Source organism: Nonomuraea sp. NPDC051191 (assembly GCF_044455665.1).
Classification (GTDB): domain Bacteria; phylum Actinomycetota; class Actinomycetes; order Streptosporangiales; family Streptosporangiaceae; genus Nonomuraea.
Genome location: NZ_JBITEZ010000028.1, coordinates 1 through 115,343, shown reverse-complemented (window position 1 = coordinate 115,343; position 115,343 = coordinate 1). Strand labels below are relative to the sequence as shown.

Below are 115,343 nucleotides of genomic sequence, written 5' to 3'. Positions count from 1 at the left end.
CCGGCACGGTCGTGGTGGACGCCCGCGACCCGCAGGACTTCGCCGCCGGCCACCTGCGCGGCGCGGTGAACGTGCCCGCCGACGGGCGCTTCGCCGAGCAGGCGGGGACCGTGCTCGACCCGGCCGGCGAGCTGGTCGTCATGGCGCCGCAGAACCGGGAGGAGGAGGTCGTCACCCGGCTGGCCCGGATCGGCTTCGACCGGGTCGCGGGCTACCTGCGCAACCCCGACGACGCCCTGGTCGAGCTCGCGGACGAGGTCGCCCCGGCCAGCCGCCTGACCGCCGCGCAGCTGCGCGCCGCCCTCGCCAGCGACGCCCCTCCCGTCGTCGTGGACGTCCGCACCTCCGGCGAGCGCGAGGCGAACGGCTTCATCGACGCCGCCGCGCACATCCCGCTGAGCGAACTGCCCGCCCGCAGCCGCGAGCTGCCCGCCGACCGGCCCGTCGTCCTGCACTGCGCGGGCGGTCACCGCTCGTCCATCGCGGCGAGCCTGCTGCGGCACCGCGGCTTCCGGGACGTCTCCGACGTCCTGGGCGGCTACGCCGCGTGGGCCCTGTCGGCCGGCGTCTGACCCCATTTGCTGACGCACGTCCCCTCTATACCCCCCGTGGTATTCGAACCCGAAGGAAAGTCTCATGAGCACCGCCCCCACCTCCTCCCTCACCCCCGCCGTGCTGCGGCGGCTCGTCGCGGAAGGGCGGGCGCCGCGCCTGCTCGACGTGCGCACGCCCGGCGAGTTCCGTACGTCGCACATCGCGGGCTCGTACAACGTGCCGCTGAACACCCTGCGCGAGCACCGGGCCGAACTCCTGAGCCACCTCGACGAGGACGTCGTGCTCGTCTGCCGCTCGGGAGCGCGGGCCGCCCAGGCCGGGCAGGCCCTCGCCGAGGCCGGGCTGCCGAACCTGCGCGTCCTGGAGGGCGGGATCGTCGGGTGGGAGACCGCCGGCGCGCCCCTTGAGCGGGGGCCCGAGCGGTGGGACATCGAGCGTCAGGTCCGGCTGGTGGCCGGTTCGATCGTGCTGACCACCGGTCTCGCCGGGATCTTCGTGCCCGGCGCGCATCTGATCGGCACCGCGATCGGCGCCGGCCTGGTGTACGCGGCCGTCAGCAACTCCTGTGCCATGGGCGTCATGCTGTCCCGGCTGCCCTACAACCGCGGGCCGCGCCCGGACATCCGCACGGTGATCGCGCAGCTGCGGAAGACCCCGTGACCGTCCTGATCGTCGCGGCGTCCCTGCTCGTCGGCGTCAGCCTCGGCGTGCTGGGCGGCGGCGGGTCGATCCTGACCGTGCCGATCCTGGTCTACCTGGCCGGTCAGGACACCAAGGAGGCGATCGCCATCTCGCTGTTCGTGGTCGGCGTCACCAGCCTGGCCGCGCTGGTCCCGCACGCGCGGGCACGACGGATCCGCTGGCGCACCGGCCTGCTCTTCGGCGCGTTCAGCATGGCCGGCGCGTACGGCGGCGGACGCCTCGCCGAGTACGTCCCCGGCACGGCGCTGCTCGTCGCCTTCGCCCTGATGATGCTGGCCACGGCGGTCGCGATGCTCCGCAGGCCCCGGCACGCCGGGAGGCAGGCGCGGCCCGCCCACGGCGAGCTGCCGCTGAAGCACATCGCGGCGGAAGGGCTCGTCGTCGGCGCCGTGACGGGGCTGGTCGGCTCCGGCGGCGGGTTCCTCGTCGTCCCGGCCCTGGCCCTGCTCGGCGGGCTGCCGATGGGCGTCGCGGTCGGCACGTCGCTGCTCGTCATCGCGATGAAGTCGTTCGCCGGGCTCGCCGGGCACCTGGCGGGCGTGGCGATCGACTGGCGGCTCGCCCTGACCGTCACGGCGGCCGCGGTGCTCGGCAGCCTGGTGGGCGGCCGGCTCGCGGGCCGCATCCCGCAGGACGCGCTGCGCACGGCGTTCGGCTGGTTCGTCGTCGTCATGGGCGTGTTCGTGCTGGTGCAGCAGGTCGACACCGCCGTCTGGAGCCATCCGGTCACGTGGGCGGGGCTCGCGGCCGTGCTGGCCGCCGCGCTCGTCGCCCGGCGGTGGCGCGCGTCAGACACCGGGTGACAGGTCAGGAGGCGCCGGCTCGTCGCGCACCTGGGCGGCCGTGACCGCGACGGTGGTGACGATGTCGGCCACGGTGGCGCCCCTGGACAGGTCGTTGACCGGCCTGCGCAGCCCCTGAAGCACCGGCCCCACGGCGACCGCCCCCGCGCTGCGCTGGACGGCCTTGTACAGGTTGTTGCCGGTGTTCAGGTCGGGCACCACGAAGACCGTGGCGTGTCCGGCCACCTGGCTGCCGGGCATCTTGGCCCGCGCGACGGCGGGGTCCACCGCGGCGTCGTACTGGATCGGCCCCTCCACCTGGAGGTCGGGACGGCGCTCACGGACCAGCTCGGTGGCGGCGCGCACCTTGTCGACCTCCGCCCCCGCCCCCGAGGCGCCCGTCGAGTACGACAACATCGCGATCCTCGGCTCGACCCCGAACATCGCCGCGGTGCGGGCCGAGGCGATCGCGATGTCGGCGAGCTGCCCGGCGGTGGGGTCGGGGTTGACGGCGCAGTCGCCGTACACCAGGACCCGGTCGGCCAGGCACATGAAGAACACGCTGGAGACCAGCCCCAGCCGCAGGATCTCGAACGCCGGCCTGATCGTGTGCGCCGTGGTGTGCGTCGCGCCGGAGACCATGCCGTCGGCCAGGCCGGTGTGGACCATCAGCGTGCCGAAGTAGGAGACGTCGGTGACGGCGTCGCGGGCCAGCTCGACGGTCATCCCCTTGTGCGCCCTGGCCTCGGCGTAGGCGTGGGCGAACCGCTCGCGCAGCTCGGGGTCGAACGGGCTGAGCACCCTGGCCGCGTCCAGGTCGAGGCCGAGCTGGGCGGCCTGGACCCTGATGCGGGCGGCGTCGCCGAGCAGGGTGAGGTCGGCCACGTCGCGGCGCAGCAGGATGTCGGCCGCGCGCAGGATGCGCGGCTCCTCGCCCTCGGGCAGCACGATGTGCCTGCGCCGGGCGCGCGCCCGGTCCAGCAGCTCGTACTCGAACATCAACGGCGTGACGACGTCGGTCTTGGCGATGTCCAGCCGGTCCAGCAGCAGCCGGCCGTCCACGTGCTCGGCGAACAGGCGCAGCGCGGTGTCGATCTTCCCGCCCGCCTCGGGCGTGAACCGCCCCTCCACGGCCGAGAGCCGGGTCGCGGTGTCGAAGGTGTCGTGACCGGTGGCGATCACCGGCAGCGGGATCGTCATGCCGCGCAGCAGCCGTTCCACGGAGGCGGGCAGGTCCGTGCCGCCGGTCAGCACCACCGCCGACAGGGACGGGAAGCCCGGCGCCTTGTGCGCGGCGATCAGGCCGGGCAGCAGCGCGGCGGCCCGATCGGACGGGATGATCACCGCCGCGCCCTCGGTGAGGCGCTCCAGGATGCCCGGCAGCGACATCGCGCCCACCATCAGCGCGCTCGCCTCCCGGCCGAGCCCGTCGCGCTCGCCGAGGAAGAACCGGCCTTCGCAGGCGTCCAGCAGGTCGGCCACCGTGGGCGCGCGCAGCGAAGGCGCCTCCGGCAGCACGAACACCGGCGTCGCGTGGCTGGGCGCGAGCGGCCCGCCGGCCGACCGGGTGACCACGACCGCGAGCTCCTGGGCGTGATGGTGGGCCAGCTCCCTGGACGACACCTCGACCGCCGCGGCGATCCGGGCGGCCGTCCGGCCCCGTCCGCTCACCACGTTGATCACGGGGGTGCCCAGGTCGGCGGCCAGACGGGCGTTGAACCCGAACTCCGTCGGCGCCCCCACGTCGGTGTAGTCGGTGCCGACCACCACGACCGCGTCGCACCGCCGGGCCAGCGCGCGGAAACGGGCCACGACGTCCCCGGCCGCGCGTTCGACGTCGGCGTGCACCTCGTCGTAGGTGACACCCGCGCACGCCGCGTAGGGCAGGGCGAGCTGGAACCGGCTGCGGATGGTGTTGATCAGGCCGTCCTCGCGGCCGGCCCGTACCACCGGCCGGAACACGCCCACGGTCCCCACCTGCCGGGACAGCAGCTCCACCAGCCCCAGGGCGACGGTCCCCTTGTTGCTCCCCGCCTCGCCCGCGGCGACATACACAGCACGTGTCATGACACTCATTCTCGATGTCCTGGTACGTCGGAAACGCCACGGGCCCACCCCGTCGAGGGATGGGCCCGTGGCCGGAGGCCGGTCACCTGAGCCAGGCGTTGCGGCGGACGATCGGCAGGTTGCCGAGTCCGAGGGTGGTGCCGGCGCCGGTCAGGGCCAGGCCGATGAGGACGATGGCGTAGATGATGTGCTCGTCCAGGAAGGGGTTGGTGGCCAGGGGCAGTTCGGCGGCCCACATCATGGCGAGCAGGAGGGTGCCGGTGACGGCGGCGACGCGGGTTCCGACGCCCAGCACCAGGGCCGCGCCGATGCCCAGCAGGCCGGCCATGAACAGCCAGTCCACCCACGCCTGGCCGGCCAGGCCGGCGAACAGGCCGCCGAGCGCGTTCTCGCCGGTGCCCTTGAGGAAGCCGGTCGTGGGGCTGCCGCCCGCCAGCCACGCCTTGTTCGCCGGGGTGGCGAACCCCCAGCCGAACGTCTTGTCCAGGAACGCCCACAGGAAGACCCAGCCGATCGCGATCCGGGCCAGCGCCCAGACGTAGTCGACCGGGGTGCGCTCCGCCTTGGCGGCGGCGACGTCCGTCACAGGGCGGTGAATGGTGGTGGCCATGGCGGGCCTTCCTTTCGGTGGGGGGTGTGTCCTTGTTCGCACTTCCATTCCACAGGTTCCGCCGGCCCGCGATCAGTGTCGTACGCCCCTCGCTCGAAGGACCTTGGTCCTCTCATTCCAGGACGTCGGACAGCGGGCGCCGGGGCGTGCCCTTGCCCTCGTGGGTGACGCCGAGCCTCATGAGCATCTGCGGGTACTCCCCCGAGAACAGCTCCAGCCGCAGGAACTCGCGCAACAGGTCCAGCTCAAGGGCCTGGGTGTGGAAGGCGGCGCTCACCCCGTGCGCCGAGGCGTGCAACAACATCCGTTGCAGCGCCTGCCCGGTGGCCAGCCACTCCTTGCGGCCGTCCTCCCGCGTCGTGATCACGGCCACCACCCCGGTGGCCGTCTCCTCCTGACCGCCCGGCGCGCCCCAGCCGTGCCGCCACGAGTAGTGACGCTGAGGGAACTCCGCCTCCGTCGGCGCCGCCTCCCGCGGATAGCTCTCGGCGGGCACGCCGTCGGCACGCGTGCTGCCCGGCGGCCTGGCCCACCCGACGATCTCCAGGCTGAACCGCTGATCGGCGGCCTGAACGCCCTGCGCCGCCCGCGTGAGCGCCGCCAGCACCTCCACCGCCTCCCCGGACCGGACGGGCGTCAGCTTGACGCCCTCACCCAGCGCCCCCGCCACCAGCGACTCCACCAGCCGGTCGGGAACCGGGACGTCGGCGAACCCCGCCCGATGCGTGTGACGGCGCTCGATCTCACCGCCCAGCGACCGCGTCTCCTCGTCGGGCTCGCACTCCTGCCCCGGCCTGATCGTCGCCAGCAGCCCCGGCCGATCGGGATCGGGAAGAACCCGCACCACCGGCTCGAAGCCCGCGCACCGCATCGCCGTACGCATCGTGAACAGCGCCGCACCACAACTGATCACCAGTTCCCGGCCGGACACGTCACCGGCCGAGAGCTTCCGGGAGGTGTCGGCCTTCAGCCCGATCTCCTCGTCGGAGACCGAGAAGACCCACGGCTGGGTGTTGTGCACGGAAGGAGCCCAACGCCCGGCCTCGACCGCCGCGTCCATGGCCTGCCTCGGCGAGCGCGCGCTCATGGTCCACCTCCAGAAGACGATGAGCACAGCGCATCACATCGGCGACCCTCAGTGAAGCAGCCCCGCCCGATCAAAGGACCAACGGCCCTGTCTTGGGGGTCGGGCAGCTGGGTAGCGTCACCGACATGGCCGCCCTTGACCTGCACCGGCTCCCAGCCGTGGTCCGCGACACCGACCGGGACGGGCGCGTCCGCGCGGGGTCGCCGTGAACCCGTGGACGCTCACGTACGAGGGCTTCGCCCCGGCCTCGGTCAGGCTGCGCGAGGCGCTGTGCACCCTCGGCAACGGCCGCTTCGCCACGCGCGGCGCCACGCCCGACGGCCGCATCCGCACGCCCGGCACCTACCACGCGGGCTGCTACGACCGGCTGGCGTCCGAGGTGGGCGGCCGGACGGTCGTCAACGAGGACCTGGTCAACCTGCCCGACTGGCTGCCGCTCACCTTCGCCACGCCCGGCCAGGACTGGTTCGGCCCGGAGCTGGCCGAGCTGCTGGACTACACCCAGGAGCTCGACCTGCGCCACGGGGTGCTGCTGCGGGAGCTGCGCTGGCGGGACGGGCAGGGCCGGGTCACCCGGGTGCGGCAACGCCGCCTGGTCTCCATGGCCGACCCCGCCCTGGCCGCCCTGGAGACGACCTTCACGGCGGAGAACTGGTCGGGGCCGCTGCGCGTCCGCGCCGGGCTGGACGGGCGGGTCGCCAACGACGGCGTCGAACGCTACCGCGACCTGCGCGGCGACCACCTGACGGAACACGCCACGGGCCGCCACGACGAGCTGACCTGGCTGACCGCGACGACCCGCTCCTCCCGCGTCACCGTCGCGCTCGCCGCCCGCGCCGACGGCCCCGCCCCCGGCTCGGGCTCCGTCTCCGTGGCGCCCGACCACGTCGCCGTCGAGTACGTGCTTGCGGCCGTCGAGGGCGTGCCGGTGACGTTCACGAAGGTCGTCGCCCTGCTGACCTCGCGCGACCCCGCCGTGCACGACCCGCTGTCGGCCGCCCTGCGGCGCGCGGGGACTGCGCCGGGCTTCGCCGAGCTGCTGGCGGCGCACGCCGCGGCCTGGGAGCGGCTGTGGGAACGGGCCGAGCTGAACGTGGACGGGCCGGAGCTGTCGCAGATCGTCCACCTGCACATCTTCCACCTGCTCCAGACCCTGTCCCCGCACACGGCCGACCTCGACGCCGGGGTGCCCGCGCGGGGCCTGCACGGCGAGGCGTACCGGGGGCACGTGTTCTGGGACGAGCTGTTCGTCCTGCCCTGGCTCAACCTGCGCTTTCCCGAGATCTCCCGCGGTCTGCTGCGCTACCGGTGGCGCCGCCTGCCCGAGGCCCGCGCGGCGGCCCGGTCGGCCGGGTACGACGGCGCGATGTTCCCCTGGCAGAGCGGCAGCGACGGCAGCGAGGAGACCCAGACCTTCCACCTCAATCCCGACTCCGGACGCTGGCTGCCGGACGTCTCCCACCTCCAGCGCCACGTCGGCCTCGCCGTCGCCTACAACGTGTGGCAGTACCGCCTGGCCACCGGCTCCCTGCCGTCGTGGTGCGCCGACCTGATGATCGCCATCGCGCGGTTCTTCGCCTCGCTGGCCGTGCTCGACCCCGGCTCCGGCCGGTACGAGATCCGCGGTGTCATGGGCCCCGACGAGTACCACACCGCCTACCCCGGCGCCGCCGGACCCGGCCTGGCCAACAACGCCTACACCAACGTCATGACCGTGTGGCTGCTGCGGCACGCCCTCCAGTTGGGCGCTGTGGACGGGCCGGAGGCGGCGCGGTGGGAGGACATCACCCGCCGCATGCGGGTCGACTTCCACGAGGGCGTCATCAGCCAGTTCACCGGTTACGCCGAGCTGGCCGAGCTCGACTGGCAGCGGTACGGGGGCGTGCGCCGCCTCGACCGCGCGCTCGAAGCGGACGGCGACGACGTCAACCGCTACAAGGCGTCCAAGCAGGCCGACACGCTGATGTTGTTCTACCTGCTCGACGCCGGCGAACTGCTGGCGATCCTGGACCGGCTCGGCTATCCGGCCGACCCCGGCCTGATCCCGCGCACGATCGAGTACTACCTCGACCGCACCAGCCACGGCTCCACCCTCAGCGCCGTCGTGCACGCCTGGGTGCTGTCGCGCTGCGACCGGGCGCGCTCCTGGCAGTTCTTCGCCGAGGCGCTGGTCGGCGACGTGCACGACGTCCAGGGCGGCACCACGGCGGAGGGCATCCACCTGGGCGCCATGGCCGGGACCGTGGACATGCTGCAACGCTGTTACCTGGGCCTGGAGCCGAGGCCCGAGGGCCTGCTGCTCAACCCGCTGGTGCCCGTACGGCTGGGCACGCTGTCGCTGCCGGTCCTGTTCCGCGGGCGCCGGATCACCGTCGAGGCCGACCACGGCGGCACGCGGGTGGATGGCGTCCCCGTGCCGGGCGGCGTCGGCCTCGTCCTCACGGAGAAGGAGATGATCATGACGAACAGTGGTGACTTCGGACGCAGGGTGACCCACCACCGCGACCGGCTCGGTCTCACGATCGACCAGCTCGCCGAGCGGGCCGACATGTCCCCGGGCTATGTCACGTACCTGGAGGGCCATCTCGGCGTCCCCGACAGGAACACGGTGACCCGCCTGGCCACGGCCCTGGAGACGACCCCGCAGGACCTGCTCGGCGGTGGCCGTGACCGTCCGCCGGGCCCCGGCGCCGGGCCGGAGGAGCCGGTCATGGACGTCCTCGACCCCGAGGAGTGCCTGCGCCTGGTCGCGCCGGGCGGCATCGGGCGGATCGCGTTCAACGGCTCCCACGGGCCCACGGTGCTGCCCGTCAACTACCGGCTGCACGAGGGCGCCGTGCTGTTCCGGACCGCCCGCGGCGGCCCCATGGACCAGGACCTGCGCACCGGCCTGGAGGGCGTGGACATCATGATCGGCTTCCAGGTGGACCGGATCGACGAGGTGCGCAAGGAGGGCTGGAGCGTCCTGATCCAGGGCCCGGCCCACCACGTGCCCGAGGACGAGGTCGCCAAGCTGGCCGAGGCGGGCGTCACGCCCTGGGCGGGCGGGGAGCGCCATCTGTTCATCCGGATCGTCCCGCACCAGGTCACGGGCCGCCGCGTGCACGGCCTGTAGCGACGGCCTGTAGCGACGGCGTCAGACGGTCGCGGCGGGCCGCAGCAGCGCCTGTTGCAGCGTCCTGCCGAGGTCCGCGTCCGTGATCATGCCGGTGACGAGGCCGTCCTCGACGACCACGGCACGCAGGCCGCCCGTCCGCGAAGGGCGCTCCAGCAGGGCGGTGGCGTCGTCGTCCGGCGACAGGACGCGTGGCGGCGTCTGGGTCGCGACCAGCGCCTCCACCCTGGTCTCCCCCCTGCGTTCGGCGGGCACGGCGAGCAGGGACTCCAGCGACACCGCGCCGAGCGGGGCCCCGTCGAACCCCACGACGGGGAAGACGGACTGGTGGGAGCCGAGCACCACCGCGTCGACCAGCCCCTGCACGGTCAGCCAGGCGGGCGCCAGGTCCGGCGTGGCCGTCATGACGTCCCGTACCGACACTCCGCCGAGGCCGCGCCGGGCCGCCCTGCTCATGATCTCGCCGCGGGCGGCTCCCGCGATGTACCAGCCGGTGATCACCAGCCACATCCCGCCCAGCGGGCTCCACACCCAGATCACCGCGAACCCGGCGAAGGTCAGGGTGAGACCGATGCCGTAACCGGCCCTCGCGGCGCCGACGTCGGCGCGGTGGCGATCCCCGTATCGGCTCCACAACAGCCCGTGCAGCACCCGCCCGCCGTCGAGCGGGCTGCCCGGCAGCAGGTTGAACACGCCCAGGATCAGGTTCATCATGGCGAGCCAGGCCGCGGCGGCCCTGGGCACGCCCGGCGGCAGCACCGCCGCGGCGGCGTAGGCCAGGCCGCCGAGGAGCAGGCTCGCGACGGGGCCCGCGGCCGCCGTCGCCACCTCGCTCGCGGGCGTCCTCGCCTCCTCGCGGAACTCCGTGACGCCTCCCAGCGCCCAGAGCGTGACGCACTCCACCTCCATGCCGCACCGCTTGGCCGTCAGCGCGTGCGCCAGTTCGTGCGCGAGCAGCGACGCCATGAGCAGCAGCCCGATGACGACCCCGGCCACCCAGTACGCCGCCCTTCCCGCACCCGGGGCGGCGGCGGCCAGGACTCCGGAGCCCAGGGCCACCACCACGAGGGCGACGATGCCCAACGCGGACCAGTGAGCGCCGACGGGGATTCCCGCCACCCGTCCGAAGCGCAGGGTTTGCCTCATACTTCCAGCTTGCACGCTTCTCCACCCTTCTGACCAGCGACGTTCCAACCGCCTCCCGCACGCCCCTCAGGGACGGACCACCGCGACGGGACAGCGGGCATGGTGCAGCACTCCCCTGCTGACCGAGCCGAGGAGCAGCGACCCGAACGTGCCCCGCCCATGTGAGCCGACCACGACCAGGTCGCACGGGACGCCGGTGAGCGCCTCGACCGGATGCGCGCTCTGGACGTCCTCGATCACGTTCACGTCGGGACATCTCTCCCTCCAACCGGCGGTCCGGCCGCGGACCGTCTCGTGCTGGGCGGCCCGGACCTCGTCCAGGTCGTAGGCGATCTCGGGGGCGAAGGCGTGCACGGGCAGTTGCCAGGCGTGGACCAGGCGCAGCGTGGCGCCGCGCAGCCTGGCCTGCTCGAAGGCGTAGCCGATCGCCGGTTCGCAGGTGCCGGAGCCGTCGACGCCGACCGCGATCTCACCGACCGGCTCCCGCGCCTCGGCGCGCACCACCACGACCGGGCAGGCGACGTGCCCGGCCACGTGCACGGTCACCGACCCGAGCAGGGCTCCGGCGAACCCGCCCAGCCCCCGGTTGCCGATGACCAGCTCGTCGGCCTGCCGCGCCTGCTCCTGGAGCACGGCGGCGGGCGTCCCCTCGACGACCTCGGCGCGCGTCCGGAGCGACGGCTGACGGGCGCGCGCGACCGCCTCCGCGGCCTCCAGCACCCTGGACGCCGCCACCAGCAGGTAGTTGCCCTGGCCGTAGTCGGGGAACCTGGTGACGGCGTACCGCTGCCGGTCCAGGGCGTGCACGATCCGCAGTTCGGCGCCCGTGCGGGCCGCGTCGTCGGCGGCCCATTCGACCGCCGCGGCGCCGGGGGCCGAACCGTCGGCCCCCACCACGATCAGACCGGTCACGACGCCTCCTCCTCCGCGTGCGGCCGCACCACCGCCACCGGGCAGGCCGCGTGGTGCAGCACGCCGTGGCTGACGGAGCCGAGCACCGCGGAGGAGAAGCCGCCCCGTCCGCGCGAGCCGACCACGACGAGGTCCGCGGCGGCGGCGGCCTCGGCGAGCGCGGCCACGGGGTGGCTCCGCACCTGCTCGTCGGTGATCTCGACGTCGGGGTTCTCGTTCCTCCAGGGGATCACCCGCGCGCGGGCCGACCTCGACTCCTCCTGGAAGGAGTCGGCCAGCAGATGGCTGTAGGCCGCCCAGTACGGCGACACCGCGGGCGTCTGCCAGGCGTAGACCACGTGCAGGCGGGCGCGGCGCGCACGGGCCTGCTCGACGGCGTACGCCATGGCCTGGCGCGACCCCGCCGAGCCGTCGTCACCGGCCACCACCAGATCGTGCCGGACGGCGACGACCCCGCGGACGACCACGACGGTGCCCGCGGCATGCCCGGCCACGGCCCTGCCGACCGATCCGAGCACCATGCCGGCGAACCCGCCCATGCCCCTGCTGCCCAGCACCAGGCTGTCTGCGTCGGCCGATTCGCGGATCAGCACGTCGATCACGTTGCCCGCCAGCATCTCGGCGCGGACCTCGACGTCCCCGCTGATCGCGCGGGCCCGGTCGGCGGCGGCCTCCAGCGCGCCCGCGCAGTACCGGGCGTCGTCCACGCCGAGCGCCCACTGTTCGCAGACGTGCACGACGCGTAGCGGGAGCCCTCTGCGCTGGGCGTCGCCGGCGGCCCATTCCACCGCGGCGGTCGATGACGCGGAGCCGTCCACCGCGGCCACGATCCGTCCGCGCATCATCCCTCCTTCGCCGTCAATATCCGCATTCCCTCCTATAAGGGACGGAAAGCAGCAAAAACCTCAAAAGACGTCAAGTTTCGGGAGGAACCGCATGACGGGCAAGCAGGTTAGGCCAAGAGTTTCCTCCCCTGTGGGGCTCATCGCGCGGGCCCCGGGAAGGCTCATCCGCGCAGGTACCCGGACTAATCACCTCCCGGAGGCGGCATTGATCGACGAACGCGCCGGCCGGCCCGTGCTCGTCGGCTACGACGACTCGATCGAGAGCCGGCACGCGTTGCACTGGGCGGTCGCCGACGCGCGGCTGCGCGGGCTGCCCGTCCTCGTCTGCCACGCCCTGCACTGGCCCTACGCCCCCAGGCCCGTCGCCCAGGAGATCATGGAGCACCTCGAGCCGATGGCCCTCGGCGTCGTGGACGAAGGCGTCCGGCGGGCCAGGGAGCTGGCCCCGGAGCTGGACATCCAGCCACTGCTGGGGCGGGGCACCCCCTCGGCGGTGCTGCTGGAGGCCGCGCGGGACGCCGAGCTGACCGTGCTCGGATCCCGCGGGCAGGGCGGGTTCGAGGGCCTTCAGGTGGGGTCGGCCGCCGTCCAGGTGCCCGCGCACAGCGTCACGCCGGTCGTGGTCGTACGGCCGCCCGTCCAGCCGCCCACCCGGCAGGACGTCAGGATCGTGGTCGGCCTCGACGGCTCACCCGCCAGCCTGGCGGCCTTCGACCTCGCCCTGGACGAGGCCGCCCTGCGCGAGGGCACCGTCACCGCCCTGTGCTGCTGGGCGGACTGCGGGTCGTCGTCCTGGCAGGAGCCGCTGCCCTTCGTGGACTCGCACGCGCTGCGCAGAGGCGCGGAGAACCGCTTCCGCGAGGTCGTCTCCCACCTGGCCCGCAGGCGCACCGAGGTGACGGTGGTCACCGAGTTCCTGACCGAACGCCCCCAGCGCGTCCTGGTCGACGCCTCCAAGGACGCCACGCTCCTCGTGCTCGGCAACCGGGGCAACGAGGCCCCTCCCTGCCTGCTGCTCGGAGCGGTGACGCAGGCCGCGCTGCTGGAGGCCAGGTGCCCGGTCGCGGTGACCCCCGGGGCCGTCCTGAGCCCGCGGCTGCCGCCGGGATGACACGAGAGGAGACGGACGAGATGGCCGGACGGATCGTCGCGGGGGTGGACGGGTCGCCGCCTTCGCTGGCGGCGGTCGAGTGGGCCGCCGCGGACGCCCGCAGGCGTTCACTGGACCTGCGCCTGGTGCACGTGTGCGAGCAGTGGTCGCGGGACGCCGGGATCGTCGAGTACTGCGCCGGGATGCTGGAGGCGGCGGCCGACCGGGCGCGCGGCCTGGCGCCCGGCATCGGGATCGGCACCGAGATGCTGCCCGGCCCGGTGGTGGCCGACCTGGTACGGGAGTCGGCCGAGGCCGACAGCCTGGTGGTGGGCAGCAGGGGGGTGGGCAGCTTCGCCGGCATGGTGCTCGGCTCGACGAGCCTGGCGCTGGCCGGGCACGCCGCGCGGCCGGTCGTCGTCGTCCGCGAGGCCGCCACCGTGCGGCACGGCAGAGTCGTGGTCGGGTACGACGGGCCGCACTCGCGCCCGGCCATGGAGTACGCCGTGACGCAGGCGCGCGCCCAGGACGCCGAGCTCCTGGTGCTCTTCGCCTGGCAGCCGCCGATCCTGTCGTCGTACGCGGCCGCCTACAACATGCTGAACGAGGACTTCCAGGACCGGGCCCGGGTCGCCGCCCAGGAGACGGCTCCCTGGCGGGAGGCGCACCCGGACGTGCGGATCGTCGACGACCAGCGCTGCGACCATCCCGTGGCCGCGCTCAGGAACGCCTCCTCCTCGGCCGACCTGGTCGTGGTGGGCTCGCGTGGCCTGGGCAGGTTCGCCTCGGCGCTGCTGGGGTCGGTCAGCCACGGCGTGCTGCACCACGCGGTGTGCCCGGTGGCCGTGGTGCCGTCGCCGTCCGGCTGACTCACGGCCGGGGGTGGTCCCCCGGCACGACGGCGACGGGGCAGGGCGCGTGCTGCGGGAGGGAACTCGTGGTGCCGAGGTGCGCGGCCCGCGGCCGGCCCACGACGACGAGGGTGGCCCGCTCGTGGGCCTCGCCCGGCTCAATGCGGACGTCCGGGTGGCGGGCCGGCCACTCCCCCAGGTCGGCGGAGGCCACCAGGGACAGCCCGCGCAGGGCCGCCTCGGCGAACGCGAACTCGACGATCGGCGCCTCGGGCTCCCGCTCGGCCAGGACGACCGGGCCCGGCCGGGTGGCCTTGGGCAGCGGTCCCGGGCCGCGTACGACGATCACCGGGCACTCGGCGTGGGCGGCGGCGTACCCGGCCACCGAGCCGACCACCGCCCTGGGCAGCGCGCTCAGCCCCCGGGAGCCGACCACGAGGAGCGCGGCCCGGCCGGAGAGCTCCACCAGGCGCTGGGCGGCCGGGCCCTCGTACAGGTCGGTCTCCACGCGGATGCCCGAGCTGGTGGAGCGGGCGCACTCGGCGCCGTGCCACAGGACGTGCTCGGCCGCCTTGCGCAGGTGGGCCTTGGCCTCCTCGTCCGCGTCGCCGTACGGCCATTGCCAGGCGTGGACGACGGTCAGCGGCAGGTTCCTGAGCTCGGCCTCGTCCAGCGCCCAGTCCAGGGCCTGCACGGAGAAGTCCGAGCCGTCGTAGCCGAGCACGATGCGATCCAAGTCCGTGGTCCCTTCAGTCGTCCCCAGGGCTCATCTCCCCGCGAGCCGGCCGACCACGCTGGAGCGGCCCTGTTTGACGGGACCTTGGTCCTCCTTTTCCGGCCGCGCGGGTCCGGCGCCGCTCGCGGGCGGCCGTACTGAAACGGTGGGCCCTGCGGTGCGTGCGATGGGCGGCGGTACGCCCGCCACCGGCGAGGGCCTGCGGCGCGGCCCGGTAGAAGCGGCGCTTGCCGAACTCGATGAGGGCCAGATAGGCGGCCACCATCAGGCCCAGCGCGACGAAGAAGGGGCCGGGCAGCGGCTGGAAGCCCAGGACGGCGGCGAGCGGGGTGGCCGGGATGATCGCGCCGAGGGCCACGACGCCGAGGGCCGCCATCAGCAGGGGGACGCTCGGACGGCTGCGGAAGAACGGCACGCGCCTGGTCCGGATGGCGAAGACCACCAGCACCTGGGTCGCCAGGGACTCGACGAACCAGCCGGTGCGGAACAGCGACGGCCCGGCGTGGAAGACGCCGAGCATGACCGCGAAGGTGACGAAGTCGAACACCGAGCTGATCGGGCCGAAGAACAGCATGAACCGCCGGATCAACGACACGTCCCAGCGGGACGGGCGCCGCAACTGCTCGGGGTCGACGTTGTCGGTGGGGATGGCGAGCTGGCTGGAGTCGTAGAGCAGGTTGTTGAGCAGGATCTGGGAGGGCAGCATCGGCAGGAACGGCAGGAACGCCGAGGCCGCGGCGGCGGAGAACATGTTGCCGAAGTTGCTGGAAGTGCCCATCAGGACGTACTTCATGGTGTTGGCGAAGATCTGCCGGCCCTGGGTGACGCCGTCGGCCAGGATGTCGAGGTTCTTCTCCAGCAGCAGCACGTCGGCGGCGTCCTTGGCGACGTCGGTGGCCGCGTCGACGGAGATGCCCACGTCGGCGGCGTGCAGCGCGAGGGCGTCGTTGACGCCGTCGCCGAGGAAGGCCACGTCCAGGCCGTTGCGCCGCTGGACGCGCACGATCCGCGCCTTGTGCTCGGGGCTGACGCGGGCGAACACGACGGCCTGTTCGATGAGCGCGGCCAGCCGGACGTCGTCGGCGGCCTCGACGTCCTGCCCGGTCAGCACCCGGCCGCCGGGCAGGCCGAGGTCGGCGCACAGCTTGGCCGCGACCGCGGGGTTGTCGCCGGTGAGGACCTTGACGGTGATGCCGAGCCCGGCCAGGCGTTCCAGCGCCCGCGAGGCGCCGGCCTTGGGCGGGTCGAGGAAGACCAGCAGGCCGCGGAAGGTCAGGTCGTGCTCGTCGGCCGGGGTGAGGGTCGCCTGGCGGGCGGCGGCGCCGGACAGCCGCCGGGTGGCGACCGCGACCACGCGGTTGCCCGCGGCGAACTCGGCCTCCAGCACGGCCCCGGCCCGGTCGCCGACGGCGGCGCAGCGCGCCAGCACGGCCTCCGGGGCGCCCTTGGTGATGATCATCCGGCCGTCGTCGTCCTCGACCAGCACCGAGGCCGCCCGCCGTTCGTGGTCGAAAGGCACGACGGCCAGGCGACGGCTGGTCGGCCCGGGTCGGAGGGCGGCGGCGGGCGCCTCCCACAGGGCGACGTCCAGGGGGTTGCCGCTCGCCGTGCGGCCCGTCTCACCGTCCTGGCCGTCGAGGACGGCCTCGTTGCACAGCAGGCCCAGCTCCAGCACCTGGTCGTCGGGCCGGCCGTCCGGCCCGAGCGAGCGCATGAAGCTGATCCGGCCCTCGGTCAGGGTTCCGGTCTTGTCGGTGAACAACACGTCGATGTCGCCCAGGTCCTCGATGCAGACCAGCCGTTTGACCAGCACCCGGTGCTGAGCCAGCCGGTGGGTGCCGGCGGCCAGGCTGGTCGAGACGACGGCGGGCAGGAGCTGGGGGGAGATGCCGACGGCGATCGCCAGCGAGAACAGCAGCGCGTCCAGCACCGGGCGGTGCAGGACGAGGTTGATGACGAAGATCCCGGCGGTGAGCGCGGCGGCGACGCGGACCAGCAGCATGGAGAACTTGCGCAGCCCGATCTGGAACTCGGTGTCCGGATGGCGTTCGCCGAGCTGGAGCGCGATGCGCCCGAACTCGGTCCGTCCGGCGGTGGCCACCACCACGCCGGTGCCGGACCCGGCGTGCACGACGGTGCCCATCAGCGCGCAAGCGGACAGCTCGGCCAGCGGCGTGCCCGGACCGACGGGCCGGACGGCCTTGGCCACGGGCAGCGACTCGCCCGTCAGCACCGACTCCTCACACTCCAGCCCCGCCGTCGAGACCAGGCGCAGATCGGCCGGGACGATGTCCCCCAGCCGCAGCGTGACGACGTCGCCCGGGACCAGCGTGACCACGTCCACCAGCCGGGGACGGCCGTCCCGCAGGGTCAGGCAGCGGTGCCGGATCTGGGTGTGCAGCGCCTCGGCCGCCTTCTCCGCCCGGTACTCGTTGAAGAAGCCCAGCCCGACCGAGACCGCCAGGATCACGCCGATGATCAGCGCGTCCGACGACTCGCCGAGGAAGAACGACGCGGCGGCGGTGACGGCCAACAGGATCAGCAGGGGCGAGCGCAGCTGGCGGGCCAGCACCGCGAAGCGCCTGGCCCGGTGGGTGCGCAGGGAGTTGGGGCCCACCACCGCCAGGCGGCGCTCCGCCTCGGCCTGGGTCAGGCCGCCGGTCGTGCCGTCCAGCCGGGCCACGACCTCCTCGACCGGGAGCCCGGCCGCGGCCGTGACGTCCAGGGCGTCCTTCCCGTTCATGTTCCGGTCTTCCCGCTCGTCTCCTCCTGGTTCTGGGTTACCAGGCCCTCGCCCAAGACAACGGCAAACCCGTCCAACGCCGACGCCAACGCGGCGCCGCCCCGCCGGACCGGCACGTTTACGGCCCTGACCAGGGCGAAGACTAGATCCTGAGACACCTTGCAGCGACTCCGCCGACCCGTAGGCCACGGCGGGCAGGAAGGACACCCACGTGACGCCCTCGTCCTCTGGCCTGTCGTCGGCGGAGGCGGCCGTCCGCCTGGAACGCGACGGCCCCAACCTGCTGCCGCGCAAACCGCCCACCCCCTTGTGGCGGCGCGTCGTCACGCAGCTCAGGGATCCGCTCATCATCGTGCTGCTGGTCGCGGCGGCGCTGACGATCAGCACCGGCGACTGGACCGACGCCGCGGTGATCGCGCTGGTGATCGTGGTCAACACCGCCGTCGGCGTGACGCAGGAGGTGCGCGCCGACCACGCCATCACGGCCCTGGCCGAGCTCGCCACCCCCGAGACGCGCGTCGTACGGGACGGCCACCAGCGGCAGATCCCCGCGGGCGACGTCGTGGTGGGAGATCTCCTGGTGCTCGCCGAGGGCGACATCGTCCCGGCCGACGCCGAGGTGGTGGAGTCGGCGGCGCTGCTGGTCGACGAGTCGGCCCTGACGGGCGAGTCGGTCCCGGTGGACAAGATCGCCGGCGCGGCGGTCTCCTCGGGAACCGTCGTGGCCCGCGGCAGGGGCCGGGCGGTGGTCACCGCGATCGGCGCGGCGAGCGCCAGCGGCCGCATCGCGGCGCTCATGGTCAAGGGGGCCGGCCTCACGCCGCTGCAACGCCGCCTGGCCGGGGTCGGACGGCTGCTGGCCGGGGTGGCGGTGCTGCTGTCGGCGCTGGTGCTGGTCCTGGGCCTGGTACGCGGCCAGCCGGTCGAGCTGATGGTGGTGACCGCGATCAGCCTGGTGGTCGCCGCCGTGCCCGAGTCGCTGCCCGCGGTGGTGACCCTGAGCCTGGCCCTGGGCGCCCGCCGGATGGCGGCCCGCGACGCGCTCGTCCGCAACCTGCCCGCCGTCGAGACGCTGGGCTCGGTGACCGTGCTCGCCACCGACAAGACGGGCACCCTCACCGAGGGCCGGATGGTCGCCCGGCACGTGTGGACCCCGGCGGCGGAGGCCGCCGTCACCGGTTCCGGCTACGCGCCCGACGGCGAACTCGTCACCGACCGGGACCCCGGCGCCTTCGCCGAGCTGCTGAGCGCCGCGGCGCTGTGCAACGACGCGCGCCTGCGCCCACCCCAGGAGGCGGGCGAGGAGTGGACGGCGCTGGGCGACCCCACCGAGGCAGCGCTGCTGGCCGCCGCCGCCCGCCTCGGCCTCGACCGCGAGCGCCTCCAGGAATGTCTCCCCAGAGTCGCCGAGCTGCCCTTCGACAGCGACCGCAAGCGGATGAGCACGGCGCACCTGCTGCCGCACGGAGGCGTCCGCCTGATCTGCAAGGGCGCCCCGGAAGCGCTGCTGCGCCCGGACGTGCTGGCCGACGATCCGGCGTCACGGGCGAGCGCCGCCGAACGCGCCGACCGGTACGCCCGGGACGGCTACCGCGTGCTGGCGGTCGCGAGCGCCGACCTGGACGCCCTCCCCCACCCCGTCCGGGAGGAGGGGCTGTCGCTGCTCGGGCTGGTCGCGATCCTGGACCCGCCGCGCCCCGCCGCGGCGGCGGCCGTGGCCGACTGCGAACGGGCCGGCATCAGGCCCGTCCTCATCACCGGCGACCATCCCGGCACCGCCCGCGCCGTCGCCGTCGACCTGGGCATCATCGGCCCCGCCGAGCGGGTGGTCGACTGCCGCGAGCCCGGCGCGCTCGCCGCGGGCCCGGCCGGCGTCTACGCGCGGGCCACTCCCGAGCAGAAGCTCGACATCATCGAGGGCCTGCGCGGCCGGGGCGAGGTCCTGGCGATGACCGGCGACGGCGTCAACGACGGCCCGGCGCTGCGCCGCGCCGACATCGGGGTGGCCATGGGCAAACGTGGCACCGAGGTCGCCCGGCAGGCCGCCGACCTCGTGCTCGCCGACGACAACCTGGACACCGTCGTCGCGGCCGTCGAGGAGGGCCGCCGGGTCTACGCCAACATCCGCCGTTTCCTGGTCTACGGCCTGTCGGGCGGGACGGCCGAGATCGCGGTGATGGTGCTGGGCCCGTTCGTGGGGCTGCCGCTCCCGCTGCTGCCCGCCCAGATCCTCTGGATCAACCTGCTCACCCACGGCCTGCCCGGCGTGGCGCTGGGCGGGGAGCCGACCGTGCCGGGAACCATGTCGCAGCCGCCCAGGCCACCCGGCCAGAGCATCATGGGGGCGGGCCTGTGGCAGCGGGTCGTGCGCATCGCCGTCGTGCTCACCGCCGTCACGCTGGGCGTGGCCGTCTGGGGGTCGCTGACCGGGCGGCACTGGCAGAGCATGGCCTTCTTCGCGCTCGGCGCCACCCAGCTCGGCGTGGCGCTGGGCACCCGGACCCGGCCCGGCACGCTGGCCAACCCGATGCTGCTGCTCGCCGTGGCGGGCGCGCTCGTCCTGCAACTGGCCGGGATCTACCTGCCGCCGCTGCGCGAGCTGCTCGGCACCCGGCCGCTGCCGCCGGGTGACCTGCTGATCGTCCTCGCGCTGTCCACGCTCGGGTACGCCGCCGCCCGCCTGGACCGCATCCTGCACCCGTCCCCGACGTCCGGGGTGGCGCCGCGCCGGTGACCCGGCGCCCGGCGGCTGGTCAGGAGGCCCGGACCCGGACGGACGCGGCCAGGCTCTCGCCCCACTGCCTGGCCCGCTCCAGCTCCCCCGGCACCAGCGGCCCCTGCGTGCCGGCCACGTAGAAGCCGCGCGGCGGCACGACGAGCCGGACCCCGAGGCGGCGCAGCCGCTTGGCCACCGCCCGGCCCGCCGAGCCCGGCAGGCGGGGTCTGGCCACGCGGGTGTCGAACGCCGCCGAGCAGAGCCCGGCCGACGACGTGCTCAGCGTGGCCAGCCACTCCCGCACGCCCCTGCCGCGCGACACCAGCGGCCCGCCCGCCTGCTGGGCGGCCGAGTCGCGGGTGGAGGCGCGGCTCATGGAGAAGGCGTGCGTCGGCCCGCCCACCACCAGCAGCGCGACCTCGCCGCCCACGTGCCCGGGGGCCGAGCCGACCTCCGCCACCTCGGCCCGCATCCGGGTGGCCAGCCCCTCGGCCACGGCCTGGGCGATCCGCTCGGTGTTGCCGTACATGGACTCGTAGACGACCAGGGCCTTCATCTCACGCCTCCCGCCAGCTCTTCGACGACCGGCACGATTCCCGCCGTTCCGGCAGGATCGGTTCGAGGTGGAACATCCCGGTCATCACCTCGGTCGGCTCGTGCGGCGGCTCGATCCGTCCGGCGACCGCGGCCAGGACGTCCCGGGCGGTGATCAGGCCGACCAGGCCGTCGTCGGACAGCACGGGCACCGCGTCCACGTCGGCGTCGAGCATGACGGCCGCGACCCTGCCCAGCGGGGTGCCCGGCCCGACCCTGGGCGTACGGACGCCGCCCAGGAGCTCCCGCACCTCGCGCCCGGCCTGCTCCTGCGGCCCGCCGGACCAGGACGCGGCCAGTTGCTCACGCGTCAGGATGCCCAGCAGGTGCCCTCCGTCGACGACCGGCAGGTGGTGCACGCCGGCCCGGCGCATCAGCTCCCACGCCATCAGCGGGGACTCCTGGGGTTCGACGGCCACCAGGACGCGGCTCATGACCTGTCCCGCCGTCGTCAGGCTGTTCATGCCCGGTCTTCCTGGCGAGGGCGGACCACCGCGACCGGGCAGGTCACGTGGTGCAGCACGCCGTGGCCGACCGAGCCGAGCACGGCGGAGGCGAACCCGCCCCGGCCGCGCGAGCCCACCACGACCAGGTCGCCCGTCGCGGCCGCGTCCATCAGGGCCGAGACCGGGTGCGCGCACGGCTGCTCGTCGGTGATCACCAGGTCGGGGTTGGCCTGCCGCCAGGGCGTCACGCGCTCGCGCGCCGCCGCCTGCTCCTCGCGCACCACGTCCTCGACCAGGCCGCTGTAGGCGACGGCGTACGGCGAGAACACCGGCAGCTGCCAGGCCGAGACCACATGGAGCCGCGCGTGGCGGGCCCTGGCCTGCTCGACGGCGTACTCCATGGCCGCCCGCGAGTCGTCCGAGCCGTCGTGGCCCACCACCACCGTGCCGTGCCCGGACGCCCCGGCCGCCCCGGCCGCCCCGGCCGTGCGGACGACGACGACCGGCCCCGCCGCGTGCCCGGCCACCGCCAGGCTCACCGAACCGACCATCATCCCGGCGAACCCGCCGAGCCCCCGGCTGCCCAGTACCAGGGCGTCGGCCGCCGCCGACTCGCGGATCAGCTCCTCGACCACGTTCCCGGACAGCACCTCCGTCGTCACCTTGACGCCGTCCGCCACCGCGCGGGCCCGGCCGGCGGCCTCCTCCAGCGCGCGGGCGCAGTGCCCGGCGTCCCCCTCGTGCAGCCATTGCGGGCCCACGTGCACGAGACGCAGGTCCAGGCCGCGCCGCCGCGCGTCGGCGGCCGCCCATTCCACCGCTTCGGTCGCCGGGACGGACCCGTCCACACCGACGACGACGTGAGTGCTCATCAGCATCTCCTTCACCGGTCGAAGCTCTCACCGCCACCCTCGTACGGGCGGCGGCGCGGCGCCGGAGGAGGAAGTCCCGGACGGCAGGGCCATTGGTCCTTCGGCCGAGCGCCCGTCGTCAGGACGAGGTCAGCCGCGCGAACGTCTGGTGGGCGATCTCCCACTCCTCGTCGGTGGGGATGACCAGGACGGGCACCTCGGCGCCGGGGACGGACACCGCGCGCTCACCGGCCGAGCCCGCCGCGTTGAGCGCGGGGTCCACGGCGATGCCGAGCCGGTCGAGCCCGGCCAGGGAGGCGGCCCGGGTGGCGGCGTCGTGCTCGCCGACGCCGCCGGTGAACACGATCGCGTCCACCCGGCAGCCGAGCAGCGCGTGGTAGGCGCCGACGTACTTGCGGATCCGCCGGGCGTAGATCTCCAGGGCCAGCCGGGACTCGTCGTCGTCGCGGGCGCGCACCTCGCGCATGTCGCCGGACCCGGTGAGCGCGAGCAGGCCGCCCCGGTGGCTGAGCGCGTGCTCCACCTGCTGGGCGTCCAGGCCGCCGGTACGGGCGAGGTAGGCGGCCAGGGCCGGGTCCACGTCGCCGGATCGGGTGCCCATGACCAGCCCTTCCAGCGGCGTCATGCCCATGGACGTGTCGACGCTGCGCCCGCCGGAGACGGCGGTGACGCTGGCGCCGTTGCCCAGGTGGAGCACGATCAGGTTGAGGCCGGCGAGGTCGCGGCCCAGCACGGCGGCCGCGCGGCGGGAGACGTACGCGCACGAGGTGCCGTGGAAGCCGAAACGCCGCACGCCCTGCTCACGCCACTCGCGCGGCACCGCGTACGTGTACGCCTCGGGCGGCAGCGTCCGGTGGAACGCGGTGTCGAACACGGCCACCTGCGGCACGTCGGGGAACACCTTGAGCGCCAGCCGGATGCCGGTCAGGTTGATCGGATTGTGAAGGGGGGCGAGCGGGGCCAGTTCCTCGATGGCGGCGATGACCTCGTCGTCGATGCGCGTGGCCGCGGCGAACCGGGTGCCGCCGTGCACCACCCGGTGCCCGACCGCGGTCGGAGCCAGGTCGGGGCCTGCGGCGGCGAACGCCTCCAGCATCGCCTCCAGCCCCTCGGCGTGGCCGGGGAAGGAACGCTCCAGGACGTACGGCGGGCCTTGCCCGTTGCGGTGCGTGAGCCGTCCGCGTTCCTCCCCGACTCGCTCGACCAGCCCTCTGGCGGCGCGCGTACGGGTGTGCGGGTCCACGAGTTCGTACTTGATGGAGGAGGATCCCGTGTTCAGCACGAGAATGGGGTCGGCCATGTCCCTGAGCCTATTTCCGGCCGACTCCGGCGAGGGACTCGGTGGCGTGCTCGGGATAGGGGTCGCCGCCGTACGGCCGCCAGTCGCCCAGCGGCACCAGCCCGGGGTCGAGGAGGGTGAACCCGTCGAAGAAGGCCCGGATCTCGGCCTCCGTGCGCGCACGCACCGGGTTGGCCGTCCGCGCGTAGACGGCCTTCCCCGCTCCCTGGGCGGGCTCCGGGACGGTGTCCGCGCAGACATGGCTGATCGCCAGATGGCTGCCGGACGCGAGACCCGCACGCAGGGTCGCCGCGTACTCGACCGCCTCGTCCTCGGGGACGAAGTGCCAGACGGCGACGGTGATGACGCCCACGGGCTCGCCGAAGTCGACGAGCCCGGTCACGACCGGATCGTTCAGGATCGCGGCGGGGTCGCGCAGGTCGCCGAAGACGGTGGGCGCGTCCGCGAGAGCCTGCCGCGCGGGGGCGATCTCGGGGTCGTTGTCGACGCGGACGACCCGGGCGTCCGGGTGGACCTCGCGGACCACGCCGTGGACGCTCGGCTCGATCGGCAGGCCGCACCCGATGTCGAGGAACTGCCGGACGCCGGCCTCGGCCATCGCGCGGGCGGCCCGCAGGACGAAGCCGCGGTTGGCCCGGGCGGCGGCCTCGATCGTGGGCAGCCGCGTCTTGAACGCCTCGGCCGCCTGCCGGTCCACCGGATGGTTGTCGGTACCGCCCAGCAGGTAGTTGTAGATGCGGGCGGAACTGGGAGCCCGATCGTCGACGGTCATGGAATTCCCTTCGTGGACGGGGGGACGGGTCACGCGTGCCCGGCTGATTCCCGGTGCGCACGGCGCCAGAACGAGGCCGGATTCCGGTCATGGGAGGAATAGCTGTCATTTCAACTATTTCCGGAAGAGCCGAACCCAAGTCCATGATCACACGGACGCGGTCCGTCCGGCGAGAAGGGATCACGCCGGGCCGCCCGCGAGAGGCCGGTGAACTTGGTATGACCATTCGATGAACGGCCTTCCGGTGCTGGTCAGGCCGTCTTTTCCGAGCCCGCCCGACTGGCCTCCCGCCTTGGGAACGTTCCGAATTCTCCGGCGGAAAAGCGGGGCGATCTTGTCTATTGACCCGGGTGATCGCGCATGTAAGGCTTCGCTCCGAATGATCAAGCGCGGCCCCGCGAACTGCCATGAAAGGCTAGGGCTTAATGGCGCATTTATCCTCTTTCCGGACCGTCAAGAACGCCTTCCTCCATCTCGAAGTCGAGGACTCCGAGGCCGCCTCGCTGGCCTCCTGGACCGGTCACGTCCGCTACACCCCCAAGTACGGGGCGCGGAAGACCACCGCGGAAACCTGGGGACTCGAACTGGCTCCCCTGTCCTCCCTGACGGCAGGCGTCAACTCGGTCCGCGGGCGAGAGCGTGAGCGCTTCTCGCTGGCCGGCGGAGAGGTCGTCGTCTACGACTGCGAGGACCCGTCCGACGCCAGGTGGGCGGCCTGGCTCGGCCCGTGGCACATGGCCCACGGGCTCTTCTACGCCCCCGAGTGGGAGTCGGCCGACATCGTCGACATGTTCAGCCGCGTGGCGTGGCACGACACCCCCGAGGGCATGACGACCGACGGAGGCCGGCGTTTCGACGTCTCCATGGAGCTCTACGCGATCTCGATCGCGGGCGTCGGGACCATGACGGTCGAGCCGAAGCAGGCGGGGATCAACCGGATCCCCAAGTGGCGGGGCTTCGGCGCGCCCTCGGGCGAGCTGTGGCGGCTGCCCGCGCCTCCCACGGACCAGGCGACGCCGTTCCTGCTGGTCACCGACACCGCGATCGTCACCCTGCACCCCTGGAACGCCCCGAGCTACAACAAGGCCGGGCTGGCCGCCCGCGCCGCGGCGGGCACCCCCGAGACCGCCGCCGACTTCCTGAACAAGGTCAAGCGCGTCGAGTGGCGGGCCTGACGTGGAACCGATGACCGCAGTGGTCATCATCCTGGCCGTCCTGGTCGCCCTGCTGTTCGCGGCGGGCGCCGGACTCTACCGCCGGGTACGCGAACTCGAACTGGCCACCTACAACGGCGTCGGCGTACGCTTCGCCGCCGCGGGCCCCGAGGCCCGGGCGAACGCGCTGGCCGTCCCCGGTGCCACGACCATGGTCATCAAGGTCAACCGTCGCTGCCCCATCTGCGACGACGTCCTGCTTGCTGCCGCCGCGATGGCGGCCGGCCTTCCCTCGGACCTGTCGTTCACCGTGTTGTCCGACGACCCCGGGTTCGACAAGTCCCTTCCCGACTCCATCCGGGTCATCAAGGACCCGGCCATCTGGCGCGCGACGAGCGTGCCGTACGCCCCGGCCCTGCTCGTCGTGGACGAGAACGGCGTCGCGGTGTTCACGGCCCCGGTGGGGTCGGGAGAGGCGCTCACGGAGATCGTCGAGCGAGCGGTAGCGAACAAGAAGGAAGTGAAGCTGTGAAGGCAGAGAAGCGGACCTCGATACTCGACCAGATACCCAGCGCCGAGGAGATGCCCGAGCAGGCGTTGCCGACGCTCGTCGGCGCCAAGCGGGAAGGCTGGAGCAGGCGGCGCGTGCTCGGCCTGGCCACCGGCGCCGCGGTGGCGACGGGGCTGGGCGTTCTCGACCTGCTGCCCTGGTCGAAGCCGCGCGGCGCGACGGCCGCCGCCTACGCCGTGTGGGAGACCTGCCACGGCTTCGCCGACGCCGGTTCCGTCTGCGTGCCCTCGTCCGCGCTCTACTCGGGCAACTGCTCCGGCTCGTGGCACCGCAACGACGGCGCGTCCGGCACCTGCTACAACCTCCGGTACACCCACAACCCCTCCAGCTGTGACGGCAACAACGCCTGGAAGTGGTACGGCGGCGGCACCACCAGCACCCGCCGCATGTGCTCCGACGGCTGGTACGAGTACCACGACTGCGGCGGCGGCAACGTCTCCCGCTTCTCCATCTGCCGCACGGCCATCTGACCCGGGTCCATGAGCGACTCCGCCACCAGAACGTCCGTCCGCCTGCTGGTGCCCGGTCTGGCACTGATCGCGGCGGCGGAGGCCCTGGTGCTGTATTCGAGGGTTGCGGGCGGGGACACGAAGGGCTTCACCTGGCTGGTGGCCGCCCTCGTCGCCGGCTTCTCCCTCTCGGGCTCCGTTTGAAGCCTGAACAGCGCCTGGGTGCTGTCCTCGTCGGTCCGGCGGGGTGCTGATGTCGCCGGCTTCATCGCCGGATTGTTCGTGGGAGCGGGCGCCGTCACGTTCGTGCTGGTGGTCCTCGGCTCCGTGCTGCGGGCTCCGTTCCCGGCAGTGGTTCTGCAGATCCTGGTCGCCGTGACCGCGGTGATCTTCCTGCTGCGCGAGCTGGACGTGTTGTCCTTCCCCTTGCTCCAGAACGCGCGGCTCGTGCCGCAGTTCGTCACCAGAATTCCCTTCTGGGGCGCCGTGCAGTTCGGCGCCGAGATGGGCACGGGGATGCGCACGTACTCTCCGACGGGGCTGCCGCACATCATGGCGGTCGCGATCCTGTTCCTGGCGTCCTGGGAGGAGGCGCTCCTCGCGGGCGTCGGCTTCGCGGCGGCGCGGGCGATGATGCTCCTGACCTTCGCCCTGGCACGGGACAGGATGCAGGCGGACACGGCGTTCTACTTCACGCTGCCGAAGATGAAGGTCCTGTTCGTCGTTCTCGCGCTGCCCATGGTGGCGTTGCTGGTGATCGGGTGACCGGGTGATCGCCTTCGTCGCCCGCTACGGGCTGGGCGTCGTCCTGGCGCTGGCGGTGCTCGGGAAGGCGCGCGACTTCGGCGCCTTCCGGAGCAGCCTGGCGACCTTCGGGCTGCATGGACGGACCGCCCAGGTGGGCGCCTTCACGGTGGTGACCGTGGAGGCGCTCGCCGCGCTGGCCGCCTTCTCCTTCCTGGCCGACGACCTGGTCGTGGGTGTGACGGGGACGTGCCTGGGCCTGTCGTTCACGGCGGCCCAGACGTATCTCCTGGTCATGGGCGAACAGGCGGCTCCCTGCCTGTGCTTCGGCTCGGCGGAGCGGGCCTCGGCCCGCACGTTCGGCAGGGCCGTCCTGGTCCTGCTGCTGGGGCTGGCACTGTGGGGTGCCGCGGTCTGAAGCGGAGGTGTGCGCTCATGAACCGGGCTCTCGGCGGGGCCTCGGCCGCCCTCATGATGATCGTCGGCGGGGTCGCCGCCTGCCAGGCGCGTTCCCCCGCCGAGCCGGACGCCGCGGTGATCGTGGCGTCACCGGCGTACGCCGTCGAGCCGCCCGCCCAGGCGCCGACGCTGCCCTCCACCGGCCCGGTCGGCCGGGGCGCCTTGGTGTACACCGCCTGCCGGTCGCAGTGCCCCACCTTCCTGCTGCTCGCGGACGGCCGGCAGTACCTGCTGGGCGAGCGGACCGTCAGCCCGCCGGGCAACCTCACGCTCTCCCCCGACGGCCGCTGGCTCGGACGGCCCGCCGACGGCGGGTACGAGGTCAGGGACCTGCTGGGCGGCGCGGTGCACAGACTCGAACCGCCGACCGGCGGCGACGCGGACAGCGCGTACAGCCCATGGGCCTGGTCCGCGGACTCCCGGCGGCTGATCGTCGGGTACCACGCCAGCGGGGACGTGCGTTCGTATCAGGCGCTGGAGTTCCCCGGCGGCCGCGCCGGCGAGCTGGACCTGCCGCGCGGGCAGGAGCCGGTCGGCCTGCTGCCCTCCGGCGAGCCGCTCCTCCTCGACGTCGCCCGTCACGACAGGCGGCCGCTCAAACGCGTCACGCTGACGCAGGCGGACACCGGCCGTGCCCTCACCCTGACGTCCGGGGCGGGAGTGCTCGCCGACGCGGACCACGGGTTGACCGTCCAGGTGCGCGGCGAGCGCGTCTACACCCTGGAGTACTCCGGCGACCGGATCGCGGTCCTGGAGTTCGACGTCACGGGCAGGCAGGTGGGCCGCCTGCCGCTGCCGTCCGGCCAGTTCCCGGTCGGACCGGTGGACGGCGGCTTCGCCGTCGTCCAGGTTCCCCAGGACCAGGCCCGTGGGCGGCAGAAGCTGGAGGTCGTCTCCCCTTCGGGCCGCCGTCCGCTGTTCGACGTCCCGGGCCTGGCGGCCGTCGTCCTGCCGGGAGGAGCCCGCCACTAGCCGGCGGCTGCTCCCTACAATGGCCGGGTGAATCGGGATCGGGTCGTGAGCGGCACATGCTGAGCGCGGCGGGGCTGGGCGCGGAGGAGGAAGCCGCCTACCGGCTGCTGGTCAGGACCACCGAGGTCGAGTCCGACGCCCTGGCCGAGGAGCTGGGCGTGGCGGTCGAGGTCGCGCGGCAGGCGCTCGGCTCGCTGCTGGCCAAGGGGCTGGCGCGGGCCGTGCCGGGAGATCCGGGCCGGTTCACGGCGGTCGCGCCCGACGTCGCGCTCGCGGCCCGGCTGCACCGGCGGCAGGCCGAGATCGACCGGGCGCGCCACGTCATGGAGCAGCTCACGGGAGAGTATCTCGCGCACGCGCGGCGCCGCGAGGCGGCGCAGCTCATCGAGGTGATCACCAGCCGTACGGCCCTGCGCGAGCAGCTCCGCCTGCTCCAGGACGGCGCCCGCCACGAGGTGCTCAGCCTCTGCCGGGCCGGGCACGTGGCGATGACCTCGCAGGAGAACACCGAGGAGCTGGCGGCGCTGCGGCGCGGCGTCGGCTTCCGCGTCATCTACGAAGGGGCGTTGCTGGAGGAACCCGGCATGCTGGTCAACCTCGCCGACGGCATCACGCTGGGCGAGCAGGCCCGCGCGCTGCCCGTCCTGCCGGTACGGATGATCATCGCGGACGGCGAGCTCGGGGTGCTCCCGCTCATCCAGCACACCGACGGCCTGACCCAGCTCACCGCCGCGCTGATCAGGCCCAGCAGCCTGCTCGACGCCCTCAAGGCCCTGTTCGAGAGCCTGTGGGAGCGGGCCACGCCGATCAGCCTCACCAACCCGGGCAGCCCGCTCGACGCCGACCATCTCTACCTGCTGTCGCTGCTGGTCGCCGGCGTTCCGGACAAGTCGATCGCCACCCAGCTCAAGATCTCGCAGCGTACGGTGCAACGGAGGATCGCCTACCTGATGGAGCGGGCGGGTGCGCAGACCCGGATGCAACTGGCCTGGCACGCCGCCCGCGAGAACTGGCTCTGACCGATCAGTAGGCCTTGATCACCGTCTGGCGGACCGAGTTGCCGGCCGAGTCGGTGGCGGTGACCCGCAGCGACGGGTGCTGACGCAGGACGACCGCGGTGTAGCGTCCGCCGCCGAGCGCGACCACCGGCTGCGCCCGCCACGTCGCGCCGTCGTCGTACGACAGCTCCAGCTTCAGGTCCTTCGCGCGCGCTCCGCTGACGCCCTCCTGATGCCGTACGGCGAAGCCCACCAGACCGGGGCGCTCCGGACGCACGTCGTAGTCGATCTGCAGCAGCGGCAGCACCCCGTCGCCCGGCTTGGAGCGGAACGTCCACGCCGTCTCGGTCGCGGTCGCCGTGGTCCACTCCTCCGAGGCGCGCCTGGTGGACAGCTCCAGCCGGTAGGCGGCCTCCTGCGGCGCGGCGGGGAACGCGCCCCAGGCGGCGTCACCCTCCGCCACCAGCTTGCCGTCCCGGTAGAACCGGGCCGACGCGGTGTCGTTGTCGACACCCGCACGGGAGACGTGCCCGGAGGAGTCCACGAACTCGGGGATCCGGATGTCCATCGTGTCGCCCTCGCGGGTGGAGGGCTTGAGCCAGGCGGGGATCGCCGGGCGGACCACCGGGGCGTGCCAGCTCTCGCCGGTCCGCGCGCCCGGCTGGTACGTGCGCGGCTGCTCGGTCATGCCGTCGAGCAGCCGGCCCATGTCGTCCCAGACGTACTGGTGGTTGACGAGGTGCTGCCAGTAGGAGCCGTTGGCGCTGACGTACTCGGTGCGGCGCAGCGGGGTCTTGACGATCCGCTGGGTCTCCATCTGCTGGCCGAGCGAGTACGACTGCCAGGGCCGCCAGCCGAAGCGCTGCTCCTTGGCCCAGGCGAAGCCCCCGTTGTCGGCATATGTCGTGTCGACACGGGCGGTGTTTCGGTCGCTCACCTCATACACGATCTTGTCCGGCACGCGTCCCTCGGAGACCTGCATGACGTCGTAGAGGTAGGGCGAGTCCATCTGCCCGGTGACCTCCAGCTTGGCGTTGCCCTTCGTCATCCGCTCCAGCATCCGCCGCCCGTCGTCGTTCGCGACCACCAGCGCCGGGATCGGCAGGTCGGCGCCGAGCGGCCGCCACCCGTGCCCGAACGCGTCGTCGGGGGGCAGCACCAGGACCACGGCGGCCGCACCCGCCTTGATCGCGGCCCCGGACGGGTCGGCCCAGTCGATGTCCTCGCTGCGGATGACGGCGGCCTTGCCCTTGGACCCGGCCGCCCCGTCGGAGAGCCGCCACATGTGCCGCCCGTCCACGCCCGGCGACCTGCCCAGGAACCCCATCGGGAACGACTCCGCACCGGGCACCCGGGCGGTGAGCTTCGGCGCGACGAGCTGCCAGCGCGAGGCGAACTCGAACGACCCGTCACGTACCGGCTGGGTCGGCGAGACGTTGAGCCCCTCGATGACGTCGAAGTTCATGACGCCCTGGGAGATCTTGCGCGAGCCGAACGCGCGATAGGTGAAGTAGGTGTAGATGCCCACCTGCTCGGCGGGTTCCTTCGTCCTGATGGTCACCGGGGTGGTCTTGCGGAAGTCGAGCACCACGTCCAGGTCGCGGTCGACCTTGAGCTCGGGGATGACGACCATGCCGTCACGCGGGTGCATCCGGCCCCAGCCGCTGCCCAGGTTGAGCGACTGCGTCATGTACGTGCCCTCGGACACCTCCACCGTCAGCCCGTCCTCGGGCAGCCAGGTGAAGACGTCGTCCAGCTGCGACGCGCCGAACATCGACAGAGTGTCGGCGCCGGTCCGGTTGCCCGCGGCGTCGATGGCGGTGAAGCGGACCTTGTGCTGCGGTCCCTTCCAGGTCAGCGCCAGCGTGGTGTGCACCTGCTCCGCGCCCGCCGTGGCGGTGACCAGCCCGCCGTACCGGCCGAAGGAGAGCGCCGCCAGGTTCACCGTGACCTTGACGTCGGCGGTGCCGCCCGCCGCGACCGTCACGGACCTGGCGCTGAGCTCGGCCCCTTCGAGGGTGGCGGCCAGCTCCAGCGTGACCGGCGCGGCCGTGCCGTTGGTGTACGTGATCGTGCCCCCGGCCGTGGCCGGGCCGTCGCCCTGCTGGTGCTTGCCGAGGTCGACCACGCCGGTCGCGGTCACGCCCTGGCGCACCGCGCGGGCCACGTCCAGGCGGCCGGCGCCGGCGTCGTCGATCGGCTGGCCCGTGATGGGCTTGGCCGAGCCGACCAGCGCGTCCTTGATCTGCCTGGCCGTCCAGTCGGGGTGGCGCTGCTTGACGATCGCGGCGGCCCCGGCCACGTGCGGCGTGGCCATCGAGGTGCCGGAGGCGGCCGTGTAACGCTCGTCCACCGGCTCGCCCATGCCGGTGCCCGCCGCGCGGGCCGCGACGATGGCCACGCCGGGGGCGGTGAGGTCGGGCTTGGGCGCGTCGTCCAGGCGCGGGCCCCGGCTGGAGAACTCCGCGAGCGCGTCCTTGCCGTCGACCGCGCCGACGGTCAGCGCCGAGGTCGCCGCGCCGGGCGTGCCGATGGAGTAGGCCGCGCCGTCGTTGCCCGCCGCGACCACGAACAGCACGCCGGTGCGCTCGGTGAGGGTGTCGACGGCGAGGCTGAGCGGGTCGGTGCCGTCGGTCGCGCCGCCGCCGAGGCTCATGTTGATCACCGACGCGCCTTCGGCGGCGGCCCACTCCATGCCCTCGATGACGCCGGACAACATGCCCGAGCCGTCGTCGCCGAGCACCTTGCCGACCATCAGCTCGGCGCCGGGGGCGACGCCCTTCCTGCCGTCGCCGCCCGCGATGGTGGCGGCCACGTGCGTGCCGTGCCCGTTGCCGTCCTGGACGCTCGGCTCGCCGGTGAACACCTTGCTCTGCTTGACGCGTCCGGCCAGGTCGGGGTGGGTGGCGTCGACGCCGGTGTCCAGCACGGCGACCTTGACTCCCTCGCCGTCGAACCCGGCCTGCCACGCCTCCGGCGCGCCCACCTGCGGCACGCTGTGGTCGAGCGTGGCCTTGACCTTGGCGTCCAGCCAGATCTTCGTCACGCCCTGCGACAGGGTGGCCCGCGGCTCGTCGAGCGACTTCCACAACTGCCCGATCGTGCGCTTGTCGGCGGCGACGGCCCGGCCGTTGACGCTCTCCAGCTCGGGCGCGGTCGCGGTCTTGGACGCGGAGCCGTCGTAGAGGAACAGCAGCGGCAGCTTGTCCGTCTTCGCGTCGTCGTACCCCTGGGCGATCAGCCGGGTGACCGAGAACAGGCTCGGGTCCAGCCGCTTGGCCGCCAGGAAGGGGACGATGTCGCTGGGCAGAACCCGCAGCTCACCGTTCTCCTCGGTGGTGCTGAACGCCATGCGTTCCCGGCCCGGCCCGGGCTTCACCTCGACCGCGCGCCGGCCCGCCTCGGCCTCCCTGACGGTCACCACGTCCCCGGTGATCAGCGTGACGCGGTGGACGCTCCCGCCGGCGGGCTCGGGCGCGGCCGCGGCCGCGGATAACGGGGAGCTCAGCAGGGCTGCGGTGGTGACTCCTGCCACCGTCACATGGGCGGACCAGTGCATGGGGGTGAAACCTCTCGTAGCAACAACTAGTGCACACGAGAGTGGGTGACGGGGTGCCCGGCGCGCCAGGTGTCGGACGTGCCGTTTGTCCGCCATGTCGCGATTACGACACCGGACACCTCCCGCCGGACCTTGACCCGGGCGGCCCCGAACGTCCTGCCCGGCATTTCCGATATGTTCTCTTTGTCGTGTCTTTGCACTGTCTTGGGGGAATTCTCGGTGCGCGCAATACCGCTGATCGTGGCTCTCGTCCTGAGCCTGGCCGGCTGCGGCGCGATCCCCGGACTGCCGCTCCGGCCCGCCCCCACGCCGCCGCCCGCCGCCTCACCGGCCCCGACGCCGAGCGCCGCCCCTTCCGTGAGCGGCAGCCCCACCCCCTCCGCGACCAGGGCCGCCCTCACCGTCCCCCAGGCCCGCCAGGCGCTGCGGACGTGGCTGGGCACGTACAACGCGACGCTCGGGAAGCGCAAGTGGTGGCGGTCGAACGCCCGGCTCGACGCGCTGTTCATGGAGGGCGCCCTGTACGAGGGCGTGCTCGAACGCAGCCGGGAGGACCTCGGATGGCGGCCGGCGCACAAGCCGATCAACCCGGCCGGCACCCCGGTGATCTACCTGCCCAGGCCGGAGCGGCAGCCCTCGGCCGGTGACTGGTTCATCGCGCAGGCCACCTACAAGGACACCAAGGGCCACAGCCGCCCGCACGTGCTCGCGTTCTTCCGCTCCCCCGGGCAGTCCTTCAGGCTGGCCGTCGTGACGCCGCTGCACTGGGGGCAGCGGATGCCCAGGCCGCTGCTCGACGCCGACGGGTACGTCACCGACATGGACGACGCCGTGGCGGGCGCCGTGGCCGAGGAGTACCGGAACTTCTGGAACGGCGAGAAGAAGAAGGAAGGCGACTCCGGCTACCGCCTGGCCAGGAACAGCTACAGCCGCCAGGCGTTCCCCCGGGCCAACAAGGGGATGTACGTCGGTTTCGCCGGCCACGGCTCCGTCTTCGGCTTCCGATCGGCGGACGGCGGCATGTTCTTCCTCTTCGCGCTGCTCAACGACGCCAAGAGCGTCAACAACGTACTGAGCGAGGCGCTGCTCGTCCCCAAGGGCAGCAGGACCATCCAGGAGCTCGGCGGCAGCTGGTTCTCCTGACGTCGCCGTCTCAACGGGCCAGGAAGGCGTCACCTTCTCGATAGGTCGCTCTAGGTAATCGCACGCCTACTTTGTGTATGCATTACCGGCCCGCAAACGTGGAGGAGTCCCCATGCCCGTCAGTCCCCTCGCCCGCCTTCTGGCCACGTCCGCAGTCGCCGTGGTGGCCGTGGCCGTCGCCCCGGCCGCCGCCTCCACGGCTCACGCCGCCCAGGCCGGCCCACCGGTGTGCCTCGACGCCACCAACAGCCGCGCCGACAACACCGTCGTCCGCCTGTGGACCTGCCTCAACCACCCCAACCAGAAGTGGGTCATCCAGAACGGCCACATCAAGGTCGAAGACACCATCGGCACCGGACGCGAAGTCTGCCTCGACACCACCAACAGCCGCGCCAACAACACCAACGTCCGCCTCTGGACCTGCCTCAACCACCCCAACCAGAAGTGGGTCATCCAGAACGGCCACATCAAGGTCGAAGACACCATCGGCACCGGACGCGAAGTCTGCCTCGACACCACCAACAGCCGCGCCAACAACACCAACGTCCGCCTCTGGACCTGCCTCAACCACCCCAACCAGAAGTGGGTCGTCCAAGGCGGCCAGATCAAGGTCGAGGACACCCTGACCTGACCCTGCGCCCCCGCCGACGGCGGGCGGCACGGAGGAGCAGCCGACCGGGCCCCGGCGCGGGTCCGGCGGCAAGGCTCCGACCCGGGTGCTTCGCCATGACGACGACCTGCGGCGGGCGACCGGCTCACCGGTCCGGGGAGGCTCCCGTCAGCCCGCCGCGGCGGCGCACGCGGGCGCCCCGCTCACCGGTCCGGGGAGGACCCGGTCAGCCCGTCGCGGAAGGCGATGGCCGCCGCCTCCGTGCGGGTGGTCGCGCCCAGTTTCGCCAGGATGTGGGAGACGTGCACACCCGCCGTACTCGGCGAAATGTGCAGGCGGGCGGCGATCTGCCGGTTGCTCAGCCCCTCGGCGATCAGGGTGAGCACGTCGCGTTCGCGCTCGGTGAGCCCGTCCCGGGCCGGCCTGGGCCGTCCGAGCAGGGCGATCTCGCGGGCGAGCGGCGCGGCCCCCAGGTCCTCGGCCAGCCGCCCGGCCTCCCTGAGAAGGGCCGTTCCGCCGGGCCGGTCGCCCGCCGCCAGCGCGGCCCGCGCGCCGTGGAACAGGCTCAGCGCCAGCTCGTACGGCTGCCGCAGTTCCCGCCAGGCGGCCGCCGCGCCGTCCCAGCCGTCGTCCTCGACCAGCGCGCGCAACATCACTTGCCAGCCTCGGTCGAGCGGCCCCTCCACGCCGAGCCGATCATCGACGGCGACGAGTTCGGCCTGCCGGGCCGCGACCCGCTCGCCGGGCGCGCCGCGGTCGAGCCGGGCCCGCTGCACCAGGGCGCCGGCGACCAGGACCGGCCGGGCGTCGCTGCTGTAGCCCCGGGTGAGCGCCGGGTCGGCCAGCGCCCGGCCCAGCAGCAGGTCGGCCCGTTCCGGGTCGCCCTGGGCGACGGCGAGCAGGCAGAGCAACTGGTGGCGGGAGAACAGGCTGCCGCTCCCCGCGTGCTCGACCGCCGCGGCGGCGTCGGCGGCGGCCAGGTCCCCGCGCAGCAGCGCCAGGTGCCCGGCCAGGACGCGCAGGGCCTGGCGCGACAGCGGCGGCGGATCCTGCTGGAGGCTCTCCGCCAGCAGGGCGGACGCCTCGTCCCACCGCCCGGCCAGGATCAGGCCGTGCGCGGCGTGGCGGGCGAGTTCGGCGCCGCGGCTGCGGCCCAGCCCGTACCGGCGGGCGTGGCGGATGCCGTCGCCGGCCGCCTCGACGGCGCGATGCTGGTCGCCGGCCTTGGTGTGCAGCGTGGCCTCGTACATGGGGACGGTCATGAGCAGGTCGGGGCTGTCCAGCCGCTCGGCCAGCGTACGGGCCTCGGCCAGCCGCCCCCGCTGGACGCCACCGGATGCGGCGGCCAGCAGGTCCAGGGCGCGTTCCCAGTCGGAGACGCCGGTCGCGTTCAGCCGGTGCGACAGCCTGCCCCGAAGCTCCAGGAGGTGGGCGGCCCGCTCGGGTTCGCGCCGTTCGTCCACGGCGGCCAGCCCCGCGGTGGCGTGGTCGATGCCGCGGGCGTACTCGCCGCTGAGCATGGCGGCCTCGGCCGCGTCGGTCAGGACGCCGACCCGGTCGACGCCCAGCCGGGCCCGCGGGTCCCACAGTTCGAGGACCTGGTCGAGCATGCGGACCTGTTCCTGGTAGGCGTAGGACCTGCGCGCCTGCCCCGCGGCCAGGTAGGCGGCGGACAGCGCCAGCCCGCGGTCACCGGCGGCGTAGGCGTGCGCGGCCAGCTCGGCGTGGGCGTTGCCGTCGCGCAGGGCCTCGGCGTAACGCGCGTGCAGGCGTGCCCGCTCGCCGGGCAGCAGATCCTCGTAGACGGCGTGCCGGATCAGCGCATGGCGGAAGTCGTAGCCGTCCCCTGCCGTGACGATCAGGCTGCGGTCCACGAGCTCGCGCAGCAGGGCGTCCAGCTCGGTCCCGTCCTGCCCGGCGACCTCCGCCAGCAGGCTGTCCGGGGTGCGCTCGCCGGCGGCCAGCTGGCGGCCCACGTCCTGCCGGTCCAGGCGGTCCAGCCGCAACGCGGTGGCGCGCGGGCGGCGGACGAGCTCGGACAGCAACGGCCCGTCGGCGGTCTCGTGCGGCCGGTAGGTGATCAGCAGGAGCACGCCGGGCCGGGTCAGGTTCCTGGCCAGGAAGCCGAGCAGCTCGCGGGTGGCGGCGTCGGCCCAGTGCAGGTCCTCGACCGCGAGGACGACCGGCTGGTCCGCGGCCACCCGCTCGACCAGCGTCAGGACCTCCTCGTACAGCCGGTGCTTGCCGCCCTCCGCCTCACCGGCCTCCCCCAGCTCGGGGAACCAGCGGGCCAGCTGCCGGTACGGCCCGGGCAGCACCCCCTCGACGCGGATGAGCCGGCGCAGCACCGTCACGAACGGCGCGTACGGCAGGCCGTCGCTGCCCAGCTCGGCGCAGGCGCCCTCGACCACCCGCACCCCCGGGCCCAGCGACCGCGCGAACTCGGCGAGCAGCCGCGACTTGCCGATCCCGGCCTCCCCGGCCACCAGCGCCACCGCGGGCCCCTGCTCGACGGCGGTGTCCAGGGCCGCCACCAGGGCCGCCAGCTCCTCGCCCCGGCCGACGAACACCGGGCTGACCACCCGCTCCGCCACCACCGCGCCAGCATATAAATACCTGGATCACCCGATGTGCGACGCTTGTTTACCCGGCCACCCTCGAAACATGACAGCCACCTACCCGCTGCGGACCATCGCCGCCCACGAGCTCGACACCTGGGCCCGCATGATCACCACGACGTACGGCCAGGACTGGCGCGAGGGCGGCCTCCGGAACGCCGCCGTCTCCATCGAGCCCGAACGCACGATCGCGGCCTTCGACGGCGAGGAGATCGTCGGCGGCGCGTCGATCTACGGCCGCGTCATGACGATCCCCGGCGCGGCCGTCCCCGTCGCCGGCATCACGCTCGTCGCGGTCCTGCCCACGCACCGGCGCCGCGGCATCCTCACCGCGATGATGCGCAAGCAGCTCACCGACCTGCACGAGTCGGGCGGTGAGCCGATCACCGCGCTCAACGCCGCCGAGGCCACCATCTACGGCCGGTTCGGGTACGGCATCGCCAGCCACGTCGCCGAGATCCAGGCGGACAAGAGGCTCATGGCCCTGCGGCCCGGCACGGACCTCGGTGACGGGAGGATCCGTCTGCTCGGCCGCCAGGAGGCCCGCCCGCTGCTGGAGAAGGTCTACGACACCGTCCGCCGCGGCGCGGTCGGCTGGGTGGACCGCACGGAGAAGTTCTGGCAGGCGCGCCTGGCGGACGGCGAACGCGTCCGCGACGGCGGGACGGAGCTGCGCTTCGCCGTCCACGCCGAGCCCGGCGGCGAGGTCACCGGCTACGTCCTCTACCGCTCCAGGCAGGCGCTGGTGCAGGTCGTCGAGGTCGCGGCTGACGGCACGCCGCTACTCGACCCCGCTGGACCTCGTCCTGGAGGTCCAGGACCCGTTCTGCCCGTGGAACGCCGGACGCCACCACCTGCGGGCCGACGGCGACTCCGTCACCTGCGAACGCACCGAGGCCCGGCCCGACCTGCGGCTGACCTCCGCCGAACTGGGCGCGGCCTACCTGGGCGGCACCACCCTGTCGTCCCTGGCCGCCGCCGGCCGGGTCGAGGAACTGCGCCCCGGCGCGGTCACCGCCGCCTCGCTCGCCTTCCGCGGCGAGCGCGCGCCCTTCCACCCCTCGGGGTGGGCCTTCCCCGCCTTCTGAAGGGGCCGCCAGGTGGGTGCGGCGGCTTCCGAGGCCGCGCGGCGGTGAGGGGGAGCGGCCAGAATCGAGGCATGCCCGATGCCACGCTTCTCCCGGCCGTCGTCTCCGCACTCGGTGGCGTGATCGGCGCCCTCAGCGCCCTGGGCGGCGTCACCCTGACCAACCGCGCCGCCGCCCGCAAGGAGGAGCGGGAGGCCCGCCGCCGCCGCGAGGAGCAGCGGGAACAGCAGCGCGACGAAGCCTGCGCCAACCTGCTGGGCGGCGCCCGGAAGCTCAGGCTGCAGATCGAGGTCGCCGCCCACCGCCCCTGGGAGGACATGAACCAGCGGCTGGCCGCCATCGAGACCCAGGCGGCCCTGCTCGGCGACCTCGCCGCCCGCGTCGCCGTGCTCTCCCCCGGCCCGGCCGCCACCGCGGCCCGCAGGCTCGCCGACGCCACCTACGAACAGGCCAGCCGCGCCGCCCAGGCGACGAAGCTGACCTACGACGTCGAGGGCCAGTTCCTGAAGGGGGAGATGGTCGGGCCGCTGGCCTTCGAGGAGCTGGACGCGAGCTGGGAGGCCTTCAACCGGGCGACGTCGGACCGGGAACCATCGGATCAGAAGGCGCTGGACCCGCCGCCCAGGAGCTGAAGCGCCGCCTGGTGCTGGTGGGGCGCCAGCGCCGGCGCGGTGGCGGCCAGCGAGAGCCGGGCGAGGTCGGCGGCGCCGGTGCGGTTGCCGCCCAGCTCGCGGACCCGGGCGGCGTACAGGAGGGCGGGCCCGTTGCCCGAGCCGGCGGACAGCGCGGCCTGCACGTCCTCCTCGGCCTCGCCGGGCCGCCCCATGGTGCTGAGTGCGAGCGCGCGGGCGGCGCGGCCCTCCGGGCGCAGATGGCGCCCGACCTGGTTCAGGTCGCGCAGCGCCGCCTCGGGCTGGCCGAGGTCGGCGAGCATCTCCCCGCGCGTGCGCAGGGCCTCGGGGGCCCGGGAGTCGGCGTTGAGGACGTCCGTGAGCACCGTCACCCCGGCGCGTGCCTGGCCGACCAGCCACAGGACGCGGCCCAGCTCGGTCTGCAGGGTGGAGTCGGCCGGCGTGCGGTCGACGGCCGACCGCATGGTCTCCACGGCCTCGGCGTCCTTGCCCTTGGCCAGCAGCGAACGCCCGATGGCCGCCAGCAGCCGGGCCACGGCCGAGTTCTCCTGCACGGCCTCGAACAGCGCCGCCGCCGTGCGGTAGTGGTCGACGGCCTGGGCGGGATGGCGGCGCAGGTGCGCGACGTCGCCGAGCCGCGACTCGGCCACGGCCCGGATCGACAGGTCGTCCTCCTCGGCGGTGGCCAGGGCGGCGTTGGCCAGGCGTTCGGCGGCGGTGAGATCGAGCCTGGACAGCGCGGACTCGGCCGACTCCAGATATCGCTCTGGGGTGATCTCGCCGGTCTGGAGCTCGGGCACGTCCACCCGCATCAGGGGGGCGGCCAGCAGCTCGTGCCGCAGCCGGTACGCCGTGCCGCCTTTGAGCACGTGTTCGTCCTCCAGGGCCCGGAGCACCGCGGCGGAGAGCTCCTCGCGCGTGATCCCGCCGGTGCGCCCGGGTGCGAAGGCGCGCTGCAACGCCGAGGTCAGCCGCAGGGCCGACACGTTGTGGTCCCTGGCGACCTCCCTGATCGCCCGCCCGCACAACAGCGTGAGCGACCGCTCGACCCCCGGCCGGGTGCGCACGTCCTGGACGGTGATGCCCGGCGTGTCGGCGGGCAACGACGCCCACAGGTCCGAACACGCCGCCTGGAGCAGCACCGGATCGACCCCGCCCGGCCCTCCCGTGCGGGACACGATCTCCTCGGCCGCGCCTTCGGCGAACCACCGCCCGCTGCCCCGGATCGGGCCCTCCACGGCCTCCAGCGCCTGCCGCTCCGTCAGCGGCCCCAGCCGGTACGGCTCCAGAGGCCCCAGCGCGCTCTCCAGATCACCGAGACGCTCCTCGCGGATGGACACCAGCATCCGCAGATCCGGCATCTCCTCGATGACCTCGCGCATCTGGGCGAGGAAGTCGTCGCGGTGGGCGCTCAGCTGCGGCGGCCCCTCGAACACCTGCTCGACCCGGTCGACGACCACGGACCGCACGGCGTTCCCGCGCAGGAACTCGTAGATCGACAGGCCCACGAGCCGATGCGGCGGCACGGCCGGGGACCACGTGGACAGCAGCGCCAGCGCATACGGGTTGTGCTCGGGTACGGCGCCGAGCGGGAGCGGAGGTGCGCTCAGCGGGCTCCCGACGGGCACGGCGGCGGACACGATCCTCGCGTTGATCAGCGAGGTCTTCCCCACCCCCGACGCCCCGGCGAGGACGGTGACGCGATGCCGCGCCCAATGCCGGGAGAGCTCGGCCGCCACCTCGTCCCGCCCGAAGAATTGACTGGCCTCATCCGTACGAAAGGGACGACCGCCAACATATGGATGCCTATCGACATCATGGGACATCATGCTGATGGTCATCCCGATGGCCTCATTCGAATCCGGCGGGCGGCGCCCGGTTCGGCGTACGAGGCGATTTTAGGGTGGCCGAGAGAGTGGAAATGGCGCGACCCACCGCGCGGGACGCGGACGGTGTCCTGCATGGCGGTCGCCTCCCAAACGCAGTCGGCGAACAAAACGGGTCATATGGATTGATTGAACCCAGGGAGGAATCCACTCTGGGCGATCGCCCTCTTGACCGCCTCCGCGAAGACGGACGGGTCGTCGTCCGAGAGGGCCGCGATGTCTCGTAGTGACGCCTCAGAGAGGTCGAACGAGCCCTCGCCGCCTTCCTCTGGACTCTTGTGCACACCTTCCTCCTGTGTCCCCGCCGGGCGGACGGCCGCAAAGCTCACCCGCTACAGCATCGCCCATTGGGCGATCCTTGCCTAGATAGACGTAACCTTCCGGGCGAAAGATAAATATATCAGAAGGTTATACCGAGATGTCCTTTTTGCCGACACTGGTGTGGCGGTGCGCTCCACAAGCGGGTTATTGCTACGATCGGAAGCGTGACGGGTTCGCGGGCTGCGGCCATGCCCAAAATTTGGGGCGACAAGATACCACCGCGCAATAAGAATTTCACGGGCCGAGAAGCCCTTCTTGAACAACTTCACGCTGGAATCGCCTCAGATGTCACAGCGGTCGTGCCGCACGCCCTGCACGGCATGGGCGGCGTCGGCAAGACCCAGGTGGCGGTGGAGTACGCCTGGCGCTACGCGGCCGACTACGACATCGTCTGGTGGATCGCCGCCGACCAGGCCCTTCTGGTGCCCGCCGCCCTGGCCGCCCTCGCCCCGCGGCTGGATCTCCCGCCGGTCAAGGCCGTCGGCATCGAGGACACCGCGGCCGCCGTTCTCGACGCGTTGCGCCGGGGCGAGCCCTCCGACCGCTGGCTGCTCATCTTCGACAACGCCGACCAGCCCGAAGACATCAACAGGCTGATCCCGCGCGGTCCGGGCCATGTGCTGATCACCTCGCGCAACCAGGAATGGCGCAGCGTCGTGGACACCGTCCCGGTCGACGTCTTCACCAAGGGCGAGAGCGTCCAGTTCCTCCACAAGCGGGTGTCGAACAAGTTGCAGGAGGCCGACGCCCGGCGCCTCGCCGAGGAGCTGGGGCACCTGCCGCTCGCCCTTGAGCAGGCCGGCGCGCTGCAGGCCGAGGCGGGAATGTCGGTGGAGGAGTACCTCCAGCAGCTCGCCCGGCACATGCCCGACACCCTCCAGGACCCCAAGCCGCTCGACTACCCGCGCTCGATGACGGCCGCCTGGAGACTGTCGGTCTCCCAGCTGGAGCAGCAGATGGCCGAGGCGGTCGACCTCCTGCGCTGCTGCGCCTTCTTCGGCCCCGACCCCATTCCGGTCGACGTCTTCCGCTGGGGCGCCGAAGGAGCCGGCCCGGGTCTGCAGGATCTCCTCGACAAGCCGCTGATGCGCAGCAAGGCGATCCGGGTCATCGGCCGCTACGCCCTCGCCGGGCTCGACCCGGAGAACCGCACGCTCCAGGTGCACCGGCTGATCCAGGCGCTGCTGCGCGCCGACCTGAACGACGAGGAGCAGGACCGCTTCAGGAAGGTGGTCCACCGGCTGCTGGCCAGCGCCCGGCCCGGAGACCCGGAGAACGAGGCCAACTGGCCGCGTTACAGCGAACTGGTGCGCCACATCGTGCCCTCGGAGGTGGCCTTCACCCGCGACCCCGAAGTGCGTGACTTCGCCCTGAACATGGTCCGCTACCTCTACCGGTCCGGGCAGCACCAGCTGGGCCTGTCCTTCGCCGGCGACTTCCTGCGGCAGTGGACCATCGACTCCGGCCCCGACGACCGCCATGTGATCGCCGCCCAGGCCCAGATGGGAAGCGTGCAGCGCGAGCTCGGCGACTACCCGGGGGCCTACGAGACCGACAGCGCGGCGTGGGAACGCGCGAAGCAGGTCCTCGGCGACGAGCACGAGATGTCGTTGTTCATCGCCCAGGGCCTCGGGGCCGACCTGCGCGCCCGGGGCGACTTCGCCGACGCGACCCGGCACGAGGAACAGGTCCTCCAGGCGCACGTCTCCGCCCTGGGCCGCACCCACCTCGAAGTGCTCAACGCCACCAACAACCTGGCGCTCGACTACGCCCTGATCAGCAACTACACCCGGGCCCGCTCGATGCACGAGGACGTCTACAACGCCTCCAGCAAGCGCACCGACGTGAGCAAGGTCTCGCACCTGATCTTCTGGGGCAACCTCGTCCGGGTGGTCCGGCTCTGCGGCGACTACGAGGAGGCCTGCGACCTCGCCGAGGAGGCGCACGCCTTCGGCGTCAAGGAGCTCGACGTCGAGCACTGGGTGACGCTGCGCACGGCCAAGGACTGGTCGATCGCGCTGCGGCGCTCAGGCCGCTACGACGAGGCCAGCGCCCTGGCTCAGGACGTGCTCGAACGCAGCACCCGGCTGTTCGGCCCGAGCCATCCCGACACCCTGGCCGCCGCCATGAACAACGCCAACGCCATGCGCACCACCGGCCGGATCAACGCGGCGTTCGACCTGGCCGCGCAGACCATGGAGCGCTACCCGGGGGCCTACCGTCCCGAGCACCCCTACAACCACGGCTGCGCCGGCAACCTCGCCCTCATGCACCGCGTGCGCGGCGACGCCGCCAGCGCCCGCAAGCTCAACGAGCAGTGCCTGGAGGCGCTCGACGCCAGGCTCACCCGCGACCACCACTACTCCCTCACCGTCGCCATCAACCTGGCCAGCGACCTGACCGCGCTCGGCGAGCTGACCCTCGCACAGCGACTCGGCGACGACACCCACAAACGAACCAGGCAACTCCTCGGGGAGAGCCACCCGCTGACCCTGGGCTGCGCCGCCAACCTCTCCGTGATCCTGCGGCGGACCGGGTCCGAGGAGGAGGCCGACGCCCTCCTGTCCAGCACGCTCGTCCACTACGACCGCGTGCTCGGCCCCAACCACCCCGACGCGGTGGTGGCCAGGGAACAACGGCAGCTCGACTTCGACTTCGACCCGCCGCCGATCTAGACCCGCGGCTCGCCGTTCGCCAGCCGCCACCGGGTGAGGTGCCGCTCGGCCCGGTGGCGGGCGTTGGCCATGGCGGGTGCGGGCACGGGCTCGCCGAGCCAGGAGAGCAGCACCCGGCCCATGCCGGTGACGAAGCGCCGGCCTGCCGGGGTGAGCAGGCCGCTGTCCATCAGCGTGTCCACCGCCTTGCTGGTGCCGTCGCGCCAGCGCGCGAACTCGGCGTCGGCGTACAGGGCTATCTGCTGGTGCCGGCGTTGCCGCCGCCAGAACCCGCTGACGCCCAGGAACGCGTACGCGCCCTGGAGCAGCGCGGCCACGGGCCGTGGATCGTCGCGCCAGGGGGCGTAGAAGCGGCTGCGGTCGTCCGGCTCGGTCAGGCGGACGACCTCCTGCAGCGCGCCGAGCTTGGCGTGCTGGACCTCGTGGGCGAGCGCGGCGGCGAGCGTCAGCCCGTCCGGTGGGGCCGACACGCCGACGGCGCCGAAGGTCTCCGACGCCGTCCCGCTCACCTGCCCTCCTCGTTCGGGTTCGCGCAGCGGAGTGACCACACGGTAGGCGAGCCGGATCTCGTCCGCCGTGGCGGGATGGTGGGCGGTGAGGATCTGCCACGCCTCGCGCAGCGCGGCCCGCCACCAGGGGAGCTCCTCGTCCGGCAACCGGCCCGCCACGTCGGCGGCCATCCGGTGCGGGTCAAGGTCGTCGACCATCAGTTCGAGCGTGTGGCCGTTCGCGGAAGCGGTCAGCCGGCGCAGCCCCCGCCAGCCCGGGGCGTCGCCGGAGGGCATGATCACGACATCTCCGACCCGCGCCCCCTCGGGCGTGGAACGCACCGTCACCCGGTCCTCCGCCACGGACGCCACGCCCAGCGACGGGAGCACCAGGGAACCGTCATGGGTGCTCACCTCGACGGACAGCGGGGCCCGCGCCCTGATCGCCGCGGCCGCCGCCAGCGCCGCCAGGCCGTCCGGACGGGCCCGCGCCGGGTCCCGTTCCAGCTCCATCACGGTCGTCCGCAACCAGGCTCCCACGGACGGATAGCACAACACCGCCTCGACGGCCGCGGGCGCCTTGTCCTGGACGGCGGCCAGCAGCTCGTAGGCGTCCGCGGCGTCGCGTGCGCCCGGATGGCCGGCGGTCCGGGCGCCGAGCACGACTCCGCGCAGCAGCAACAGGTGTTTACTGCGTTCGATGGCGGCCAATTGGCGCATGGCCTCGGCCCCGCCTCCGCCGGACGCCATCAACGTGAACAGCTCGTCGGATATGCGATGCCTCCTGAAGCTCATCTGAACCTTTCCAGATCGGCTGCCACGGCTTTCCTGACGTGCCCGATGAGTTTCAACAAGTCAGGGCAGTAGACGGACGGATTCGCAAAACCCCGGCCCCGGTCGTAACGATGCGCGTAATAACCGCCGCCGCAAACGCTGCGCACCCGGCAGGAACGGCATTCCGGCGCCAGCGCCCGCTCCCCGATCTGCCGGGCGGCGGCGTCGGGCAGGAGCAGCGCCTCGTCGAAGGTGTTCCTGGAGACGTGCAGCCCGGTCGGGGGCGAGTCCGGGCGCAGGGATTTGACGGTGTCGGACAGCTCGATCGCGCCGTCGGTGTCTATCACCACGACGGTCACCGGCATCAGCCCGATGGACTCGTTGACCGACCGCCCGCCGAGCAGGAGCTGGATGATCTCGCTGAACAGGCGGATCTCGGTGTCCTTCCGGGGGGCGGCGTACCAGCGGTCGAAGACGGCGACGAGCCAGTCGGCGTACGGCGTGCGCGCGGATCCGCGGACCCGCCCCGGCGGCGGGGACGACCAGTCGCCCAGGGGCAGCAGGAAATCCATCTTCGGCGGCTCATGGCCGAGCAGCGCCTCGTAGGTGGTGACCGGGTCGTTCGCGAGGTCGACGGTGCACAGCAGGCCGCTGAACAGGTGCGGGAACGAGCCGCGCAGCAGGGCCAGCGACCGGGCGACGGCGTCGTGGCTGCCCTTGCCGTTGGCGTACCGGCGGTGACGGTCGTGGGCGGCCCGGTCGCCGTCCAGGCTGACCGCCACTTTGATGTCCAGCTCGTCGAACGCGCGAAGGGATCGGGCGTCTAGCCGGACGCCGTTCGTCTGCACGCGGGCGTTCACCCGGGCCGTCCCGCCGACGGCCTCGCGCACGCCGGCGACGACGGCGCACAGGCGGTCGGGGCCGGCCAGGAGCGGTTCGCCTCCGTGCAGGATCAGCTCGACCGAGCGCAGCCCGTGGGTCTCGGCGTGCTCGGCGATCCGGTGGGCCGTCCAGGCCGCCGTCGAGGTGGACATGCGCATCGGCTGGTCACGCCAGCTCTGGTCGGCCATCTCGTACACGTAGCAGTAGTCGCACGCCAGGTCGCACCTGCTGTTGACCTTGACCACGAACTCGCCGAACGGGGTCGGCGTCCATCCGCCGGCGACGAGCGCGGGCACGTCCAGCGTCGCGGGCCACTCGGGTCGGCCGTCGCGCGGCATCGATCCGGAGTCCACTGCCACGCCTCGATCAACTCCCGAAGTGAGCATCCGGCCGCCGTCGCGCATTTGACCGACGTGCATAACCACTATGAGCGGGTAAAGCTGCGCAGTCAAACGATGTCACGGTCCATCCGGCACGCCGGAATACGGTGGCGAATTTGGAAAAGGAGGCGCGGGAGCGCGATTTGGCGCGGCGAAAGTCGCCGCGAAAGGCCCGGCCCGGCGGCGGGCTCAAGGCGGCGCTCGGCACAGGAATCGATCTCACCTCGCTAGGTGACTTCAGCACATACTGTACCGACTTACTTACCGTACGTGTGCATCTCTTGCTATACCGGACACCGTGGGCCCGGATGACACCTTCGACAGCGTCCGCGCGATCGCCGACGCGATCCTGTACGAGGGGTACCTGCTGTACCCCTACCGCCGCTCCTCCGGCAAGAACCGGGTCCGGTGGCAGTTCGGCGTGCTGCTGCCGCCCGCCTGGGCGCGGGCCCGGGGGCTCACCGGCGCGGGCGTGGCGGGCTCGGCCGAGTCGTGGTGCCAGCAGACGGAATGCCTGCTCGAAGCGGCCGGTGAGGCCGCGGTCGAGCTGCGCGTCCGGTTCCTGCACCAGCAGCGGCGGCAGGTGCAGCGCCGGGACGCCGACGGCGTCTGGCGGCCGGTCGACTCCCTGGGGGACGGCCCCGGGCTGGAGCTGAGCTTCGACGAGGCCGTGCCGCGCGAGTTCGAGCTGCGTACCGGCACGGCGGAGCTGCTCGCGGGCGAGAGGCGGATCACCGTCGGCGTGCCGGCGGGCGAGGAGATCCGGCCGCTGGACGGCGGCCGGGTCCACGTCAGCCGGTCGGCGATCCGGGCGACGGTCGTCGTCTCGCTCACGCCGTGCGCGACGGCGTCCCCGCTCCTGCGCCTGCGCTGCCGCGTCGAGAACGACGACCCGGCCACCCCGGCCGACGCCTCCCGCGAGGACGCGCTGCGCGCCTCGCTCCTGGGCTGCCACACCCTGCTCGCCACGCGCGGCGGCTCGTTCGTCTCGCTGCTCGACCCGCCGGAGTGGGCCGCGGCGGCGGCCCGCGGCTGCGTCAACGCGGGCACGTTCCCCGTGCTGGCCGGTGAGCCGGGCGGGCGGGACGTGGTGCTGTCCTCCCCGATCATCCTGTACGACCACCCGCGCGTGGCCCCCGAGAGCCCCGGCGACCTGCACGACGCCACGGAGATCGACGAGATCCTGTCACTGCGCACCCTCACGCTGACCGACGCCGAGAAGAGGGAGGCCCGAGCCACCGACGCGCGGGCCGCGGAGATCATCGACCGGGTCGACTCCATGCCGCCCGCCGCGCTGTCGCGGCTGCACGGCGCGGTCCGCTCCCGCCGTCCCGCGGCGAGCGCCCACGGCGTGACGGTCGCCGGGGTGGAGGTCTCGAAGGGCAGCCGGGTCAGGCTCCGGCCGCGACGGTCGGGCACCGACCCCCAGGACATGTTCCTCGACGGCAGGACCGGCCTGGTCGAGGACGTCCTGCAGGACGTGGACGACAGCTGGCACCTGGCCGTCACCGTCGAGGACGACCCGGGCGCCGACCTGAACCGCTGGTACGGGCGCTACCGCTACTTCACCCTCGACGAGGTCGAACCTCTGGAGACGACATGAGCTCGAGGCGACATGAGCATGGAGGCGAGATGAGCGCCGACGGCTCCCGGAACGTGCTGGTGGCCGGCATCGGGAACGTGTTCCTGGGCGACGACGGCTTCGGCGTCGAGGTGGTCAGGCGTCTGGACCGGGCGGAGCTGCCCGTGACGGCCGACGTCGCCGACTACGGCATCCGCGGCGTGCACCTCGCCTACGAGCTGCTGGACGGCCGCTACGACACCCTGATCCTGGTCGACGCCGTCCCGCTCGACGGCCCGCCGGGGACGCTGGCCGTCATCGAGGCCGACGACCGGCCGGCCGGGGGCGACGTGGCGATCGACGGGCACGGTCTGCATCCGGACGCCGTGATCCGGCTGCTGAACCACCTCGGCGGCGGCGTCGAGCGGGTCCTGATCGTGGGCTGCCGGCCCGCGGTCCTGGACGAGGTGATGGGGCTGTCCGAACCGGTGGCCGCCGCCGTGGAGGAGGCCGTCCGCCTCGTCGCGGAGCTGGCCCGGCAGGAGGCGGCGGGGAAGATCGAGAAGGAGACCACCGATGCATGAACTGGGACTGTGCGACGCGATCGTGGAGGCCGCGCTGGGACGGGCCGGCGGACGCCGGGTGGACGCGGTGCGCGTCCGCGTCGGCGGGCACCCGGTGGACCCGCGGGTCATCGACACGGGCTTCCGCCTGGCCGCCGCGGGCACCCTCGTCCAGGACGCGACCGTCGAACTGGTCACCGCGCCGTACGTGGTGCGCTGCGCGGGATGCGAGGCCGAGCAGGAGGCGCGGACCGCCACGGACCTGCTCGCCTGCCGGAGCTGCGGCGGGATGGACGTGGAGAGCGTCACGGACGAGAGCGTCGTGGTGGAGTCGATCACGTTCGCACCGGCCCCCGGGACCGCCTGACGGGCCTGCCGGCACCAACCGGTGAACAGGCCGCCGACGTGAAGGAGAGAGGCGACATGGCCGACCAGACCAACGGATTCGACGAGATGCACATCTTGTGGATCTCCGAGGGCATGAGCTGCGACGGCGACACCGTCTCCGTGACGGCCGCGTCCCAGCCCGCCATCGAGGACGTCGTCACCGGACTCGTGCCGGGGCTGCCGAGGGTGCATCTGCACAACAAGGTCCTGTCGCCCACCGTGGGCGGGGAGGACTTCCTGGCCCCGTTCCGGGCCGCGGCGCGCGGCGAGCTGGAGCCGTTCATCTTCGTGCTGGAGGGGTCCGTCCCCAACGAGAAGATCAACGGAGAGGGCTACTGGACGTCGTTCGGCAACGACCCGGACACGGGCGAGCCGATGACCCTCAACACCTGGATCGACCTGCTCGCGCCCAACGCCTGGGCGGTCGTCGCGATCGGGACCTGCGCCACCTACGGCGGCATCCATGCCATGGCGGGCAACCCGACCGGCGCCATGGGCCTGGCCGACTACCTGGGCTGGGACTTCCGGTCGGCCGGCGGGCTGCCCATCGTCAACGTGCCGGGCTGCCCGGTGCAGCCGGAGAACTTCATGGAGACCCTCATCTGGGTTCTGCAGCACGCGGCCGGTTCGGCGCCGCCGCCGCCGCTGGACGCGCTGCTGCGTCCCCAGTGGCTGTTCGGCAGGACCGTGCACGAGGGCTGCGACCGGGCCGCGTACTACGAGCAGGCCGACTTCGCCAAGGACTACAACTCGCCCAAGTGCCAGGTGAAGGTCGGCTGCTGGGGCCCGGTCGTCAACTGCAACGTGCCCAAGCGCGGCTGGATGAACGGCGTGGGCGGCTGCCCGAACGTCGGCGGGATCTGCATCGGCTGCACGATGCCGGGCTTCCCCGACAAGTTCATGCCGTTCATGGACATGCCGCCGGGCAGCAGCCTGTCGTCGATGCTGATCAAGCCCTACGGGGCCTTCATCCGCCGCATGCGCGGCATCACCAACAACACCGCGAACGCCGAGCCGCGCTGGCGGCACAACCGTGACGCGCTGACCAGCGGCTTCGATCCGCGGTGGCGCCCGTAAGGGCCCACGACGCCAGAGAGGACACATCAGCACATGGCCATCTCCGAGCAGGAAGCGCCCGACCGGCGACCACCGGGGGAGCTCGTCGAGATGTCGTGGGATCCCATCACACGCATCATCGGCAACCTGGGCATCTACACGAAGATCGACTTCGCCAACCGGCGGGTCGCCGAGTGCCACAGCACCTCGTCGCTGTTCCGCGGCTACTCGGTGTTCATGAAGGGCAAGGACCCCAGGGACGCGGGCTTCATCACCAGCCGGATCTGCGGCATCTGCGGTGACAACCACACCACCTGCTCGGTGTACGCCCAGAACATGGCGTACGGCATCAAGACGCCGCCGATGGCCGAATGGATCGTCAACCTCGGCGAGGCGGCCGAGTACATGTTCGACCACACGATCTTCCAGGACAACCTCGTCTTCGTGGACTTCTGCGAGGCGATGGTCAAGGAGACCAACCCGACGCTGCTGGCACGGGCCAGGACCACCGAGGCGCCCGGGGCGGCGATCCACGGCAAGCGCACGATCGCCGACATCATGGAGGCGTTCAACCCGTTCGAGGGCGACATCTACAAGGAGGCGCTGCGGGTCAGCCGCGTCACGCGGGAGATGTTCTGCCTGATGGAGGGGCGGCACGTGCACCCGTCGACGGTCTATCCGGGCGGGGTCGGCACGATGCCGGAGCCGACGTTGTTCACCGACTACCTCTCGCGGCTGCTCGGCGTGGTGGACTTCGTCAAGAAGGCCGTCGCTCTGAACAACGACGTGTTCGACTTCTTCTACGAGGCGCTGCCCGGCTACGAGGAGGTCGGCCGCCGCCGGATCCTGCTCGGCTGCTGGGGCGCCTTCCAGGACCCGGCCGTGGTCGACTACCGCTACGAGACCATGAACGACTGGGGCAAGGCCATGTTCGTCACCCCGGGCATCGTGGTGGACGGCGAGCTGGTCACCAACAACCTCGTCGACATCAACCTCGGCATCCGCATCCTGCTCGGCAGCTCGTACTACGAGGACTGGACCGGCGAGGAGCCGTTCGTCACCCACGACCCGCTCGGCAACCCGGTCGACATGCGGCACCCGTGGAACCAGACGACCCTGCCCGCGCCGCAGAAACGCGACTTCGACGGCAACTACAGCTGGGTCATGAGCCCCCGGTGGTTCGACCGGCGCACCGGCGACCACCTGGCGCTCGACACCGGCGGCGGCGCCTTCGCCCGGCTGTACGTCACCGCCCTGTCGGGCATCGTGGACACCCCGTACGTGAAGGCGACGGGCTCGTCGGTGCAGATCTCGCTGCCGAAGGGCCGCGACCTGCCGGAGACGACCCTGGAGTGGCGCATCCCGCCCTGGTCCAACGCCCTGGAGCGCAACCGGGCCCGGGTGTACTTCGTGGCCTACGCCGCGGCCATGGCGGTGTACTTCGTCGAGCAGGCCATGGAACGCATGCGCGCCGGGGACACCAAGGTGTTCACCGACTTCGCCGTGCCGGAGGAGGGCATCGGCGTCGGGTTCCACGAGGCGGTGCGCGGCGTGCTCTCCCACCACATGGTCATCCGGGACGGGAAGATCGCCAACTACCACCCGTACCCGCCCACGCCCTGGAACGGCAGCCCGCGCGACAGCTTCGGCACGCCCGGCCCGTACGAGGACGCCGTCCAGGACATGCCGATCTTCGAGGAGAACGGCCCGGACGACTTCAAGGGCGTCGACATCATGCGCGCGGTGCGCAGCTTCGACCCCTGCCTGCCCTGCGGCGTGCACATGTACGTCGGCAAGGGACGCACGGTGAAGAAGCTGCACTCGCCGATGTTCGGCGCGAGCCATGGCTGAGCCGGACCGCCTGGACGACCAGGCGGTGGCCCGCCTGCTGGAGCGGCTGGAGGAGACCCTGGGGCGGCTGGAGGGCACGCCCGGCCCGACGGCGGAGACGGCGCTCGACGCCGTCGCGATCCTCGCCGAGGTCTACGGCGAGGCCCTGGCCCGGGTCATGGACCGGGCCCCGGCCGGGTCCGCGGTCGCCGCCGCCCTGGCCGACGACGAGCTGCTCGGCCACCTGCTGGTCCTGCACGACATCCATCCCGAGCCGCTCCGGCGGCGGGTCGAGCGCGCGCTCGACGGCCTGGCCGGCGCCCTGCGTGCCCAGGGAGTGGAGGCGCGGCTCGCCGACGTGACGGACGACGTCGCGCGGGTGCGGCTGACGGGCGGCTGCTCGTCCGGGTCTGAGCCCGTACGGCGGGCCGTCGAGCAGGCGGTGCGCGCCGTCGCGCCGGAGGTGGGGACGGTCGAGGTGAGCCGCGCCGCGCCGGTCGCCTTCGTCCCCGCCGACGCGCTGCTGGTCCGGCCCGGCGGCGCCGCGTGAGCACGTCCGCGCACGGCCGGCTGCTCAGGCGGACCGCGCGCCGCCGGGACGCGGGCGCGCGCTGCGAGCTGTGCGAGGCGCCGGTCCAGGGCGGGCACGGGCACGTCGTGGACACGCGTTCGGCGGAGGTGCTGTGCGCGTGCCGGGCGTGCGCGCTGCTGTTCGAGCCGGACGGCGACGGCCACTTCCTGCGGGTGCCCGAACGGCGGCTGCGGCTGACCGGGGTGCGGCCGGCCGACCTCGGCATCCCGGTCAGCCTGGCGTTCTTCGTGACCGCGCCCGACGGCTCGGCCACCGCGCACTACCCGAGCCCGCTGGGCGGCACCCGCAATGACCTGGACGCCGCGGCCTGGCAGGCGGTCGCCGCCCGCGCCGCGGAGCTGGGCACCATGCGGCCGATGGTCGAGGCGCTGCTCGTCAACGGCGTACGGGGGGCCGGTGAGTGCTGGCTGGTCCCGATCGACGACTGCTACCGGCTGATGGCCCTGATACGAGGTGAATGGACCGGTATGTCAGGCGGCGATCAGGTATGGGCAAAGATCGCGCAGTATTTCGCCCAGCTCGACGACGCAGGGCATCGCCGGGGGTAGGACCCGCACCATGGCACACATCAAGGTGGGCAAGCCCGACGTCGCACCCGACGCGACGGCGCACGTCAAGGGCGTCGAGCAGGGCAACCGGCCCGGCGCGTACGAGCAGCAGGCGGGACACCACCGGGACGGCACGGCCGACGCCCGGCGCTCGACGGGGATCAGCCCCAAGAAGCACGACCCGATCCTGCCCGTCATGCCCAACCTCCCGCCAGGCTGAGAAAGAGGAAACAGACATGCGGCGACCACGTACGACGCTGCTGGCCGGGCTGGCCGGGGCGGTGCTCCTGGGGATGTTCTGGAAGGAACTCCCGGCGCTGAGGCGCTACATCAAGATCAAGCAGATGTGATCCCGGAACGATGTGTCTTGGCATCCCCGGGGAGATCGTCGAGCTGCTGCCGGACCGGGCCGACCTGGCCACCGTCGAGGTCGCCGGCGTACGCCGCGCGATCAGCGTCGGCCTGCTGGACGGCCCGGTCCGGCCCGGTGACTGGGTCCTGGTGCACGTGGGCTTCGCGATGTCCAGGATCGACGAGAGCGAGGCCGCGGCGACGCTGGCGCTGCTGAACAGCCTCGGCCCCGCCTACGCCGACGAGCTCCAGGCGCTCGCCGAATCCGACATCACGTGAAAGGCGCCGGCATGCGCTTCGTCGACGAGTACCGCGACGCCCGGACGGCACGGGCCCTGGCCGCGCGGATCGCGGAGCTGTGCGAGCCCGGCCGCCGCTACACCTTCATGGAGGTGTGCGGCGGGCACACCCACACGATCTACAAGCACGGCGTCGAGGACCACCTGCCGCCGAACGTGAACCTCGTCCACGGGCCCGGCTGTCCCGTCTGCGTGATCCCCATGGGACGCGTCGACGACGCGATCGCCATCGCCCGCGAACCGGACGTGATCATGACCTCGTTCGGCGACATGATGCGGGTGCCCGGCGGCGAGGGCTCCTTCCTGGACGCCAAGGCCGCCGGCGCGGACATCCGCATGGTGTACTCCCCGCTCGACGCGCTGCGGATCGCCCGCCAGAACCCCGGCCGCCGGGTCGTCTTCATGGCGATCGGCTTCGAGACCACCGCGCCGTCCACGGCGATGACCGTGCTGCGGGCCGCGGCCGAAGGGCTCGCCAACTTCTCCGTCTTCTGCAACCACGTCATGATCATTCCGGCGATCAAGGCGATCCTGGACTCGCCGGACCTGCGGCTCGACGGCTTCATCGGGCCGGGCCACGTCTCCACCGTGATCGGCTGCCGGCCGTACGCGTTCATCGCCGAGGAGCACGGCAAGCCGCTCGTCTGCTGCGGGTTCGAGCCGCTGGACGTGCTGCAGTCGATCCACATGCTGCTGCGGCAGCTCGCCGAGGGGCGGGCCGAGGTGGAGAACCAGTACACGCGGGTGGTGCCGTGGGAGGGCAACGGCCGGGCGCTGGAGGCGATCGGGAAGGTGATGGAGCTGCGCCCGTACTTCGAGTGGCGCGGCCTCGGCTTCATCTCCCACTCCGCGCTGCGCCTGCGCGACGCCTACGCGGCCCACGACGCCGAACGCATCTTCCAGGTGCCGGGCGTACGGGTGGCCGACCCGAAGGCGTGCCAGTGCGGCGAGGTGCTCAAGGGCGTGCTCAAGCCGTGGGAGTGCAAGGTGTTCGGCACCGCGTGCACGCCGGAGACGCCGATCGGCACCTGCATGGTGTCCTCCGAGGGCGCCTGCGCCGCGTACTACAACTTCGGCCGGTTCACCCGCTCGCGGGCCAAGGAGGCGACGACGGCATGACGACCGAGCGCACCGCCGGATGGGCCGAACGAGCCGTCCGCGAGGCGGGCGGGCCCGCCGGCACGGCGACCCGCGAGGAAGAGGTGCTGCTGCGCATCGAGCGTGCCCGTGGACGCCGGGCCCGGGTCCGGGAGGAGCGCATCACGCTGGCCCACGGCGCGGGCGGGAGCGCCTCGCACACGCTGGTCGAGGCCGTGTTCGTGGACGCGTTCCGCAACCCGATCCTGGAACCGCTCGGCGACGGCGCCGTGCTGGAGGTCGGCGGCGGGCGGCTGGCCTTCAGCACCGACTCCTTCGTGGTCTTCCCGCTGTTCTTCCCCGGCGGCGACATCGGCGACCTGGCCGTCAACGGCACGGTCAACGACCTGGCCGTCTGCGGGGCGCGGCCGCTGTACCTGTCGGCCGGGTTCATCCTGGAGGAGGGCTTCCCGGTCGCCGACCTGCGGCGGATCGCCGGCTCGATGGCCGCCGCGGCGGCCCGGGCCGGCGTCCATGTGGTCACCGGGGACACCAAGGTCGTGGAACGCGGCAAGGCGGACGGCTGCTACGTCACCACCGCCGGCGTGGGCGTCCTGGAGCGGGAGACGGAGCTGACGCCGGCGGCGATCAGGCCGGGCGACGCCGTCATCGTGTCGGGGCCGATCGGCGAGCACGGCGTCACCATCATGATCTCCCGTGGGGAGCTGGACATCGAGGCCGACCTGGCCTCCGACACCGCGCCGCTCAACGGCGTCGTCGCCGCGCTGCTCGACGCCGTCCCCGGGGTGCGGGTGCTGCGGGACGCCACGCGCGGAGGGGTGGCGACGGTGCTCAACGAGCTCGCCCGCGCCGCGCGGCTCGGCATCGTGCTGGAGGAGTCGGCGGTGCCGGTCCGGCCGGTGGTGAACGGCGCCTGCGAGCTGCTCGGCATCGACCCCCTGTACGTCGCCTGCGAGGGGCGGTTCGTCGCCGTGGTCGACGGCGAGCAGGCCGGGAGGGCGCTGGAGGCGCTGCGCGGCCATCCTCTCGGCGCGGAGGCCGCCGTCGTCGGCCGGGTGCGGGCCGAGGCCCCTGGGCTCGTGCTGCTCGACACGGCGTTCGGCGGCACCCGGATCGTCGACATGCTCGTCGGCGACCCGCTGCCGCGCATCTGCTGAGGTCCCGATTGTTGCGATGCGGCCCGTCCGGTGCGGCGGGGCTCATCCGGCGGGGTCGAGGGCGGCGGCGACGGCGGCCTGGCCCAGGCTGAGGCCGCCGTCGTTGGGCGGCACCCGTGAGTGCAGCAGCACCCGCAGGCCCGCCTCCCGCAGGCCCGTCTCCATCCGCTCCAGCAGGACGACGTTCTGGAAGACGCCGCCGGACAGCGCCACGTCCCGCAGCCCCGTCCGCTCGCGCAGCGCCTGCACCGCCCGCAGCAGGGCCCAGGCCAGGCCGTTGTGGAAGCGCGCGGCCACCAGCGGCGTCGGCACGCCCGCCAGCAGGTCCTCGACCGCGCCGCGGACCAGGTCGGTCCCGGACACGACCAGCTCCGGCCCGGTGGACAGCGCCGCCGGGTAGGCGGCCCGCTCGCCCGGCTCGGCGAGCTGCTCCAGTTCGATCGCGGCCTGCCCCTCGAAGAGCACCCGGTCGCGCAGCCCGGCGATCGCCGCCACGGCGTCGAACAGCCGGCCCGCACTCGATGTGACGGGCGCGTTCGTCCCGGTGCGGGCCAGCGCCGCCACCGCCGCCCACCGGTCCCGGTGCCGCCGGACGAAGGGCAGGTCCGGGGGCTCGTCGCCGTAGATCGCGTCGAGGTAGGACACGCCCATGCGCCACGGCTGCCGTACGGCCGCCGCCCCGCCGGGCATCGGCAGCGCCTCCAGGTGTCCCGCCCGCTCGAACCCCCGCAGGTCGGCGACCAGCAGCTCGCCGCCCCACAGGGTGCCGTCGGAGCCCAGGCCCAGGCCGTCCAGGGCGACGCCGATCACCGGGCCCTCCTCGCCGTTGTCGGCCAGGCAGGAGGCGATGTGGGCGTGATGGTGCTGCACGCCGACGAGTTCGACGTCGTCGAGGCCGAGCGCGTACTTGGTGGACAGGTACTCCGGGTGCAGGTCGTGGGCGACGAGCCGGGGCCGGACGCCGAACAGCCGGCTCAGCCGGTCGATCCCCTCCGCGTACGAGCGCAGCGTCTCGTAGCCCTCCAGGTCGCCGATGTGCTGCGACAGGACCGCGTGGCGGCCCTTGACCAGGCAGAAGGTGTTCTTCAGCTCGCCGCCGCAGGCCAGCACGTGCCGGGACGGCGGCCGTCGCAGCGGTACGGGGGCGGGCACGTACCCGCGCGAGCGGCGTACGGGCAGCTCCCGGCCGCGGAACAGGCGCACCACCGAGTCGTCGGCCCGGACGTGGATGCGCCGGTCGTGGACGAGGAAGCCGTCGGCGATTCCGGACAGCCGTTCCAGGGCGTCGTCGTCCCGGTGCGCGATCGGCTCGTCCGACCGGTTCCCGCTGGTCAGGATCATGGGACGGCCGAGCCGTACGGCCAGGAGGTGGTGCAGCGGCGTCGCGGGCAACATCACCCCCAGCTCGCGGTTGCCCGGCGCGACCGCCTCGGCGACCGGCGCCCCGTCCCGGCGCGGCAGCAGGACGACGGGCCGCCGCGGACCGCTCAGGACGCCCTCGGCGGCCGGGCCGAGCAGGACCAGCTCGCGCGCCGCGGCCAGGTCGGCGGCCAGCACCGCGAACGGCTTGCCCTCCCTGCGCTTGCGGGCCCGCAGCGTGCCGACCGCCTCCTCGTCCCCGGCCACGGCCGCCAGGTGGTATCCGCCGACGCCCTTGACGGCCAGGATCCTGCCCTGCGCCAGCCAGAGCGCGGCCGTCCCGAACGGGTCGCCCGGTCGGGGCCGGCCGTCGGCGTCCAGCAGCCGCAGCGACGGCCCGCAGGCGGGGCAGCACACCGGCTGCGCGTGGAAGCGCCGGTCGCCGGGGTCGCGGTACTCCCGCGAGCAGTGGGCGCACATCGCGAACGGGGCCATCGTGGTGTTGGGCCGGTCGTAGGGCAGGTCGGTGACGATGGTGAACCGGGGTCCGCAGTCCGTGCAGTTGGTGAAGGCGTAGCCGTGGCGGCGCGCGGCCGGGTCGGCGATCTCCGCCGCGCAGGCGTCGCACGGGGCCGTGTCCGGCGGCACGCACACCTGGCGGGCGCCCTCGCCGCGGCTGGGCACGATCCGGAAGCCCGACTCCGCGATGGGCTCGGCGTCCGCCACGGTGACGCTCTCGACCAGCGCCGCGGGCGGCGCCCGCCGTTCCAGCTCGGCGACGAAGGCCCGCAGCGCCGACGGCTCGCCCTGGGCCTCGATGAACACACCGCGCGGATCGTTGCCTACGAACCCGGCCAGCTCGTGCCGTCCGGCCAGACCGCTGACGAAGGGCCGGAAGCCGACGCCCTGGACCAGCCCCTCGACCCGGACCCGGATGCGGCCGGGCCCCTCAGCCGTCACCGGTCAGCGCCCGCTGCACCAGCTCCCACAGGACGTGGTAGAGGGTCACCTGGGCCTCCTGGATCCGGTGCACCGACGGCGACGGCACGACGAACAGGTGATCGACCAGGCCGTCCGCGGCCATCCGTCCGCCGTCGCCGCCGGCCAGGCCGACGGTCAGCGCGCCGCGGCGGCGCGCCTCGGCCAGGGCGTGCAGCACGTTCGCCGAGCCGCCGCTGGTCGACAGGCCCACCACGACGTCGCCGGGCCCGGCGAAGGCGGCGACCTGACGGGCGAAGGCCAGGTCGTAGCCGACGTCGTTGGACAGGGCGGTGACGACGGCGGCGTCCACGGCCAGGCAGGTCGCCGCGAGCGCCCGGCCGCGCGGCGGGTGGGCGAAGAGCTGGGCGAGCGCCTGCGCGTCCGTGGCGCTGCCGCCGTTGCCGACGGCGAACAGCCTGCCGCCGGATTCGAAGGCCGCCGCCGTCCGCGCCGCGCAGCGCGCCAGCTCCTCGCCGTGCAGCCCGGCGACGGTCTCCCGCAGGGCGACGATCTCGTACGCCTTGTCCGCGCAGGAGCGGCGCACCTCCGACAGGAGGGCGTCCGGGTCGGTGGGCCGGACGTACAGGAAGGGGTAGAGGGCCTCGACGCCGGTGCCTTCTGTCGTGCTCATCCGCATTCTCCTCCCACCGCGATGGCCTCCCCGGCGTGCACCAGGACGACGTCGCCCGGCCCGGCCTCGACCAGGGCCACGCTGATCTCCTGGGGACCGCCGGCGTCCGCCCGCGCGATCGCCATCCCGTCGCCGAGCAGCTCGACGACGCGCATGGGCACGGCGAGGTCGGAACAGGTCAGGCACACCGGCTCCGCCGGCTCCATCGGCTTCTCGGTCATCGGGCCTCCTCCGGCTGGTCGAGGAAGACGTGCACCAGCTCCCACAGCAGGTGGTAGACCGTCATGTGGATCTCCCGCACCACGCACGGGTCGCCGGACCGGGCGGCGAGCACGTGGTCCACGGCCGGGCTGCGGCCGATCGCGCCGCCGTCCCCGCCGCCGTCCCCGCCCACGAGTGCGACGGTCAGCAGTCCGAGCCCGCGAGCCGCCTCCAGCCCGCGCAGCACGTCCGCGCAGCCGCCGTCCCAGGAGAACCCGAGCGCCATGTCGTGCTCGGCGGCCAGCAGGCGCACCTGCTCGGCGTAGATCTCCTCGAACCCCCTGCGCGCGGCGACGGCGGTCAGCCGGGCGGCGTCGTGGCTCAGGGAGAGGGCGGGCAGGGCCCTCTTGCCGACGATGACCGGATGGACGAACTCCACGGCCACGTGCTGGGCGTCCGCCGAGGCGCCGCCGTCGCCGAAGACCAGCAGCCGGCCGCCCCGCGCGAACCGCAGAGCCATGGCCCGGCAGGCCAGGGCGATCGGGGCGGCCTCCTCGGCGAGCGCCCGTCCTGGCGCGACCCGGCGCTCGAAGGCTGTCGACACAAGCGTCATCTCACCTCTCCTTGCCACGCCTCTCCCTGCCATGGGGCGGCGTCATGGGACGGCGGCCGGTGCCCCTCGTCCCACAGGGCCGCGCAGGCGCGGAGGACGTCCTCCAGGTCCCGCAGCCGGATCATGGCGGCCTTCAGCTCGCTCAGGCCCGAAGCGGTGATCTCGTACCTCCTGCGCGGCGGTCCCGTACGCGAGGCGGTCCACGAGGAGACCAGGCACCGGTCGCGTTCGAGGGCGCGCAGCAGCCGGTAGACATGGCCGGGCTCCGCCCCCGCCACGCCCAGCTCCCCCAGCCGGTCGATCAGGTCGTAGCCGTGGCCGGGCCGCTGCCAGACCAGGAGAAGCAGGAGCGGGGACAACAATCCTCGCCTCTCGCCGCCTTCCATACGATCTCCCCCGCCGGCGGAACGCACACTCCAAGGGGTAGTAGAACGTGCACGGGGGGCGATTCCGTAGCTCCGCACGCCGTCCTTGCCAACTTCTGACAGAAGCCAAGCCAAGGGTTAGGTCTCCGGCGGTCGGCACCGCGCCGAGCCGGCGGTCTCGGCGCCGCTGTCAGGGAGACGTCGGCCGCGAAGTAACACGAGTAGTTCACGTAGTTCGTACTGCGGAACGGATGATCACGGTAAGTCGGATTTGCCGTCCGACACCGTCGCCCGGGCCATTCCTTCAGTCGGAATGGATGACCCGACGCCCTGGACCACCCGTCCCACCAGGGCTTTCGTGGCGTCCCGCCGCAGGACTGCGCCTGTTCGCCGTTCTCGCACTCGGGCCGGCGAATAAGTGATCGGCCGTGTTTCGTCGAATCCGTCAGAACGATGAGCGCCGCCGGAATGGGGGGCGCCCCACCCTCACGGCCTCCGTCGTCGTCCGGACGCGGGACGGCGGCTGTCAGGAGGGCGCAAGGCCGACTGTCAGCCGGATCGCCGCAGATCTGACCCTTATACCGAATCGGTCTCGACTCAATCCGTCAATAGGGACAGACACCCCTGTCGATCGGATGACCGAAACCCTGATTACGGGCATTCCATAGAGGGACAAGATCATCACGCAGAGTGGCAAAACCCCAGCATGCGCGGGGCGACGGAGATCATCCGCCCAGCGGGAGCGCCCTACCGGCCGCCGGCGGCCCCGCAGGTGACGGGTTTTTTCGATGCCCGAAACCAGGCTTCCATCGTTGGTTTAAATTTCATCCCTTGACTGACTTTCGGACAAAATAATAGGAATGGCGTGGCCTCAGCCGAGAGCCGCCCCTCGCCAGGCCGAACCCTGACGAGCGGCCCATACTTCCTGCTGCCCGCGTGACGACCTCGCCCGGAGCAGTGGACCTGCCGGGGGGGTGACTTCGCGTGGCGATGCCAGCTGAACACGTGCTGTCCGAGACACCGTTCGCCTCGCTGACGCGATACCCGCCCGGCGCCCGGACCCTCTTCTGCCTCCCCTACGCCGGTGGGGACGTCACCGCCTTCTGGGCGTGGCGGCAGGCGTTCGACGGCGTCCTCGACGTGCGGGTGGCGATGCTCCCCGGGCGTGAGGGCCGGATCGCCGAACCCGGAGCCCTCTCCCCCGAGCTGATCGCCCGGTCCATCGCCGCCCACCAGCGCACGTCGTACTCGATCTACGGGCACAGCATGGGCGGCCGGGTCGCCTTCGAGGTGGTCCGCGAGCTGCGGCGACTCGGCGTACGGGCGCCCGAATGCCTCTACGTCGGCGCCGCGCACCCGCCGGAGCGCCAGGAGACGCTGGGACGGTGGACTGGCCTGGGCGACGAGGACCTCCTCGACGAGGTGATCGCCCGGCTGGGCGCGCCGGCGGAGTTACGGACGCAGCCCGAGATCAAGGCCCTGCTCCTCCCCGCCCTGCGGACGGACATGGAGTGGCTGCGCCGCTACCGCTTCACCCGGCAGGAGCCCCTCGACGTCCCCATCGTCGCCTTCGCCGGCGCGCACGACCAAGAGGTCACCCACCCCACCATGCTCGGCTGGGCCCGCCACACCTCCTCGACCTTCCGCCTGCACACGCTCGACGCCGCCCACCTCTTCCTCGCCACGCACGGCGACCAGGTGGCGCGGACCATCGCGGCAGACCCCCGGCCGAGCGTGACCGCGGACGAGGTGCACGTGTGGCTGGCCAACCTGGACGAGCTGCCCGAGATGTGCGCGGCCGTGGACGAGCTGTCGCCGCGGGAGGCGGCACGGGCGGCCAGGTTCCGGCAGGAGGACCACCGGCGCGGGTTCGTCGGCGGGTCGGTGCTGCTACGGCGGCTGCTCGCGGAGTACGGGGCCGAACCGGGCGTCGCGCCCGCCCGGTCCGGCGGCGTGCCGTACGCCGGGACCCAGCTCGCCTACAGCCTCAGCCGATCGGGCGGCCTGGTGCTGGTCGCGCTGACGGCGGGCCGCGAGGTGGGCGCCGACCTGGAGCGCTTCCGGCCGCCGGCCGACGAGCAGGCGTTCTTCGAGCGGGTGCTGGACGAGCGGGAGCGCGACGAGTACGCCGCGCTGCCCGAGGAACTGCGGTTGCACAGCGCGCTGCGCACCTGGACGGCCAAGGAGGCGCTGCTGAAGGCGATCGGTGACGGGCCGCGGGTGGATCCGGCGCTGTTCGGGTTCGCCGGGCAGCGTCCGGGCGCGACCTGGGTGCCCGAGGCTGCCCCAGAGGCCGCGCATACGGCGGAGTGGCAGGCGGAACGGCTGGCGGAGTGGCGGGTGACGCACCTGCCACTGGGCCGGGCGCTCGCCGCGATCGCCGTCCGCGCGCCGCGCTTCCTGCTGCGTTTCGAGACGGTACGGCAAGGCCGGCTGGTACGGCCGGGTGTGGAGGCCGCAGGATGACACTCCTCAGCAGTCTGATCACGGCTCAGGCCGCGAGGACTCCGGACGCCCCGGCGGTCCGGCAGTGGGAGAACGTGCTCACCTACGCCGAGCTGGTCGAGCGGGCGTGGGCGCTGGCGGGACGGCTCCGCGAGCTCGGCGTCGGGCCGGAGGCGCGGGTGGGACTGTGCACCCGCCGTACACCGCTGATGCCGGTGGCGTTGCTGGCCATCCATCTGGCGGGCGGCGCTTACGTGCCGTTGGACCCCGGGCATCCGCGGCAACGGCTGGACGAGGTGCTGGAGGACGCCGGGATCGCTGTGGTCGTCGTGGACGAGCGCGGCCAGGAGCTCCTGGACGGCTGCGCCGCCACGCTCGTCCATGCCTTCCAGCCGGGGCCGGCGGAGCGGCGGGACGGCGACGCCGTGGCGGGCAACGCGGCGTGGGTGATCTACACCTCCGGTTCCACCGGACGGCCCAAGGGCGTGGTCGTGAGCCACGCCAACGCGGTCTTCTTCGTCACCTCGACCGTCGCGCACTTCGGCCTGGACGCGAGCTGCAGCTCGATGGCCTTCTCCGCGCTGGGCTTCGACGCCTCGATCATGGACATGGTGCTCCCGCTGACCATCGGCGGCTGCGTGCAGCTGGTGCCGGACGAGGACCGCGTCGACCCGGCCCGGTTGCAGCACTTCCTGGAGGAGCACGACGTCACCTGGGGGTACCTCCCGCCCGCGCTGCTCCCGCTGGTGGACCCGAGCCGCCTGCCGTACCTGAGGGACGTGGTGACGGCGGGCGAGCCGCCCCCGCCCGAGCAGGTGGCGCGGTGGTCGGCGCACACGCGTTTCCACAACCTGTACGGCCCGACCGAGCTGACCGTCGTCGTCGTGGGCGGCGAGTTCCACGGCGTGTGGGAGCGGCCGCTGCCGATCGGCCGGCCGCTGCGCGGCTGCCGGGCCTACATCGTCGACGAGGACATGAACCCGTGCCCGCCGGGCGTCCCCGGCGAGCTGCTCATCGGCGGCCCGCAGGTCAGCCGCGGGTACCTGGGCCGTCCCGGGCTGACGGCCGAGCGGTTCGTGCCCGACCCGTTCTCGGACGAGCCGGGAGCGCGGCTGTACCGGACCGGCGATCACGTGGCGTGGCAGGAGGACGGCCAGATCGCGTTCATGGGCCGCCTGGACCGCCAGGTGAAGGTCCAGGGGCAGCGCGTGGAGATCGGTGAGGTGGAGACGACGCTGCGCGCGCATCCGCGAGTGCGGCAGGCGGTGGTGGACTTCGCGGGCGAGCTGGTCGCCTACGTGACGCCCGAGGACGCGCCCGACCTGGCCGAGCTGCGCGAGGACCTGGCGGTGCGGCTGCCGCCGTACATGCTGCCGACCAAGCTGGTACGGCTGGCCCTCCTCCCGCTGAACGCCTCGGGCAAGGTCGACCTCGCCGTCCTGCGGGCGGGGTCCCGGCGGGAGCAGGGGACGGGGACCGGGCTGGCCGGGATCTGGGCGCGGGTGCTGGAGGCGCCCGTCCCGGACGACGAGGACGACTTCTTCCAGCGCGGCGGCCACTCACTGCGGGCGATGCGCCTGGTGGCCGCGGTACGCGCGGAGCTGGGCCGGGTCGTGTCGGTCCAGGACGTGTACGAGGGCAGGACCTACGGCGCGCTGCGCGCGCTCGTGGAGGGCGCCCGGCGGGCGACCACCGCCGCGCCGCCCACCGGGAGCCCTGCCGCCTTCTCCCCCGCCCAGCGCCGGATGTGGTTCGTCGAGCAACTGGCGCCCGAGTCGGCCGCGCACAACATCGCGATGGCCGAGCGGATTCACGGCCCGCTGGACGTCGCCGCGCTCCGGCGCGCGCTGACCGCCGTCGTGGCGGCGCACGAGGCGTTGCGCTGGCGGGTGGGCTCGCGCGACGGCATCCCCGACGTGACGGTCGCGCCGCCGGAGGAGGTGCCGCTGCCGGTGGACGACCTCTCCCCCGCCGACCTGGCCGCGGCGCTGCAGAAGGAGGCGCGGGAACGGTTCGACCTGGCCGCCGGGCCGCTGTTCCGGGCGCGGCTGATCCGGCTGGCGCCCGACGAGCACGTGCTCTGCCTGACCGCGCACCACCTGGTGTTCGACGGCTGGTCGCAGGACGTGCTCTACCGGGGCCTGTCCGCCGCCTACCGCGGCGAGCCGGTCGAGGTGAGCGAGCACACGTTCGCCGACTACGTGCGCTGGCTGCGCGGCAACGGCGACGCCGAGGCGCTGGGCTGGTGGCGGGAGCGCCTGCGCGACGCGCCGCTGGTGCTGGACCTGCCCAGGGACGCGGCCAGGCCGCCCGCGCAGACCTTCAACGGCGCCGCCTGCCAGGGCGAGCTGGACGCGGCACTGGCCGGCCGGGTGGCCGAGCTGGCTGCGCGGCTGGGCACCACGCCGTACGCGGTGCTGCTGGGTGCCTTCGGACGCCTGCTGGCCGGGCTGGCGGGACGTGACGACCTGGTGGTGGGGTCGGCCTACGCGGACCGGCCGCACGTCGCGTTCGAGTCGATGGTGGGGATGTGCGTACAGGTCCTGCCGGTGCGGCTGCGCCCCCGGGGGGACTTCGCCGAGCAGGTGACGGCGTGCGCGGCCGAGCTGAACGCGGCGATCAGGCACCGGGACGTGCCGCTCGGGCAGCTCCTGGAGTCGCTGCGGCTGCCGCGCGACCTGAGCCGCAACCCGATCACTCAGGTCATGTTCAACATGTACAACTTCGCCCAGGCCCGGCTGGACCTGGCCGGTTGCGCGAGTGAGACGTTGCGCCCCGGGCTGCCGGGAGCGCTGTTCGACCTGACGATGTACGTGGGCGAGCAGCGCGGCGGCTACGCGCTGGAGCTGGTCTACAACCCCGACCTCTACACCCCCGAACGCATGGCGGCGCTGGTCGACGGCTATGTCGAGCTGCTCGACGAGCTGCTGACCGGACGGGCCGAACCCGACGCGCCCGACGAGGAGCTCCCGGCCTGGGACGGGCCGGGACTGCTGGAGCTCGTCGGCGACGCGTACGCGGGGGCACGGCGGCGGACCGAGGCGGCGCTCCGGCGGGCGGGTGTCGGGCCGGGGTCCGTGGTGGCCGTCGTCGCCTCCCGGGTGCCCGAGCTGCCGGGGACCCTGCTCGGCGTGCTGGCGGCGGGCGCGCGGTGGGCGGTGATCGACTCCACGTATCCGCCTGCCGTGCAGGAGAGGCAGATCGCCGCCGCGGGAGCCCGGGCGGTGCTCCGGGACGGCGAGGTCGAGCTGCGCGAGGGCGGCGTCGAGGTGCCGGGGACCGGCTATCTGTCGATGACCTCGGGCACCACGGGCGATCCCAAGGCGGTCGTCACCGCCGACAGGCCGCTGGCCCACTTCGTCTCCTGGTACGTCCGCACCTTCGCCGTCGAGCCGCACGACCGGTTCGCGCTGCTGTCCGGGCCGGCCCACGATCCGGCGCTGCGCGACATGTTCGTCCCGGCCGCGGCGGGCGCCGAGTTGTTCGTGCCCGAGCAGGAGCTGGTGCGCGACCCGGGCAAGCTCGTCACCTGGCTGCGCGAGCACGCCATCACCGTCCTCCATCTGACGCCGCAGCTCGCGACGATGCTGGCGGACACCGGCGCCACGCTGCCCGACGTGCGGCTGGCCGGCGTGGGCGGCGACCTGTTCACCGGCGCCCAGGCGGCCCGGCTGCGCGCGCTCGTGCCCGGCGCCCGGCTCGTCGCCTTCTACGGCACGACCGAGACGCCACAGGCGCACGCCTGGCACGAGCTGACCGAGCCGTACCCGGAGATCGTGCCGATCGGGCGGCCCGTCGAGGGCAGCGAGATCATCGTGCTGGCGCCGGACGGCGGGCGGGCCGGGGTCGGCGAGCTCGGCGAGGTGGTCGTCCGCAGCCGCCACCTGGCCTCCGGCTACCTGGACCCGGCGCTGACCGGCCGGCGCTTCGCCGGTGACCGCTTCCACACCGGGGACCTCGGCCGGCGCAACCCCGACGGCACGGTCACCCCAGCGGGGCGCGGCGACGACCAGGTGAAGGTGCGCGGATTCCGGGTCGAGCTGGGCGAGGTGGAGGCCGCGCTGGCCGCCTGCCGGGACGTGCGCGCCGCCGCGGCCAGGGTCGAGGGCGGCACCCTCGTCGGCTACGTGGTGCCCGCCGGGCCTGGGGCGGCGGCGCACCGGATCTTGGAGGACCTGCGCCGCGCGCTGCCCGAGCACGCCGTCCCCACCGAGGTGGTGACGCTGCCCGCGCTGCCGCTGACGCCCAACGGCAAGGTGGACCGCGCCGCGCTGCGCGGGCGGCCGGTGGAGCAGCCGAAGGCCGTCGGCGGCCTCGACGGCCCCACGCAGAAGACGGTCGCCCAGGTGTGGCGCGCCGTGCTGGGCGTGCCACGGCTGGGCCCCGACGACAACTTCTTCGAGATCGGCGGCCATTCGCTGGCCGTGGCGGCCGTGCAGGCACGGCTGAAGGCGGCGACCGGCCGCGAGATCCCGATCACGGAGCTGTTCAGGCATCCCACCATCCGGACGCTCGCCGCCCACCTCGACGGCGCGGGCGGCAGTCCGGGACTGGACCGGGCGGCACGCCGCCTGGCTTCACGACGAGACAGGTTGAGGAACCGTAACGAGAAGGGGATTGCCCCATGACGGACGAGCCCACGGCCGAGCCGATCGCGATCATCGGCCTGTCGTGCCGGGTTCCGGGAGCGGGTGACGCGCAGCAGTTCTGGCGCAACCTCGCCGACGGCGTCGAGTCGCTGACCACGTACACCCTGGAGGAGCAACGGGCGCTGGGCACGGCGGAGAGCCTGCTGGCCGACCCGAACTTCGTGCCGGCCGCCATGGCGCTGGACGACTACGAGGGTTTCGACGCGGCGTTCTTCGGCATGTCGATCAGGGAGGCCGAGGTCCGCGATCCGCAACATCGGCTGTTCCTGGAGCTGTCGCACACGGCGTTGGAGGACGCGGGCTACGACCCGTTCCGCTACCCGGGCGAGATCGGGGTCTACGCCGGCACCGGGACGGACACGTACCAGTGGCGGAACATCCGCAGCAACTCCCAGGCCCACAAGAACGCCGGCTGGCTGGCGGTCATGGTGGGCAACCACGTCGACTACTGCGCGACGCTCACCTCCTACAAGCTCGACCTGCGCGGCCCCAGCTACACCGTGCACACGGCGTGCTCGACCGCGCTGGTGGCCTTCCACATCGCGTGCGAGGCGCTACGCAACGGCGAATGTGACATGGCGCTGGCCGGCGCGGCCATGCTGGACCTCCCGCAGGGCGAGGGGTACATCTACGACCAGGACGGCATCGTCTCCCCCGACGGGCACACCCGCTCCTTCGACGCCGACGCCGGCGGCACGACCTGGGGCAGCGGCGGCGGCGTCCTCGTGCTGAAGCGGCTGTCCGAGGCGATCGAGGACCGCGACAACATCCGCGCGGTGGTCCTGGGCAACGCGATCAACAACGACGGCGCGGGCAAGGTCGGCTTCTCCGCGCCCAGCCTGGACGGCCAGGCCGCGGTCATCGCGCAGGCGCTGGGCGTCGGCGGCGTGGACCCGCGGACGGTGACCTACGTCGAGGCGCACGGCACCGGCACGGCGCTCGGCGACCCGATCGAGGTGGCCGCGCTGTCCAGCGTGTTCGCCCAGCACACGAGCGACACCCAGTGGTGCGGCATCGGCTCGGTCAAGAGCAACATCGGCCACCTCGGCCAGTCGGCCGGCGTGCCCAGCCTGATCAAGGCGGTGCTGTCGCTGGAGAACAAGCTGATCCCGCCGACGTTGCACTTCAAGAGCCCCAACCCGAAGATCGACTTCCCGGCGAGCCCGTTCTACGTCGTCTCCTCGCCGACGAAGTGGGAGCGCGAGGACTTCCCGCGGCGCGCGGGGGTCAGCTCGTTCGGCATCGGCGGCACGAACGCGCACGCCGTGCTGGAGGAGGCGCCGCCGCGTCCGCCGCTGCCCCGCGAGCGGCCCGCCCACCTGCTGAAGCTCTCGGCCAGGACGGAGTCGGCGCTGGCCGCCGCGCGGGAACGGCTGGCCGCGCACCTGGCCGCGCACCCCGAGACGGACCTGGCCGACGCGGCCTTCACCCTGCGCGTGGGCCGCCGGGAGCTCAAGCACCGGGCCACGGTCGTCGCCACCTCACCGGGCGACGCGGTGGCCGCGCTGTCCGACCCCAAGCGGATCGTCACCGGCGCCAAGCCGAAGCGCCCCGCGCAGGTGGCCTTCCTCTTCTCCGGTCAGGGCTCCCAGTACGGCGGCATGGCCGCCGAGCTGTACCGGAACGAGCCGATCTTCCGCGAGGCGGTCGACGAGTGCGCGGCCGTCCTGGACGTGCGTGAGCAGATCTTCGCCACCGGCGAGGAGGCCGACGAGGCGCTGCGGCAGACCTCGCTCACCCAGCCCGCCCTGTTCACCGTCGAGTACGCGCTGGCCAGGCTCTGGCTGTCGCTGGGCGTCGAGCCCGCCGCGATGATCGGCCACAGCATCGGCGAGTACGCGGCGGCCACCATCGCCGGCGTCTTCACGCTGCCCGACGCGTTGCGGCTGGTCGCGGCGCGCGGCCGGCTGATCCAGGCCCTGCCGCCCGGCTCCATGCTGGCCGTGCAGCTCATGCCCGACGAAATCGCGCCGATGCTGCCCGACGACGTCTCCGTGGCCACCGTCAACGGCCCCGGCACCTGCGTCGTGTCCGGCCCGTCGGAGTCGATCAGGGAACTGGCCGAGATGCTGGAGGAGGAGGGCATCGGCTGCACGCCGCTGCGCACCTCGCACGCCTTCCACTCGGCGATGATGGAGCCGATGCTGCGCGAGTTCCGCGAACTGGTCGCGGCAGCCGGGCCGGCCGCGCCGAGCCTGCCGTTCCTGTCCAACGTGACCGGCACCTGGATCACCGCCGCCGAGGCCACCGACCCGTCCTACTGGGCCAGGCACGTGCGCGAGCCCGTCCGTTTCGGCGACTGCGTCTCGACGCTCCTGGCCGACGGCGAATGGATCATGATCGAGTGCGGGCCGGGACGGCAGTTGTCCGGCCTGGCGAGCACCCAGCTGGCCACCGGTGCGATCGCCCCGCTGCCGTCGCTGCCCGGCCCGCGCGACCGGGCCGGTGACGTCGCGGTCTTCTCGCAGGCCGTGGGCGCGCTCTGGGTCCACGGCATCGAGCTGAACGACTTCGGCTCCCCCGGCTTCCGCGTCTCGCTGCCGGGTTACCCGTGGGAGCGGCAGCGCGCCTGGATCGACCCCGATCCGCAGGGTGCCTTCACCGGTGGCGTGGCCGCCCCGCGGCAGGCCGACGGTCCGCTGCCGCCCGAGCGGTGGTACGGCGTCCCCGTCTGGCACCAGGCGCCCGTCCGTCCGGCGGCGGCGTCGCCGATCACCCGCTGCCTGGCCTTCGTGGACGAGGACTCGGCCGCGCTGGCCGACGCGCTGCGTGCCTCGGGGGCCGAGGTGCTGGAGGTGCGGCCGGGCAGCGCGTTCGGCGCCTCCGACGGGGGTTTCACGGTGCGGCCGGCCGTCCGGGAGGACTACGACGCGCTGCTCGAAGCGATCGGCGACATCCCCGAGCGGATCGTGCACGCCTGGGCCCTCACGGGCGGCGACGAGACGTGGGCCGCACAGGACCGCGGCTTCTTCGGCGTCCTGGGGCTCGTGCAGGCGCTGTCGGCGGCCCAGCCTCCGGGCGGGGTGCAGCTCGACCTGGTGACCGCGGGCACGATGGACGTCGTCGGCGGCGACCTGACCAGGCCGGAGCACGCGACGCTGGCCGCCTTCGCCCGGGTCGTCCCGCTGGAGACGCCGTGGCTGCGCGTCCGCCACATCGACGCGGCCGACGGGGACGCCGTGCGTGGCGTCGCGACCGAGCTGGGCCGCGCGGCGGAGCCCGGCGAGGCCGGGCTGCTGGCCCCGGTCGCCCTGCGCGGCGGGAAGCGGTGGCTGCTCGGGTACGAGCAGGTGGAGGTGGCGAGCGAGCCGGGCGAGCCGCGCGACGGCCAGGTGTACGTGATCACCGGCGGTCTGGGCGGCATCGGCGTCTCGCTGGCCGAGGACCTGGCGGCGCGGGCCCGCGTCAACCTCGTCCTGCTGTCCAGGACCGGGCTGCCCGCCGGCCCGCCGCGGTCGGCCCGCGAGGCGCGCGCCGCCGAGGCGATCCGCCGGATGGAGGCCGCCGGGGCACGGGTGCTGACCCTGGCCGCCGACGTGACCGATCCGGCGGACATGCGCCGGGTCAGGGACGAGACGCTCGCCGCCTTCGGCCGGGTGGACGTGCTGGTGCACGCGGCCGGCCTGCCCGGCGGCGGCATGGCCCAGGTCAAGGAGAGGGAGGCGGCCGAGGCCGTGCTCCGTCCCAAGGTGCTCGGCACGCTGGCGCTCCAGGAGGCGTTCGGCGACCTGGAGCTGGAGGCCGTGGTGCTCTGCTCGTCGATCACCGCGGTGGCCGGCGGGTTCGGGCAGATCGACTACTGCGCGGCCAACAACTTCCTCGACGCGCACGCCCGCGCCGGACGAGGCTGGAACGCCGCCCAGATCGTCAGCGTGAACTGGGGCAGGTGGCTGGAAGTCGGCATGGCGGCGGAGACCGCGGCGCCCGCCGGATTCGTCGCGTTGCAGCGCGGCGACCGGATCAAGGCGATGGACCACCCGGTCCTCGACGCGCGGCACGCCGCGGACGCGGTCAACGGCCTCGACTGGTGCAGCGGCACACTCTCGCCCGGCACGCACTGGGTGCTGGACGAGCACCGCATCGCCGACGTGCCCGTGCTGCCCGGCACCGGCCACGTCGAGCTGGCCAGGACGGCCACCGAGGCGGTGCTGCCCGGCAGCGGGCTCGTCGAGCTGCGGGACGTGGTGTTCGTCGAACCGTTGTCGGTCGCCGACGGCGCGACCGCCGAGGTACGGGTGATCTTCACCCCGGAGGCGGACGGCGCCGAGTTCCAGGTGCAGAGCATCATCGGCGGATCGCACCGCACCCATGCCAGAGGCACGGCGGCCAAGGTGAGCCCGCCGCCCGCCGACCGCGTGGACCTGCGCGCGATCATGGACCGCTGCGTGTCCTCGGCGGACGAGCAGGGCGGCGTCCCGCTGTCGGGCCTGCTCACGCTGGGCGGGCACTGGCACCGGACCCTGACCGCCACGCATGTCGGTCAGCAGGAGGCGCTCGGCCTGTTCGAGGCCAACGACGTGCTGATGGTCGACCTCGACCGCTGGGGGCTGCACCCGGCGCTGCTCGACGCCGCCACCACCTTCAGCTGGGTCGCGGTCGAGGGCCACTACCTGCCGCTCGGCTACGGCCGCATCACCGTGTTCGGGAGCCTGCCCGAGGCGTTCTGGAGCCATCTGCGCATCACCAGCACCGACACCGACGAGGTGCTGGTCGTGGACGTCACGCTGATCGCGCCCGACGGCACGGTGCTGGTGCAGATCTCCGACTACGTCCTGCGCAGGATCGACACCGAGGCCGTGGTGTCCGGGGTCGTCACCAGCGCCGACTCCCAGCGCGCCGCCCCGGCGGCGGCCGCGGCCGACGACGAGGTCGGCATCAGGCCGGCCGACGGGGCCCTCTCCCTGCGCAGGCTGCTCGCCGCGCCGCTCGGCTCCCAGGTCGTGGTGGCGGCCAGCACGGTGGCCGAGCTCGTCGCCGGGGTCGGCTCGCTGACCCAGGAGACCGTCGAGACCGAGCTGGACCCGGCGGCGGTCGCCGACCGGCAGGACAAGGCGCCCGCCGAGGGCTACGTCGCCCCGCGCAACGACGCCGAGGCCACGATCGCCCGCCTGTGGGGCGAGGTGCTCGGCGGCGACCACATCGGCGTCGACGACGACTTCTTCGAGCTGGGCGGCAACTCGCTCATCGCGGTCCAGCTCATCGCCCTCATCCGCAAGGAGCTGGGGGTGCGGCTGCCGATGCGCAACCTCTTCGAGGAGCCGACCGTGGCCGGGGTCGCAGCCCTGCTGGACGCCGCCACCGCCGCCACCCCCGAGCCCGCCGCCGGGCCCGCCACCCAGACCATCCCCCGTCTCCCCCGGAGTTCCGCATGAGCGCAGACACCAAGGTCGTACTGAACGACGAGGAGCAGTACTCCATCTGGCCCGCCGACCGGGACAATCCCTCCGGCTGGCACGACGCCGGCTTCTCCGGCACCAAGGACGCCTGTCTGGACCACATCGAGCAGGTGTGGACCGACATGCGGCCGAAGAGCCTGCGAGAGGCCATGGACAGTGAGTGATGCCTTCCCCGCATCCTCCGGCCAGGAGCGGATGTGGTTCCTTTCGCGCTTCGAGCCCGATCTGGCCGTCTACAACATCGGCATGATCATGCCGATGGCGGCCAGGCAGCCGGTGGACCCCCGCCGGCTGGAGCGGGCGATCGATCTGGTCGTGCGGCGCCATGAGGCGCTGCGCACCACGTTCGAGTTCCGGGACGGGCAGGTGGTGCAGATCATCAGCCCCGGTGCGCCGCCCACGGCGCTGACGGAGACGGACCTGTCCCACCTCCCGCGGGCCGCCGCCGAGGCGGAGCTGGCCCGCCTGGCCAGGGCGGACGCGGTGCTGCCGTTCGACATGGAACGGGCGCCGCTGTACCGGGGCCGGCACGTCAAGCTGGCCGAGGACGATCTGCGGCTGGCCGTCGTCTTCGACCACACGATCTTCGACGGCGTCTCGTCCATGGTCTTCATGGACGAGGTGGAGGAGTGCTACGACGCGCTCGGCGAGGACCGGCCGCCGAAGCTGCCCGACCTGCCGATCCAGTTCGCCGACTTCGCCGTGTGGCAGCGCGGCCGGTTGTCCGGCGAGTTCCTGGAGACCGAGCTCGTGCACTGGCGCGAGCGGCTGGCCGGGGTGCCCGCCGACCTCGCCCTGCCGGGTGACCGGCCGCGACCGGCCCGCCGTACCTACCGGGGCGGGATCCGGCTCGGCGCCTACTCCCCCGAGTTGTCGGCGAGCGTCGAGCGGCTGGCCAAGGACCTCAACGCCACGCTGTTCACGGTGATGCTCACCGCGTACGCCGCCGTGCTGTCGCGCTGGTCCGGCATCGACGACATCGTGGTGGGCACGCCGGTCGCCGGACGGCTGCTGCCCGAGACCGAGCCGGTCATCGGCATGTTCGTCAACGCGGTGCCGCTGCGCGTGGACCTGTCGGGCGCGCCCAGTTTCCGCGAGGCCGCCGGCCGCGTGCGGGCGACGGTCGCCGAGGCGCTGGACCATCAGGAGCTGCCGTTCGAGCGGCTCGTGGAGGACCTGCAACCGGCCCGGGACCTGAGCGTGCCGCCCATCTACCAGGTGATGTTCAACCTGGCCATCCGCACCAACGAAGGGCAGATCGCCAACGGCACCGCGAAGGTGGACCTCCAGCTCGACGTCAACATGCGCGACGGGCTGCTGCACACCCGGCTGGAGTACGCCACCGACCTGTTCGATCCGGAGACGATCGAACGCTTCGAGGCGAACCTGCGGACGCTGGTCGAGTCGGCCATCGCCGACCCCGACCGGCCGGTCGACCGGCTCCCCGTGCTCACGGCGGACGAGCGCGGACGCGTGCTGGCCCTCGGGACCGGCGCGCCCCAGGCCGCGCCCGGAACCCTGCACGCGCTGGTCGAGGAGCGGGCCGCGGCGACCCCTGAGGCCCCCGCGGTGCTCTTCGGCGACGTCACGCTCACCTACGCCGAGCTCAACGGCCGCGCCAACCGGCTCGCCCGGCGGTTGCGGCACCTCGGCGTGGGACGCGGCGAGCCCGTCGCGGTCTGCGCGGAACGATCGCCCGAGCTGGTCGTCGCGCTGCTCGCCGTCCTCAAGGCGGGCGGGGCGTACGTGCCGCTGGATCCGGAGTACCCGCGGGACCGGCTGGAGTTCATGCTCGCCGACTGCGGCGCGCGGGTGCTGCTCACCCAGCGCCACGTGCCGTCCCCCGGGACGATCGAGACGGTGCTGCTGGAGGACGACCACGACCTCGACTCCGGCGATCTCAACCCGGTGACCGGACCGGACGACGCCGCCTACCTCATCTACACCTCGGGCTCGACCGGCCGGCCGAAGGCGGTGGTCAACACCCACCGCGGCATCGTCAACCGGCTCGCCTGGATGCAGGACGCGTTCGGCCTGACGGCCGGCGACGTGGTGATGCAGAAGACGCCGACCAGCTTCGACGTGTCGGTGTGGGAGTTCTTCTGGCCGCTGCTGCAGGGCGCCTGCCTCGTCCCGGTACGGCCGGGCGGCCACCGCGACCCCGCTCACCAGCGTGACCTGATCAAGCGGCACGCGGTGACCACGATGCACTTCGTGCCGTCGATGCTCGCCCTCTTCCTGGAGGAGGCGAACATCGAGTCGTGCACATCACTGCGTCGCGTGGTGTGCAGCGGCGAGGAGCTGCCCCCCAGGATGGCGGCCCGCTTCTTCGAGCGGCTGCCCGGCGTGGAGCTGCACAACCTCTACGGCCCCACCGAGGCGGCCGTGGACGTCTCCTGGCACGCCTGCCGGCCGGGCGAGACGGTGATCCCCATCGGCCGTCCGATGCCCGGCTGCCGCCTGCACGTCCTCGACGAGCAGCTTGAGCCGATGCCCGTCGGGGTGCCCGGTCAGCTGCACATCGGCGGCGTCCAGGTGGCCCGCGGCTACGCGGGACGGCCGGGGCTGACGGCCGAGCGCTTCGTCCCCGACCCGTACGGCGCGCCGGGCGCGCGCCTGTACGCCACCGGCGACCTGGCCAGGCTGCGCGCCGACGGAGAGCTGGAATTCCTCGGCCGCATCGACGACCAGGTGAAGGTGCACGGCTGGCGGGTCGAGCTGGGCGAGGTCGAGACGGCGCTGGCCGCCGACCCCCGGGTGCGCCGGGTCGTGGTCGCGCTGCGTGACGACGCGCCGGGCGGCCGCGGGCTGGTGGCCTACGTGGACTGGACGGGCGAGCCGAGCCGGCTGTCGCACGAGATGCGCACCGGACCGGCGCGCACGTTGCCGGCGGCGCTGGTGCCGCAGGCGTTCGTGCAGGTCACCGAGTTCCCCTCGGGGCCGAGCGGGAAGCTCGACCGCGCCGCGCTGCCGCCGCCCACCGGGCCCGGCCGCAGCGACCTCGGCACCACCTACGTCGCGCCGGAGACGCCGCTGGAGGAGGAGCTGTGCGCGCTCTGGGGCGAACTGCTGGGCCGTGACCGGGTGGGCGTCGAGGACGACTTCTTCGCCCTCGGCGGGCACTCGCTGCTGGCCGTCCTGCTGATCACCCGGTACCGGGAGGCGTACGGGATCGAGATGGACCTGCGGGTCTGCTTCGAGGTCACCACCGTGGCCGAGCACGCGCTGGCCGTACTGGAGCTCCAGCTCGGCGACGTCGAGCTGGACGATCTCCTGGCGGAGGACGCGGACGGATGAGCGAGGTGAGAGGGCGGCTGGCCCGCCTCAGCCCGGAACAGCGTGCGGCACTGGAGCGCAGGCTCCAGCGGCAGCCGAAGGCCCGGCCCGCCGGCATCCCCGCGCGCAGCGACCCGGACGCGCCGGCGCCGCTCTCCTACGGGCAGGAGCGGCTGTGGTTCCTGCAGCGGCTCGACCCCGCCGACGCCTCCTACAACATGTACATGGTGCAGCGGCTGCGCGGCGCGTTGTCCGTCCCGGACCTGGCCGGGGCGCTGAACGCCGTCGCGGCCCGGCACCCGATGCTGCGGGCCCGCTTCCCCGCCGTGGAAGGCAGCCCGGTCCAGGTCGTCGAGCCGGCGCTGAAGCTCGATCCGGTGCTGGTGGACCTCGCGGACCTGCCCGCGGCCGAACGGGAGGCGCGCGCCACGGCGATCGTGGCCGAGCTGACCAACACGCCGTTCGACCTGGCCACGGGCCCGCTGGTGCGGGTGCACCTGATCACGCTGTCGCCGACCGATCACGTGCTCTGCCTGGTCCTGCATCACCTGGTGGCCGACGGCTGGTCGCTCAAGCTCGTCTTCTCCGAGCTGGTCGCCTGCTACACCGGGAACGCGGCCGGGCTGGGCGCCCCCGCGGTCGACTACCGCGACTTCGCGGCCTGGCAGCGTGGCCGCGAGCCGTCGCAGGAGTCCCTGGACTACTGGCGCACCCGGCTCGACGGCGTGCAGCCGCTCGACCTGCCCACGGATCGGCCGCGGCCGGCCGTCCGGGTGCCCAGCGGCGACTACTGCGCGCGCCGCATCGGCCCCGAGCTGACGGCCCGCCTGGAGCAGCTGGCCAGGGACGAGCGCGGCACGCTCTTCATGGTCCTGCTGGCCGCCTACCAGCTCCTGCTGGGCGCGCACTGCGGCACCGACGACCTCACGGTCGGCTCGGTCATCGCCGGGCGCGACCGTCCGGAGCTCCAGGACGTCGTCGGCTTCTTCCCCGAGACGCTCGTGCTGCGCGGCGACCTGTCCGGCGACCCGTCCTTCCGCACGCTGCTCGCGCGGACCAGGGCGACGGTCCTGGACGCGTTCGCGCACCAGGACATCCCCTTCGAACGCCTGCTCAACGACCTCGGCATCCGCCGCGACCTGAGCACGACGCCGCTGTTCCAGGCGATGTTCGTGATCCAGGACAAGGAGGCCGCCGCCCTGCCGCTGCCCGGCATCGAGGCGGAGATGTTCGACCCCGGGGCGACGCAGGCGAAGTTCGACCTGATGCTGGACGTCACCCAGTTCGACGGCTCCCTCTGGGCGATGTTGTCCTACGCCCGCGACCTGTTCGAGGAGGAGACCGCGACGCGGTTGCTGCGGCGGTGGGAGCGGGTGCTGGAGACGGTCGCGGGCGACCCGGACGCGCCGCTGTCCGCGCTGCGCGCGGCCATGCTGCTGCCCGAGGACCGGCAGCCCGTCCTCGACACCGCGCAGCCGCCCGCGCGCGACGTGCTCGACCTCTTCCAGGAGCGCGTACGGCTGGCGCCCGGCGCGCCGGCGGTGAGCCACGGCGCCCGCCGGGTCACCTACGCCGAACTGGACGCCCTGGTCGCCGCGCTGGCCGGACGCCTGTCCGCGGCCGGGGTCGGCCCGGACACGGTCGTGGGCCTGCGGGCCGCGCGCTCGGTGGAGCTGATCGCCGGGATGCTCGCCGTCGGCCGGGCGGGCGGCGCCTACCTGCCGCTCGACCCGGCCTACCCTCCGGAGCGGCTGCGCCGGATGGCGGCGGACGCGGGCGCGGCCCTGGTGCTGGACGAGGACGATCTCCGCGAGCCGGGGCAGGCACCCGCGCTCGACGTCGCGGTGCCGGGCTCGCTGGCCTACGTGATCTACACCTCGGGCTCGACCGGGCGTCCCAAGGGCGTGGAGGTGCCGCGTGAGGCGCTCGCGTCGCGGGTGAGCTGGATGCGGGACCACTACGAGCTCGGCCCGGGGGACCGTGTCCTGCAGTTCGCCTCGCCGAGCTTCGACACGCACGCCGAGGAGGTCTACCCGGCGCTGACCGCCGGCGCCGAGCTGGTCCTGTGCCCGGACGAGCCACTGCCCGACTTCCTGAAGACCCCGGAGGGCTCCGCGCTCACCGTGCTGGACCTGCCGACGTCGTACTGGCAGGAACTGGTGGCCATGGGCGTCGAATGGCCGGCCGGTCTCCGGCTGCTCATCCTGGGCGCCGACCCGCTGCCCGGCCCGGTCCTGGCCACCTGGTACGAGTCGGGCCCCCCGGGCGTCCGCCTGGTCAACAGCTACGGCCCCACCGAGGCCACGATCATCGCCGCCACCGCCGACATGGACCCCGCCGAGGCGCTGCGCCGCCCGACCGTGGGCGTCGCCCTGCCCGGCACCACGCTCCAGGTGCTCGCGCCCGACGGGCTGCCCGTCCCGCCCGGTGTCGCGGGCGAGCTCCACATCGGCGGCGTCGGCCTGGCCCGCGGCTACCGGGGCGCGCCGGCCCTCACGGCCGAACGCTTCGTGCCCGGCCCTGACGGCTCACGCCTCTACCGCAGCGGCGACCGGGCCCGCTTCCGCCTGGACGGCAGGCTGGAGATCCTCGGCCGCCTGGACCGGCAGGTGAAGGTGCGCGGATACCGCGTGGAGCCGGGCGAGGTGGAGTCCGTGCTGCTCGCCCATCCGTCCGTGCGGCAGGCGACCGTGGTGGTCCGCGACGACCGGCTGGTCGCCTACGCCGTCCACGACGCCGGGGACGCCTTACGCGATCATCTGGCCGCCGAGCTTCCCCCGCACATGATGCCCAGCGCGATCGTCCCGCTCGACCGCATCCCGTTGACGCCCGGCGGCAAGGTCGACCGGGACGCCCTGCCCGACCCGGGCCGGCCGCGGGGCGCGGCGTACGAGCCGCCGGCCAGTGCGGCCGAGGAGCTCGTCTGCATGGTCTGGGCCGAGGTCCTGGGGCTGGAGCGGGTGGGCGCGCTGGACGACTTCTTCCAGCTCGGCGGCCACTCGCTGCTGGCCACCAGGACCACGGCCCGCCTCGCCGCGGCCACCGAGCTGGAGGTGCCGCTCAAGCTGGCCTTCACCCGTCCGACGCCGCGCCTGCTGGCCGCGGCCCTGGAGCACCTGGCCGAGGAGGCCGACGAACGTGGATGAGCGGCAGGCCCGCGTGCAGGCCCGCTTCCGCAAGGCGATCGCGGGCCTGGGCGCCACGGAGCAGATCCCGCGACGGGCCGAGGGCAGCGATCCGCCGCTGTCGTTCGCGCAGGAGCGGCTGTGGTTCATGGAGCAGTTCGCCCCGGGGACGAGCGCCTACGTGCTGCCCGCGTCGGCCAGGCTCCGGGGCCCGCTCGACGCCGAACGGCTGCGGCGCTCGCTCGACGCCGTGGTGGCCCGGCACGAGAGCCTGCGCATGACCTTCCCGGCCGGTCCCGACGGGCGGCCGGAGGTGCGGGTGGCGGACCGGGTACGCGTCCCGCTGCGCGTCGTGGAGGTGACGACGGAGGCGGCGGCCAGGCAGGTGCTCAGCGCCGACGCCGCGCAGCCCTTCGACCTGGCGGACGGTCCGCTGCTGCGCGCCACCCTGGTACGGCTGGCGCCCGACGACCACGCGCTGCTGATCGCCGTCCATCACATCGTCGCCGACGGCTGGTCGGCCGACCTCGTCCTGCGCGAACTCCTGACGCCGCCGCAGAGCGGACCGCCGCTCGGTTTCGGCGACTACGCGCTGTGGCAGCGGGAGCGGCTGAGCGGCGACCGGCTGGCCGGCGACCTGGCGTTCTGGCGCGCCGAGCTGGACGGGTTGCAGGTGCTCGAACTGCCCCTGGACCGGCCGCGTCCGCCCCGGCAGGGCTTCCGGGGCGGCTGGCACGACCTGGAGCTGGACGTCGCGGAGTTCGGCGAGCTGTGCCGGGCCGAGGGCGCGACGCTCTACATGGGGCTGCTCGCCGCCTTCCAGGTGCTGCTGGCCCGCTGGTCCGGCATGACCGGCTTCGCGGTGGGGTCGCCGGTGGCCGGGCGGACCAGGCCGGAGTTCGAGGAGATGGTCGGGCTGTTCGTCAACCTGCTCCCGCTGCGGGCGCGGCTGACGGACGATCCCGGGTTCGCCGAGCTGCTGCGCCGTACGCGGGACGGCGCGATCGACGTCTACGGCCACCAGGAGCTGCCCTTCGAGAAGCTGGTCGCCGAGCTGGACCCCGAACGCGACGTCAGCCGCCCGCCGCTGGTGCAGGTGCTGTTCGCGCTGCAGAGCTACCGCGACGGCGGCGAGGGCTTCGAGCCGGACAGCACGACCACCCGCTTCGACCTGGAGCTCTACGCCGCCGAGCGCGGCGAGCGGGTGGAGGGACGGTTCGTCTACAACGCCGAGCTGTTCCGGCCGGAGACGATCGAGCGGCTGGCCCGGCGGTTCGCCGCCCTCCTGCGTGCGGTGGTGGCGGCGCCCGACGTACCGGTGGGACGCCTGGACATCCTGCCGGCCGAAGAGCGGGAGCAGCTCTCGCGGTGGAACGCCACTGCCCGCGAGCATCCCGGCGGGCTTCTGCACGAGCTGGTCTTCGAGCAGGCCGAGCGCACCCCGGACGCGACGGCGCTGGTCTTCGAGGGCGACCGGCTGACCTACCGCGAGCTGGCCGAGCGGGCCCGCGGAGTGGCGGCCGCGCTGGGTCCCCGGGTGGACCAGCCGGTCGGCGTCCGCATGGAACGCGGGCTCGACCTTCCCGTCGTGCTCCTCGGCGTGCTGGCGGCCGGTGGCGCCTACCTGCCGCTCGACCCGGGCCATCCGGCGGAGCGGACCCGCGGCATGCTGGCCGACGCGGGCGCCGACCTGGTGCTGACGGCGGCGGACGTGCGTACGGGCCCGGCGCCCGTCGTACGGGTGCGCGAGGACAACCTGGCCTACGTCATCTTCACCTCGGGCTCCACCGGACGGCCCAAGGGCGTCGGCGTCTCCCACCGCGCGATCGTCAACCGGCTGCGCTGGATGCAGGAAACCTTCCGGCTCACCCCCCAGGACCGCGTCCTGCACAAGACGCCCACCACCTTCGACGTCTCCGTCTGGGAACTGTTCTGGCCCCTCATCACCGGCGCCACCATGGTCATCGCCCGGCCCGGCGGACACCGCGACACCGCCTACCTACGCGACCTGATCAAGACCGAGAACATCACCACCACCCACTTCGTCCCCTCCATGCTCCAGGCATTCCTCGAAGAAGAAGACATCCAGCCCCCGGCACGGATCATCTGCTCCGGCGAAGCCCTCCCACCCGGCCACACCCTCCCCGGACTCCACAACCTCTACGGCCCCACCGAAGCAGCCGTGGACGTCTCCTGGCACCCCTGCCAACCAGGAGAAACCCTGACCCCCATCGGGAAGCCGGTCGACAACACCACCCTGCACGTCCTCGACCACAACCTGAACGAAGTCCCCATCGGCACCCCCGGCGAACTCCACATCGGCGGCATCCAACTCGCCCGCGGCTACCTCGGCAAACCAGCACTCACCGCCGAACGCTTCATCCCCGCCCCCAACGGCCAACGCCTCTACAGAACCGGCGACCTCGCCCGCTGGCTCCCCACCGGCGAACTCGAATACCTCGGCCGCACCGACCACCAGGTCAAGATCCGCGGCATGCGTGTGGAGCTGGGAGAGATCGAAGCCGTCCTGCGCGCACGGCCAGGCGTCGCGGCCGCGGCGGCCGAGCTCGTGGACGGCCGCCTGGTCGGCTACGTCGTCGGCGACGTCCCGGACCTGTCCGACCTGCTGCCGGACTTCATGATCCCGACGGCGTGGGTGCGGCTGGACCGCCTGCCCGTCACCTCCAGCGGCAAGCTCGACCGCGCCGCCCTGCCCGCGCCCGAGCGCCCGGCCGACCTGCCGTGGGAGCCGCCGCGCGGCGAGGCGGAACACGCCGTCGCGCAGGTCTGGCAGGAGGTTCTCGGCCTCGACCGGCCCGGCCGGAACGACACCTTCTTCGCCGTCGGCGGCGACTCGATCAGCAGTCTGAAGGTCGTGGCCCGGCTGCGCGCCATGGGCTACGGCGTGGAACTGCAGCACCTGTTCACCCATCAGGCGGTCGCCGAACTGGCCGCCGTCCTGCGGCCGCGGGAGGCCGTACCGGAAACCACGGCGGGAGCCTTCGACCTGCTCAGCCTGGCGGACAGAGAGAGGCTCACGCGATGATCATCGACGCCTACCCGCTCAGCGCGCTCCAGGCCGGGATGCTGTACCACAGCGAGCTGGACGGCGTGACCTTCCACGACCACACCACGCTCACGTTACGCGGCACGTTCGACGAGACGGCGCTGGTCAGGGCGCTGGAGGAGCTGTCGGCGCGGCACGACGTGCTGCGGACGTCCTTCGACCTGACCGGGTTCAGCGAGCCCGTCCAGCTCGTGCACGACCGCGCCGAGATCCCGCTGACCGTCTCGGGGAGCGAGCCGGAGTACGGGCCGTTCGACTGGACGCGGGCTCCCTTGCTGCGCGTCCACGTACGGCCCGAAGCCGACCGGTTCGCGCTGACCGTCTACTTCCACCACGCGATCCTCGACGGGTGGAGCGTCGCGACGCTGGTCAGCGAGCTGCTGGAGCGCTATGCGACCCCCGGGCTGCCGGTGGAGGCGCCGGCGGCCCGCTTCCGCGACCTGGTGGCGGCCGAGAAGGCCGTGCTCGCCCGGCCGGAGGCGGCGGAGTTCTGGCGGGACGCGGTCGCCGAGGCGCCGGAGGGCCGGCTGCCCCGGATGCCCGGCTACCCCACCGGCGGACCGCGCAAGGTCGAGGTGCTGGCCACGGCGCTCCCCGGCGATCTGGCGAAGGCGCTGGCCGAGGAGGCGGCCGCCGCCCGGGTGCCGCTGCGTTCGGTGCTGCTCGCGGCGCACGCGCGCGTCATGGCCCTGCTCACCGGCGACCCGGACGTCCTCACGGGGATGCTCACGCACAGCCGCCCGGAGAGCGAGGCCGGCGACGAGGTGCTGGGCCTGTTCCTCAACACCGTCCCGCTGCGCGTGCGCGCCGACGCTCCCGACCTGGTCCAGCGGGTCTTCCAGGCGGAGGTGGCGGCGCTGCCGTACCGGCATTTCCCGCTCTTCGAGATCCAGCGGGCCAGCGGCCGCGCGCGCCTGCTGGACACGCACGTGGACTTCCGCGACTTCCAGGTGCGCGGCGCCGCCGCCACGCCCATCGAGGGCCAGGACTTCTTCGAGCAGACCGACTTCGCCTTCAGCGCGGCCTTCGTCCGGACGCCGGGCGGTGGGCTGACGCTGACCATCTCCTACGACAGCACGCAGTTCCCCGCCGACCAGGTCGCGGCGATCCGGGATCACTACCTGCGCGCCTTGTCAGGGGACATCGGCGTCTCGCCGCAGGACGCGGCCCTGCTCGCGCTCTGGAACTCCACCGCGTCCGACCACCCGGGCGGGCTCCTGCACGAGCTGGTCTTCGAGCAGGCCGAGCGCACCCCGGACGCGACGGCGCTGGTCTTCGAGGGCGACCGGCTGACCTACCGCGAGCTGGCCGAGCGGGCCCGCGACGTCGCGGCGGGGCTGCAGGCGCGGGTGGACCAGCCGGTCGGCGTCTGCATGGAACGCGGGCTCGACCTTCCCGTCGTGCTCCTCGGCGTGCTGGCGGCGGGCGGCGCCTACCTGCCGCTCGATCCGGCCGATCCTGAGGAACGGCGCCGCGGCATGCTCGCCGACGCGGGGGCGGAGACCGTCCTCACCGGCGCGGGTTCCGGAGGTCGTTTCACTCCGGCGCGGGTGCGCGAGGACAACCTGGCCTACGTCATCTTCACCTCGGGCTCCACCGGACGGCCCAAGGGCGTCGGCGTCTCCCACCGCGCGATCGTCAACCGGCTGCGCTGGATGCAGGACACCTTCCGGCTCACCCCCCAGGACCGCGTCCTGCACAAGACGCCCACCACCTTCGACGTCTCCGTCTGGGAACTGTTCTGGCCCCTCATCACCGGCGCCACCATGGTCATCGCCCGGCCCGGCGGACACCGCGACACCGCCTACCTACGCGACCTGATCAAGACCGAGAACATCACCACCACCCACTTCGTCCCCTCCATGCTCCAGGCATTCCTCGAAGAAGAAGACATCCAGCCCCCGGCACGGATCATCTGCTCCGGCGAAGCCCTCCCACCCGGCCACACCCTCCCCGGACTCCACAACCTCTACGGCCCCACCGAAGCAGCCGTGGACGTCTCCTGGCACCCCTGCCAACCAGGAGAAACCCTGACCCCCATCGGGAAGCCGATCGACAACACCACCCTGCACGTCCTCGACCACAACCTGAACGAAGTCCCCATCGGCACCCCCGGCGAACTCCACATCAGCGGCATCCAACTCGCCCGCGGCTACCTCGGCAAACCAGCACTCACCGCCGAACGCTTCATCCCCGCCCCCAACGGCCAACGCCTCTACAAAACCGGCGACCTCGCCCGCTGGCTCCCCACCGGCGAACTCGAATACCTCGGCCGCACCGACCACCAGGTCAAGATCCGCGGCATGCGCGTCGAACCCGGCGAGATCGAGGCCGTCCTGCGCGCACAACCGGGGGTCCGGGACGCGGCCGTCACGGCGTACGAGCACAGCCTGGTCGGCTACGTCGTCGGCGAGGTGCCCGACCTCCAGGACGTCCTGCCCGAGCACCTGATCCCGCGCCGGTGGGTGCGCCTGGACAGCCTTCCGCTCACCCGCAGCGGCAAGCTGGACCGGGCCGCGCTGCCCCGGCCGGAGGCGGCGAGCGGCCGGCCGTACGTGCCGCCGCGCGACGAGGTGGAGGCGCGCCTCGCCACGCTCTACGAAGAGGTGCTGAAGGTGCCCGCGGCCGGCATCCTGGACGACTTCTTCGAGCTCGGCGGCCACTCGCTGAGCGCCCTGCGGCTGGCCGCCCGCATCCGCCAGGAGCTGGGACGGAACCTGCCGGTGGGCACCGTCCTGACCGCGCCGACGATCAGCGCGCTGGCCAGGGTGCTGCGCCAGCCCGAGGACCTGGCGCCGCCGAGCCACGTCGTGCCGCTCAACCCGGACGGCGACCGCACGCCGATCTTCTTCATCCACGCACTCGGCGGCCAGGTCTTCCGCTACCACCCGATGGCCCGCCGCCTCGGCCCCGACCAGCCGGTGTACGCCATCGCCGCGCGCGGGCTCGCGCCCGGCGAGGAGCCGCACGCCACGCTCGCCGAGATGGCCGACGCCTACGTGGCCGACCTGCTGGAGGTGCGGCCGAAGGGGCCGTACGTGCTGGGCGGGTTCTGCATCGGCGGCAACATCGCGCTGGAGGTGGCCAGGCGGCTGCGCGAACGCGGCGAGCAGGTGCCGCTGGTCGTGCTGCTCTACGCCAACGCCGAGGAGCCCGTGGCCGAGGCGTCGCTGGAGGACGACACGGTCCTGCTGTTCCACGCGCTGGCCGGCGGTCCCGAGGAGACCCTCGGGCTCGACCCGGCCGAACTCGCCGCCCAGTCGCCGGAGGAGCGGCTGCTCACGGTCATGGGCGCCGCCTCGGCCGCCGACCGGCTGGCGCCCGACACCGCCGAGGTCGAGCAGGCGCGCCGCTACCTGGCCGTCTTCCGGGCCAACGCGCACGCCGTCGGCGGTTACCGGCACGAGCCCTACGACGGCGACGTCGCGCTCTTCGCGCCCACGCGCGAGGACGGCAGCTGGTCCTCCGTCGCCAAGGGACGGCTCGCGCACTACGCGATCCCCGAGGAACGCGTCCCCATCCTGTACGAACCCCTGGTCGCCGGAGCGGCCACCGAGATCAGAAGGTGGATGGATCATGGCATCCCCGACCAGTGAGCGAACGAGCCTCTGGAAGCACCCCGACTTCCTGCGGCTGTGGGCGGGCCAGAGCCTGTCCCAGTTCGGCTCGGCCATCAGCCTCTTCGCGTTCCCGGTGATCGCGGTCACCGTCCTGAACGCCTCCGAGGCCGAGATGGGCGTCGTCGGCTTCCTGCTGCGGCTCCCGATGGTGTTCTTCCTCCTGTTCGGCGTGCTGGCCGACCGGGTGCGCAAGCGTCCCATCCTCATCTGGACGGACGTGGCGCGCTTCGTGCTGCTGATGCTGATCCCCGTCGCGTGGTTCGCCGACATGCTCACGCTGGGCTGGATCTACGGCGTCATCTTCGCCCTCGGGCTGCTCAGCACGCTCTTCCAGACGGCCTACCGCAGCTACTTCCCGTTCCTGGTGCCGCGGGAGAACTTCCTGGAGGGCAACTCCAAGCTGCAGCTGACCGAGTCGACCGCCCAGACGTTCGGGCCGGGCCTGGCCGCGGCGCTGCTGAAGGTGCTCGCCGCGCCCGCGCTGCTGATCATCGACGCGGTGTCGTACCTGGCCTCGGCGATCGCGGTGGCGCTGATCAAGCGGCCCGAAGCCCGTCCCGAGCCGGACGACACCACCCCCGGGCAGGTGCACAAGGCGATCTGGCAGGGCATGGGCTGGGTGATGCGGCACGAGCTGATCCGGCCGCTGGCCATCTCCTCGGCCGTGTACTCGCTGTTCATCCTGGGCTCGATGAACTCGATCTACGCCCTGTACGTGATCCGCGACCTGGGCGTGCCCGCGGCCTGGTTCGGCAGCATCCTGGCCGGCGGCGGCGTGGGCGCGATCATCGGTGCGCTGATCGCCGTCAAGGTGATGCGGCGCTACGCGATCGGCAAGGTGCTGGTGTGGTCGATGGTGTACGGCAACCTGGCGCTCTTCCTCATCCCGCTGGCCATCGGGCCGGTCTGGGCCTCGGTGGCCATGCTGGTCGTCGCGCAGCTCGTCAGCGGCGTCAGCTCGCAGATCTTCTTCGTCACCAACACCACGCTGGTGCAGACGATCACCCCGCCGCACCTGCAGGGCCGCGTGGTGGCGTCGATCTACTCGCTGGGCCTGATCCCCGCCCCGCTGGGGGCGCTGGGCGCCGGCCTGCTGGCCGGCGCCCTGGGGACGCGGACGACGCTGTGGGTGGTCATCGCGATCGGCGCGCTGGTGCCGATCGCGGCGATGGCCTGGTCCCCGCTGGCCAAGCTCATCGGGATGCCGGCGCCAGACCAGCAATGAGCCGCAGCTGACGGCTGCGCAGCCGCCGGGTGGGCGTGACCAGGCCGACGATCAGCGTGGTCGCGCCCGCCTCCTGGTAGGCCGCCATCCGCTCGCGCACCTTGCCCGCCGGACCGCACATGGTCATCGCGTCGACGAGCGCGTCCGGCAGCAGCGCCATGGCCTCGCCCTGCCGCCCGTCCAGGAAGGCTTCCTGCATGCGGGCGGCCTCCTGCTCGAAGCCGAGCGTGGCGGCCAGGCGGTTGTAGAAGTTGGTACGGCGCGAGCCCATGCCGCCGAGGTAGAGGGCGAGCATGGGCCGCATCATGTCGTAGGCCAGCTCCTGGTCCTCCTCGACGAGCGTGAGCACCATGGGCGCGATGTCGAGGTCGGCGCCGTTCAGGTGCTTGGCCATCCGGGCCAGGTGGTCGGGTGGGAAGTGGATGGCCAGCCAGCCGTCGGCGAGCTCGCCGGCCAGCGCGACGTTCTTGGGGCCCATCGCGGCCAGGTAGACCGGCAGCCGTTCCTGCACCGGCGAGACGGCAAGCGTCAGCTCCTTGCCCTCGCTGCCGGGCAGGGGCAGCGTCATCGTGTCCCCGTCGTGCCGCACCGGCTCGCCCTGCAGCGCCTTGCGCACCACCTGGAGGTAGTCGCGGGCGCGGGCCAGCGGCCGTTCGAAGCGTTCGCCGTGCCAGCCCTCGACGACCTGGGGGCCGGACAGGCCCACGCCCAGCCGGGCGCGGCCGCCGGAGAGCTGGTCGAGGGTGGCCGCCGTCATCGCGGCGACCACGGGCTTGCGTCCCGTCATCTGGAGCACGCCGGTGCCCAGGGCGATGCGCTCGGTCTGGCCGGCGATCCAGGCCAGCAGGCTGGCCGGGTCGGTCCCGTAGGTCTCGGCCGCCCACACGGACGAATAGCCCAGGGCCTCCGCCTCCCGTACCAGCGCCAGGTGGTCGGCCGGGCCGAGGCCCGCGCCGCCCCAGTAGCTCATGCTGTAACCGAGGCGCATCCCATCTCCTCAACGATCGCGGCGGCCAGGGCGTCCGGAGTCTCCTCGGCCAGCCAGTGGGTGGAGTCGAGCTCCTTCAACGCGGGCGGCTGCGCGCTCTGCCGCCGCCAGCCCAGCAGGCCGCCCCGGGTCAGCGAGGCGTCGCGGGCGCCGTACAGGACGGAGATCGGCACCGGCAGCGGCGGCCCGGGCCGGTGGTGATAGCCGGCCAGCAGCCCGAAGTCGGCGCGCAGCGCCGGTTCCAGCACCGGCCAGAGCGCCTCCCGGTCGGCCAGTTCCGGCGGGACGCCGCCGAGCTCGATCAGCTGCTCCCAGAACAGCCACGAGGGCAGCGACGGCAGGCGGCGCAGCAGCAGGGTCACGTCCGGCGCGGCGAACGAGCTCACGACCAGCCGTTCCGGCCGCCCGCCCAGCTCGACCACGCGACGGCAGACGAGAAAGGCCAGCAGCGCCCCGCTGCAGTAGCCGAACAGCGTGTACGGCTCCCGCCACCCGGCGAGCTCGCGCGCCAGGTCGTCGACCAGCCCGTCGAGGTCGGTCCGCGGCTCTTCGGCGAGCCTGGCCTGACGTCCCGGCAGGTTGACCGACCACAGCCCCACCCCGGACGGGAAGTGCCCGGCGAGCTCGCCGAGCGAGGCCGGGCCGCCGCCCGCGTGCGGAAAGGCGACCAGCGCCCGCTCCCCCTCCTTGACCTGGACGAACCACGGCGTCATAGGGCGTCCCCCAGATGTAGGGCCAGTTCGGCCGGCGTCGGATGGTCGAACACGGCCCGTACCGAGACGGCCCGCCCCGCCAGCTCCTCCAGCGGGCCGATCAGCCGGACGGCCAGCACGGAGTGGCCGCCGTTGAGGAAGAAGTTGTCGTGCGGGCCGAGGCCGGGCCGCTTGAGCGCGTCCCGCCACAGCGCCACCACCTGCTGGACCAGCCCGTCGCCGGCCTCCCGCGCCGGGGCGCCGTCCTCGGCGGGCACCACCAGCTCGCGGTAGGCGATCTTCCCGTTGGCGGTGGTGGGCAGCCTGTCGGTGACGATGTACCGGGTGGGGACGGCGTAGTCGGGCAGCCGCGTCCTGGCGAAGCGCCACAGCTCTTCCTCGGCGGCCTGGCCGGTGACCTCGACGAAGGCGGCGAGCCGTCCGTCGGTCTGGGGGTCGCCGTCGAGGATCACCGCGGCCGTGCGCACCGCGTCGTGCTCGTGCAGTGCCGCCTCGACCTCGCCGAGCTCGATGCGGTGGCCGCGCAGCTTGATCTGCCGGTCGTCGCGGCCCAGGAGCTCCAGCGTGCCGTCGTGGCGGATGCGCGCGCGGTCGCCGGTCCGGTAGAACCGGCCGTACCGGTCGTGGTGGCCGAAGCGCTCGGCCGTCAGCTCGGGCCGGTCGAGGTAGCCCGCGCTCACCCCCGCACCCGCGACGCACAGCTCGCCCGGCACGCCCGGCGGCAGCTCGCGGCCCGCGGCGTCGGTGACGAAGATCTGGGTGTTGGCCAGCGGCTCGCCCGCCGGGACCGGGTCGAGCGGCGGCTCGCGCAGCTCGGCGGCGGTGGACCAGATGGTGGTCTCCGTCGGCCCGTAGACGTTGAAGACCCGGCAGCCCAGCTCCAGCAGGTCCCTGGCCAGGGCGGCGGGCATCGGCTCGCCGCCGCACAGCACCGTGCGTCCGGCCAGCTCCCGCCCGGCTTCCGGCGCGATCAGCCGCCACGCGGTCGGCGTGGCCTGCACGACCTGGACGCCGGTCGCGGCGATCAGCTCCAGGAACCTGGCCGGCTGGAGCTGGTCCTCGTCCGAGGCCACCACCACGGTGCCGCCGGAGGCCAGCGGCAACAGCAGTTCCAGCCAGGAGATGTCGAAGGAGGTGGTGGTGGACCACAGGACGCTCGTGGGCGCGCCCAGCCGGTCGGCGAAGCCCACCACGAGGTTCGTCAGGTTCCCGTGCGTGACGCGCACGCCCTTGGGCCGTCCGGTGGAGCCGGAGGTGTAGATGACGTAGGCGATCTCTCCGTACTCGGCGGGTCCGGGTTGTCCGAGCGTGCCGGGCATCGGCACGACCGGCGTCTCCCCCGCCCAGTCCGGCCGGCCCGCCGTGACGACCAGCCGCGCGCCCGAGTCGGCCACCTGGAAGGCGAGGCGCGACTCCGGTTGCCGCACGTCCAGCGGCAGGAACGCCGCTCCCGCCTGCCACACGCCGAGCACCGCCGCCACCAGGTCCGCCGAGCGCCCCAAGCCCAGGGCGACGACGTCGCCGTGCCGGATCCCGCGTTCGCGCAGCAGGTCGCGGACCGCGGCCGCGCGCCCCAGCAGCTCGTCGTAGGCGACCTCGCGCCCGTCCTCGCGCACCGCGACGGCCGGGCCCGGCAGGATGCGCTCGGCCAGGGTGCCGGGCCAGGCGCGGTGGGTGTCGTTGACCCGGTCGAGCAGCGCCCGGTCCGCCGGGGAGAGCACGTCCGGCACCCGGCCGCGGGCCGCCTGCCGCACCACCGCGCACATCCTGGCCGTGAACGCCTCGATCTCGTCCTCGTCGTGCACCTCGGTGCTGTGCACCATGCGGACGGTGAGCCGGTCCGGCTCCTGGATGACGTTGCACTGCATGTCCAGGCGGCTGCGGTCGATCAGGTTGTCGACGTACCCGGGCACCTCGCCCTGGACGTGCACCTTCTCGTCGCTCCAGGGCCGGTAGTTGAACATGTGCCGGAACAGCGGGACCCGCCAGTCGTCCGTGCCGTGCCCGCGGCGGGTCAGCACCGCCTCCACCGAGGCTCCGGCGTGCTCGACGCCCTCCGCGAACGCCTCCTCCACGCGCCTGGCGACCTGCTCGAAGTCGTCGTCCAGCTCGACGTGGACGCGCAGCGGCAGTGTGCTCACCGCGTAGCCGACGCGTCTGTGCTCCTCGCCCGTCTTCGTGCTGACCGGCATGCCGATCACCAGGTCCGGGCCTGCGCCGTGCCCGCGCAGCGTCAGCAGGAAGGCGGTGGCCAGCACGATGTTGCCGGTGGTGCGCAGCGTGGTGCGCAGCTCGTCCAGGGCCGCCACCGTCTCGGCGTCGACCAGCCACGAGCAGGTGTGCCCGGCGAACGTCGGACGGCCCGGCGAGTGCCTGCTCCCCGGCAGCACCATGGCCGCCGGGTCGAGGCCGTCGAGCCGGTCCAGCCAGTAGCCGATCGACTCCTCCGGCGGCTCCCCCGGCTCCAGCATCGGCGCGGGCCCCGCCAGCTCGGGGGGCAGCGAGCCGTGCCCGGTCTGGCTGTCGTAGAAGCGGCCCAGCTCCTCCACCAGGAGCTGCATGGAGGTGCCGTCGATGACGATGTGGTGGCCGGCCAGGCACACCACGGTTCCCGCGCCGTCGGGCAGGGTGAAGTGGCCCACCCTGATGAGCAGGTCGCGGCCCAGGTCGAAGGGCTCGTCCAGGAACGACTGGAGGTCGGCGACCAGCGTCTCCTCGGTCGTGGCCCGCGTCTCGACCTTCAGCTGGGCGTCCTGGGGGGCCACCAGGTGCCGGACGGGGGCCCCGTCCACCACGGGGAACCGCAGGCGCAACGCCGGATGCCGCTTGACCAGCCGGTTCGCCGCGATCTGCAGCGGCAGCCTGCGCAGCGGCGTGTCGAACCTGAGCGCCACCGCCAGGTTGGAGACGCCGCTGTCCGGCGCGAGCTGCTCCAGGACCCAGAACGAGTACGGCACCGCCGACAGCGGGCGCGGCTCCTCCACGGAGGCGGGCAGCTCCGGCTGCGGCCTCGGGATGGGGACGCGTTGCAGCGGGTGATCGGGGTCGAGCGCGGCCCAGTCCACCCGGCCGCCGCCCGTCCAGAACCTGGCCACGGCGGCCAGCAGCCCCGCGAGATCGTCGCCTGCCCGGACCTCGGCTACGGCGGTCGCTCCCGCGAGGTCGTCATCTGCCCGGACCTCGGCTCCGCCGGTCGTTCCCGCGAGGGCGGCGAGCGCCTCTTCCGGCACGGGGTGCCCAGCGAGGAGCTCCGGGGCCGGGACCTCCGTGAGCACGCCCCAGGCGGCCAGGGTGGCGGCCAGCCCGTAGGCGGCGGCGAACTCGCGTGACAGCTCGGCGCCGCGCGCCGCGAAGACCTCTTCGCACACGTCCACGGCCTCGGTGAACACCCGCTCCACGCCGTACAGGCCGGACGCCTCGGCGGAGAGGGCCAGGCGGACCGGCCCCTGCTCGTAGGCGTGCTCCCGGCCCAGCGCGGAGGCTGCCTCCGCGGCGCTCCGGCAGACCACCGCGCCTCTGACGGGGTGGTGGACGCGCCCCTGCTGCAGGGTTCCCACGACGTCGGCGAAGCGGTCCTCCGGCAGCCCGGCGAGGAAGCCGGCCAGGCTCCGCCGCACCGACTCGGCCTCCTCGGGGGTACGGCCGGACCACACCACGACCCGCGGACGGCCGTCGCCCGGGGCGTGCACCTGCGGAAAGCCGTCCTCGACCGCCAGGTCGTCGGGCCAGATCACCCGGTGCACCAGGTCGCCGTCGAGCAACGCCCGGTCGAGCAGCCGCAGGACCAGGGTGCCGCGCAGCGTGCCCGGCGGCAGCTCGCCGGCGTCGGTCACGGCCAGTTCGCACTCCCCGGCCAGCAGCGCCGCGCACGCCTTGCCCACTCCGCCGTACGTCCGGACGACCTGCGCCCCCGGATCGTGCCCGGCCTCCTCGGCCGCCCCGGCCTCCAGCGGGAAGCGCCCCACCGCGATCACCGCGACGGGCTGTTCGTGTGAGGTCACCGACCTTCCTCGCGAATCCTGGCGCGCACGTCGCGGCGGCTGCCGCCCAGCGGACGGCGACGGGCGCCGTCCTGCCTGGCGGGGGCGGGCGCCTGGCCCTGCGCGATCAGGTGCGAGAGGGCCCGCAGGTTCGGGTGGGTGAACATGGCGGTGACCGGCAGGCTCAGACCGAGCTCGCCGGTGATCTCCTCGTGCAGCTCGACCAGGGCGAGCGAGTCGAACCCGGCTTCAAAGAAATTGAGATCGGGATCGAGAGCGCGGCCTAACCTGCGCTCCACAAGAGATGCAACCGCGTCGGCCTGGGTCATCCGGCGTCCTTCGTCTCGCCTGCGATCGGACGGGATCACCGTCCGCCTGCCAGCATCCTTCCCGAGCGCCACAATGGACCACAAGCCCGTATTTATCGGGATTTCGGACACGCAAAAAGTGTGCGACGCCGCTCCACCGGTTCCGACCGGCGTACGAGCACGCGCCGGGTACGGACGCTCGCCCGCCGTACACGCCCCCGAAGAGGGGCGCCTGATTTCCGGCGCCCCCCTTCGGTCCGTCGTGGCTCAGGCGCCGACGGAAACGCCGAACTCGGCCTCGACGAGCTGGAACATGACGTCCCACGTCTTCCACTCGGTGTTGGTGTGGACGGCGATGGTGTGCCGGCCGTCGGAGGTGCCGATCACGAGGAGCCAGGACCCCCAGAGGCTGCCGCCGACGCCGCGCAGCGTCCGTCCGCCGGTCGCCTCCGGGTCGAGCTCGAACAGGCCGAGGCCGTAACGCGCGTACGGCATCCAGTGGCTGCCCTCGGTCGGGACGGTGGTCCACATCTGCCGGTGTTGTGCGGGCGGCAGCAGGCTCCCGGTGGACATCGCGTCGAGGAAGCGGATCATGTCGCCGGTCGTGGAGACGACGTTGCCGGCCGACCAGCCCAGGGAGGTGTTGAACTCGGTGACGTCCAGGGGCGGCAGGCCGGGCTCCTCCATCATCGACTCCCAGTTCTCAGGGGTGATCGTCGACGGGTCGACGCCGTCCTTGAAGAACATGGTGGAGTAGGCGCGCGGGTGCGGGGCGGGGTAGCCGGTGTCGTCGAGGGGGCGCACGCGGGTGTGGGTCAGGCCGAGCGGCCGGATGACCCGGCGGTCGACCTCCTGCTCGTAGGTGCTGCCGGTGACCTTCTCGATGACGGCCCCGGCGATGTGGAAGCCGCCGTTGGAGTAGGCGAACCGTTCGCCGGGTTCGCCGACCGGAGGCTGGGAGGTCGCCACCCTCAGCAGCTCGCCGGTGGTGAAGGCGTCGAAGCGGTGCCGGAGGATCCCGGAGCGGGTGGCGTAACGGTGGCTGACCTCGGGCGCCAGGCCCGTGGGGAACAGGCCGCTGGTGTTGCTGAGCAGGTGCCGGATGGTGATCTTGTCGCCGTCATAGCCGTTGGCGTCCAAGACGCCCGGCAGCCACGTGTGCACCGGGTCGTCGAGGCCCAGCCTGCCCTCGGCCTCCAGGCTCAGCAGTACGGCGGCGGTGAACGCCTTGCCGCTGCTGCCCGTGTGCACGTGCTCGCCCGGCCGGCGTGCGGCGCCGGTTCTCAGGTCGGCCACGCCGGCGGTGGCGAACCAGGTCCGGTCGCCGTCCTTGACCTCGGCGACGATGCCGGGGATGCCGACCTCGGCCACCGCCCGGTCGAGCACCCGCTGAACTCTTTCGCGCGTTGCCATCGCACTGCCCTTCTGTGGTCTGTCCTGTACGCCCTCCACAGTGCCGACCAGCGCTTCCATGCCTCTTAGATCGCTCTTTCAGCCGACATCGCACTGCTTTCGACGACGTCGTACCCTTGGCCCTTGTGCGGATCGAGGTGCTGGGACCGGTTCGGGCCTTCACCCGTGACGGCGCGCCCGTCGACGCCGGCGGCGTGATGGTGCGCGCGCTGCTGGCCCGGCTGGCGCTGGCCGGAGGCGGGACCGTGCCGGCCGGCACCCTCGTCGACGACCTGTGGGGCGCGCGCGGGGGCACCGTCAACGCGCTGCACGGCCTGGTGCACCGGCTGCGCAAGGCGCTGGGCGAGGCCGGGGTCCTGGAGTGGACGGGCGGCGGATACCTCCTGCACGTGCGCGCCGAGGACGTCGACGCCTGCCGTTTCGAGGACAGGGCCAGGCGCGGCGGTCGCGAGCTGGCCTCGGGCTCCGCGCGGCGAGCAGGCTCGCTGCTGGAGGAGGCGCTGGCGCTGTGGCGGGGAGACGCGCTGGCCGACGTGCGCGACGCCCCCTTCGCCGGTACGGCCGCGCCACGCCTTGAGGAGTTGCGCGTCGCGGCCGTCGAGGACCGGTTCGAGGCGCAGCTGCGCCTGGGACGCCACGACGACGTCCTGGCCGACATGGCGGCCATGGCCGCCGCCCACCCGTTGCGTGAACGGCTGGCCGGGCTGCGCATGCGCGCCCTGCACGCGGCGGGCCGACGGTCCGATGCGCTGGCCGTGTTCGAGCAGGTCCGCGGCACGCTCGCCGAGGAACTGGGGGTCGACCCGTCCGAGAGGCTGCGCGACACGCACCTGGCCGTGCTGCGCGGCGAGCCGGAGCGCCGCGAGCCGGACCGGACCCGGCCGCAGGCGGCGCGGGGACGGCTGCCGGCCCCGCTGACCAGCTTCGTCGGCCGGGCGGACGAACTGGGACTGCTGACCGGTTCGCTGGAGACCTCCCGGCTGGTCACCGTCGTGGGGCCGGGAGGGGTGGGCAAGACCCGGCTGGCGATCGAGGCGGCGAGCCGCCATCGAGCCCGTCAGCGGGGCCGCGTCTGGCTCGTCCTGCTGGCCGGGGTGACCACGGCCGGCGGGCTGCTCGAGGCGGTGCTGGGCACGCTCGGCCCCGCCGGCGTGCAGCCTTCCGGCACGCCTCTGGAGCGGGTGGTCGACCTGCTGGCCGGCGGCGAGGGCGTGCTGGTGCTCGACAACTGCGAGCAGATCGGCGGCCCCGTCGCGGAGTTCGCCGGGCACCTGCTGGAGCGCCTGCCGTACCTGACCGTCCTGGCCACGAGCCGGGAACCGCTGGAGGTGATGGGCGAGGCGCTGTGCCGGCTGGGCCCGCTCGGCCTGCCGCCGGCACACGCGGACGTCGCCCAGGCCGCCGGGTCGGACGCGGTGCGCCTGTTCCGCGATCGCGCGACGGCCGTCCAGCCCGGCTTCGCCCTGGACGCCGCCGGCACGGCCGCGGTCGTGGACATCGTGCGCCGGCTGGACGGGCTGCCCCTGGCCCTCGAACTGGCCGCCGCGCGGCTGCGGACCATGAGCGCCGAGCAGGTCGCCAGGCGGCTGGACGACCGCTTCCGGCTGCTCAGCACCGGCAACCGGGCCGCGCAGCCCCGCCAGCAGACCCTCCACGCGGTCATCGAATGGAGCTGGGACCTCCTCACCGACCAGGAACGCGTGCTCGCCCGCCGGATCTCGATCTTCCCGGGGCGGACCGGGACGGCCGCGATCGAGGCGGTCTGCTCCGACGGGACGCTTCCTGCCGGCGAGGTCGCCGATCTGCTGGACTCCCTGGTCGGCAAGTCGATCGTGGAGCGGTCCGGCGACGCGTACCGGATGCTGGAGACCATTCGCGCCCATTCGGCCGGCAAGCTTCGCCAGGCGGGCGAGGCCGAGGCCGTCCTGCGTGGGTTCGTCCGGCACTTCGCCGATCTGGCCGCGGGGCACGAGCGGTCGTTGCGCTCGGAAGGGCAGGCGGAGTCGCTGCGGCTGTTCCAGGCCGAACACGACAACCTGGTGTTCGCCCTGCACACGGCCATCGACGCCGGCGACGCCCACACGGCCGCCCGGCTCCTCGGCCCGCTGTACTGGTACTGGGTCGTGCTCCGCTACGACGCCCGGGCCGGCTCCTACGTCGCCAAGGTGGCCGCGTTCGGCGACGCGCTGCCCGCCGACGCCCGGGCCGCGTTCACCGCGATCCACCTGGTGGCCGGCGAGGGCGGGCCGATCCAGGACCCCGAGCGCCTGCGCGCGCTCGTCGACGACTGCGCGCGCACGGGCGCGCTGCGACGCCATCCGATGCTGCTGACCGTCGTGCTGCCCATGGCGGCGGTGATCGGGCCGCAGGAGCTGGTCGACCGGGAGATCGCCCGCGTGCGCGACGGCTCGGACCGCTGGGCGACCGCCTGCACCCTCATGATCGAAGCCATGCGTCACCGGCAGCGGGGCGACCGGGCGAACTCCGCGACCGCGATGGCGGCGGCGCTGCGCGCGTTCGAGGAGACGGGCGACCGATGGTGGACGGCCAAGGCCCTGTACGGGCTGGCGCAGATCCACGCCGTCGGCGGCGAACACGACCAGGCGATCGCCGCCTACGAGCGCACCATCGCGATCGCCGCCGATCTCGGCTCGCAGGACGAGGTCTCGGCCCGGCTCGGGCTCGCCGCCGAACGCATGCGCACCGGCGACCTCACCGGCGCCGGGCACGACATCGAAGCCGCCGAACGGGCGGCCTGGGAGCGAGGTCAGCCCGTCCTGGAGATCGACGTCCTGGGCAGGCGGGCCGAGCTGTGCCGCCGCCGCGGCGACATCGAACGGGCCGGCCGGGAGCTCGACCGCATCGAGACGCTCGCCCGCCAGGCCCGCATCGCCCCGGAGACGATCGCGAACCTGCTGACGCCCGCCAGGATGTCGAACCTCCTCACCGCCGGGGAGGCCGCGGCCGCGCGGGCGTTGCTGCCCGGGGCCGTCCGGGCCGCGCGGGCGACCATGGACGTCCCCTCGGCCGCTCATCTCCTGGCCCGGCTGCTGTTCCTGGAGGACGACCCGGCCGGCGCGGCCACCGCGCTCGGCCTGAGCCAGGCCATCCGCGGCACCTTCGACCACGGCGACATCGAACTGCGCACTTTGGCGGACACGCTCGCGTCCCGTCTCGGTCGTCCCGCCTACGACACCGCCTACCAGCAGGGCGCCGCCTTGCCTCCTGACGAGGCCGCCGACCGGCTGAGGTAATCTCGTCGACAATGTCCTTCCTGGCCGCCTATCGTGCGGATCATGGCGGACAGCCCTGACGTGGGTCGGTGTGAGTGCGGCGCGGCCGCAGGCCCGTTGGGCACCTGCGTGGACTACTACCACGCCGTCCTCGCCGAAGAACAGGCCGATGCTCGGATGTACAGATGGCACCCGCTGGTGGTCTGTGCGTTTCTCCTGCAGCATCCTTCCAGGGCTCACCCGAGGCATCTCGACGGCCAGTTCCGCCAACTGCAGCTCTACGTCGATCAGGGTCTTGACGCGCTGCTTCGCGTGGGGGCCCGTCAGGTGGCGCGGAACAAGCACGGAGGGCACCAGGACGTGGAGCTGTTGGCAGCGTACGCGCCGCTCCCCCCGGGCGGACCGCCCGCGTCCTTCCGTGCCACCTTCTGCCGCCTCCCGGCCGGGGACGGCAGTTTCGTGTCCGATGGGCATCCGGCATACGGCCACCGCATCGAGACCATCGCCGAGGCGACCGTGGAGTCCTGGAGATCCGTCCAGGACTGACCGGGGGTGCGCGTCGGGACGTCGCCGCTTGTTGGTCATGATGGGTGGCCGAGCAGCCCAGTCACGAAGTGGTGGCCGGAGGGGAGTTCGGCGAGGGGCAGGCGTCCTCGGCGGTCTTCGGGATCACGTGGCGAGCGCCCGGCGGTCACGTCCCTTCGCCGGGACGGGCGGGCGGGGGCGACAGGTGGGTGCGGACGCGGGCCAGCACGGCGAGGGCCCGCTGCTCCCACACCGCGTCGCCGGTCTGGGACAGCAGCGACAGCGCCTGCTGCACCGAGCTGTGCGCCTCGTCGACGCGCCCGGCGTCGCAGCACAGTTCCGCCAGGACGACGCGGCACCGCCCGGACAGGGTCCGCTCCCCGCATCGCTGGGCGAGGGCGAAGGACTGTTCGACCGTGCCGACCGCCTGGTCGTACCGGCCCTCCCGGTGCTGGACCATGCCGATGCCGAGGAGGGCGGCGGCCTCGGCGAGCCGGTCGCGGCCCAGCCTGGCCTCCTCCAGCGCCAGCGAGAAGTGCATCTCCGCGCGTTCCAGATCGTCGTCGCCCAGGTACAGGTTGCCCTGCTGCTGCCGGATCCGTACCTCGACGAGCCGGCAGCCGACCTCCCAGACCAGCCGCAGCGCGTTCTCCAGCAGCTTCCCGGCCCGGTCGCGGTCGCCGCGGTCGATCATGATCCCGGCCAGCCGGCACAGGACGTCGGCCTCGGTGACCGGGTCGTCGAGGTCGCGGAGCAGGGCGACCGACTCCTCGTACCGGCTGACCGCCAGGTCGGAGTGTCCGCGCAAGTGGTCCAGGGCGCCGAGGTGGCGCAGGCCCAGGGCACGGCCGTGGGCCTCGCCGACCTCGGTGAACACTCGCATCGCGAGGCCGAGGTGGGCGCGCGCCTCGTCGAAGCGTTGTTGTTCGAGGGCCAGCACGCCCAGCGAGTACAACATCGCCGCCTCGCCGCGACGGTTGTTCTGCGCGCGGCAGGCCTCCAGCGCCGCCTCGTGCGTGGAGCGCCAGTCGTCCCAGGCGCACCGTGCCTGGAGGAACGGCACGACGGTCAGGGACAGGTCCCAGCTGGTCTCCGGATATCCGTGGGTGGCCGCCTGCCGGGCCGCGGTCGTGATCGCGGCGTGTTCCTGGCCGAACCACTCGGCCGGTTCGGCCAGCAGCTGGTCCAGCAGGTCCTCGGGCAGGGCCCAGCGCGGGGTCCGGCCGTGGATGCGCGCGTAGTCGCCGCCGTGCTCGCGCCGGTGCGCCTGCTCGGCCAACGTCAGCCACGCGGCGAGGGCGCGGCCCAAAGCGGCGTGCTGCTCGTCCTCCGGTTCGGCGGCCAGCAGCTCGCGTGCGTAGAGCAGCACCCGATCCGGCATGGCGTAGCGGGAGAAGACGCCGTGCCCGCGGACCACGTCGATCAGGTGGGCGTCGACCAGGATCTCCAGGGCGGCGCTGTGGTGCCCCTCGCCGAGCAGCGGCGCGGCGATCCAGACCGGGAAGTCCTGGACGGTGAGCACGCCCAGCAGCCGGAACAGCCGGCGGGCGGGCGCGGGCAGCCGTTCGTACGTCGAGGCCAGGCTGTCCCGCACGCTGAGCGTGCCGTAGCTGAGCTCGTCGAGCCGGTGTTCCCCGGCCGAGAGCAGGTCGACCAGCTGGGCCACCGACCAGTGCGGCCGCCCGGCCAGCCTGGCGGCCACGATGCACAGGGCCAGCGGCAGCCGTCCGCACAGGGTGACCAGCTCCAGCGCGGCGGTCGGCTCGGCGAGGATGCGCGCCTGGCCCACCACGTTCGTCAGCAGGTCGATGGCGTCCTGGAGGCTCAGCGGGTCCACTTCGACGACGTCGGCGCCGCGGATGCCGGCGAGCCGCCACCGGCTGGTGATGATCAGGCCGCAGGAGCTGGAGCCGGGCAGCAGCGTCGCCACCTGGGCGTCGTCGGCCGCGTCGTCGAGCATGATGAGGATGCGGCGGTCGGCGATGCGGCTGCGGAACAGGGCCGCGCGTTCCTCCACCGACTCCGGGAGCAGGTAGGCGGGCACGCCGAGCATGGCGAGCATGCGCTCCAGCGCGCGGTGGGCGGTGATCGGCATGCCCTTCTCGCTGAGCGACAGGTAGAGCTGGCCGTCGGGGTAGGCGTCGTAGAGCTGGTGGGCGATGTGCACGCCCAGGGCCGTCTTGCCGACGCCGGGCGGCCCGGTGAGCACGGCCACGGGCGGGGTGTGCGGCCGTTCACCGTGCGACACGACGGCGGCGAGCTTGGCGTGCAGGCGGCTGACGTACGTCTGCCGTCCGACGTAGTGCGGGCTGTCGGTCGGCAACGTCCGGGGCGCGACGTACGGCGCCGACACGGTGCTGAAGGCGGCCGGCGGGGCGTGCGGGGAGACCGGCGGCGCGGGCGCCGGCGGCGGGGCGCTCGCCGCGGCGCCGTCGGTGAGGATGACCCGTTCGGCGGTGCGCAGTTCCTGGCCGGGTTCGAGTCCGAGCTCGTCGATCAGCCGGCTGCGGACCACCTGGAACTGCGACAGCGCCTCGGCCTGCCGGCCGGAGCGGTAGAGCGCGATCATGAGCAGGCTCCAGAGCCGCTCGCGCAGCGGGTGGCTCTCCGCCCTGGCGGTCAGCTCGTGCAGCACCTGATGGTGGTGGCCCAGTTCCAGTTCGAGCTCGAAGCGCTGCTCCAGGACGTCCAGGCGGCGTTCGGCCAGCCGGGCCGCGGCGGCCTCGACCAGTTCGCCCTCGACACCGGCCAGGGGCTCCCCCTGCCACAGGGCCAGGGCCCGGCGCAACGCCTCGGCGGCGGCTTCGGTGTCGGAGCGTGCCCTGGCCGCGGCGGCCTCCTGCACGAGCCGGTCGAAGATGTGCAGGTCGACGCTGTCGGCGGGGGCGAGCAGCTGGTAGCCGGGCGCCTTGGTCACGATCCGCGCGGGCAGCGCCGCCCGTCTCAGCAGCCGCCGCAGGCCGGAGATGCAGGTGTAGATCTGGCTGCGGACGGTCGAGGGAGGCGCGTCCGACCAGACCGCTTCGATGAGACGGTCGACCGACACCACGTGGTTGACGTCGAGCAGCAGCATCGCGAGCACGGCGCGGTGCCGGGGGGCGGTGATCTCGACGGGTGCTCCGTCGGTGGTGATCTGCACTGGCCCGAGAATCCTGAAGTGCACGCCGCCGCCCCATCCGTCCACATATCTCGATTCCTATCGATGAGATATCACATGGAGGTGAAAATCGCGCCTAACAGAGGAAAGGCAGGCTAAACAGTGCACTAGCGGCAAATTCGGTTACTGATTAATGCCGGTCGAAAAACATCACTGCCGCAGGATTTCGGTCTGCGGCCTGCGGGCCGGGCGCAACGCGAAGTAGGCCACCGCGCCGGAGGCCAGGTACAGCACGGCCTGCACGTTGAGGACGAGCACCACGTCGAGCACGTCGCCGAGCACGCCGGCCGCCGCCATGCCCAGCCCTTGTGAGGCGTTGTAGACCACGTAGAACGCGCCGAAGGCCCGTCCCAGATCGCTGTCGGACACGCTTTGCTGGATCTGCGCGAACGCGCCGCTGTTGTACGCGATTCCGGGCACGCCGATCAGGATGAAAAGCACGACATAAATCTCGACCTGACGCGAGAGCGCCGGGCCGTTCCAGATGGTCAGACTCAGCAGGCCGAACGAGACGGCGCCCAGGCTCATCAGCAACCAGGGGCTCAGGCGCGCGCCGAGCAGGCCGACGATGAGCCCGCCCGCCACACCGCCGATCGCCTGGACACCGCGCAGCACGCCGGTGAGCGTGCCGTCGGCGTGCAGCGCGCGGCTGACGAAGACGACGAAGAGCACCACGAACAGGCCCTGTGCGACGCCGCCCAGCGCCACGCTCTGGAACGTCGCCCGGACGCCGCGGTTGCGCATCATCGTCACCAGGCCGGACCGCCAGTTCGCGAAGAACGACGCGGCGCCGCCGTCCGTGGCCGGTTCGGCGGCGTCGTACCGGGCCGTCCGGCGGGCGACCGCGATCAGGGCGGCGGCCGTCACGAACGCCACGGCGGCGCCGATCGCCAGGTACCGGGTTCCCTCCCGGGTGATCGCGAAGCCGCCCAGCGAGCTGCCGATCAGGCGTCCCGCGCTGGTGTTGAGCGCGACCATGCTGTTGGCGCGCACCAGGTGCGCGGCCTCGACCAGCCGGGGCAGGGCGGCGTTGCGGGCCGAGTCGAACGTCTGGGTCAGCACGGCCTGGGCGCCGGCGACCACGCAGATGATCCACAGGCGGTGACCCGGCTCGCCCACCAGCGGCAGCACCACCACCGCCTGCACCACCGCGACGCCGCTCATCAGCCGGAACCGGTCGAAGCGGTCGGCGAGCGCCCCGGCGAACGATCCCAGGGTGATGCCGCACAACAGCTCGACGAGGAACACGGCGGAGGTGACCAGCGCCGAGCCGGTGACGCCGAAGACGTAGATGGGCAACCCGGTGATCAGCAGCCAGCTCGCCACGCTCGACGCGAGCCCGGCGATCCAGATGAGGACGAATCCGCGGTGACGCAGCAGCATCAACATGTCAGATGAATTCCGGTGTGGGATAGGCCTGCAGGCTCAGGCTGACCGGCAGGGCGTCACCCGGCGCCCCGTCGCGCACCGGGCGCAGGTACGGCCTGATGACGGCGTCCAGCGTCAGGGTGAGGTGCCGCAGTTCCTCGGGGGTCAGCGAGAGCGTGTAGTTGTGGAAGGTCGCGCTCTCCCGCCACTGGTCGGGCAGCTTGTGCTGCTGTCGCTGGTAGTGCTGGAGCGACCGGAACACCTCGTCCAGCTCCAGCGAGGTCAGCGCGTCGTTGACCTGGCGGCCCTGCTCGTCCCCCGGCTCGGGCAGGAACTCCAGGCCGGTGGCGGCGGCGCGCCACGGCCGGTCGCGCCGGTTGGCGCCCTGCGCGGGCGCGCGCTCGATCAACCCGTGGCGGGCGAGCTGGTGCAGGTGGTAGCTGCAGTTGGAGCCGGTGTCGCCGAGCGCCTCGGCGCACTGCGCCGCCGTTCGCGGGCCGGCCGCCAGCAGGTAGCGCAGCAGGCGCAGCCGTAGGGGATGGGCGAGCGCGCGCAGCTTGGTGGGGTCCTGTACGCGTACGCGCCGTTCCGGTCTGGTCGGTTCCATGGACACTCCCGTACGAAAGACTCCTTTCGTTGATACCCCCTCAGAGCCAGTTTTCGCAAGACTTCTTGTGAATCAGTGGATCGCGCCTCGCCGGCACAGCTCCCACGCGGCCCGCAACAGCACGTCGCCGCCCGCCACCAGCTCCCGGTCGCCGGTGTGCTCGTCGGGCGCGTGGCTGACCCCGCCGACGCTGGGCACGAAGATCATGCCGATCGGCGCGGCCGCGGCCATGATCTGCGCGTCGTGGCCGGCGCCGCTGGCCACCGTCCGGTTCGGCAGGTCCAGCCCGGAGCTGGCCCGCGCGATCACCCGCCGCAGGCCCGCGTCGGTGGCGACCGGCGTCGCGCGCATCACCGGGTCCAGTTCGATCGTCGTGCCGGTCAGGGTGGCGATCCGCTCCGCCACGGCACGCAGCGCCACCTCGGCGGCGGCCAGGCGGTCCTTGTCGGTGTCGCGGAGCTCGGCCGTCATCCGGACCTCGCCGGCGATCACGTTGGGCACGTTCGGCGTGGGGTTCAGCGCGCCCACCGTCGCGACCTGGCACGCGCCGGAGCGGGCGAGCTCCTCGACGGCGAGCACGACCCGCGCGGCGGCGGCCATGGCGTCGCGGCGCAGGTCCATGGGCGTCGTCCCGGCGTGGCCCTGCCGGCCGCGCACCCGCGCCTCGAACAGGGTGCGGCCGACGATGCTGGTCACCACCCCGATCGGGACCCCGGCGCGCTCCAGGACCGGGCCCTGCTCGATGTGCAGCTCCAGGAACGCGCCGATCGAGCCGTCGGGCCACGCGGCGTCGGCGACCCGATCCAGGTCACCGCCGGCCTCGCGCAACGGCCCGGCGATCGAGACGCCGTCGCGGTCCACCGCCCGCCGCGGGTCGCACAGGTCGCCGGTCAGGGCCATCGAGCCCCAGAACGCCTGCGGGAAGCGGGCGCCCTCCTCGTTGGTGAAGGCCACCACGACCGGTTCCCAGCTCAGCGGCTCGTCCCGGCCGGCCAGGACGCGCAGCGCCTCCAGCGCCGCGACCACCCCGTACGCGCCGTCCAGCCGCCCGCCGTGCACCACGCTGTCGAGGTGCGAGCCCATCAGCAACACCGGGCCCGCGGTGCGCCGGCGGCGGCGTACCACCAGGTTCCCCGCCGGATCGACGGCCGGCGCGAGGCCCGCCGCCTCGGCTCTGCCGATGAGGTGGCGGCGCGCGTCGGCGTCGGCGCGGCTGAAGCCGGGACGGGACACCCCGCCCCGGTCGTCGGCGCCGAAGCGGGCCAGCTCCGCGAGGTCGCGCAGCAGGCGGGGACCGTCGACCCGCGGGACGTCCGCCACGACCGTTGCGCGCGACTCGGTCACCGAAGAGCTCATCTCAACGCCCCTCCACGTCGGCGGCGACCGGGACGGCCACCTCGGCCAGGTACGTCTCCAGGCACCGCAGCGCGTCCTCGGCGCTGTCGGTCACCGAACAGTGCGGGCCGAAGCCGGGCTCGGTGAAACCCCGGTGCGCCAGGTCCCGCACCAGCGCGACGAAGCGCCCCCAGAAGCCTTCCGAGTCGACCAGCACGATCGGCTTCGCCAGCACCTCCAGCTGGTTGAGGCTGATCACCTCCAGCACCTCGTCGAGCGTCCCGAACCCGCCCGGCAGCGCGACGAAGGCGTCCGCCCTGGTCAGGAAGGCCGACTTGCGCTCGCCCATAGTCGTGGTCAGCACGGTGTCCTGCGGCGGGGCGGCGATGCCGCGCTCGCGTTCGTACAGGAACGTGGGGATGACGCCGGTGATCGGCGCGCCGTGCCGCTGCGCGGACCACGCGAGCTCGCCCATCAGTCCCGATCCGCCGCCACCGTAGAGCAGCCGGTGCCCGCGGCTGCCGATCAGCCGTCCCAGCCGCCGGGCGGTCTCCGCGTCGCCGGCGTGCAGGCCCGGCCGGGCGCCGCAGAAGACGCAGATCGTCAGGGGGCGCGGCGCCGTGCCGCTGGACATCTCGTCGGCCGGCATCGCCGACAGGTTTCGCAGGGTCATGCCGATGCATGGAACACGCGCCGCCTATCACCGGCATATCGGCGGCGTCCGACGGCGTCGGGTGGCGCGGTGAGAGATCGCCGATAGGACGGCGACAGCTCCCCGGTAGGCCCGCCCTCCACGATGGCCCAGACGTGAACGAGCCCCGCCCGCCACCAGAAGGGATGGCCGCGTGCTTGCCACCGCAGTCGCCGCCGCCGCACCGGAGGTACCCGTCCGGTCCGGCCGCGGGCATCTCACCGTCCTGCTGTCCGGCACGTCCTCCGACGCGCACACCTGGAACCTGGTCTACCTGCAGCTGCTGCTGGAGGAGGCCGGTCACGCGGTGGCCAACCTGGGCGCCTGCGTACCGGACGACCTGCTGATCGACCGCTGCCGCGACCTGCGTCCCGACCTGCTGGTGATGAGCAGCGTCAACGGGCACGGCCGGCACGACGCCGCCCGGGCGGCACGACGCCTGAGACAGTGCCCGCAGACCGCCGGCGTGCCCGCGGTGATCGGCGGCAAGCTCGGCATCGCCGGCCGGCCCAACTCCCGCCTCGCGCCCGAACTGCTCGCGGCGGGCTTCGACCGGGTCTTCGGGGAGCAGGTGAGCGAGCTGCTGGCCTACGCCGCGACGGTCCCGGCGCGATGACCACCGCCGAGTACGCGTTCGGCGCGTTCGTCGCCGCGGCGGCCGCCGACCGCCGGGTCGTGGTCCAGCCCCGGATGGGCTTCAGCTCGCTGAGCCGTACCCGCGCCGGGCTGGAGGCCACCCGCGACGCCGCCCGCACCACCGCGGGAACCATCACCGTGGACAGTTACACCAGGGTCGGCGACCACGCCTCGGCGCGCCGGGCGCTGACCGCGGGCGAGGACCTCAACGGCTTTCCGATCGTCGCGCACGGCGCCGACGCGATCCGGCGGATGCTCGACGGCGTGCGCGACCAGACGTTCCCGGTCCAGGTCCGGCACGGCTCCGCCGACCCACGGCCGATCGTCGCCACGGCGCTGGCCGCCGGCCTGGACGCCACCGAGGGCGGGCCGATCTCCTACTGCCTGCCCTACTCCCGCACGCCGCTGACCGAGTCGGTGTCGAACTGGGCCCGCTGCGCCGGCATGCTCGCCGCCGGCATCGGCCCGGACCGCGAACCGCATCTGGAGACGTTCGGCGGCTGCATGCTCGGCCAGCTGACCCCGCCCGCCATGCTGGTGGCGCTCAGCCTGCTGGAGGCGCTGTTCTTCGCCCAGCACGGGCTGCGCAGCGTCTCGCTCAGCTACGCCCAGCAGACCAACGAGGCACAGGACCGCGAGGCGGTCGGCGCGCTGCGCACCCTGGCCGCCGAACGGCTCGGCGGCCTGGACTGGCACATCGTCGTCTACGCCTACATGGGGTTGTATCCGCGGACCGCGCACGGCGCTTCGCGGTTGCTGAGGCAGGCGGCTCGGCTGACCGTCCACAGCGGCGCCGCCCGGCTGATCGTGAAGACCACCGCCGAGGCGTACCGGATCCCGACGGTCGCCGAGAACGTGCAGGCCCTGCGCACCGCCGAGCACGCGGCGGCGCGGGCGCGGACCGCGCCCCTCCCTGCGGTCGCCGACACCGGCGTGCTGGCCCAGGCCCGCGCGTTGATCGAGGCGGTGCTGGATCTCGACCCGGACGTCGGGACCGCCCTGATCCGCGCGTTCCGGCACGGCTACCTGGACGTCCCGTACTGCCTGCACCCGGACAACCAGGGCCGCACCCGCAGCTTCCTGGACGGCGACGGCGTCCTGCGCTGGTCGCGGATCGGCTCACTGCCCCTCGGCGACCTGGTGGAACCGACGCGCCACCGCATGCGCGCCGGCGACCTGCTGGCCGCCCTGTCGTACGTACAGCGAACCTTCGACGAACAACGAGGTGAATCCCATGACGCGGGGACCGATGCCGGAGCTACGTGACCACCTGACCTCACCCGTCACCCGGGCGGCCCTGACCGTCCAGGGCCAGGTGCTGGCCTGCGCCCGGGAGTTCCTGACCGCGGCCGGGTTCATGGAGCTGCAGGCGCCGATCATCGGGCCGGTGACCGACCCCGGCGGGCGCGGCGCGAAGCCGGCCGACGTCGACCTCTACGGTTCCCGGTACAAGCTCATGACCAGCGCCATCCTGTACAAACAGGCGTCGCTGCTGATGTTCGACAAGATCTTCTTCATCTCGCCGTGCGTGCGGCTGGAGCCGCTGGAGACCGCCGCCACCGATCGGCACCTGGTCGAGTTCCACCAGATCGACGTCGAGATGGCCGGCGCCTCCCGCGACGAGGCCGTCGAGCTGGCGCAGAACCTGCTCCGGCACGTCGTGACCCGCACCGCGAGCCTGCGGCCCGACGCCCTGGAGACCCTCGGCCGCGACCCCGGCGCGTTCGCCGGCTACGGCGAGGGCGACTTCGACCGCATGACGCACGCCGAGGCGGTACGCACGTTGCACGCCATCGGGCACGACTCGCAGCAGGCGGACTCCGAGATCGACTGGCCGGGCGAGGCGAAGTTGTCCGCCAAGGCCGCCCGGCCGTTCTTCATCGTCGACTACCCGAAGGGCAGCCGGGGGTTCTACGACCGCGAGAGCGAGACCGAGCCCGGCGTGCTGCGCAACTTCGACCTGATCGCCCCCGAGGGGTACGGCGAGCTGGCCAGCGGCAGCGAACGCGAGTCCGGCTACCGGCGGGTCGTCGCCCGCATCCGCGAGTCCGGCGAGAATCCCGCCAAGTACCAGTGGTACCTCGACCTGCTGCGCACCGGCGTCCCGGCCAGCGCGGGCTTCGGCCTCGGCCTCGAACGGCTGACCCGCTACGTCGCCGGGCTCGACGCGGTCTGGCAGGCCAGCGCCTACCCGAAGCTGCCCGGGACGGCGACGCCGTGACCGGGCTCGTCGCGCACGGGTTCCCCGAGCAGCCGGTACGCCGACGGGCGCGCCACGGCGTCGCGGCCCTGTTCCCGGACGCCGGCGGCTACGGCAGCGCCCTGTTCGGCTCCCTGTTCGGCGCCCAGGACACCGCCGGCGACGACCCACTGGAGTCCACCCGGCTGGTGCCGCCGGTGTTCATGCCGAACCGGCTGGAGAAGCTGATCGAGCTCGGCCGCGAACCCACCTACCGCGACGTCGACCTGTCGACCGTGATCGGCGCCCTGCGCTCGCCGCTGCCGGTGTACGTCTCCGCGTTCGGCTCGACCCGGGCCGCCGGCCACGAGCTGGGCCTGGCGGTCAGCCGGCAGGCGGCGAGCCTGGGCCTGCCGATGGTGATCGGCGAGAACGTCGTGCCCGTCAACGGCTTCGGCCGCGACAGCGAACCGGCGGGCCGGTCCCTGCTGTCGCGGCTGCGCGCCTACGCCGCCGAGGCCGACGACGTGACCGGCGGGGTCGTCGTGCAGCAGAGCACCGAGGACGCCGACGCCGAGGTCTGGCAGCTGGTCTACGGCGACCCGTCCACGCAGCGGCTGCTCGACTCCGGCCGGCTGGCGTTCGAGCTCAAGCTCGGCCAGGGCGCCAAACCCGGTCTCGGCGGCATGACCCTGGTGGACCAGGCGGCCGCGCGGCGGCTGGCGGACCGCTACGCCCTGGAGGAACTGCTCGACTCCGGCTCCGACGCCGGATCCGGATCCGCGACGCTGCTGCGGTGCGGCACGCCGGGCACCTTCACCGCCGAGATCCTGGCCCAGCAGATCCGCTTCATGCGCAACAACTTCCCGCGGGTGCGGATCTGGGTGAAACTGCACCCGGGTCGCGACGTCGCGGAGGCCGCCACCGTCGCGCGGGCCGCCGGGGCCGACGCCGTCACGGTCGACGGCGCGGAGGGCGGCACCGGCTGGGCGCCGTCGGCCTTCCTCGGACACGTGGGCCTGCCGCTGCACGAGTGCCTGCGCCGGCTGGGCCCGGACCGGCGCGGCCTGCTGGTGTCCGGCCGCATGTGGGAGGGCGCCCGCGCGGTGAAGTGCATGGCGCTGGGCGCCACCGCCGTCGGGCTGGGCCGCGCGGCCATGCTGGCCGCCGACGAGGACCCCGCGGCCGGTCTGGTGCGGCTGGTCCGATGCCTGGAGCTGGAGATGCGGATGCTGATCAGCGCCCTCGGCCAGTACGCGCCCGCCGCGCTGAGCCCGCACGACGTCTGGAACCCGGCCGGCTCCCCCGCCGACCGCACGCCCGAGCTGCAAGGAGTAGCGCCGTGACCAATCCGTTCGAGTCCGACAACGACCGATACTTCGTGCTGGTCAACGCGGAGCGCCAGCACTCGTTGTGGCCGGTCACGGCCGCCGTACCGGCCGGCTGGTCGGTGGCGCACGGCGGCGACACCCGCGACGCCTGCCTGCGCTACGTCGAGCAGAACTGGACGGACCTGCGGCCGGCCGGCCTCGCCGCCGAGATGGACGGGACGGGAACGGTGACGCCATGACCCAGGAGTCCCCGGTCGTCCCGGCCGGAACCCTGGTCGGCCTGCTGCGGGAGCAGGCGGCCCGGACCCCGCGGGCCCCCGCGGTGGTCGCCGAGGACGCCTGCCTCACCTACGCCGAGCTCGACGCCCGCACCGACCGGCTGGCCCGGCGGCTGCGGCACGCCGGGGCCGGCCCGGAGCGGGTCGTCGCCGTCGCCGTGCCCCGCGGCGCCGGCCTGGTCGTGGCGATCGTCGCGGTGATCAAGTCCGGCGCCGCGTACCTGCCGCTGGAGCCCGGCGACCCGCCGCGGCGGCTGCGTTTCCTGCTGGCCGACGCCGGGGCCGTCGCCGCCGTCACGTCCGGAGCCGGTGACGCCTTCGAGGGCGTCGTCACCGTCGATGTCGCCGATGCCGGTGCGCCGTCGGTCACGCTGCCCGAGGTCCGGCCCGGCAACCTGGCGTACGTCATCTACACCTCCGGCTCGACCGGACGTCCCAAAGGCGTCGGGATCAGCCATCGGGCCATCGTCAACCGCCTGGCCTGGATGCAGGCGCAGTACGGCCTGCGGCCCGACGACCGGGTGCTGCAGAAGACCCCGGCCGGCTTCGACGTGTCCGTGTGGGAGTTCTTCTGGCCGCTGCTGCAGGGCGCGACGCTGGTCATGGCCCGCCCGGACGGCCACCGCGACCCCGCCTACCTGGCCGAGGTCATCGACCGCGAGCGGATCACCACCCTGCACTTCGTGCCGTCGATGCTCGCCGCCTTCCTCCGGGCCCGGCCCGGGACACCGTTGCCCAGCGTGCGGCGGGTGCTGTGCAGCGGTGAGGCCCTGCCCGCCGAGACGGTCCACCGCTTCCACCAGGCACACGACGCCGAGCTGCACAACCTCTACGGCCCCACCGAGGCCGCCGTGGACGTGACCGCGTGGCCCTGCCCACCGGGCATGCCGGACGTCCCGGTGCCGATCGGGCGGCCGGTGTGGAACACCGGGGTGCACGTGCTCGACGGCGCGCTGCGTCCGGTCGCCGACGGCGAGGTCGGCGAGTTGTACCTGACCGGCGTCCAGCTGGCCCGCGGCTACCTGGGCCGGCCGGGGCTCACCGCCACCCGCTTCGTGGCCGCCCCGTTCGGCGCCGCGGGCGAGCGCATGTACCGGACCGGCGATCTCGGCCGGCGCCGGCCCGACGGCGCGTTCGAGTACGCCGGCCGGGTCGACAACCAGGTCAAACTACGCGGACAGCGCATCGAGCTCGGCGAGATCGAGTCGGCGCTGACCGGCCACCCGGCGGTCGAGCAGGCCGCGGTGCTGGTCCGTGAGAACGCCGGGGGCCACCAGCACCTGGTGGGCTACCTGGTCGCCGCCGACGCGGTGACGGACGAGGCCATGGAGGCGTACCCGCCGGTGACGGGCGACGCCCTGGAGGCTTACCTGGCCGAGCGCCTGCCGGCGCACATGGTGCCCGCCCGCTACGTCACGCTGGACGAGCTGCCGGTCACCGCCAACGGCAAGCTCGACCGGGCCGCCCTGGCCGCGATCGAACCGCCGCGGACCGGCGGCGGCCGGGCCGCCCGCACCGACCCGGAACGGCTGGTCTGCGGCATCCTGGCCGAGGTCCTGGCCCTGCCGGCGGTCCACCCCGACGACGGCTTCCTGCGGCTGGGCGGCGACAGCATCCAGGCCATCGACGCCGCCGGGCAGATCACCCGCGCCGGGCTGCCGGTGACCGTGCGCGACGTCATGGGCGCCCGGTCGGTCGCCGAGCTCGCCGAGCGCGCGCTGTCGCGCCCCGCGCCCGCCGTCGCCGCCGAGGCGCCCGAGGCCGGTCGGGGCGCCGTGCCGCTGACTCCGATCGTGCACTGGCTGCGCGAGCGGGGCGGGCCGGCCGACGCGTTCTGCCAGCGGCTGGTGCTGCGGATCCCCGCGCAGGTCACCGGCGAGTGGCTGACCGGCGTGCTGCGGCGCCTGCTGGAGGTCCACGACATGCTGCGGGCCCGCCGCCGGATCACCGCCGACGGGCAGTGGGAACTGCTCGTGCCCGCACCGGACGACGTGGACGCCCTGCAGTGCCTGACCGAGGTGCCGCTGAACGGCCGCACCGGCGAGGCCGCCGACGAGCTGATCCGCGCGGAGCTCGCCGCCGCGCAACAGCGCCTGAGCCTCGACGAGGGACGGCTGGTCCAGGCGGTCTGGTTCAGCGCCGAACCCGGGCGGCAGGCCATGCTCGGCCTGGTCGTCAACCATCTGTGCGTGGACGGCGTCTCGTGGCGCGTCCTGCTCCACGACCTGCGCGAAGCCTGGCAGGGCGTCGCCGGATGGCGGCCCGCGCCCGCGGTGACGTCCTTCCGCACCTGGGCGCGGCTGCTGAACAACGAGGCACGCTCCGGCGCCCGGCCGGGCGCGGCGGCGTACTGGTCGTCGGTGCTCGACGCCGGCCGCGCCCGCCTCGGACGGCCGTCGGACGCCCGGACCGACCACGAGTCACCGGACCGCCTGCTCACGCTCGACCTGGACCCCGCCACCACCGAGCGGCTGGTGGGCCCGGACTCCCCCACGGTCAACGAGCTGCTGCTCACCGGCCTCGCCCTGGCCGTGCGCGAGCAGGCCCGCCGCGACGGCACGCCGGACCGGCCGGTCGTGGTGGACGTCGAGGGCCACGGACGGGAGGACCGCGACGGCACCGATCTGTCCCGGACCGTCGGCTGGTTCACCACCCTGTTCCCGGTCCGGCTGCTGGAGGCCGGTGACAACGACGGGGACGACCCGCGGGCCGCTCTGCGGCTGGTACGCGAGCAGTTGCGGGAGCTCCCGGACAAGGGCCTGGAGTACGGCCTGCACCGGTACCTGCGCGCGCCCGGCGAGCGCGTCACGGGGACCGAGCCGGAGATCGGGTTCAACTACCTGGGCCGCTTCGACGGCGGCGGCACCGGCGACTGGACGATCGTCGCGGACTTCGGCGTGGGCCTGGACTGCTTCGGCGCCGGCATGCCGACGGCGCACGCCGTCGAGGTCAACGCGGCGGTGGTCGACGGCGCCGGCGGGCCGGTGCTGCGCGCGACCTGGTCCTGGGCCGCCGGCGCGCTGACCCGGCCCGAGGTGACCCGGCTCGCCGAGACCTGGTTCCGCCTGCTGACCCGGCTCGCCGACGACACCGCCGCCGCCGCGGCGCCACGCGACCTGACGTTGCGCTCGGTCAGCGCGGCGGAGCTGGCGGAACTCGAAGCGGAACTCAACGCGATCCGGTCGTGACCGCGGCCAGCAGAAGGAGCTGACATGACGACCAGCACGCCGTCACCGATCGAGGACATCCTGCCGCTCTCCCCGCTTCAGGAAGGTCTGCTGTTCCACGCCCGGCTGGAGAGCGAGGCGTCGAGCCTGTACGTCGCGCAGTTCACCGTCGACCTCGACGGCGACGTGGACGCCGGCCACCTGCGACAGGCCGCGGAGTCGGTGACGCGCCGGCACGGCAACCTGCGGGCGGGCTTCCACACCCGCCGCTCCGGCAGCCCGGTCCAGGTGGTCCACCGCGAGGCGCCCCTGCGGTGGCGCGAGATCGACCTGTCCGACCGCGATCCGGGCGCGGCGCGGAAGGAGGCCGCCGTACAGGCCGAACAGGACTGGACCCGGGGGTTCGCGCTGGACCGGCCGCCGCTGATGCGGTTCACCCTGATCCGGCTCGGCCACCGGCGGCACCGCCTGGTGATGACCGTGCACCACCTGCTGCTCGACGGCTGGTCCACGGCGCTGCTGCTGCGCGAGCTGCTGGACGTGCTGGCCGCCGGCGGGCGCGACGACGGCCTGCCGCCGGTGGCGCCGTACCGCGACTATCTGCGCTGGCTGGAGCGTCAGGATCACGGCGCGGCCCGCGACGCCTGGGCGCGCGCGCTGTCCGGGCTGGACGAGGCGACCCTGGTCCAGGGGGTGCTCACCGGCTCCGGGAGCCGTCCGTCCGGTGGCGGTGAGCGCGACGACGTCGTCCGGGGTCTGCCGCTCGACCTGTCGGACGGCCTGCGGCGACAGGCCAGGGAACACGGCGTCACGCTCAACACGGTGCTCCAGGCCGCCTGGGGCGTCGTGCTGGGCCAGCTGACCGGCCGCGACGACGTGGTGTTCGGCGCCACCGTCGGCGGGCGGCCGGCCGACCTGCCCGGGTCCGACGCCATGGTGGGCATGCTGATCAACACCGTGCCGGTGCGGGTGACCTGGCGGCACACCGACTCGCTGAGCACCCTGCTGGCCGCCGTCCAGGAGCAGCGCCTCGCCCTGTACGAGCACGATCATCTGGGCCTGGCCGAGATCCAGCGGCGCGACGGCCGGTCCGGCCCGCTGTTCGACACCACGATCGTCTTCGACAACTTCCCGGACGGGGACCTCACGGTGAACCTGCCCGGCGGCGGCGCGGTCCGGGCGAAGGTCGGGTTCCGCGACACCACGCACTACCCGCTGTCGCTGGTGGTCGAGCCCGGCGACCAGGTGGAGCTGCGCCTGCACTTCCGCACCGACATGCTCGCCGCCGGGGACGTCAGCGCCCTGATGGCGCGGCTGGTCACCGTTCTGGAGGCGGTCGCCGCCGACGCCGGGATCCCGATCGGGCAGCTCGACCTGCTCACCGCCGACGAACGGCACCGGGTGCTGGCCGAGTGGAACGACACCGCCGGCGTGCCGCCCGCCCACACCGTGCCGCAGCTGTTCGAGGCCCAGGCGCGCGCGAACCCCGGAGCCGTCGCGGTGATCGACGTGGACGGCGGCGCCGTGTCCTACGGCGAGCTCGACGAGCGGGCCAACCGGCTGGCCCGGCACCTGGACGAGCAGGGCGTCGAGCGCGGCGACGTGGTGGGCGTCCTGCTGGAGCGCGACGCCGACCTGGTGACGGCGGTGCTGGCGGTGCTCAAGGCCGGCGCCGCGTACACCGTGCTGGATCCGGCGCTGCCCGAGGCCCGGCGCGACGCGGTGATCCGCGACGCCGGGGTGCGGCTGGTCGTCGGCCGCGACCGCGCCGAGGCCGGCCCCGTGAGGACGGTCGACCTGCACCGCGACGCGCCGGCGATCGCGGTCCGGCCGTCGTCGGGCCTGCCGCCGGTCGCCGGGCCGCAGGACCTGGCGTGCGTGATGTTCACCTCCGGCTCCACCGGCGTGCCCAAGGGCGTGGCGACGCCCCACTTGGCGATCGTGAGCACCCTGCAGGGCCAGGACTTCGCCCGGATGGGCCCAGGTGAGGTGTGGCTGCAGTGTTCACCGGTGTCCTGGGACGCGTTCGCCCTGGAGCTGTTCGGCGCTCTGCTGTTCGGCGGCGCCTGCGTGCTGCAGAACGGCGGGCGGCCCGACCCGGCGGCGATCCGCGACGCGGTGGCCCGGCACGCGGTCACCACGCTGCATCTGTCGGCCAGCCTGCTGAACCTGATGATCGATCAGTATCCGGAGGTGTTCGCCACGGTCGCGCAGGTGCTCACCGGCGGCGAGCCGGCCTCGCCGGCGCACGTCGAGCGGCTGCTGCGGGCACGTCCGGACCTGCTGCTGGTCAACGGCTATTCGCCGGTGGAGAGCACCATCTTCACCACGACCCACCGCATCGACGTGCGCGACACGGCCGGCGGCCCGGTCCCGGTCGGACGTCCGCTGCGCAACAAGCAGACGTACGTGCTGGATCGTTGCCTGCGTCCGGTGCCGGTGGGCGTCACCGGCGAGCTGTACATGGCGGGTCTGGGGCTGGCCCGCGGCTATCTGGGGCAGCCCGCCCTGACCGCCGCCCGGTTCGTCGCCAATCCGTTCGTCGCGGGGGCCCGGATGTACCGCACCGGCGATCTGGTGCGCTGGCGGGCCGACGGTGTGCTGGAGTTCCTCGGCCGGGGTGACGACCAGGTCAAGATCCGCGGGTTCCGGGTCGAGCCCGGCGAGATCGAAGCCGCCCTCGTCAGGGACCCGG

83 protein-coding genes and 1 pseudogene (1 of these 84 running past the window's edge) are annotated in these 115,343 nt (G+C 73.3%); 50 read left to right on the top strand and 34 right to left on the bottom strand.

Features of this window, described 5'->3' with window-relative positions; all coding sequences use genetic code 11:
- The 3 genes from ACIA8R_RS49240 to ACIA8R_RS49230 form a co-directional block, all read left to right on the top strand.
- Positions 1-572: the 3' end of a rhodanese-like domain-containing protein gene (locus ACIA8R_RS49240; RefSeq protein ID WP_397044834.1), read on the top strand. The gene continues 808 nt to the left of window position 1, outside the view; only the last 572 of its 1,380 coding nucleotides appear in the window; the start codon falls outside the window, past its left edge; its stop codon occupies positions 570-572.
- Positions 573-636: 64 nt separating this feature from the next.
- Positions 637-1,215 (top strand): rhodanese-like domain-containing protein, encoded by a 579-nt coding sequence (locus ACIA8R_RS49235; RefSeq protein WP_357707699.1) that lies wholly within the window; start codon positions 637-639, stop codon positions 1,213-1,215.
- Positions 1,212-2,060 carry a sulfite exporter TauE/SafE family protein gene (locus ACIA8R_RS49230; protein WP_397044832.1) on the top strand — a complete coding sequence of 283 codons (849 nt, stop codon included), beginning with the start codon at positions 1,212-1,214 and terminating at the stop codon, positions 2,058-2,060. Before ACIA8R_RS49235 ends, ACIA8R_RS49230 begins: the two co-directional genes overlap by 4 nt.
- Here the strand turns inward: ACIA8R_RS49230 and pta are convergent.
- The 3 genes from pta to ACIA8R_RS49215 form a co-directional block, all read right to left on the bottom strand.
- A complete protein-coding gene (gene pta, locus ACIA8R_RS49225; RefSeq protein ID WP_397044830.1) occupies positions 2,046-4,106 on the bottom strand; it encodes a phosphate acetyltransferase in 2,061 nt (686 codons plus the stop codon). The two genes, ACIA8R_RS49230 and pta, sit on opposite strands and share 15 nt — an antisense overlap.
- An 82-nt stretch (positions 4,107-4,188) precedes the next feature.
- The gene (locus tag ACIA8R_RS49220) at positions 4,189-4,716 is read right to left on the bottom strand and encodes a hypothetical protein (protein ID WP_357707695.1); all 528 of its coding nucleotides are present in this window, start codon (positions 4,714-4,716) and stop codon (positions 4,189-4,191) included.
- Positions 4,717-4,828: 112 nt separating this feature from the next.
- The gene (locus tag ACIA8R_RS49215; protein ID WP_364104489.1) at positions 4,829-5,803 is read right to left on the bottom strand and encodes an Acg family FMN-binding oxidoreductase; all 975 of its coding nucleotides are present in this window, start codon (positions 5,801-5,803) and stop codon (positions 4,829-4,831) included.
- Positions 5,804-6,008: 205 nt separating this feature from the next.
- On the opposite strand from ACIA8R_RS49215, the gene ACIA8R_RS49210 reads away from it, so the two are divergent.
- Positions 6,009-8,918, top strand: a complete 2,910-nt coding sequence (locus ACIA8R_RS49210) for a pyridoxamine 5'-phosphate oxidase family protein (protein WP_397044828.1) — start codon at positions 6,009-6,011, stop codon at positions 8,916-8,918.
- A gap of 21 nt (positions 8,919-8,939) precedes the next feature.
- On the opposite strand, the gene ACIA8R_RS49205 is transcribed toward ACIA8R_RS49210, so the two are convergent.
- The 3 genes from ACIA8R_RS49205 to ACIA8R_RS49195 form a co-directional block, all read right to left on the bottom strand.
- Positions 8,940-10,064 (bottom strand): site-2 protease family protein, encoded by a 1,125-nt coding sequence (locus tag ACIA8R_RS49205; protein WP_357707692.1) that lies wholly within the window; start codon positions 10,062-10,064, stop codon positions 8,940-8,942.
- Positions 10,065-10,130: 66 nt separating this feature from the next.
- Positions 10,131-10,976 (bottom strand): universal stress protein, encoded by an 846-nt coding sequence (locus ACIA8R_RS49200; RefSeq protein ID WP_397044826.1) that lies wholly within the window; start codon positions 10,974-10,976, stop codon positions 10,131-10,133.
- Complete coding sequence (locus ACIA8R_RS49195) at positions 10,973-11,821, bottom strand: universal stress protein (RefSeq protein WP_397044824.1); 849 nt, start codon at positions 11,819-11,821, stop codon at positions 10,973-10,975. The genes ACIA8R_RS49200 and ACIA8R_RS49195 overlap by 4 nt, the downstream gene beginning before the upstream one ends.
- A gap of 205 nt (positions 11,822-12,026) precedes the next feature.
- Between ACIA8R_RS49195 and ACIA8R_RS49190 the strand changes: the two genes are divergently transcribed.
- Entirely contained in the window at positions 12,027-12,932 is a 906-nt protein-coding gene (locus ACIA8R_RS49190; protein WP_397044822.1) for a universal stress protein, read from the top strand.
- A 20-nt stretch (positions 12,933-12,952) separates the two neighbouring features.
- Complete coding sequence (locus ACIA8R_RS49185) at positions 12,953-13,780, top strand: universal stress protein (protein ID WP_357707688.1); 828 nt, start codon at positions 12,953-12,955, stop codon at positions 13,778-13,780.
- A 1-nt stretch (position 13,781) separates the two neighbouring features.
- Here the strand turns inward: ACIA8R_RS49185 and ACIA8R_RS49180 are convergent, their stop codons facing one another.
- Both ACIA8R_RS49180 and mgtA read right to left on the bottom strand, forming a co-directional pair.
- Positions 13,782-14,498: a universal stress protein gene (locus ACIA8R_RS49180; RefSeq protein WP_397044820.1), complete on the bottom strand. Its 717-nt coding sequence runs from the start codon at positions 14,496-14,498 to the stop codon at positions 13,782-13,784.
- A gap of 13 nt (positions 14,499-14,511) precedes the next feature.
- Positions 14,512-17,241: a magnesium-translocating P-type ATPase gene (mgtA, locus tag ACIA8R_RS49175; RefSeq protein ID WP_397044818.1), complete on the bottom strand. Its 2,730-nt coding sequence runs from the start codon at positions 17,239-17,241 to the stop codon at positions 14,512-14,514.
- Positions 17,242-17,452: 211 nt separating this feature from the next.
- Here mgtA and ACIA8R_RS49170 point away from each other — a divergent pair, with 211 nt between their 5' ends.
- Positions 17,453-19,975 carry a cation-translocating P-type ATPase gene (locus ACIA8R_RS49170; protein WP_397044816.1) on the top strand — a complete coding sequence of 841 codons (2,523 nt, stop codon included), beginning with the start codon at positions 17,453-17,455 and terminating at the stop codon, positions 19,973-19,975.
- Positions 19,976-19,994: 19 nt separating this feature from the next.
- On the opposite strand, the gene ACIA8R_RS49165 is transcribed toward ACIA8R_RS49170, so the two are convergent.
- From ACIA8R_RS49165 to ACIA8R_RS49145, 5 genes are all read right to left on the bottom strand, one after another.
- Positions 19,995-20,513, bottom strand: a complete 519-nt coding sequence (locus ACIA8R_RS49165) for a flavodoxin family protein (protein WP_397044814.1) — start codon at positions 20,511-20,513, stop codon at positions 19,995-19,997.
- A 1-nt stretch (position 20,514) separates the two neighbouring features.
- Entirely contained in the window at positions 20,515-21,015 is a 501-nt protein-coding gene (locus tag ACIA8R_RS49160) for a CBS domain-containing protein (protein WP_364101742.1), read from the bottom strand.
- On the bottom strand, positions 21,012-21,869 hold the full coding sequence (locus ACIA8R_RS49155; protein ID WP_397044812.1) for a universal stress protein: 858 nt from the start codon (positions 21,867-21,869) through the stop codon (positions 21,012-21,014). The genes ACIA8R_RS49160 and ACIA8R_RS49155 overlap by 4 nt, the downstream gene beginning before the upstream one ends.
- 118 nt (positions 21,870-21,987) lie before the next feature.
- On the bottom strand, positions 21,988-23,169 hold the full coding sequence (locus ACIA8R_RS49150; protein ID WP_364101748.1) for an acetate kinase: 1,182 nt from the start codon (positions 23,167-23,169) through the stop codon (positions 21,988-21,990).
- 10 nt (positions 23,170-23,179) lie between these two features.
- Positions 23,180-23,941, bottom strand: a complete 762-nt coding sequence (locus tag ACIA8R_RS49145; protein WP_397044810.1) for an SAM-dependent methyltransferase — start codon at positions 23,939-23,941, stop codon at positions 23,180-23,182.
- 425 nt (positions 23,942-24,366) lie between these two features.
- On the opposite strand from ACIA8R_RS49145, the gene ACIA8R_RS49140 reads away from it, so the two are divergent.
- Genes ACIA8R_RS49140 through ACIA8R_RS49105 form a run of 8 tightly spaced genes read left to right on the top strand, consistent with a single transcriptional unit; the run spans position 24,367 to position 29,309 of the window.
- Entirely contained in the window at positions 24,367-25,116 is a 750-nt protein-coding gene (locus ACIA8R_RS49140; protein ID WP_357707678.1) for a hypothetical protein, read from the top strand.
- Between the two features lie 10 nt (positions 25,117-25,126).
- Complete coding sequence (locus tag ACIA8R_RS49135; protein ID WP_357707677.1) at positions 25,127-25,627, top strand: hypothetical protein; 501 nt, start codon at positions 25,127-25,129, stop codon at positions 25,625-25,627.
- Positions 25,624-26,136 (top strand): hypothetical protein, encoded by a 513-nt coding sequence (locus ACIA8R_RS49130; RefSeq protein WP_357707676.1) that lies wholly within the window; start codon positions 25,624-25,626, stop codon positions 26,134-26,136. Before ACIA8R_RS49135 ends, ACIA8R_RS49130 begins: the two co-directional genes overlap by 4 nt.
- A 9-nt stretch (positions 26,137-26,145) precedes the next feature.
- Complete coding sequence (locus ACIA8R_RS49125) at positions 26,146-26,319, top strand: hypothetical protein (protein ID WP_189650821.1); 174 nt, start codon at positions 26,146-26,148, stop codon at positions 26,317-26,319.
- 18 nt (positions 26,320-26,337) lie between these two features.
- Positions 26,338-26,880, top strand: coding sequence for a hypothetical protein (locus ACIA8R_RS49120; protein WP_397044807.1), 543 nt, complete (start codon positions 26,338-26,340; stop codon positions 26,878-26,880).
- A 4-nt stretch (positions 26,881-26,884) separates the two neighbouring features.
- Positions 26,885-27,277 carry a MauE/DoxX family redox-associated membrane protein gene (locus ACIA8R_RS49115; protein ID WP_397044805.1) on the top strand — a complete coding sequence of 131 codons (393 nt, stop codon included), beginning with the start codon at positions 26,885-26,887 and terminating at the stop codon, positions 27,275-27,277.
- A 17-nt stretch (positions 27,278-27,294) separates the two neighbouring features.
- Positions 27,295-28,290, top strand: coding sequence for a hypothetical protein (locus ACIA8R_RS49110; protein WP_397044803.1), 996 nt, complete (start codon positions 27,295-27,297; stop codon positions 28,288-28,290).
- 56 nt (positions 28,291-28,346) lie between these two features.
- Positions 28,347-29,309: a helix-turn-helix domain-containing protein gene (locus ACIA8R_RS49105; protein WP_357707671.1), complete on the top strand. Its 963-nt coding sequence runs from the start codon at positions 28,347-28,349 to the stop codon at positions 29,307-29,309.
- A gap of 4 nt (positions 29,310-29,313) precedes the next feature.
- Here the strand turns inward: ACIA8R_RS49105 and ACIA8R_RS49100 are convergent, their stop codons facing one another.
- Positions 29,314-32,847, bottom strand: a complete 3,534-nt coding sequence (locus ACIA8R_RS49100; protein WP_397044801.1) for a S8 family peptidase — start codon at positions 32,845-32,847, stop codon at positions 29,314-29,316.
- 219 nt (positions 32,848-33,066) lie between these two features.
- Between ACIA8R_RS49100 and ACIA8R_RS49095 the strand changes: the two genes are divergently transcribed.
- Both ACIA8R_RS49095 and ACIA8R_RS49090 read left to right on the top strand, forming a co-directional pair.
- A complete protein-coding gene (locus ACIA8R_RS49095) occupies positions 33,067-33,990 on the top strand; it encodes a hypothetical protein (protein WP_397044799.1) in 924 nt (307 codons plus the stop codon).
- Between the two features lie 112 nt (positions 33,991-34,102).
- Positions 34,103-34,621, top strand: a complete 519-nt coding sequence (locus ACIA8R_RS49090) for an RICIN domain-containing protein (protein WP_397044797.1) — start codon at positions 34,103-34,105, stop codon at positions 34,619-34,621.
- A gap of 182 nt (positions 34,622-34,803) precedes the next feature.
- Here ACIA8R_RS49090 and ACIA8R_RS49085 read toward each other — a convergent pair whose 3' ends face one another.
- On the bottom strand, positions 34,804-37,197 hold the full coding sequence (locus tag ACIA8R_RS49085) for an ATP-binding protein (protein ID WP_397044795.1): 2,394 nt from the start codon (positions 37,195-37,197) through the stop codon (positions 34,804-34,806).
- Positions 37,198-37,228: 31 nt separating this feature from the next.
- On the opposite strand from ACIA8R_RS49085, the pseudogene ACIA8R_RS49080 reads away from it, so the two are divergent.
- Together ACIA8R_RS49080 and ACIA8R_RS49075 are read left to right on the top strand one after the other, a co-directional pair.
- A pseudogene (locus tag ACIA8R_RS49080) lies at positions 37,229-37,927 on the top strand (GNAT family N-acetyltransferase); the annotation flags it as partial.
- A gap of 58 nt (positions 37,928-37,985) precedes the next feature.
- On the top strand, positions 37,986-38,306 hold the full coding sequence (locus tag ACIA8R_RS49075; protein WP_397044845.1) for a sterol carrier protein domain-containing protein: 321 nt from the start codon (positions 37,986-37,988) through the stop codon (positions 38,304-38,306).
- 598 nt (positions 38,307-38,904) lie between these two features.
- Here the strand turns inward: ACIA8R_RS49075 and ACIA8R_RS49070 are convergent.
- Positions 38,905-40,764 (bottom strand): hypothetical protein, encoded by a 1,860-nt coding sequence (locus ACIA8R_RS49070; RefSeq protein WP_397044843.1) that lies wholly within the window; start codon positions 40,762-40,764, stop codon positions 38,905-38,907.
- Positions 40,765-40,940: 176 nt separating this feature from the next.
- A complete protein-coding gene (locus ACIA8R_RS49065) occupies positions 40,941-41,153 on the bottom strand; it encodes a hypothetical protein (protein WP_357707661.1) in 213 nt (70 codons plus the stop codon).
- Between the two features lie 180 nt (positions 41,154-41,333).
- On the opposite strand from ACIA8R_RS49065, the gene fxsT reads away from it, so the two are divergent.
- Complete coding sequence (gene fxsT, locus ACIA8R_RS49060) at positions 41,334-43,820, top strand: FxSxx-COOH system tetratricopeptide repeat protein (RefSeq protein WP_364101841.1); 2,487 nt, start codon at positions 41,334-41,336, stop codon at positions 43,818-43,820.
- On the opposite strand, the gene ACIA8R_RS49055 is transcribed toward fxsT, so the two are convergent.
- Entirely contained in the window at positions 43,817-45,103 is a 1,287-nt protein-coding gene (locus ACIA8R_RS49055) for an HEXXH motif domain-containing protein (protein ID WP_397044793.1), read from the bottom strand. The genes fxsT and ACIA8R_RS49055 overlap by 4 nt on opposite strands.
- On the bottom strand, positions 45,100-46,317 hold the full coding sequence (locus ACIA8R_RS49050; RefSeq protein WP_364101794.1) for an FxsB family cyclophane-forming radical SAM/SPASM peptide maturase: 1,218 nt from the start codon (positions 46,315-46,317) through the stop codon (positions 45,100-45,102). Before ACIA8R_RS49050 ends, ACIA8R_RS49055 begins: the two co-directional genes overlap by 4 nt.
- Before the next feature lie 325 nt (positions 46,318-46,642).
- On the opposite strand from ACIA8R_RS49050, the gene ACIA8R_RS49045 reads away from it, so the two are divergent.
- From ACIA8R_RS49045 to hypE, 12 genes are read left to right on the top strand one after another with little or no spacing between them, the layout of a single operon-like run.
- A complete protein-coding gene (locus ACIA8R_RS49045) occupies positions 46,643-47,947 on the top strand; it encodes a hypothetical protein (protein WP_364101797.1) in 1,305 nt (434 codons plus the stop codon).
- Between the two features lie 29 nt (positions 47,948-47,976).
- The gene (locus ACIA8R_RS49040; protein ID WP_357707657.1) at positions 47,977-48,489 is read left to right on the top strand and encodes a hydrogenase maturation protease; all 513 of its coding nucleotides are present in this window, start codon (positions 47,977-47,979) and stop codon (positions 48,487-48,489) included.
- Positions 48,482-48,835 (top strand): hydrogenase maturation nickel metallochaperone HypA, encoded by a 354-nt coding sequence (locus tag ACIA8R_RS49035; RefSeq protein ID WP_357707656.1) that lies wholly within the window; start codon positions 48,482-48,484, stop codon positions 48,833-48,835. Before ACIA8R_RS49040 ends, ACIA8R_RS49035 begins: the two co-directional genes overlap by 8 nt.
- A gap of 56 nt (positions 48,836-48,891) precedes the next feature.
- Positions 48,892-49,932 carry a hydrogenase expression protein HypE gene (locus ACIA8R_RS49030; RefSeq protein WP_397044790.1) on the top strand — a complete coding sequence of 347 codons (1,041 nt, stop codon included), beginning with the start codon at positions 48,892-48,894 and terminating at the stop codon, positions 49,930-49,932.
- Between the two features lie 33 nt (positions 49,933-49,965).
- Positions 49,966-51,762 carry a nickel-dependent hydrogenase large subunit gene (locus tag ACIA8R_RS49025; protein WP_357707654.1) on the top strand — a complete coding sequence of 599 codons (1,797 nt, stop codon included), beginning with the start codon at positions 49,966-49,968 and terminating at the stop codon, positions 51,760-51,762.
- Positions 51,755-52,291 carry a NifU family protein gene (locus ACIA8R_RS49020; protein ID WP_357707653.1) on the top strand — a complete coding sequence of 179 codons (537 nt, stop codon included), beginning with the start codon at positions 51,755-51,757 and terminating at the stop codon, positions 52,289-52,291. Before ACIA8R_RS49025 ends, ACIA8R_RS49020 begins: the two co-directional genes overlap by 8 nt.
- Positions 52,288-52,881 (top strand): DUF5947 family protein, encoded by a 594-nt coding sequence (locus ACIA8R_RS49015; RefSeq protein ID WP_397044788.1) that lies wholly within the window; start codon positions 52,288-52,290, stop codon positions 52,879-52,881. Before ACIA8R_RS49020 ends, ACIA8R_RS49015 begins: the two co-directional genes overlap by 4 nt.
- Positions 52,882-52,891: 10 nt before the next feature.
- On the top strand, positions 52,892-53,101 hold the full coding sequence (locus ACIA8R_RS49010) for a hypothetical protein (RefSeq protein ID WP_357707651.1): 210 nt from the start codon (positions 52,892-52,894) through the stop codon (positions 53,099-53,101).
- A gap of 16 nt (positions 53,102-53,117) precedes the next feature.
- Entirely contained in the window at positions 53,118-53,231 is a 114-nt protein-coding gene (locus tag ACIA8R_RS49005; protein WP_397044786.1) for a DUF6893 family small protein, read from the top strand.
- A gap of 10 nt (positions 53,232-53,241) precedes the next feature.
- The gene (locus tag ACIA8R_RS49000; RefSeq protein WP_397044784.1) at positions 53,242-53,511 is read left to right on the top strand and encodes a HypC/HybG/HupF family hydrogenase formation chaperone; all 270 of its coding nucleotides are present in this window, start codon (positions 53,242-53,244) and stop codon (positions 53,509-53,511) included.
- An 11-nt stretch (positions 53,512-53,522) separates the two neighbouring features.
- Entirely contained in the window at positions 53,523-54,650 is a 1,128-nt protein-coding gene (gene hypD / locus ACIA8R_RS48995; RefSeq protein ID WP_357707647.1) for a hydrogenase formation protein HypD, read from the top strand.
- On the top strand, positions 54,647-55,786 hold the full coding sequence (gene hypE, locus ACIA8R_RS48990; RefSeq protein ID WP_397044782.1) for a hydrogenase expression/formation protein HypE: 1,140 nt from the start codon (positions 54,647-54,649) through the stop codon (positions 55,784-55,786). Before hypD ends, hypE begins: the two co-directional genes overlap by 4 nt.
- 42 nt (positions 55,787-55,828) lie before the next feature.
- Here the strand turns inward: hypE and hypF are convergent, their stop codons facing one another.
- From hypF to ACIA8R_RS48965, 5 genes are read right to left on the bottom strand one after another with little or no spacing between them, the layout of a single operon-like run.
- Positions 55,829-58,105, bottom strand: coding sequence for a carbamoyltransferase HypF (gene hypF, locus ACIA8R_RS48985; RefSeq protein WP_397044780.1), 2,277 nt, complete (start codon positions 58,103-58,105; stop codon positions 55,829-55,831).
- Positions 58,095-58,757 carry an SIS domain-containing protein gene (locus tag ACIA8R_RS48980; protein WP_364101816.1) on the bottom strand — a complete coding sequence of 221 codons (663 nt, stop codon included), beginning with the start codon at positions 58,755-58,757 and terminating at the stop codon, positions 58,095-58,097. Before ACIA8R_RS48980 ends, hypF begins: the two co-directional genes overlap by 11 nt.
- A complete protein-coding gene (locus ACIA8R_RS48975) occupies positions 58,754-58,978 on the bottom strand; it encodes a HypC/HybG/HupF family hydrogenase formation chaperone (protein ID WP_357707643.1) in 225 nt (74 codons plus the stop codon). The genes ACIA8R_RS48980 and ACIA8R_RS48975 overlap by 4 nt, the downstream gene beginning before the upstream one ends.
- Positions 58,975-59,571 (bottom strand): SIS domain-containing protein, encoded by a 597-nt coding sequence (locus tag ACIA8R_RS48970; RefSeq protein WP_357707641.1) that lies wholly within the window; start codon positions 59,569-59,571, stop codon positions 58,975-58,977. Before ACIA8R_RS48970 ends, ACIA8R_RS48975 begins: the two co-directional genes overlap by 4 nt.
- Positions 59,568-59,957 (bottom strand): helix-turn-helix transcriptional regulator, encoded by a 390-nt coding sequence (locus ACIA8R_RS48965; protein ID WP_364101822.1) that lies wholly within the window; start codon positions 59,955-59,957, stop codon positions 59,568-59,570. The genes ACIA8R_RS48970 and ACIA8R_RS48965 overlap by 4 nt, the downstream gene beginning before the upstream one ends.
- Positions 59,958-60,926: 969 nt before the next feature.
- On the opposite strand from ACIA8R_RS48965, the gene ACIA8R_RS48960 reads away from it, so the two are divergent.
- The 9 genes from ACIA8R_RS48960 to ACIA8R_RS48920 are packed head-to-tail and all read left to right on the top strand — an operon-like array spanning position 60,927 to position 86,739.
- The gene (locus tag ACIA8R_RS48960; protein WP_397044840.1) at positions 60,927-62,402 is read left to right on the top strand and encodes a thioesterase domain-containing protein; all 1,476 of its coding nucleotides are present in this window, start codon (positions 60,927-60,929) and stop codon (positions 62,400-62,402) included.
- On the top strand, positions 62,399-67,009 hold the full coding sequence (locus ACIA8R_RS48955) for an amino acid adenylation domain-containing protein (RefSeq protein WP_397044777.1): 4,611 nt from the start codon (positions 62,399-62,401) through the stop codon (positions 67,007-67,009). Before ACIA8R_RS48960 ends, ACIA8R_RS48955 begins: the two co-directional genes overlap by 4 nt.
- Positions 67,006-72,402, top strand: coding sequence for an SDR family NAD(P)-dependent oxidoreductase (locus ACIA8R_RS48950; RefSeq protein WP_397044775.1), 5,397 nt, complete (start codon positions 67,006-67,008; stop codon positions 72,400-72,402). Before ACIA8R_RS48955 ends, ACIA8R_RS48950 begins: the two co-directional genes overlap by 4 nt.
- Positions 72,399-72,590 carry an MbtH family NRPS accessory protein gene (locus ACIA8R_RS48945; RefSeq protein ID WP_357707636.1) on the top strand — a complete coding sequence of 64 codons (192 nt, stop codon included), beginning with the start codon at positions 72,399-72,401 and terminating at the stop codon, positions 72,588-72,590. The genes ACIA8R_RS48950 and ACIA8R_RS48945 overlap by 4 nt, the downstream gene beginning before the upstream one ends.
- Positions 72,583-75,723: an amino acid adenylation domain-containing protein gene (locus ACIA8R_RS48940; RefSeq protein ID WP_397044773.1), complete on the top strand. Its 3,141-nt coding sequence runs from the start codon at positions 72,583-72,585 to the stop codon at positions 75,721-75,723. The genes ACIA8R_RS48945 and ACIA8R_RS48940 overlap by 8 nt, the downstream gene beginning before the upstream one ends.
- Positions 75,720-78,848 (top strand): amino acid adenylation domain-containing protein, encoded by a 3,129-nt coding sequence (locus ACIA8R_RS48935; protein WP_364101835.1) that lies wholly within the window; start codon positions 75,720-75,722, stop codon positions 78,846-78,848. The genes ACIA8R_RS48940 and ACIA8R_RS48935 overlap by 4 nt, the downstream gene beginning before the upstream one ends.
- Positions 78,841-81,873, top strand: a complete 3,033-nt coding sequence (locus ACIA8R_RS48930) for an amino acid adenylation domain-containing protein (RefSeq protein WP_397044771.1) — start codon at positions 78,841-78,843, stop codon at positions 81,871-81,873. The genes ACIA8R_RS48935 and ACIA8R_RS48930 overlap by 8 nt, the downstream gene beginning before the upstream one ends.
- On the top strand, positions 81,870-85,490 hold the full coding sequence (locus tag ACIA8R_RS48925) for an amino acid adenylation domain-containing protein (protein ID WP_397044769.1): 3,621 nt from the start codon (positions 81,870-81,872) through the stop codon (positions 85,488-85,490). The genes ACIA8R_RS48930 and ACIA8R_RS48925 overlap by 4 nt, the downstream gene beginning before the upstream one ends.
- A complete protein-coding gene (locus ACIA8R_RS48920; protein ID WP_357707344.1) occupies positions 85,471-86,739 on the top strand; it encodes an MFS transporter in 1,269 nt (422 codons plus the stop codon). Before ACIA8R_RS48925 ends, ACIA8R_RS48920 begins: the two co-directional genes overlap by 20 nt.
- Here ACIA8R_RS48920 and ACIA8R_RS48915 read toward each other — a convergent pair.
- The 5 genes from ACIA8R_RS48915 to ACIA8R_RS48895 form a co-directional block, all read right to left on the bottom strand.
- Complete coding sequence (locus tag ACIA8R_RS48915; protein WP_357707342.1) at positions 86,708-87,727, bottom strand: LLM class F420-dependent oxidoreductase; 1,020 nt, start codon at positions 87,725-87,727, stop codon at positions 86,708-86,710. The two genes, ACIA8R_RS48920 and ACIA8R_RS48915, sit on opposite strands and share 32 nt — an antisense overlap.
- Positions 87,706-88,440, bottom strand: a complete 735-nt coding sequence (locus tag ACIA8R_RS48910) for an alpha/beta fold hydrolase (protein WP_364097268.1) — start codon at positions 88,438-88,440, stop codon at positions 87,706-87,708. Before ACIA8R_RS48910 ends, ACIA8R_RS48915 begins: the two co-directional genes overlap by 22 nt.
- Positions 88,437-92,441 (bottom strand): amino acid adenylation domain-containing protein, encoded by a 4,005-nt coding sequence (locus ACIA8R_RS48905; RefSeq protein WP_397044766.1) that lies wholly within the window; start codon positions 92,439-92,441, stop codon positions 88,437-88,439. The genes ACIA8R_RS48910 and ACIA8R_RS48905 overlap by 4 nt, the downstream gene beginning before the upstream one ends.
- Positions 92,438-92,749, bottom strand: coding sequence for an acyl carrier protein (locus ACIA8R_RS48900; RefSeq protein WP_357707339.1), 312 nt, complete (start codon positions 92,747-92,749; stop codon positions 92,438-92,440). Before ACIA8R_RS48900 ends, ACIA8R_RS48905 begins: the two co-directional genes overlap by 4 nt.
- Before the next feature lie 246 nt (positions 92,750-92,995).
- Entirely contained in the window at positions 92,996-94,141 is a 1,146-nt protein-coding gene (locus tag ACIA8R_RS48895) for a serine hydrolase domain-containing protein (protein WP_397044764.1), read from the bottom strand.
- Between the two features lie 125 nt (positions 94,142-94,266).
- On the opposite strand from ACIA8R_RS48895, the gene ACIA8R_RS48890 reads away from it, so the two are divergent.
- Together ACIA8R_RS48890 and ACIA8R_RS48885 are read left to right on the top strand one after the other, a co-directional pair.
- Positions 94,267-97,395, top strand: coding sequence for an ATP-binding protein (locus ACIA8R_RS48890; RefSeq protein ID WP_397044763.1), 3,129 nt, complete (start codon positions 94,267-94,269; stop codon positions 97,393-97,395).
- A 42-nt stretch (positions 97,396-97,437) separates the two neighbouring features.
- A complete protein-coding gene (locus ACIA8R_RS48885) occupies positions 97,438-97,920 on the top strand; it encodes a DUF5946 family protein (RefSeq protein ID WP_397044761.1) in 483 nt (160 codons plus the stop codon).
- A 145-nt stretch (positions 97,921-98,065) separates the two neighbouring features.
- Here ACIA8R_RS48885 and ACIA8R_RS48880 read toward each other — a convergent pair whose 3' ends face one another.
- The 5 genes from ACIA8R_RS48880 to ACIA8R_RS48860 form a co-directional block, all read right to left on the bottom strand.
- Positions 98,066-101,038: an AfsR/SARP family transcriptional regulator gene (locus ACIA8R_RS48880; RefSeq protein WP_397044759.1), complete on the bottom strand. Its 2,973-nt coding sequence runs from the start codon at positions 101,036-101,038 to the stop codon at positions 98,066-98,068.
- A gap of 168 nt (positions 101,039-101,206) precedes the next feature.
- Positions 101,207-102,445 (bottom strand): MFS transporter, encoded by a 1,239-nt coding sequence (locus ACIA8R_RS48875; RefSeq protein WP_397044757.1) that lies wholly within the window; start codon positions 102,443-102,445, stop codon positions 101,207-101,209.
- A 1-nt stretch (position 102,446) separates the two neighbouring features.
- Complete coding sequence (locus tag ACIA8R_RS48870) at positions 102,447-103,031, bottom strand: winged helix-turn-helix domain-containing protein (RefSeq protein WP_357707330.1); 585 nt, start codon at positions 103,029-103,031, stop codon at positions 102,447-102,449.
- 72 nt (positions 103,032-103,103) lie between these two features.
- On the bottom strand, positions 103,104-104,387 hold the full coding sequence (locus ACIA8R_RS48865) for a Zn-dependent hydrolase (protein WP_397044755.1): 1,284 nt from the start codon (positions 104,385-104,387) through the stop codon (positions 103,104-103,106).
- A 1-nt stretch (position 104,388) separates the two neighbouring features.
- Positions 104,389-105,039 (bottom strand): TIGR00730 family Rossman fold protein, encoded by a 651-nt coding sequence (locus tag ACIA8R_RS48860; protein ID WP_364097241.1) that lies wholly within the window; start codon positions 105,037-105,039, stop codon positions 104,389-104,391.
- Between the two features lie 172 nt (positions 105,040-105,211).
- Here ACIA8R_RS48860 and ACIA8R_RS48855 point away from each other — a divergent pair, with 172 nt between their 5' ends.
- The 7 genes from ACIA8R_RS48855 to ACIA8R_RS48825 all read left to right on the top strand — a co-directional run.
- Positions 105,212-105,673: a cobalamin-dependent protein gene (locus tag ACIA8R_RS48855; protein WP_357707326.1), complete on the top strand. Its 462-nt coding sequence runs from the start codon at positions 105,212-105,214 to the stop codon at positions 105,671-105,673.
- Complete coding sequence (locus tag ACIA8R_RS48850; protein ID WP_364097238.1) at positions 105,670-106,959, top strand: methylaspartate mutase; 1,290 nt, start codon at positions 105,670-105,672, stop codon at positions 106,957-106,959. Before ACIA8R_RS48855 ends, ACIA8R_RS48850 begins: the two co-directional genes overlap by 4 nt.
- Complete coding sequence (locus ACIA8R_RS48845) at positions 106,928-107,914, top strand: asparagine synthetase A (protein ID WP_364097235.1); 987 nt, start codon at positions 106,928-106,930, stop codon at positions 107,912-107,914. Before ACIA8R_RS48850 ends, ACIA8R_RS48845 begins: the two co-directional genes overlap by 32 nt.
- On the top strand, positions 107,911-109,218 hold the full coding sequence (locus ACIA8R_RS48840; protein ID WP_397044752.1) for a glutamate synthase-related protein: 1,308 nt from the start codon (positions 107,911-107,913) through the stop codon (positions 109,216-109,218). Before ACIA8R_RS48845 ends, ACIA8R_RS48840 begins: the two co-directional genes overlap by 4 nt.
- Entirely contained in the window at positions 109,215-109,442 is a 228-nt protein-coding gene (locus ACIA8R_RS48835; protein WP_357707321.1) for an MbtH family protein, read from the top strand. Before ACIA8R_RS48840 ends, ACIA8R_RS48835 begins: the two co-directional genes overlap by 4 nt.
- On the top strand, positions 109,439-112,669 hold the full coding sequence (locus ACIA8R_RS48830) for an amino acid adenylation domain-containing protein (protein WP_397044750.1): 3,231 nt from the start codon (positions 109,439-109,441) through the stop codon (positions 112,667-112,669). The genes ACIA8R_RS48835 and ACIA8R_RS48830 overlap by 4 nt, the downstream gene beginning before the upstream one ends.
- Positions 112,670-112,693: 24 nt before the next feature.
- Positions 112,694-115,343, top strand: a 2,650-nt coding sequence (locus ACIA8R_RS48825; RefSeq protein ID WP_397044748.1) for an amino acid adenylation domain-containing protein, incomplete at its 3' end; no start/stop codon positions are given.

Excerpts from the sequence above, each read along its gene's own strand:
- ACIA8R_RS49155 (WP_397044812.1), bottom strand. The coding sequence starts at position 21,869 with ATGAGCACTCACGTCGTCGTCGGTGTGGACGGGTCCGTCCCGGCGACC.
- fxsT (WP_364101841.1), top strand. The coding sequence starts at position 41,334 with ATGCCCAAAATTTGGGGCGACAAGATACCACCGCGCAATAAGAATTTC.
- ACIA8R_RS49220 (WP_357707695.1), bottom strand. The coding sequence starts at position 4,716 with ATGGCCACCACCATTCACCGCCCTGTGACGGACGTCGCCGCCGCCAAG.
- ACIA8R_RS48920 (WP_357707344.1), top strand. The coding sequence starts at position 85,471 with ATGGCATCCCCGACCAGTGAGCGAACGAGCCTCTGGAAGCACCCCGAC.
- ACIA8R_RS48860 (WP_364097241.1), bottom strand. The coding sequence starts at position 105,039 with ATGACCCTGCGAAACCTGTCGGCGATGCCGGCCGACGAGATGTCCAGC.
- ACIA8R_RS49185 (WP_357707688.1), top strand. The coding sequence starts at position 12,953 with ATGGCCGGACGGATCGTCGCGGGGGTGGACGGGTCGCCGCCTTCGCTG.
- ACIA8R_RS48850 (WP_364097238.1), top strand. The coding sequence starts at position 105,670 with ATGACCACCGCCGAGTACGCGTTCGGCGCGTTCGTCGCCGCGGCGGCC.
- mgtA (WP_397044818.1), bottom strand. The coding sequence starts at position 17,241 with ATGAACGGGAAGGACGCCCTGGACGTCACGGCCGCGGCCGGGCTCCCG.
- ACIA8R_RS48830 (WP_397044750.1), top strand. The coding sequence starts at position 109,439 with ATGACCCAGGAGTCCCCGGTCGTCCCGGCCGGAACCCTGGTCGGCCTG.
- ACIA8R_RS49165 (WP_397044814.1), bottom strand. The coding sequence starts at position 20,513 with ATGAAGGCCCTGGTCGTCTACGAGTCCATGTACGGCAACACCGAGCGG.
- ACIA8R_RS48950 (WP_397044775.1), top strand. The coding sequence starts at position 67,006 with ATGACGGACGAGCCCACGGCCGAGCCGATCGCGATCATCGGCCTGTCG.
- ACIA8R_RS49140 (WP_357707678.1), top strand. The coding sequence starts at position 24,367 with ATGGCGCATTTATCCTCTTTCCGGACCGTCAAGAACGCCTTCCTCCAT.
- ACIA8R_RS49125 (WP_189650821.1), top strand. The coding sequence starts at position 26,146 with ATGAGCGACTCCGCCACCAGAACGTCCGTCCGCCTGCTGGTGCCCGGT.
- ACIA8R_RS49205 (WP_357707692.1), bottom strand. The coding sequence starts at position 10,064 with ATGAGGCAAACCCTGCGCTTCGGACGGGTGGCGGGAATCCCCGTCGGC.
- ACIA8R_RS49105 (WP_357707671.1), top strand. The coding sequence starts at position 28,347 with ATGCTGAGCGCGGCGGGGCTGGGCGCGGAGGAGGAAGCCGCCTACCGG.
- ACIA8R_RS48865 (WP_397044755.1), bottom strand. The coding sequence starts at position 104,387 with ATGAGCTCTTCGGTGACCGAGTCGCGCGCAACGGTCGTGGCGGACGTC.
- ACIA8R_RS49000 (WP_397044784.1), top strand. The coding sequence starts at position 53,242 with ATGTGTCTTGGCATCCCCGGGGAGATCGTCGAGCTGCTGCCGGACCGG.
- ACIA8R_RS49040 (WP_357707657.1), top strand. The coding sequence starts at position 47,977 with ATGAGCGCCGACGGCTCCCGGAACGTGCTGGTGGCCGGCATCGGGAAC.
- ACIA8R_RS48945 (WP_357707636.1), top strand. The coding sequence starts at position 72,399 with ATGAGCGCAGACACCAAGGTCGTACTGAACGACGAGGAGCAGTACTCC.
- ACIA8R_RS48955 (WP_397044777.1), top strand. The coding sequence starts at position 62,399 with ATGACACTCCTCAGCAGTCTGATCACGGCTCAGGCCGCGAGGACTCCG.
- ACIA8R_RS48960 (WP_397044840.1), top strand. The coding sequence starts at position 60,927 with ATGCCAGCTGAACACGTGCTGTCCGAGACACCGTTCGCCTCGCTGACG.
- ACIA8R_RS49010 (WP_357707651.1), top strand. The coding sequence starts at position 52,892 with ATGGCACACATCAAGGTGGGCAAGCCCGACGTCGCACCCGACGCGACG.
- ACIA8R_RS49030 (WP_397044790.1), top strand. The coding sequence starts at position 48,892 with ATGGCCGACCAGACCAACGGATTCGACGAGATGCACATCTTGTGGATC.
- ACIA8R_RS49090 (WP_397044797.1), top strand. The coding sequence starts at position 34,103 with ATGCCCGTCAGTCCCCTCGCCCGCCTTCTGGCCACGTCCGCAGTCGCC.
- ACIA8R_RS49145 (WP_397044810.1), bottom strand. The coding sequence starts at position 23,941 with ATGACCGTCGACGATCGGGCTCCCAGTTCCGCCCGCATCTACAACTAC.
- ACIA8R_RS49110 (WP_397044803.1), top strand. The coding sequence starts at position 27,295 with ATGAACCGGGCTCTCGGCGGGGCCTCGGCCGCCCTCATGATGATCGTC.
- ACIA8R_RS48935 (WP_364101835.1), top strand. The coding sequence starts at position 75,720 with ATGAGCGAGGTGAGAGGGCGGCTGGCCCGCCTCAGCCCGGAACAGCGT.
- ACIA8R_RS49160 (WP_364101742.1), bottom strand. The coding sequence starts at position 21,015 with ATGAACAGCCTGACGACGGCGGGACAGGTCATGAGCCGCGTCCTGGTG.
- ACIA8R_RS49025 (WP_357707654.1), top strand. The coding sequence starts at position 49,966 with ATGGCCATCTCCGAGCAGGAAGCGCCCGACCGGCGACCACCGGGGGAG.
- ACIA8R_RS49235 (WP_357707699.1), top strand. The coding sequence starts at position 637 with ATGAGCACCGCCCCCACCTCCTCCCTCACCCCCGCCGTGCTGCGGCGG.
- ACIA8R_RS49020 (WP_357707653.1), top strand. The coding sequence starts at position 51,755 with ATGGCTGAGCCGGACCGCCTGGACGACCAGGCGGTGGCCCGCCTGCTG.
- ACIA8R_RS48915 (WP_357707342.1), bottom strand. The coding sequence starts at position 87,727 with ATGCGCCTCGGTTACAGCATGAGCTACTGGGGCGGCGCGGGCCTCGGC.
- ACIA8R_RS48885 (WP_397044761.1), top strand. The coding sequence starts at position 97,438 with ATGGCGGACAGCCCTGACGTGGGTCGGTGTGAGTGCGGCGCGGCCGCA.
- ACIA8R_RS49070 (WP_397044843.1), bottom strand. The coding sequence starts at position 40,764 with ATGTCCCATGATGTCGATAGGCATCCATATGTTGGCGGTCGTCCCTTT.
- ACIA8R_RS49150 (WP_364101748.1), bottom strand. The coding sequence starts at position 23,169 with ATGGCCGACCCCATTCTCGTGCTGAACACGGGATCCTCCTCCATCAAG.
- ACIA8R_RS48970 (WP_357707641.1), bottom strand. The coding sequence starts at position 59,571 with ATGACGCTTGTGTCGACAGCCTTCGAGCGCCGGGTCGCGCCAGGACGG.
- ACIA8R_RS48900 (WP_357707339.1), bottom strand. The coding sequence starts at position 92,749 with ATGACCCAGGCCGACGCGGTTGCATCTCTTGTGGAGCGCAGGTTAGGC.
- ACIA8R_RS49005 (WP_397044786.1), top strand. The coding sequence starts at position 53,118 with ATGCGGCGACCACGTACGACGCTGCTGGCCGGGCTGGCCGGGGCGGTG.
- ACIA8R_RS48975 (WP_357707643.1), bottom strand. The coding sequence starts at position 58,978 with ATGACCGAGAAGCCGATGGAGCCGGCGGAGCCGGTGTGCCTGACCTGT.
- ACIA8R_RS49055 (WP_397044793.1), bottom strand. The coding sequence starts at position 45,103 with ATGAGCTTCAGGAGGCATCGCATATCCGACGAGCTGTTCACGTTGATG.
- hypD (WP_357707647.1), top strand. The coding sequence starts at position 53,523 with ATGCGCTTCGTCGACGAGTACCGCGACGCCCGGACGGCACGGGCCCTG.
- ACIA8R_RS49100 (WP_397044801.1), bottom strand. The coding sequence starts at position 32,847 with ATGCACTGGTCCGCCCATGTGACGGTGGCAGGAGTCACCACCGCAGCC.
- hypE (WP_397044782.1), top strand. The coding sequence starts at position 54,647 with ATGACGACCGAGCGCACCGCCGGATGGGCCGAACGAGCCGTCCGCGAG.
- ACIA8R_RS48925 (WP_397044769.1), top strand. The coding sequence starts at position 81,870 with ATGATCATCGACGCCTACCCGCTCAGCGCGCTCCAGGCCGGGATGCTG.
- ACIA8R_RS48870 (WP_357707330.1), bottom strand. The coding sequence starts at position 103,031 with ATGGAACCGACCAGACCGGAACGGCGCGTACGCGTACAGGACCCCACC.
- ACIA8R_RS48875 (WP_397044757.1), bottom strand. The coding sequence starts at position 102,445 with ATGTTGATGCTGCTGCGTCACCGCGGATTCGTCCTCATCTGGATCGCC.
- ACIA8R_RS48910 (WP_364097268.1), bottom strand. The coding sequence starts at position 88,440 with ATGACGCCGTGGTTCGTCCAGGTCAAGGAGGGGGAGCGGGCGCTGGTC.
- ACIA8R_RS48980 (WP_364101816.1), bottom strand. The coding sequence starts at position 58,757 with ATGAGCACGACAGAAGGCACCGGCGTCGAGGCCCTCTACCCCTTCCTG.
- ACIA8R_RS49135 (WP_357707677.1), top strand. The coding sequence starts at position 25,127 with ATGACCGCAGTGGTCATCATCCTGGCCGTCCTGGTCGCCCTGCTGTTC.
- ACIA8R_RS49195 (WP_397044824.1), bottom strand. The coding sequence starts at position 11,821 with ATGATGCGCGGACGGATCGTGGCCGCGGTGGACGGCTCCGCGTCATCG.
- ACIA8R_RS48845 (WP_364097235.1), top strand. The coding sequence starts at position 106,928 with ATGACGCGGGGACCGATGCCGGAGCTACGTGACCACCTGACCTCACCC.
- ACIA8R_RS48965 (WP_364101822.1), bottom strand. The coding sequence starts at position 59,957 with ATGGAAGGCGGCGAGAGGCGAGGATTGTTGTCCCCGCTCCTGCTTCTC.
- ACIA8R_RS49035 (WP_357707656.1), top strand. The coding sequence starts at position 48,482 with ATGCATGAACTGGGACTGTGCGACGCGATCGTGGAGGCCGCGCTGGGA.
- pta (WP_397044830.1), bottom strand. The coding sequence starts at position 4,106 with ATGACACGTGCTGTGTATGTCGCCGCGGGCGAGGCGGGGAGCAACAAG.
- ACIA8R_RS49215 (WP_364104489.1), bottom strand. The coding sequence starts at position 5,803 with ATGAGCGCGCGCTCGCCGAGGCAGGCCATGGACGCGGCGGTCGAGGCC.
- ACIA8R_RS48895 (WP_397044764.1), bottom strand. The coding sequence starts at position 94,141 with ATGGCAACGCGCGAAAGAGTTCAGCGGGTGCTCGACCGGGCGGTGGCC.